General features: G+C 57.2%; 70 protein-coding genes and 16 pseudogenes. 40 read left to right on the top strand and 46 right to left on the bottom strand.

Features of this window, described 5'->3' with window-relative positions:
* Nucleotides 1-353: 353 nt before the first annotated feature.
* The 8 genes and pseudogenes from E4191_RS16460 (at nt 354) to E4191_RS16425 (ending at nt 6,699) form a co-directional block, all read left to right on the top strand.
* Nucleotides 354-800, top strand: coding sequence for a tetratricopeptide repeat protein (locus E4191_RS16460; RefSeq protein ID WP_139615579.1), 447 nt, complete (start codon nt 354-356; stop codon nt 798-800).
* 4 nt (nt 801-804) lie between these two features.
* Nucleotides 805-2,166 (top strand): type II and III secretion system protein family protein, encoded by a 1,362-nt coding sequence (locus tag E4191_RS16455; RefSeq protein ID WP_176562770.1) that lies wholly within the window; start codon nt 805-807, stop codon nt 2,164-2,166.
* Nucleotides 2,159-2,422 (top strand): hypothetical protein, encoded by a 264-nt coding sequence (locus tag E4191_RS16450; RefSeq protein WP_139615577.1) that lies wholly within the window; start codon nt 2,159-2,161, stop codon nt 2,420-2,422. The genes E4191_RS16455 and E4191_RS16450 overlap by 8 nt, the downstream gene beginning before the upstream one ends.
* Nucleotides 2,423-3,166: 744 nt before the next feature.
* Nucleotides 3,167-4,666, top strand: coding sequence for a DUF7305 domain-containing protein (locus E4191_RS16445; protein WP_139615576.1), 1,500 nt, complete (start codon nt 3,167-3,169; stop codon nt 4,664-4,666).
* A gap of 358 nt (nt 4,667-5,024) precedes the next feature.
* On the top strand, nt 5,025-5,471 hold the full coding sequence (locus tag E4191_RS16440) for a TadE/TadG family type IV pilus assembly protein (RefSeq protein WP_176562769.1): 447 nt from the start codon (nt 5,025-5,027) through the stop codon (nt 5,469-5,471).
* The gene (locus tag E4191_RS16435) at nt 5,468-5,878 is read left to right on the top strand and encodes a TadE/TadG family type IV pilus assembly protein (protein WP_139615574.1); all 411 of its coding nucleotides are present in this window, start codon (nt 5,468-5,470) and stop codon (nt 5,876-5,878) included. The genes E4191_RS16440 and E4191_RS16435 overlap by 4 nt, the downstream gene beginning before the upstream one ends.
* Nucleotides 5,879-5,897: 19 nt before the next feature.
* Nucleotides 5,898-6,047, top strand: a pseudogene (locus E4191_RS16430) (integrase core domain-containing protein); the annotation flags it as partial.
* Between the two features lie 355 nt (nt 6,048-6,402).
* Nucleotides 6,403-6,699 carry a DUF6812 domain-containing protein gene (locus E4191_RS16425; protein ID WP_139615572.1) on the top strand — a complete coding sequence of 99 codons (297 nt, stop codon included), beginning with the start codon at nt 6,403-6,405 and terminating at the stop codon, nt 6,697-6,699.
* A gap of 677 nt (nt 6,700-7,376) precedes the next feature.
* On the opposite strand, the gene E4191_RS16415 is transcribed toward E4191_RS16425, so the two are convergent.
* The 3 genes and pseudogenes from E4191_RS16415 to E4191_RS16405 all read right to left on the bottom strand — a co-directional run.
* On the bottom strand, nt 7,377-7,799 hold the full coding sequence (locus tag E4191_RS16415; RefSeq protein WP_176562767.1) for a type II toxin-antitoxin system VapC family toxin: 423 nt from the start codon (nt 7,797-7,799) through the stop codon (nt 7,377-7,379).
* Nucleotides 7,799-8,053, bottom strand: coding sequence for a type II toxin-antitoxin system Phd/YefM family antitoxin (locus tag E4191_RS16410; protein ID WP_139615569.1), 255 nt, complete (start codon nt 8,051-8,053; stop codon nt 7,799-7,801). The genes E4191_RS16415 and E4191_RS16410 overlap by 1 nt, the downstream gene beginning before the upstream one ends.
* 249 nt (nt 8,054-8,302) lie before the next feature.
* A pseudogene (locus E4191_RS16405) lies at nt 8,303-8,431 on the bottom strand (helix-turn-helix domain-containing protein); the annotation flags it as partial.
* 169 nt (nt 8,432-8,600) lie between these two features.
* Between E4191_RS16405 and E4191_RS16400 the strand changes: the two are divergent.
* Nucleotides 8,601-8,999, top strand: coding sequence for a transposase (locus E4191_RS16400; RefSeq protein ID WP_228461776.1), 399 nt, complete (start codon nt 8,601-8,603; stop codon nt 8,997-8,999).
* Between the two features lie 136 nt (nt 9,000-9,135).
* Here the strand turns inward: E4191_RS16400 and E4191_RS16395 are convergent, their stop codons facing one another.
* The 11 genes and pseudogenes from E4191_RS16395 to E4191_RS16340 all read right to left on the bottom strand — a co-directional run bounded on the left by E4191_RS16395 (nt 9,136) and on the right by E4191_RS16340 (nt 24,465).
* The gene (locus E4191_RS16395; protein ID WP_139615568.1) at nt 9,136-10,647 is read right to left on the bottom strand and encodes a hypothetical protein; all 1,512 of its coding nucleotides are present in this window, start codon (nt 10,645-10,647) and stop codon (nt 9,136-9,138) included.
* Nucleotides 10,648-10,751: 104 nt separating this feature from the next.
* Nucleotides 10,752-11,180, bottom strand: a pseudogene (locus E4191_RS16390) (IS5/IS1182 family transposase); the annotation flags it as partial.
* 491 nt (nt 11,181-11,671) lie between these two features.
* Nucleotides 11,672-11,797 (bottom strand): annotated as a pseudogene (locus E4191_RS16385) (IS5/IS1182 family transposase); the annotation flags it as partial.
* An 894-nt stretch (nt 11,798-12,691) separates the two neighbouring features.
* Entirely contained in the window at nt 12,692-14,194 is a 1,503-nt protein-coding gene (locus E4191_RS16375) for a hypothetical protein (protein WP_139615565.1), read from the bottom strand.
* Nucleotides 14,194-15,030 carry a glycosyltransferase family 2 protein gene (locus E4191_RS16370; RefSeq protein ID WP_176562766.1) on the bottom strand — a complete coding sequence of 279 codons (837 nt, stop codon included), beginning with the start codon at nt 15,028-15,030 and terminating at the stop codon, nt 14,194-14,196. The genes E4191_RS16375 and E4191_RS16370 overlap by 1 nt, the downstream gene beginning before the upstream one ends.
* A 186-nt stretch (nt 15,031-15,216) precedes the next feature.
* Nucleotides 15,217-16,524: a glycosyltransferase gene (locus E4191_RS16365; RefSeq protein ID WP_139615563.1), complete on the bottom strand. Its 1,308-nt coding sequence runs from the start codon at nt 16,522-16,524 to the stop codon at nt 15,217-15,219.
* Nucleotides 16,521-18,101 (bottom strand): hypothetical protein, encoded by a 1,581-nt coding sequence (locus E4191_RS16360; protein ID WP_139615562.1) that lies wholly within the window; start codon nt 18,099-18,101, stop codon nt 16,521-16,523. The genes E4191_RS16365 and E4191_RS16360 overlap by 4 nt, the downstream gene beginning before the upstream one ends.
* A 20-nt stretch (nt 18,102-18,121) precedes the next feature.
* Complete coding sequence (locus E4191_RS16355; RefSeq protein WP_139615561.1) at nt 18,122-18,676, bottom strand: hypothetical protein; 555 nt, start codon at nt 18,674-18,676, stop codon at nt 18,122-18,124.
* 11 nt (nt 18,677-18,687) lie between these two features.
* Nucleotides 18,688-21,330: a glycosyltransferase gene (locus tag E4191_RS16350; RefSeq protein WP_139615560.1), complete on the bottom strand. Its 2,643-nt coding sequence runs from the start codon at nt 21,328-21,330 to the stop codon at nt 18,688-18,690.
* Nucleotides 21,331-21,332: 2 nt separating this feature from the next.
* On the bottom strand, nt 21,333-22,712 hold the full coding sequence (locus E4191_RS16345; RefSeq protein WP_139615559.1) for a DUF6212 domain-containing protein: 1,380 nt from the start codon (nt 22,710-22,712) through the stop codon (nt 21,333-21,335).
* Between the two features lie 554 nt (nt 22,713-23,266).
* Nucleotides 23,267-24,465, bottom strand: a pseudogene (locus E4191_RS16340) (IS256 family transposase).
* Between the two features lie 258 nt (nt 24,466-24,723).
* Between E4191_RS16340 and E4191_RS16335 the strand changes: the two are divergent.
* Nucleotides 24,724-25,083, top strand: a complete 360-nt coding sequence (locus tag E4191_RS16335; RefSeq protein ID WP_176562765.1) for an IS5 family transposase — start codon at nt 24,724-24,726, stop codon at nt 25,081-25,083.
* 215 nt (nt 25,084-25,298) lie between these two features.
* Here E4191_RS16335 and E4191_RS16330 read toward each other — a convergent pair whose 3' ends face one another.
* On the bottom strand, nt 25,299-26,327 hold the full coding sequence (locus E4191_RS16330) for an IS110 family RNA-guided transposase (RefSeq protein ID WP_135312247.1): 1,029 nt from the start codon (nt 26,325-26,327) through the stop codon (nt 25,299-25,301).
* A gap of 89 nt (nt 26,328-26,416) precedes the next feature.
* Here E4191_RS16330 and E4191_RS16325 point away from each other — a divergent pair.
* The 4 genes and pseudogenes from E4191_RS16325 to E4191_RS16310 form a co-directional block, all read left to right on the top strand.
* Nucleotides 26,417-26,827, top strand: a pseudogene (locus tag E4191_RS16325) (IS5 family transposase); the annotation flags it as partial.
* Between the two features lie 578 nt (nt 26,828-27,405).
* A complete protein-coding gene (locus E4191_RS16320; RefSeq protein WP_139615556.1) occupies nt 27,406-28,245 on the top strand; it encodes a replication initiation protein in 840 nt (279 codons plus the stop codon).
* Nucleotides 28,246-28,302: 57 nt separating this feature from the next.
* Nucleotides 28,303-28,929: a ParA family protein gene (locus E4191_RS16315; RefSeq protein WP_135816306.1), complete on the top strand. Its 627-nt coding sequence runs from the start codon at nt 28,303-28,305 to the stop codon at nt 28,927-28,929.
* A gap of 70 nt (nt 28,930-28,999) precedes the next feature.
* Nucleotides 29,000-29,275, top strand: a complete 276-nt coding sequence (locus E4191_RS16310; RefSeq protein WP_135816305.1) for a hypothetical protein — start codon at nt 29,000-29,002, stop codon at nt 29,273-29,275.
* Nucleotides 29,276-29,450: 175 nt separating this feature from the next.
* Here the strand turns inward: E4191_RS16310 and E4191_RS16305 are convergent, their stop codons facing one another.
* Nucleotides 29,451-30,332 carry a recombinase family protein gene (locus tag E4191_RS16305; RefSeq protein ID WP_139615555.1) on the bottom strand — a complete coding sequence of 294 codons (882 nt, stop codon included), beginning with the start codon at nt 30,330-30,332 and terminating at the stop codon, nt 29,451-29,453.
* A 371-nt stretch (nt 30,333-30,703) separates the two neighbouring features.
* Here E4191_RS16305 and E4191_RS16300 point away from each other — a divergent pair, with 371 nt between their 5' ends.
* Both E4191_RS16300 and E4191_RS23845 read left to right on the top strand, forming a co-directional pair.
* Nucleotides 30,704-31,087, top strand: coding sequence for a hypothetical protein (locus tag E4191_RS16300; RefSeq protein ID WP_139615554.1), 384 nt, complete (start codon nt 30,704-30,706; stop codon nt 31,085-31,087).
* Between the two features lie 308 nt (nt 31,088-31,395).
* Complete coding sequence (locus E4191_RS23845; RefSeq protein ID WP_176562764.1) at nt 31,396-31,533, top strand: hypothetical protein; 138 nt, start codon at nt 31,396-31,398, stop codon at nt 31,531-31,533.
* A gap of 8 nt (nt 31,534-31,541) precedes the next feature.
* Here the strand turns inward: E4191_RS23845 and E4191_RS16295 are convergent, their stop codons facing one another.
* Entirely contained in the window at nt 31,542-32,039 is a 498-nt protein-coding gene (locus E4191_RS16295; RefSeq protein WP_228461774.1) for a helix-turn-helix domain-containing protein, read from the bottom strand.
* 684 nt (nt 32,040-32,723) lie between these two features.
* Between E4191_RS16295 and E4191_RS16290 the strand changes: the two genes are divergently transcribed.
* The 8 genes and pseudogenes from E4191_RS16290 to E4191_RS16255 all read left to right on the top strand — a co-directional run bounded on the left by E4191_RS16290 (nt 32,724) and on the right by E4191_RS16255 (nt 40,184).
* A complete protein-coding gene (locus E4191_RS16290) occupies nt 32,724-33,770 on the top strand; it encodes a substrate-binding domain-containing protein (RefSeq protein ID WP_139615553.1) in 1,047 nt (348 codons plus the stop codon).
* A gap of 63 nt (nt 33,771-33,833) precedes the next feature.
* A complete protein-coding gene (gene pstC, locus E4191_RS16285) occupies nt 33,834-35,294 on the top strand; it encodes a phosphate ABC transporter permease subunit PstC (RefSeq protein WP_139615552.1) in 1,461 nt (486 codons plus the stop codon).
* Nucleotides 35,291-36,652 (top strand): phosphate ABC transporter permease PstA, encoded by a 1,362-nt coding sequence (pstA, locus tag E4191_RS16280; RefSeq protein WP_139615551.1) that lies wholly within the window; start codon nt 35,291-35,293, stop codon nt 36,650-36,652. Before pstC ends, pstA begins: the two co-directional genes overlap by 4 nt.
* A 10-nt stretch (nt 36,653-36,662) precedes the next feature.
* Nucleotides 36,663-37,457 (top strand): phosphate ABC transporter ATP-binding protein PstB, encoded by a 795-nt coding sequence (gene pstB / locus E4191_RS16275; RefSeq protein WP_135816299.1) that lies wholly within the window; start codon nt 36,663-36,665, stop codon nt 37,455-37,457.
* 35 nt (nt 37,458-37,492) lie between these two features.
* Nucleotides 37,493-38,212, top strand: a complete 720-nt coding sequence (phoU, locus tag E4191_RS16270; RefSeq protein ID WP_139615550.1) for a phosphate signaling complex protein PhoU — start codon at nt 37,493-37,495, stop codon at nt 38,210-38,212.
* Between the two features lie 3 nt (nt 38,213-38,215).
* Nucleotides 38,216-38,905 (top strand): phosphate regulon transcriptional regulator PhoB, encoded by a 690-nt coding sequence (gene phoB / locus E4191_RS16265; protein ID WP_135816297.1) that lies wholly within the window; start codon nt 38,216-38,218, stop codon nt 38,903-38,905.
* Between the two features lie 95 nt (nt 38,906-39,000).
* A pseudogene (locus E4191_RS16260) lies at nt 39,001-39,270 on the top strand (IS3 family transposase); the annotation flags it as partial.
* Between the two features lie 305 nt (nt 39,271-39,575).
* The gene (locus E4191_RS16255; RefSeq protein WP_139615549.1) at nt 39,576-40,184 is read left to right on the top strand and encodes a CatB-related O-acetyltransferase; all 609 of its coding nucleotides are present in this window, start codon (nt 39,576-39,578) and stop codon (nt 40,182-40,184) included.
* A gap of 240 nt (nt 40,185-40,424) precedes the next feature.
* Here E4191_RS16255 and E4191_RS16250 read toward each other — a convergent pair whose 3' ends face one another.
* Nucleotides 40,425-41,105 carry an acylneuraminate cytidylyltransferase family protein gene (locus E4191_RS16250; RefSeq protein WP_139615548.1) on the bottom strand — a complete coding sequence of 227 codons (681 nt, stop codon included), beginning with the start codon at nt 41,103-41,105 and terminating at the stop codon, nt 40,425-40,427.
* A gap of 94 nt (nt 41,106-41,199) precedes the next feature.
* Between E4191_RS16250 and E4191_RS16245 the strand changes: the two genes are divergently transcribed.
* The 3 genes from E4191_RS16245 (at nt 41,200) to E4191_RS16235 (ending at nt 44,368) form a co-directional block, all read left to right on the top strand.
* Complete coding sequence (locus E4191_RS16245; RefSeq protein WP_176562763.1) at nt 41,200-42,735, top strand: glycosyltransferase family 29 protein; 1,536 nt, start codon at nt 41,200-41,202, stop codon at nt 42,733-42,735.
* A 56-nt stretch (nt 42,736-42,791) separates the two neighbouring features.
* On the top strand, nt 42,792-43,490 hold the full coding sequence (locus tag E4191_RS16240; RefSeq protein WP_139615546.1) for an acetylxylan esterase: 699 nt from the start codon (nt 42,792-42,794) through the stop codon (nt 43,488-43,490).
* Nucleotides 43,491-43,786: 296 nt separating this feature from the next.
* Nucleotides 43,787-44,368 (top strand): hypothetical protein, encoded by a 582-nt coding sequence (locus tag E4191_RS16235; RefSeq protein WP_139615545.1) that lies wholly within the window; start codon nt 43,787-43,789, stop codon nt 44,366-44,368.
* Between the two features lie 46 nt (nt 44,369-44,414).
* Here E4191_RS16235 and E4191_RS24870 read toward each other — a convergent pair whose 3' ends face one another.
* Nucleotides 44,415-44,651 (bottom strand): surface lipoprotein assembly modifier, encoded by a 237-nt coding sequence (locus E4191_RS24870; protein WP_407947082.1) that lies wholly within the window; start codon nt 44,649-44,651, stop codon nt 44,415-44,417.
* A 457-nt stretch (nt 44,652-45,108) separates the two neighbouring features.
* On the opposite strand from E4191_RS24870, the gene E4191_RS16225 reads away from it, so the two are divergent.
* Nucleotides 45,109-46,281, top strand: a complete 1,173-nt coding sequence (locus E4191_RS16225; RefSeq protein WP_139615544.1) for a glycosyltransferase family 61 protein — start codon at nt 45,109-45,111, stop codon at nt 46,279-46,281.
* A gap of 106 nt (nt 46,282-46,387) precedes the next feature.
* Here E4191_RS16225 and E4191_RS16220 read toward each other — a convergent pair.
* Nucleotides 46,388-46,555: pseudogene (locus tag E4191_RS16220) on the bottom strand (ATP-binding protein); the annotation flags it as partial.
* A gap of 149 nt (nt 46,556-46,704) precedes the next feature.
* Here E4191_RS16220 and E4191_RS16215 point away from each other — a divergent pair.
* Nucleotides 46,705-47,265 carry a HupA family protein gene (locus E4191_RS16215; protein ID WP_139615542.1) on the top strand — a complete coding sequence of 187 codons (561 nt, stop codon included), beginning with the start codon at nt 46,705-46,707 and terminating at the stop codon, nt 47,263-47,265.
* Nucleotides 47,262-48,356 (top strand): hypothetical protein, encoded by a 1,095-nt coding sequence (locus E4191_RS16210; RefSeq protein WP_139615541.1) that lies wholly within the window; start codon nt 47,262-47,264, stop codon nt 48,354-48,356. Before E4191_RS16215 ends, E4191_RS16210 begins: the two co-directional genes overlap by 4 nt.
* 167 nt (nt 48,357-48,523) lie before the next feature.
* Here E4191_RS16210 and E4191_RS16205 read toward each other — a convergent pair.
* The 3 genes and pseudogenes from E4191_RS16205 to E4191_RS16195 all read right to left on the bottom strand — a co-directional run.
* A pseudogene (locus E4191_RS16205) lies at nt 48,524-48,732 on the bottom strand (IS110 family transposase); the annotation flags it as partial.
* 82 nt (nt 48,733-48,814) lie between these two features.
* Nucleotides 48,815-49,486 (bottom strand): outer membrane protein, encoded by a 672-nt coding sequence (locus E4191_RS16200; RefSeq protein WP_176562761.1) that lies wholly within the window; start codon nt 49,484-49,486, stop codon nt 48,815-48,817.
* A gap of 534 nt (nt 49,487-50,020) precedes the next feature.
* Complete coding sequence (locus E4191_RS16195; protein WP_176562760.1) at nt 50,021-51,526, bottom strand: glycosyltransferase 61 family protein; 1,506 nt, start codon at nt 51,524-51,526, stop codon at nt 50,021-50,023.
* Nucleotides 51,527-51,918: 392 nt separating this feature from the next.
* Here E4191_RS16195 and E4191_RS16190 point away from each other — a divergent pair, with 392 nt between their 5' ends.
* Nucleotides 51,919-52,839 carry an IS5 family transposase gene (locus E4191_RS16190; RefSeq protein ID WP_139615538.1) on the top strand — a complete coding sequence of 307 codons (921 nt, stop codon included), beginning with the start codon at nt 51,919-51,921 and terminating at the stop codon, nt 52,837-52,839.
* A gap of 56 nt (nt 52,840-52,895) precedes the next feature.
* Here the strand turns inward: E4191_RS16190 and E4191_RS16185 are convergent, their stop codons facing one another.
* The gene (locus E4191_RS16185; RefSeq protein ID WP_139615537.1) at nt 52,896-54,098 is read right to left on the bottom strand and encodes a Hint domain-containing protein; all 1,203 of its coding nucleotides are present in this window, start codon (nt 54,096-54,098) and stop codon (nt 52,896-52,898) included.
* Nucleotides 54,099-54,303: 205 nt separating this feature from the next.
* Between E4191_RS16185 and E4191_RS16180 the strand changes: the two genes are divergently transcribed.
* Nucleotides 54,304-54,789 carry an IS110 family RNA-guided transposase gene (locus tag E4191_RS16180; protein WP_139615536.1) on the top strand — a complete coding sequence of 162 codons (486 nt, stop codon included), beginning with the start codon at nt 54,304-54,306 and terminating at the stop codon, nt 54,787-54,789.
* A gap of 337 nt (nt 54,790-55,126) precedes the next feature.
* On the opposite strand, the gene E4191_RS16175 is transcribed toward E4191_RS16180, so the two are convergent.
* The 12 genes and pseudogenes from E4191_RS16175 to E4191_RS16120 form a co-directional block, all read right to left on the bottom strand.
* Nucleotides 55,127-55,945, bottom strand: a complete 819-nt coding sequence (locus tag E4191_RS16175) for a glycosyltransferase (RefSeq protein ID WP_139615535.1) — start codon at nt 55,943-55,945, stop codon at nt 55,127-55,129.
* A gap of 132 nt (nt 55,946-56,077) precedes the next feature.
* Nucleotides 56,078-58,204 (bottom strand): alpha/beta hydrolase family protein, encoded by a 2,127-nt coding sequence (locus tag E4191_RS16170; RefSeq protein WP_139615534.1) that lies wholly within the window; start codon nt 58,202-58,204, stop codon nt 56,078-56,080.
* 56 nt (nt 58,205-58,260) lie between these two features.
* Nucleotides 58,261-60,501 carry a glycosyltransferase family 2 protein gene (locus E4191_RS16165; RefSeq protein ID WP_228461788.1) on the bottom strand — a complete coding sequence of 747 codons (2,241 nt, stop codon included), beginning with the start codon at nt 60,499-60,501 and terminating at the stop codon, nt 58,261-58,263.
* Complete coding sequence (locus E4191_RS16160; protein WP_139615532.1) at nt 60,485-60,787, bottom strand: hypothetical protein; 303 nt, start codon at nt 60,785-60,787, stop codon at nt 60,485-60,487. Before E4191_RS16160 ends, E4191_RS16165 begins: the two co-directional genes overlap by 17 nt.
* 79 nt (nt 60,788-60,866) lie before the next feature.
* Nucleotides 60,867-61,850: pseudogene (locus E4191_RS16155) on the bottom strand (IS481 family transposase).
* Between the two features lie 107 nt (nt 61,851-61,957).
* On the bottom strand, nt 61,958-62,944 hold the full coding sequence (locus tag E4191_RS16150; RefSeq protein ID WP_228461786.1) for a glycosyltransferase family 61 protein: 987 nt from the start codon (nt 62,942-62,944) through the stop codon (nt 61,958-61,960).
* Between the two features lie 358 nt (nt 62,945-63,302).
* Nucleotides 63,303-63,530: pseudogene (locus E4191_RS16145) on the bottom strand (transposase); the annotation flags it as partial.
* Between the two features lie 217 nt (nt 63,531-63,747).
* Nucleotides 63,748-64,389 (bottom strand): sulfotransferase family 2 domain-containing protein, encoded by a 642-nt coding sequence (locus tag E4191_RS16140; RefSeq protein ID WP_176562758.1) that lies wholly within the window; start codon nt 64,387-64,389, stop codon nt 63,748-63,750.
* 152 nt (nt 64,390-64,541) lie between these two features.
* Nucleotides 64,542-64,760 carry a hypothetical protein gene (locus E4191_RS16135; protein ID WP_139615529.1) on the bottom strand — a complete coding sequence of 73 codons (219 nt, stop codon included), beginning with the start codon at nt 64,758-64,760 and terminating at the stop codon, nt 64,542-64,544.
* 106 nt (nt 64,761-64,866) lie between these two features.
* Nucleotides 64,867-65,027 (bottom strand): annotated as a pseudogene (locus E4191_RS24995) (IS256 family transposase); the annotation flags it as partial.
* A gap of 13 nt (nt 65,028-65,040) precedes the next feature.
* Nucleotides 65,041-65,792, bottom strand: a protein-coding gene (locus E4191_RS16125) for an IS5 family transposase (protein WP_228461782.1) whose coding sequence is annotated in 2 segments (ribosomal slippage) — nt 65,041-65,462 and nt 65,462-65,792 — 753 coding nt in all. Because the reading frame shifts where the segments join, the coding sequence is not laid out codon by codon here.
* A gap of 109 nt (nt 65,793-65,901) precedes the next feature.
* Nucleotides 65,902-66,111 (bottom strand): ribbon-helix-helix protein, CopG family, encoded by a 210-nt coding sequence (locus E4191_RS16120; protein ID WP_139615528.1) that lies wholly within the window; start codon nt 66,109-66,111, stop codon nt 65,902-65,904.
* Between the two features lie 167 nt (nt 66,112-66,278).
* On the opposite strand from E4191_RS16120, the gene E4191_RS23840 reads away from it, so the two are divergent.
* From E4191_RS23840 to E4191_RS24865, 3 genes are all read left to right on the top strand, one after another.
* Nucleotides 66,279-66,419 (top strand): hypothetical protein, encoded by a 141-nt coding sequence (locus tag E4191_RS23840; RefSeq protein ID WP_168217470.1) that lies wholly within the window; start codon nt 66,279-66,281, stop codon nt 66,417-66,419.
* A 335-nt stretch (nt 66,420-66,754) separates the two neighbouring features.
* On the top strand, nt 66,755-67,108 hold the full coding sequence (locus E4191_RS16115; RefSeq protein WP_135817904.1) for a hypothetical protein: 354 nt from the start codon (nt 66,755-66,757) through the stop codon (nt 67,106-67,108).
* A 1,021-nt stretch (nt 67,109-68,129) separates the two neighbouring features.
* Nucleotides 68,130-68,444: a thermonuclease family protein gene (locus E4191_RS24865; RefSeq protein ID WP_139615527.1), complete on the top strand. Its 315-nt coding sequence runs from the start codon at nt 68,130-68,132 to the stop codon at nt 68,442-68,444.
* Nucleotides 68,445-69,970: 1,526 nt separating this feature from the next.
* Here the strand turns inward: E4191_RS24865 and E4191_RS23835 are convergent.
* The gene (locus E4191_RS23835) at nt 69,971-70,111 is read right to left on the bottom strand and encodes a hypothetical protein (protein WP_176562757.1); all 141 of its coding nucleotides are present in this window, start codon (nt 70,109-70,111) and stop codon (nt 69,971-69,973) included.
* 316 nt (nt 70,112-70,427) lie between these two features.
* The gene (locus tag E4191_RS16105; RefSeq protein ID WP_139615526.1) at nt 70,428-70,736 is read right to left on the bottom strand and encodes a hypothetical protein; all 309 of its coding nucleotides are present in this window, start codon (nt 70,734-70,736) and stop codon (nt 70,428-70,430) included.
* A gap of 610 nt (nt 70,737-71,346) precedes the next feature.
* Between E4191_RS16105 and E4191_RS16095 the strand changes: the two are divergent.
* Nucleotides 71,347-71,673 (top strand): annotated as a pseudogene (locus E4191_RS16095) (IS5 family transposase); the annotation flags it as partial.
* A 254-nt stretch (nt 71,674-71,927) separates the two neighbouring features.
* On the opposite strand, the gene E4191_RS16090 reads toward E4191_RS16095, so the two are convergent.
* On the bottom strand, nt 71,928-72,956 hold the full coding sequence (locus E4191_RS16090; RefSeq protein WP_135312247.1) for an IS110 family RNA-guided transposase: 1,029 nt from the start codon (nt 72,954-72,956) through the stop codon (nt 71,928-71,930).
* 74 nt (nt 72,957-73,030) lie between these two features.
* Here E4191_RS16090 and E4191_RS16085 point away from each other — a divergent pair.
* The 4 genes and pseudogenes from E4191_RS16085 to E4191_RS24590 all read left to right on the top strand — a co-directional run.
* Nucleotides 73,031-73,456 (top strand): annotated as a pseudogene (locus E4191_RS16085) (IS5 family transposase); the annotation flags it as partial.
* A 145-nt stretch (nt 73,457-73,601) separates the two neighbouring features.
* Nucleotides 73,602-73,793, top strand: a pseudogene (locus E4191_RS16080) (IS5/IS1182 family transposase); the annotation flags it as partial.
* Nucleotides 73,794-74,710: 917 nt separating this feature from the next.
* The gene (locus E4191_RS16075; protein ID WP_139615524.1) at nt 74,711-75,505 is read left to right on the top strand and encodes a helix-turn-helix domain-containing protein; all 795 of its coding nucleotides are present in this window, start codon (nt 74,711-74,713) and stop codon (nt 75,503-75,505) included.
* A gap of 88 nt (nt 75,506-75,593) precedes the next feature.
* Nucleotides 75,594-75,716, top strand: a pseudogene (locus E4191_RS24590) (transposase); the annotation flags it as partial.
* A gap of 140 nt (nt 75,717-75,856) precedes the next feature.
* Here E4191_RS24590 and E4191_RS16065 read toward each other — a convergent pair.
* The 7 genes from E4191_RS16065 to E4191_RS16035 form a co-directional block, all read right to left on the bottom strand.
* Entirely contained in the window at nt 75,857-76,822 is a 966-nt protein-coding gene (locus tag E4191_RS16065) for a type II secretion system F family protein (RefSeq protein ID WP_228461780.1), read from the bottom strand.
* 10 nt (nt 76,823-76,832) lie between these two features.
* A complete protein-coding gene (locus E4191_RS16060; protein ID WP_228461778.1) occupies nt 76,833-77,798 on the bottom strand; it encodes a type II secretion system F family protein in 966 nt (321 codons plus the stop codon).
* A gap of 56 nt (nt 77,799-77,854) precedes the next feature.
* A complete protein-coding gene (locus E4191_RS16055) occupies nt 77,855-79,273 on the bottom strand; it encodes a CpaF family protein (RefSeq protein WP_139615522.1) in 1,419 nt (472 codons plus the stop codon).
* Between the two features lie 116 nt (nt 79,274-79,389).
* Complete coding sequence (locus tag E4191_RS16050) at nt 79,390-80,715, bottom strand: AAA family ATPase (protein ID WP_139615521.1); 1,326 nt, start codon at nt 80,713-80,715, stop codon at nt 79,390-79,392.
* Nucleotides 80,715-81,476: a Flp pilus assembly protein CpaB gene (cpaB, locus tag E4191_RS16045; RefSeq protein WP_176562756.1), complete on the bottom strand. Its 762-nt coding sequence runs from the start codon at nt 81,474-81,476 to the stop codon at nt 80,715-80,717. The genes E4191_RS16050 and cpaB overlap by 1 nt, the downstream gene beginning before the upstream one ends.
* 84 nt (nt 81,477-81,560) lie before the next feature.
* Entirely contained in the window at nt 81,561-82,055 is a 495-nt protein-coding gene (locus E4191_RS16040) for an A24 family peptidase (RefSeq protein ID WP_269436671.1), read from the bottom strand.
* 85 nt (nt 82,056-82,140) lie between these two features.
* Complete coding sequence (locus tag E4191_RS16035) at nt 82,141-82,317, bottom strand: Flp family type IVb pilin (RefSeq protein ID WP_139615518.1); 177 nt, start codon at nt 82,315-82,317, stop codon at nt 82,141-82,143.
* Between the last annotated feature and the right edge of the window lie 124 nt (nt 82,318-82,441).

The raw sequence follows: 82,441 nt of genomic DNA, 5'->3' as shown, positions 1-82,441 counted from the left end.
CAGAACTATTTGGCGATGCCTCAGGTACTCCGAATGTCAAGCATCCGGTTCAAGCGACAGCCAAAAATTGCCGGAATCGCACTTTCCTGGAGGAAAAAGCCATTTTGGAACACCTGCTCCCCAACTAACGTCATATTTTGTAACAAATGTAAGCGATTCAAAGCCGTTTAATAAACAAATATCAATTGCTGGGGTCCGGCGTTCGTACGCTACCTGTTTAATCGGATTCACATGGACATATAGAACCCGTCATGCAAAGGATCAGAAAAAACGAACGGGGCGGTACTATAATGGCAGGAAAAATGCGACGGCGCGGCACCGATCCCACAGCACGCGGACGGGGGTTTTTCCTGATGATCGGTCTTGCCGCTCTGGCAAGCTGCAGTCCGCAAACTGCGTCGGCCCCCCGGCAGACGATACCGGCCCAGGTTCCGGACGTTCCGGCAGGCACAGAACTCTCCACGGCAAAAACCAGCTACGAGGCCGGCAGCTTTGGCTACGCTGCCCGCTATTTCCAGATGGCGCTGACATCGTCACCAAACGACATGCAGGCCTGCTTAGGGCTCGCGGGGTCCTATGACTGGCTTTATCGGTTCGATCTTGCCGATCGGACCTATGCCACTTGCCGCCGGATCGGCGGCGAGACCTTTGCCTATCACAACAATGTCGGCTTTTCGTATTTCCTTCGCGGAGAGAATGGCCGTGCCTCTGTCAGCTTGGCACAGGCGCGCGCCTTGCGGCCCGGCCATCCCGTGATCGAGACAAATCTTAGGATCCTTCGCGATGCGTCCTCCGGTTAGCGCCATGTTGCCCCGCCTTGTCCTAGCGTTCACGCTGTTGATCGCCATTGCGACCGAGGGCGTGGCACAGGATAGTGTTGGCCTGACGCTCAGCACCCGCCGTGCTGCGCAGGTGCAGATCACCGCCGGCGAATCGCAGGTCTTTACTACGGCGCAAGACATCGACCAACTGGTGATCGGCAATCCCGAGGTCGCCGATGTCGTCGTGATCTCGCCACGCTCGTTCTATATCCTGGGCCAAAGCCTGGGGCAGACCAATCTGCAGATCTTCGCGGGCGAGGATGCGCTGGTAGGGCTTGTCGATCTACACGTCACCGTCGACACGGGTGATCTGGCCTCGGTTCTTCAGAGAGTGGGGGGCAATGTCAGCGTTCATTCGGTCAACGGGCGTCTGCGGCTGTCCGGGACGGTGCCGGACGCCGTCACGTTGGACAACGTCCTTCAGATCGCCGAGCAATACGGCTCTGACGCCGTCATCAACGCCATTCAGATCACCGACCCGCAGCAGGTCTTTCTCAAGGTGCGCATGATCGAGGCATCCCGCGAGGCCGGGCAAGCCATCGGGCTGGGGGTCAGTGCACGGGACGATGGCGGGTCCGCCATCACCCTCGGCACCGGTCGTATCGCCAATCCGGTGCCCTTCGGCAGCTTTCTTGCGACAATGGTGGATGAAGGGGTGTCCGTCTCTCTTCTCATCGAGGCGCTGGAGGAAAGAGGCCTTGTCCGCAATCTGGCCGAACCGACGCTTGCCGCCCTATCCGGCGAGACGGCAAGTTTTCTTGCTGGCGGTGAAGTTCCCATCCCGGTGGCGCAGGACGGTGATGAAGTCACCGTCGAATACAAGGAATTCGGTGTGCGGCTCAGCTTCACGCCTGTCGTGCTTGGCAACGGGCTGATCAATCTGACTCTGGAGCCGGAAGTCAGCCAGCTTGACCTGAACAACACCTACAACACCGGCTCGATCGAACTGCCAAGCTTTTCGACCCGCCGGGCCAGCACCACGATCGAGCTGCGTGCCGGGCAGAGTTTTGTGATTGCCGGTCTGCTTCAGCGAAACAATTCGCGACGGCAGTCGCAAGTCCCCTGGTTGGGAAATGTTCCGATCCTGGGCACGCTTTTCCGTTCGGCATCGTGGCAAAAGGACGAGACGGATCTGGTCATCATCGTGACCCCGTATCTCAACAGGCCCGGGGGCCCGTCAGAGCGTCTCGTCTCGCCCCTCGAGGATTCGATCCTGACGACAGAGCAGGAATTCTTTCTGCGCGGCACGCAGGAAATCACCCGAGGAGAGATGGAACGCCGCTTGCGCAGACGGTCCGTCGATGGCCCCTTCGGTCACATCATCGAGGGCAGTTCAGGTGGTTGAGCGCCTGATCTTCAGTTGCGCCCTGCTTTTGTCGGGATGCGAGAGTCCCATGGGCCATACGGACGGCATCTGGCCAGAGGCCGGTTCCGCACAGCTTAAAAACCTAGGCAGCCAGACGATTGGACCCAACGTCGGCTATGGCTGGGGCGCGAACCCGGGCGGCTCGGGGACCCGGGCTGCCGAAGTTATCCAGGAATACCAGTCCGGCACCGGACAAGCCATTGAACCCGCGCCCCGCCCCGACTTTGGCCTTTGACATCTTCTGTCGTGACGGATCTGCGGCATCAAGGTTAGCCGTGAGGAAGCCTGCAGTCGCGCCGGAAGCGGGATTATCAGAGTGCGTGCAAGGACCGCGCGATACGTTTAATCGGATGTCATCAAGGAAAAACAGGCGTCCGCGTCAATCGATGCTTCAATAACTTCGGTAATGGGACTTTGACCGTCAAGCTCGGAATCGCGCGCATCACAGAGCGCGCGCCGATCGGAGGCTCACGCCAGGTAGGCGCTGGCGGCGCTGAGCCCCCGCTGTCGAAGCGCCGGGCCGGGGGCGTAACGATCTTCTCGAGACGGATTCGAAGCGTTCGCCCTTCACTTTCTGTGCGCCTTTGATTCTCCCAAGTTCATGCTTCGGTCCATGGTCAGCGCAGAGGCTGCCAACATTATGCCAAGTCCAGTGCGGTTCCCGGGCCTATCTCAACAGCGTGCTCGGACACTTGCGTTCACAACTGCGACAACCGCGGCGTCATCTGCGACCACGTCCCGGTGAGACTTCAGACATATAGCTGAGTTTTAGCCGCAGAACGTGAATTCATGTTTTAGTTGTGAAATTTTATAAAATACTTCTATAGGATGTACTCGGCAAAGCGCTATACTAGTCACTAGGAACGTCGGTCTGACCAACAACGACCCTGCCACACGCGTAGAGTATCAGCCCTACACCTATAACCGAAAATACGGCCAGAAAAGTTACGGTTTCAACGCAGGCCCAAGGATTGCCGCCATGTCTTTTTGGACATTCGCTCTGTTCGTCTACCTTGTCCTGTCGATCACTGTTTTTGTCCTTATCATGAGCATGTTTATTTTGGGAAAGCGATCAGACGAGCGAAGCCCTTATTCTCAAGACGAAACGCCGCCGCAGCCTCATGCTGCCGACCCTGCAACCGCACGACATTTGTCAGATGTTGACATTCCGGCCCACAATGGCCTTCGGCTTCCACGGCCCTATCCTCTGACCCTCAGCCGGTTGGCAGCCCTTCGCAGCGACAGCAGCGGAGCAGTAGTGATCATCGCCGCATTGTCGATGCCACTCGTTGCGGCGGGCATGGGGTTGGGTGCGGAGACGGGCTACCACTACATGCAGCAAAGAAAATTGCAACATGCAGTGGATATGGCTGCCCACGCTGGCGCGATCCGACTGCGGGCAGGAGCCAAGAAGGAACAGATTGAGGCCGCCTCCTGGCAAGTAGCCACCCAGACCGGGTTCATGGCTGAGGATGGGACAATTACCGTCCACACCCCACCGACTAGCGGGCCCAGGGCAGGGGTACCCGGCAGTGTCGAGGTCATTCTGACAGAAACCCATCCGCGGTACTTCTCCGCAATCTTTGTTGAGGAGCCGGTTCATCTCAAGACGCGGGCAGTGGCCAGCGTCATGCCGTCCAACTCAAAGGCGTGCGTCTTAGCATTGTCGCCAACCGCCCCGGGTGCAATCACTCTCAGCGGCTCAACGGATGTTTCACTTGAAGGATGCGATGTCGCCTCAAACTCCAACGCCGGCAACGCCTTCTCCATTGGCGGCTCCGCAGGGATGACGGTTGGTTGCGTGCACACCGTGGGAGAGGCGACCATCAGTACTGGCCTGAAACTCGCCTGTCCCGCGGTCAACACATATGCACCGGTGGTGCGCGATCCTTATGCAGACATCGGCGAGCCAATTCCTGAAGAGAAATGTTTCACGGGGTCGAAAGACACCGAAATCTTCGAACCGGTTCCCAGTCCTAATGGAATGTCTTTGCTATTCTGCGGCGGCCTTGACATTAAAAAACATGTTACCTTTAAGCCGGGCCTCTACATTATTAAAGACGGCGATCTGTCGCTCAACGCGAACGGCACAGTCACCGCGGGCGAGGCGTCGATCAACGCCAACGGCGCCACATTCTACCTTGCTGGCAATGCCAAGCTCAGATTGAGCGGCAATGGCAGCTTGAATCTGAAAGCGCCTACCACAGGCCCTTATGCCGGCATCCTGATCTTCGCCAGCCGCAGTCAGGTCGGCGTCACGCATGAAATTCTTGGAAACGCGGGTTCAATTACTCAAGGTGTAATCTACGCTCCCAGTGCAGCAATCCGCTTTACTGGGAACTCAACCACGACCGGCGGCTGCACGCAAATCATCGGCAATACAGTCGAGTTCACCGGCCACTCAACGTTGAAATCCAGCTGCGAGACGAGCAACGCCCGGGAAATCCAGACCAATGTTATGGTGCAAATCACCGAGTGAGACCGATAGTGGCCTGAACTACATCAAGATTTGAAGATTTCCTCAGATGGGCGGGCCTTCTTTAAAAACAGGTTGCTTTATCAACATACAAATTTTTTAAACTTAGGTGCTCAATCGTAATTTAAACTGATATAAGTGTGTTTATGCGAGAAATCTAAACCAAACGTTCAAAATACTTTGAGTTTTCGCTATTCTATCTATAATTAAGTACTTTTTAGTATAGTGCTTATTTATTTCACATAAAGCATGTCATGCGCGGGTTGTATCTGCTAAGAGAAAGGCGTGTATATTCGATGACTTATTAGGTTTGCTAAAGTATCGTTAGCTTATCATGAAATCAAAAGGGATGTGCTGCTCAATGAGGTTTTTCCCGCCCGTCGTTCACCATAAACTTTCCGATCTCATTCCCTCCGAACGTGGTGCTTCGGCCATCGAGTTCGCGCTTCTGGCGCCGTTTCTTATTGTTGCCCTTTTAGGAACAGTAGATGTTGGCCGAGCCCTGACTGAGCATATGATTATAGGTTCGCTTCTACGCACTGGAGCGCAGGGTGCAATCGCAGGTGGCGACGGCCCTGAAATTGAAAATATCATACGCGCATCAAATAAAGACACTTTAGTAGCTGTAAATGTAGTGCGCATTTGCACCTGTCCCGAAAGCGCTCCGCTTTCGATGCAGTGCGATACGACGTGTGCTGGCTCTGCACCGACTAATATCCACTACTCGTTAACAGCGCAAAAATTATATGATAGTATATTCCTTTCAGATATTTCTCTCTCTAGACGGCTCCAGGTGCAGGTGCGATGAGGTTTCGTAGTTGCCAGCATAATTTTTATCATTGCGCTTCGGGAGCTGCGGCGATTGAATTTGCTATGGTTTTTTTAACTTTTATTTCCCTTTTGTTAGGCATAGTTGAATTCGGACGAGCACTATTTCTTCGAAACCAATTGGCTTTTGCGGCTGATATTGCCATAAGGCATGTCCTCCTTAATCCTCCAACAACAAACAGCGACCTGAATCGTATTGATGAAATTATTCGTGAATCAATAAAATTTGATCACAGTTTTTTGGAAATTGAACGAGCACTTCCGGATGCGAGCGGCCTTATGCCAATTTCTATACGCTACCCTGCAACGCTGTTGGTGCCAAATCTTGTTCAAAACAGCATAATTCTAAGCATCAATCGCCAGATACAGCTGCCTCTTAGGCAGTAATGTATGGACCGTTTTGGTGAGTTACCTGCATGCTTGGGAAACCGGATCACAGGCCAAGGCGGCCATCGACCGCTGGATCACCTTCTACAACCATAAGCGGCCCCACACCGCCCATGGCGGGCGTCCGCCCACCGTAGTGTATTTCAACAGCATCGAAACCAATCAGTAGGTCCAGGCCGTAGTTTAAATATCCACCGAAACTGTCCATGGATCGGGGAGTAGCTCAACCTAAAGCGGTCGCGGCGTAACCGAGGCGGAAAATTACTTAGAAATCACCCCAAAACTGATTAGGAAAACCGAACCACCTCTGTGCGAATGCCGAAGCGGGGTTTGTTCGGGGCTTTTTTCGAGGAAGGCGTTGTCGAGTTCGCTCGACAGGATCGATCTAGTGTTGTCCGCCTGACGGTGGATTCCCGGTCTGGAGTGTGTGGGCAACCGCTCGGACCGCGTGCGGGGCAACGTCGCCGCATCCCGATGGAATTCATGCGTTAGGTGTGGAACACTAATTTGGAGAAGAAAAGTCAATGTCACATATCAATAAGTACCGCCTCCCCGTTCAAATTCACCTTATTGGGGAAACAAGTGTCGTTTTAGGAGTCGTTCACGTTCGGCAGGATCAGCGAGTATTAGATATGCTATGTGATCAACGACCATTCTTTCCCGTTGAAACCCGCGACGGCATATTTATGATTAACAAAGCTACCGTTACGAAAATCGCGTTGGCTACTCGTAGAGATATAGACAGAATTCCAGATGCCTATCCCGAGGTCGATTTTAACGCATTGGCCCGTCGGGGTGGTGAAGCAAAAGAACTGGATTGAAACTCTTTAAAGCACACCTCGGCGCCGTCTCCGGCCTCGTTTTGAGAAGGTGCCACTAGTGTTCCCCATCTGACACATGAATCCTATCGGGGATGCGGTGACGTTGTTTCGCACATGGTCTGTGCGTTGCCCACACACTCCAGGCGGGGAATCTACTGTTAGGCGGGCCACACTAGTTGAGGCCACGGAACGGGCCCGGATGGATATTCCCCGCCAGCAGGGTGCGCCGAGGCTGCGGGAGGTTTATAGCTCTTGGCGAAGGCAAGAACGCCGAGGCAGCTTCGAAAGCTTTGCTTGGGATGGGGCCGGTCTGTCATTACAGCCTCGCAAAATGCCGCCACTGACGGGCCAAACCTGGCCGCCTGCGCCGGGACGCTGGCCGGCGTCCATTCCGCATGGCGGCGGTGGGAAGAGGGTATGTGCTCTGGAACTGTCACGTGGCAGCGTCGACCAGGGCAGCGCGGGTGGCTGGCAACCCGTTGGCCCCGCCGATGCACCCGCAGACTAATGGAATGGTTGAACGCTTCAACGGTCGGATCGAGGACGTCTTGTAAAGCCACCGCTTCCGCAGCGGCGAAGACCTCAAAACCCGTGGTAGACAAACAATGCCCTCCGAGGGACGAATGGTCCGTGTCATCTGGCAGGACGCAGCTCAGTGATCCTGATTCAGCTTGGTCCTAGGCGATGTCCCATGGATTCATAATCTGCACGCCTGTCGGCGCGAAGTCGGCCACATTGCGCGTGACGATTGGCATGGCATGGACAATCCCTGTCGCAGCGATAAGGGCATCCCTGTCGCTGCGTGGGTCAGGAACATGCAGAGCAGCGCAGCAGAGCGCGACAGGACCGTCTACCGGCAGAATACGCCCCTCAAATGCCGGGAACACCCTGTCAGTCATCCAAGCTCTCAAAACGGCTCCTTGAGCTGTGTCACGCCTCTCAACTTGCCTGATACCCATTTCAAGCTCCAGAAGCGTAATGGCCGACAGGAACAAGGCTGACGGGTCTTGAGCTGCCGCCCAAGCAACAACATTGGCATTCGCTTTACCTGCTTTTGCTTTGCGCAGTTCGGACACCACGTTCGTATCGAGAATGAACATCAGGACAAATCAACCGGTTTCGTGAGGGCACTCAATCGACCGGGTTCAAAAGGGACCTCTGCTGCTTGCGGGTCAGCCAGCAGATCAACAATACTTTCTCGCTGCCCTGTGAGCCGCCTGTAGGCTTCAATGCTGAGCAACACATGCGCGGGCTTGCCCCGGTCAGTGATGAACACAGGCCCGTTCTGAGCAGCCCGCTTTGCGCCACTGGCATCTTGGTTGAACGTTCGGCTGGTGATCGTCGTCGGTTCCATTGCTCATACCCAACTCTTAGAAGATCTATGTAGTAACGTTACTACACTCTGGGAAAATGTCAAGCAGACCACGACCCTTAGTGTAATAGTGTTACGTATCTTGGATCATCCGCCCACTCGTTCCGACAACATGAACCCACCCTGTTCGGGGGTATCCGCCGAGCTGTTATGTTTTACCGTGAAGCAGAGGGGCTCTGGTAGGCTCTGACCAAAACGCACGACTGTGCGACAGCTTGATATGTAAGCGATGGGGTGGACACCCCCCGCCCGCAGATACTTTTTGATGGTGTTGCGAGACAACCCGGTCCGCCGCGCAATCTCGCGAATGGGCATCTTGTCCCGCAAGGCCCAACGTCGAATAGCACTCAAAAATCCCATGTCGATCACTCCGATAACCCCCGATAAATTCCGTCAGGGGCAAGGTTCCACATGGGTCAGTTTTCAGTGACAATTCCGGCTGCTGCTGTGTTAGTTCTGGGTAACATCCAACAGTTGACGCCTTTGAAGCAGCACGCCCGAGCAAACGACTGTAACAGGGAGGGCATTCATGCAGCCACTCATGACAAAATTGGCATTTTGTCATGAGTTAAAACGGACCATGCTGCTCAAGGCTCGGGTGACTGAGGTAAAGGCTCTGGTGGTCGCCGATACGCTTGAGCCTGGTGCCACGGTGAATGCTGTTGCAGATCGGTATGGTGTGCAGCCGAACCAGTTGTCGGCGTGGAAGCGGCTGGCCAAGCAAGGCAAGCTGGTGCTGCCATGTGCACCGGCCGACAAGCCGGTTTTTACCCCGCTGGTGGTCTGCAATCCGGCGCCAGCACAACATGCGGCGCCTCGGCCAGCTGCGCCGCTTGAACCCGTGCCCGGCCTAACCCCAGGGCGCGGTAATCAGGCGAGGAGGCACGAAACGCCGCACGTGACAGACGGAGAGCTGAAGACCCCATAGCGCGCAAGGATGCCGAAGTGCGGTATCATCTCAATCTCCAAGCCGCCCAGCCCGCTACCCGCCGGCCAGAAAAGGTTAAAAATCGAGGTGCCCTTCAGAAGAACGTTAATAGGCCCTAGGTCGAATGCGTCTAAATTTAGATTTTTTGGGCGCGATGTGCTGCCATGGCACCACGGAAATAAGTCCCTGCCGTCAGGGCGAGGGCGCGTTCCCCCAACCATGCTGCCCTCACGTTATCCAATTGTTGACGATGTTCTTCAGGGGTTGGCGCAAGGGCTTGCTGGACAAGAATCCGGGCGACCACTTCCTCTAACAGATAGTCGGAGATCCAGGTCTGACGTGCCCGCTGCGCTGTCCCCCGAGCGTCCCGGAAGCCTGACAGGAGTTCTTCGCACAGGGACATGGCATCCATCCGCCGCTCGCAGCACAAGCCGCTAAAATTGCGCGAGGCTGCGGCGGCAAAGTTCTTGTCCGTCAACCAGCCCGGGCCACCGAAATGATCGTAGACATAGGTCGGGCGCCCCGCGCGCAAGGCGTAGGGAACGGTCTTTCCGATCGTCAGGACCGCATCGACGGATTGCATCGCCTCCGGAGTCAGCCGGCGGCCGGTCACGTTTCCACCTGATCCCCAATGGTCGACGCGGACACCCTTCTCCCTCAGCATCGCCGTAGCGTCCCTGACCTCGGGAGGAGCGTGGTTGGAAACGACCAGCAGATGGGTCAATCTTTCGGTGTTCTCTGCAGGTGACATGTCGAAACCTTGAGGTGCCGGATTGCGGAAGAGGCGGATCTTGTCCGCAGGAACGCCGTATTCGGCAATCCGGTCGATGCCTCGAGATGCGGTGACGAGGAACAAACCGCCTAAGATCTGCTCGACTACCGCACCAGGCTGGGCAAAGCTCCACCCCCGGTCCAGATGCGCGAACACAAAGAGGGTTCGAGACGCGCTGGCTTCGGTCACGTTATAGTCGAAGACCGCTTCCAGCCTGTTGTTCAGCCAGACGAGATCATAGTTGAAGGCATTGACTTGGTCCGGAGACGTGATCAGCTGCGCCCCTGCCGCCTGCGCGAGCGTCCGCATCGGTTCTCCGATTGACCAGGCGGTGACGTCGCAGGACCAGCCCTGAGTGATCAACGTCTCGATAATCTCCAGAAGGACAAGCTCCGAGCCAGCCACGACGCGGAACTCGGCATTGCCGAAAAGTGCCCTGCGTTCTTGACGCTGGCGGAGCGGTCCAGACGCGTGCGAGGGTCTGGTCAGATCGGCAAGCCCCGTGCGAAGCGCGTCCCGATCCTTTTGGGGTAGGGTGCGCAGCAGAAAAGGCAATTCCTTCGGCGTCAGATTTTGGACTGCAGCGGCAACGGCCAGGGGCTTCCATAGCGGCAGGTTCACAAACAGGCCGCCCTGGGCAATCCGGAGGGCGGCGGCACCCGATGCGAAGTCCGACGCTGACACGGGCTGTTCGGGCTGCGCGCGGAACCTCCAGCGCATTGGTTTATTCTCGACCGGCGTCAGCGTGACGGGCGACGACATCTCTCCGACGACCAGCGATGCCGACAGCGCTTCGTTGCCACGCAGTTCGAACCATCCCAGGACGGATGTTACGTCAATGAAGTCAATGGCGCCCTGCTTCAGGATCGATGTCATTAGCCGGGGCACCTCAAATGGCAGGAAAGAGCGATCTTCGACCGTCGTAGACCATGTCGCTTTGAGCACAATACGGCAATTCGTTGGGAACCTTGTCAATTAGTTCAAGCTGAACAACGCGGCCCGTGAGCGCGACAGCCATTTTCTGTTCTGATCACTTGCAAGATGGCGGCCAAAATGAGGGCCAACAAAGCCCTGTAGGCCAGAATCTTGCGGATGTTATGGCCGCAGCCGCAGAGCACGGCAAAGATGGCGTCGCCGGTCGTGCCTTTCAGCAGACAGCGCGACAGCCGTCCGTCTGTCTTCATGTGTCCGATCTCGGGCTCGATGGAGCTGCGTCGCCTGAGCAGCGCTTTCGGCTTCGGCGACAGGCCGCGGCGGATGCCGCTGATCAGAACTCTCGTTCCCGACACCCCATGGCCGCGATACCGCCGGTCCCCGACGGCCAGATCCGACGTCTGGCCGGTCAGGATGACAACCTGCTCCAAAGTTTCGGGCAGGGTGAGGCCATCGTAGGGATTGTCTGGCAAGGCACACACGCGGGCAATGGCCTTCTCCAAATGACGTAACCGCCTCAACTAGGAGGACTTATGACCCATTCTCGCAAACAACCTGTGCGAAAAGTCAGGTTTCGCACCGCACACCTCCGCAGTAATAAGCTTACATAGCTTTTTATGTGTAGTAGGAATATTTAAATGTCGCAGCAGATAAACATCGCCGAACTCCGCCCTTTTGTTTCGGCTAAAGACCTCGGAATGATCATTTCCGCCATTGGCCTGTACTCGCACAGGGCCGACTACCGTGACCTTCAAGAGCGCCTGCAGCACCAAGCAGGTGTCTGGGGTGTTTCCACACCCGTCCGATCAATTCCCAATCGTCCTCACGACCCTAAAGGAAATTCATAAATTTTTGGGTCTGGCGCAGATATTTTGTATAAACCCCGTGCAAAATTATTTTTGTACGCCTTAGGGGCGCTGTTGCAGAATTCAGCGTTGAAGCAAGATTTTCCCTTACCTCATTAAGCTCAGGCCATACGTTCGATCTCGGCAGTGCCGAGTGCGTCAAAGCGGTTCATGAGTGCAACTCGGATGTGGACTTCGACCGTTTGTCTATTGGGGTCTTGCAAGGCGATTCGCACTCCTAAAGATTTAGGGTAGCATCCGCTTGCGCCAGTGGGTCAGAGAGGACACGTGCATAGCGACGTCCCTTATGTGCGGAGGGGTCATGCGGGGCAAGGTTCTGGGAGTCGAGCGGCGTCGGCGTTGGGATGATAAGGACAAGCTGGCGATTGTAGGCGCGGTTGGGGTCAGTGACGCAGGTTGCGCAGCGTCACGAGGTGACCCGCCAGCAAATCTAGATCTACGTTTGGCGCCATGATTTGAAGCGGAGGGACCTCTGGTCGCCGGATACGGGGGAACTCTTTCTGCCGATAGGCATAGCACCTGTCGCGGAGTTGCCCGTGGCAAGCCCGGCACCGGTTGTTTGGATCGAGTATCCGCTTTGCGAACGAGCGCATGCTCCGGTTCGAGAGCGGCATTGATGCCACGGCGCTGATCCGTGCGGTAGATGCCGCATGATCGGTTACGTTCATGCGAGGGAATCAAGCTCCCAGGTATGGTCCGAAGGCGAGGTCGCGTCGAAGGTCAGTTCAGCACTGAGCCACCGGCTCCGCCAACCCCGCCAGATCCAGCCCCCGCGCCGTCGGCGGTTGCCACGTCGGAGAGCTGTCCGTCGCCCCTTGGATGTTCGTCCCCAGCTGAGACCCCCCGGTCCCCCCGCTCCACCCCGTCGTCCCGGTATTCTCGGGCGCCGTCGCATCCTCGGAAGGATCGGGCTGGTTCGCTGGCTCTGCCATGGTGTCAGCGGCAGGGCAGGTGCCAGCCTCGCTGAGGCGGTCGGGGGTGTTCTGAGCGAAGGCGGGAGCTGAATAACCTGCAAGCGCTAAAAGGCCAGCCGCTATAGCCGAGCGAAAATATGATCGAGTCATCTGGAACCTATACAATGGGGTCATCATGCTTGCCCAAACACCATCTTTGTTCCATCATTAACTATCACTTGGGCCAAAATGCTGATCAAGTGAAACAAACATTTCATGCCACTGCAGGTAGTCAGAAGTACCAGAGAACTTATTGTCCACCAACTCTTTCATTTTTACAATGGAAAGTCTATTGTTTGGGTATGTAATATCTATTCTAGAAGGTATGGATTCATCTTGATAGACAATTGCTAAGGCTGCCACTCCAGAGGATGACGTTTCAATGGCATTTGACAAATCTGATATTTCAATATCGCTTGGACGGTTCATGCTTTTATAGACAAATATAGTTCCTTTCGTAGAAAGTTTCCTCAAAAATTTTGAGTACATATACGAAATTTTTTCAGCATCTCTCTTGTAAAAATTAGTATCTTGCTCATCGGTGCCCAAAGATTTCCATGATCCATCAGCTTGCCTCTCAAATTTATGAGCACAATGAAATGAGATGCTTATATCGATATCTCTTACCATATCATGGTCACACGGAATAAGGCTTTCTTTTTTGTAGATTTCCTGCGGCCTTTGTTTGATAAGTAAAATAATAGATGAAATGGGCACAATCGCCCATCTAAAAATTTGTCCATCTTCATTTCCCGCCTTACGTAATGCAAATCCCATTTCGCAATTTTCGCCAAGTGCCTCAAAGCGTCGAGAAGCAGCTAAGATCGTAGAGGGGCTCGGAGTAGATGCTGATGGACTGTCCTTTGGCATTTGATGCGAAGCATACAAGCTACTCTTTGCGGCTATTTCATAGCCACATAACTTCATAATTTCAGGGTCGAGCTTGTTGCTTATAAATTGAAGATCCTCATCGGCTATATCATTCAAATAATCATTTGAAAGGTATTTTTTCTGGTAGTAATTAAAATTTTCTTCATTAGATTTTGTCGATTTCAAAATATTTTTGAACTGCTCCTTATTAGCGCCGAGTACATCTTCACAAGCTTTCTTGGTTGCACCTTCTGGATCTGCCAGAACATCTTCATATTTGATAAAAGTCGCGTTCTCTGGAAATTTATTAATTGCTTCAAAATAGCTCTTAACCTTCTTATTGAATATCTCAATCGGATTATCAAGAACTTCGCAGTCCAGATTGTCCCGTCGAGAAACTGGCCAAGGTGTGCGTATAAATTCTGAGAAAGTTCCAATTCTTCCTATTTTAGGGTTGTATGGACGCTTGTGTATTGACTGGAGCCAGAAGGCAGGATGTTTTGTCGTAAATATAAATTTGGTTAATTTTTTATATGGAGAAAATTCGATTGTGTCGATTGGCGGCTTAGCATGCTTCCAGCCGAAGTCGGAGTTAAGGATTCTAAAGTGATCCATATCCTGCAGGTAGTCGTTGTCAGAGGTATACGCGGCGGAAAATACTTCGTTTTCCATTCGCAGTTGCCCGCCTCTCCCGCGCGTATCGCCTTGCAGGATTATCGCATTGGTATTCTCGTGAATAAGTCCAGTCAGATAGATAGTTCCACTGTTTCGTTCTCCAAATACTTTTATATAAGTGAACATCAGAAGACACCCTTAAAAGTTTCTGGAATTTTCCGCAAATGATATGGAGTGTCTCCGTTGTAATCGAGATCATAAACGTACTTCCCGGATGCATCCAATTCTACAAGGGATAACAGCTCATTTATGTTTTCCGAGAACTCGAAGTCACTCCCTCTATGCCGTGAGTTTATCTGAGCGTACGCAAGCATTAAATCATGATCTAAAATCATCTGGTGATTTCCAAAATTTCCATCTCTCGGAATATTTCGGAGAACACGCAACCGGTCGAGCGCGATGCCCCTATCCATAAACTTCGAGTGAAAATTGTATACTTCTCCAAACGATTGGCGCTTGTCACAGGTATGAAACCCACCTCCCCACTTTATGGGCTCTTTGGTTATAAGCGTTTTACACATTGAAGCCATGAAGTAGACATAGTTACGCTGAGATAAGACTTTTCGACTTGAATTAAATTCAGGTTCTTCGTCAAAGCTGTGAAAAATATTTAAGCCTATTGCAGTCTCATATTCTGGTCTAACTTCTTGAAGATAAGTCTTCAAATCCTTGTGCTTACTCGGATCGACGCAAAGAAACTCATCGGTATCCGTATAAATAAAGTAATCATAAAAATTTAAAAAATTTTCACATAAGTCACTGATCATTTTGGATCTTTTAAGGTCGGAGAATGCCGTTCTAGGCAGTTTTATTAAATTGACGCCATGCAATCCCTCCGTTGATCCGTCATTGGAGCCATGGTCGATGACAAAAAGGTTCTCTCGTCCAAACAGTCCTCCATAGTATTTAACCCATATTGGTAGCGTGACATCCTCGTTATAGGACATCGTGAAAACAGCCACTCGCATTACGTTTTCCTTTAGTGCTGCACAGGGAAGAGATAGTTTAAGATCGCAATGCGCTCAGCGAGGTGCTGTTTCAACGCAACCAAATAATTTAGGTATTTAAACATAGATAACTTGGAACGATTCAGGTAAGCGCTGCTGACTATAGTACTAATTGTTAAGTGCATCGAGAATTTAAGGAGGTTAGATATCACACGCCACCCGCCATTCCTTCATGAACCCCGCCATATCCAGCGGCGGGGCGATCAGGGCGATGTGCTGGGCCAGGATCTCGGGGCGGTCGTGGACCGACAGGATCGCTGAGGCGAGGGCGTCGGGGTCTCCGACGGGGAACTGGACGCCCCATCCTGCGGTCTTCTCGGCCATCCCGCCGATATCCGAGGCGATCATCGGCGTGCCCGCGGCGCGGGCCTCCTGGATGACCACCGGGGAATTCTCCCACCAGACCGAGGGGATCACGATCCAGCCGAAGCGGCGCATGATCGCAATGCAGTCCTGGGGTCGGTAGCGGCCGCGAAAGCGCACCCAATCGGGCGGCGTCAGCGCGGGCCAGAGCGCGGCGAACCCCTCGGCGGTGACGCCGTAGATCTCCAGCGAGATCGGCGCCAGCGGGGCGGTCGGCACCGCAGCCCGCGGCGCGGACCGGGCCGACGCCTTGGCGGGCGCGGGGGCGGCGACAGGCGGGGCCACGTTCTGCGCACGCATCTGGGCATCGATCTCCTGCGTGGCGCGGATCAGCACGTCCAGGCCCTTGGTGGGCGTCGCCTGCCCGAAGAAGGCGAAGCGGCGCGACCGGCGGGTCAGGTCGGCCTGGGACTGGACCGGGGGCCGGTCGCCGTGGTCCAGCCCGTTCTCGATCACCCCCACCCGGCCCGGCGCGGTGCCCCAGGCCTCGAAGCGGTCGGCCATGAATTGGCTGGGCGACAGCAGCACGTCGAACAGGTCCAGCATGCCCGCCATCCGCGCGCGGCGCAGCATGAAGTCGGCGGGCGAGCGCTTGAGGCAGGCCGCGCAGGCCACGTCCGAGGCGGCATGGCACAGCTCGCCGCTGGTCTTCACCATCTGGCCGTGATTGGCGCAGATCGCGGTCATCTCGTGCAGGGTGCAGATCATCTGCGCCTGCGGGCGGGCGGCGCGCAACCGGCGCAGCGTGCCCGCGCCGATGTTCCAGAAGTGGTGGAAGTGGTAGACGTCCCCCTCCAGCGCCAGCAGGAAGTCCAAGAGCCAGTCCTCGGTCTCGATCCGGGGATGCTCCATCACGAAGGCGTCCATTCCCAGCCCGCGCAGGCAGAAGTCGCGGTCCGAGAAGGACAGCACCCGCTGCGCCGGGCCGAAGAAGCGCGCGCCATCCTCGGGGCCGATGGTCGAGCCCACGAAATAGACATCCTCGCCGCCCGCCAGCATGTGCTGGAACTGGCGATGGGCCGCGACCTCGCCGCCGCCGTAGCGCAGGGCGGGATGCGAATGAGAGATGATCACCGTGCGGGTCATCGCGCGTCCTCCTGCACCAGACGGGCCGAGAGCGCGTCGAAATCATGCCCGGTCAGGCTGTCGAACAGAGGCGCCGCGAAGGGCCCCTGATCGCCGGCATGAAAGCCGGTAGGATCGGCGGGCAGGATCGCCAGCCGCCCCGCCGCGTCCATCTGCGCGGCCAGTTGCCGGAAGGCCGACTCGGGCACCAGCGCATCGCCCAGCAGCGGCGCAAGCGCGGGCAGCAGCCCTGCGGCATCGCCCCAGCACAGGAAGGCCGGGCGATCGGTGCCGAAGCGCGCGGCGATCCGCCCCGCGCCGCCGGGGAGGCTGGCCAGGACGTCCAGCGCCAGCACCTGCAGGTCGTGCCCCGGCACCTCGCCCCGGACGGGCAGCCGCCCCGCCAGATGGAACAGGACCGAGCTGCGGGCATAGACCAGCAGCGCCGGACCCTGCGCCGCGATCGGAGGCTGCGGTGTGCAGGCGACGATCCGCACGGGCTGAGGGCATTCGCGTGCCGCCCCGGCGATGGCGTCGCGCAGATCGGGCGTCAGCGTCGGGCGCAGCAGGTGCAGGTCGATGCCGCGCCCGGTGGCCTGCGCCACACGGCGCAGCACGTCGCGCAGATCGGGCGCGGCCAGGTCGTGATCCAGGATCAGCAGCAGGGGCGCATCGTCCGGCAGCGGCGGGCTGTCGGGAAGGGCGATGGCGGGCGCGCCGGGGGCCGCCAGCGTGGCGCGGTGCAGCGCATCGGCGCCCTCGGGATCCTCCTGCCACAGCCGGGCCTCGACCAGCAGCCGCGCGATCTGCGGCACGGTCACCTGCGTCAGCGGATGAATAACACCTGACTCCGCCAGCTGCTCCGGCAGCATGACCAGCAGCCGCGCCGCGCCGCTGGCCGGGCCCGCGAAGCGGAAGGCCGCCAGCCAGCCGTCGCGGCCGCCATAGACATAGCGGTCGGCATAGGCGGCCAGATCGGTGCGTGCCACCGCGCCCTGAGCCATGGTGACCCGCGCCAGCTGCCGGTCGTCGAAGGCCAGCGCGTGCAGCGCCCCTTGTGTCGCGGCGGTGGGCAGGAACCAGCCCGAGGCGACCCCCTGCCCCGCCCCGGCCACCTGACCCAGATCCACGCTCAGCGCATGGGTCTCGGCCTCGGCGGGCAGCGCCCGGGCGGCGCGGATGCGGGTGATGACCGGACCCGACAGCGCCCGGTCGGGCATCGGGACCGCGCCCTCGGCCATCAGGCGCAGCAGCGCGAAGAAGGCCTCGTCGACGCCGATCTCGACCATGCTGCGCGCATCCGAGGACAGGCGCGCGCCGCCGATGCGGGAATGCTCGGCGCCCACGGCCAGGAAGACGTCCTCGGAGGGATCGTCCAGCGCGTCGGGATGATCCGACAGGTCGAAGACCGCCAGATAGCCGAAGGGCTCCAGCGAGCGCAGGTCGCGCCGCGCGAAGCGGACCAGATGCGCGGGCGGCAGCGAGGCCGACCCGGCATGGATCATCAGCGCCGGGCGCGGGTCCTGGCTCCAACCGGCGGCCACGACCCGGCCGCCGGGGCAGGAAAAGCAGAAATCGACGTGCAGTTTCAGGTCCAAGTCGGGCCCCTTCCGGGAGGTCAGATCAGCGTCATTGCCAGCTTGCGGATGGTGAAGCGCACCGGCGGCTGGCGCAGGTGGATGACGATGCGGCGGTTGGCGACATCATCGGCCGCCTCGGGCAGCTCCAGCTTGCAGACGGTGGCGCGGTCGTTGCCCAAGAGCCATTCGGTCTGCAGGCTGTCGCGGATCGTGCCGGCATCGGTGAAGTCGCGCAGGAAGACGTCAGCCACGGTCGGCGTGGGGAAGGCGACATCGGCATCCAGATAGCAGCTGCAGGGATCCATGGACGAGACCAGCCCCTCCATGGTCATCCAGGTCGCGCCGGAATTGCGGAACTCCAGCCCGTCGCCCTCCGGGGTCATCGAGAACTCGCCTCGGGTATCTTGCGGGATGCAGATGCCGAAGCGCGGCGACAGGGCGTTGTAGCCCTCGCTCAGCAAGGCCTTGGGACGTCCGTCCAGCAGGGCTGCGGCCTCACCGGTCAGCACCAGCCTGCGGCCCTGCAGGGCGATCAGCAGGTTGGCGGCCATCTGGAAATTCCGGACCGCGCTGTCGTGGATGGTCTGCGGCATACTCTACTCCGTTAAGAAAATACGTATCTGGGGCGGACCGCATCGGCCGGGGCCGGTGCGGGAAACTCGGGTAGCCGCTGGTCCAGCCAGTCGCGCAGACCTTCGGTAGCCTGGGCCCAGGTGCGGCTGGTCTCGGCGGCGGCCTGGGCCATGGCGGCCAGCCGGGCGCGGTCGCCGTCCAGCATCAGGATGCGGGCGACCATCTGTTCGGCGCAGTCCACTTGCGGGACGACAAAGCCGTTATGGCCGTCCTCGATCGCCTCGCGCACGGCCCCCGCCTCGGCCACGATCGGCACCACGCCGCAGCGCTGCGCCTCCAGCACCGACAGCGGCAGCCCCTCGTAGAGCGAGGGCAGGATCAGGATGTCGGTCTGGCCGAGCAGCTCCGAGATCGCCGCCGGGCCGCGCACCGCGCCCAGAAAGCGCGTCTCGGTGGGCCAGCTGAGCGCCGCGCCGTCCTCCTCGACGATGGCGCGTCCGGCGACCGACAGGGTGATGCGCGGGGCCTGATCGGACAGCGCATGGGCGACGGCGCAGACGCGGTCGATGCCCTTCTGCTTGTCCAGCCGGCCCAGGAACAGCACGCGCAGCGGCTGGCGGCGGGTCCGGGCGGTGGCGCGCGCGGCGGTCATGAACCCCTGCTCGGCCCGCGACATCGGATAGCCCGGGGCATTGACCACCGGCATCAGCTTCTCGCGCGGCACGCCATTGGCATGCATCCAGCCCAGCAGCCCCTCCGAGCAGGTCAGGAACAGATCGTAGGCCTGCTCGTAGGCCAGGGCGAGTTGCGGAGGCCCGTAGCCACGGCCATAGGTGGAGCGTTCGACCAGATGCTCGTGGTCGATCATCAGCACGCCCCGGCGGCGCAGCCGGTCGGCGACCTTGTGCAGCGCGGCCGAATGGGCGTTGATGACGGCGTCCATCCCCCCCAGCAGCCCCATCAGATCGGTGCCCTCAGCCCCCTGCCCCCATCGGGGTTCGGCGGTGCCCAGGAACTCCTCGCCGCTCCAGTCCAGAGCATCGTTGTCGGCCTGCCAGGTGATGGTGGAGAAGGGCTCCAGCGACCAGGCGTCGGTGTCGATGGGCCGGTCGCTCAGGACGACCAGATGCAGCCGGTGACCGGCGGTGACCAGCTCGCGTGCGATGCTGGCGGCCACGCGTTCCACGCCGCCGATGTTGAAGATCGGCAGCACCATGGCGATGTCGTGCTTGCCCGGCGCGCGCAGCAGCGGGAAGGTCACCCCGCCATCGACCGCGTTCCGGGGGATCTGCACGGTGCGGTCGCGGCTGATCGCGGCGCCGGGATGGCGCCAGCCCCACCCGGTCTGCAGCGCGCCCAGATAGGGGCTGCGCAGCAGCGCCAGCATGGTCCCGCGCAGCACCTCGCCCGCCGCCGCCCCGCCGGCCAGCCCGCCCACATGGGCGGGCGCGCGCAGCGTCCAGCTGGAGACGTCCTCCTGCGTGGGCACCAGGTCCAGCTGGCGCAGCCGGTCCTCGGCCCCACGCTGCACCCAGTCCTGGGCGGTGGACAGGCGCAGGCAGATCGCATCTGGCACGCGGTCGGGATTGCCGCTGTCGGTGGCGATGTCATGGCCGCCGGACGGATGGCGGTCCAGGAACAGCAGGTCCAGGTCATGCGGGTTGCGCAGCGCCCGGCGCTCGAAATTCCACAGGACCCCGTGCAGCAGCCGCGCCGCGCGCAGATACTCCTCGACCCCCTCGCGCAGGAAGATCATGTAGGCGGGCGCGTGGTTGGCATGCGGATCGGCCATCGCGGCCAGCACCATCCGCTCGAACTCGGGCGTGGCGACCGGGGTCTGGTGATCGGGATCGACGCAGGTCGAGACCTGGCGCCCCTCGCCGGTGATCAGGGCGAAGCGCGGAAAGCTGGCCGCCTCCAGCGCGACCAGCGCGGCCGGGTTGAACAGCCAGGCATGCTTGCGGCGCAGGAAGCGGCGCAGATCCTGGTCGACCTCGTGGGAATGGCTCAGCATGCTGGCCGGACGCTTGCGGTACAAAAGCAGGGGCCGGCGCGCAGACCGCCCGGTGAAGCCGGCCTTGGCCGCCTGCAGCCAGAAATCCCAGTCCTCGTAGCCCTGCCGCATTTCCTCGTCGAAGCGCAGGCCGGCATCGAAGACCCGGCGCCGGATCAGGCTGCCCGCGTCGCACTGGTTGGCCTCGGCCTGCAGCAGCGGGCTGAAGGCGGGCTCGGTGCGATAGTTGCCGGCCTGCCCGAAGAAGTCGAACTCGGGATAGAACCAGTCCTGATCGCGATGCGTCTCCAGCAGATGGCGCATGGTCAGCCCGGCGCGCTCGGCCAGCAGGTTGTCGCTGTCCAGAAGGAAGATCGCGTCCAGCCCCGGATCCATCCGCAGCGCCGCCTCGATGCCGCGGTTGCGCGCCGAAGACAGCCCGCCATTGGCATGGTGCAGCACCAGCATCTGCGACCCCATCCGTGCCTGCCAGTCGTCCAGGCATTGCCGCGTCTCGGTATAGGCACAGCCGTCGTTCACCACGACCAGCCGCAGGATCACGCCCTCGGCCATCTCGCGGCGGACCGAGGCGATGGCGTCGTCCAGCAGCACCGGATGTCCCTTGACCGGGATGACCACGGTGACCTGCGGGGGCACCAGACGGATCGGGCTGTGCTGCATTGCTATTCCTCCTGCGTAGCACGCTGGCCGGTCACGGCGCGGAAGCTGCGGAAAAGACCCCAGCTGTGCTCGTTGGGCATGTCCTGGGCCAGCGAAGTGGCCAGATAGATGTCAGCCCGCTCGATCGGGCCCTTAGGCACGCAATGGACCTGGCCCCAACCATTCGCGGGCAGGCCGTGGACCCAAGACCCCATGCAGCTTTCCCAGATGCCGTCGCGGCCGATGGCGCGATGCGGCGTGACGCCGATGGCAAAGTTCAGGTTGGGCGAGCGGGCATGGCCGGTGTTGACCACCGCCGACAGCTGCAGCAGCCCGCGCATCGGCACGTCGCGGATCACCGCGCAGACGGCGCCGCTGCGCGAGGGATGGACCATGATCGCATCCTCGGCCGCCCAGAAATCGGCGGTGATGTAATCCGTGGCCGAGCTCGGCATGCCGAAGATTTCGGGCGCGGGCAAAGCCGAGGGCTGCAGCAGGCTGGCCGTCATCTCCAGACGCGGATCGATCATCGGCGCGTCGCGCCGCTCGGGGATCGAGGCGCCCGCCAGCGCCTTCCAGACCCGCAGCGCCAGGACCTGGTCGCCGGGCATCGTGTCGCCCTGCGCGGTGAAGCGGGCATCGGGCATGCGCATGCCCAGACCCACCACCAGCCGCGCGGGCCCGGCATTGCGCAGGATCAGCGAGCAGTTGCGCGCATCCCCCTGCAGCGCCATCGGCAGGGCAAAGCGCACCCATCCCGACCCGATCCGCATCTCGTCGGGGATCTCGGCCAGCGCATGCTCGTCGCCGGTGCTGTCCTGCAGCGACACCCGGATCTCGCAGTTGCGGACATGCAGGCGCTCGGGCAGCCACAGGTCGATCGCGGTGATGCTGACGATGTTCAGGGGCAGATGCTGAACGACCGAGCCGTCGGCGGGCAGTTCCGCCACGGTACCCGAGGGCTCCCAGTTCAGGGACTGTGCCACATGCGGATTGCCAAGCGCGTGCAGGAAGCTTTCGATCTCGCGGAACCGCCCCGCGCCCGAGATGTTCTCGCGCCGCAGCAGTGCGGCCGCTTCGCGCGACGCAGCGGCGGTCGTCTCGCTGCGCTGCAGCCGCTCGACCAGAAGCGCGGTGACCCGCTCGGCCAGCAGTTCGGGATGCTCGGGATCGACCTCGATGACGGGCAGCCCGTGATGCCCGCTCTCGGACAGCCGCTTCGCCTCGTCCGCGCCGGCGCCAAGCGGCATCAGCTGCGCCAGGCAGGTGCGCCCGGGGACGGGTCCGTCGGTCTCCGCGACATCTAGCATGCCGAGCAGGGTCGGTGGCAGATGGCGTTCCAGAAGTCCGTCGCAGACGCGGGCCAGCGTAGGGTCAACCGCAATCGAATAGGCAAAGGTCATCGGACCGTTCCACTGTCATAGACATACGTTTTTTGGGGTGCCGACAAAATGACAACTGTTTAGGCCAACAGAGGTCTCCGGCGTCCTCACCTATCTAAATAGACAGTTAAGTCCAGATGATGCAAGAGGGTAGCGAAATGCCTGTTTTATTCTGGTTCTCATAGTCACACGTTTTTTATATTTTTTTTCTAATTTATACAATAGTTTGACGCCATCACCTCTCACAACCTTAAAGTCTGAATGTGTGCATTTCTTGCATTGTCTGAATTTATTGGCATGTCAGTGCAGAACTTGTCACCAATTTGTGATCTGTATGTAAATTCGCCTTATGCGTGTATTGTATGCTTCGTGCCAGTTGCAATCTATCGACGTGCATCGAATGTAGACTGGCATTTCCGGAGCGTTTGCCATCTGCAGTCGTGGCAGCAGGCTTGGCCGGCCAGGTGAAAGAGTGCTTTCATTTGGCTGCTTCTCTATGAGGCAGGTGAACAAAGCCTGATAGTGTCCCACAGCGTGGTGTAAGAGTGCCGACCCTCGGAGAGGTCAGGGCTTGATCAGGTGGCCACGGCGGGCAGCCTGACGTTGTGATTGTCGGTGACGCGGGCGAGCGTTTCAAGCGACATGTATCGCCGGGCGACCGCCCATTCGTCGTTGGTCTCGAGCATGAGCGCGCCGACGAGGCGAATGATGGCTTTGTCATTCGGGAAGATGCCGATGACGTCTGGCGCGCCGCTTCACCTCGCGGTTCACCCGCTCCAGCGGATTCGTCGAGGCGATCTGGGTCCAGTGCTCGCGGGGAAAGGACATGTAAGCCAGCACGTCGTCGCGGGAGCTGTCCATCAGGGCGCCGAGTTTGGGCTGCTTGTCGCGAAGCGCGTCAGCCACGATCTCCCACTGGGCTTCGGCCTCGGCCTTGGTCTCCTGCGCGAAGATCGTCTTCAGCATTGCCGCAACGGCGGTGCGCTGCTTGGCCGGGGCGTGCGCCAGAGCGTTGCGCATCCAGTGAACCCGGCAGCGCTGCTGGGTGGCGTTAAACACGCGGCGTGCGGCGGCCCGCAGGCCTTTGTGATCGTCGGCGATCACCAGCTTCACGCCGCGTAGGCCGCGGTCGGCGAGGCTACGCAGGAACTCGGTCCAGAAGGTTTCAGCCTCCGAGGGACCTGTGGCCACACCCAACACCTCACGCTTGCCGTCCTCGTTGACCGCCACGGCGATTATCACGGCACGGCTGATGATCCTCCCGCCCTCGCGGACCTTGAGGTAAGTCGCATCGAGCCAGAGATAGGGCCACGCGCCCTCCAGAGGCCGGGACAGGAACGCGTTCACGCGCTCGTCGATCTCGGCGCAGAGGCGGCTGACCTGGCTCTTGGACATGCCGCCCGCGCCCATGGCCTTGACCCAAATCGTCGACCGACCGCGTCGAGACGCCGTGGACGTAGGCCTCCTGAATTACAGCCACGAGGGCCTTCTCGGCCGTGCGGCGTGGCTCCAGAAAGCTCGGGAAGTAGCTGCCCTTGCGCAGCCTCGGGATTTCCAGCGCGATCCGTCCGGCGCGTGTGTCCCAGTCACGGTCGCGATATCCGTTACGCTGAACCTCACGCGTCGGCGTGCGCGCGCCTTTGGCTGCACCCGTCCGTGCCTCCACCTCGGCCTCCATGATGCGCCCGGCCGCAAAGGCCAGCATCTCGCGCACGAGGTCGCCGTCAACCTCCTTCTCAACCAGCTCGATCAGCGCCATTCTGTCGTCGGTCATCGTCATCTCCGTTGTTGGTTCCAAGTGTCGCAACCCGAACCTTTTCCGAAGATCGGCGGTGGACCGCCAGCATCACCCGCGGCCGCGCGCTGCGCTACGCCGGAGGCTCCGCGCGCGGCCTCCTACACCACCACCGGGGACACTGCCCAAAGCCTCTCACAATGTCTGATCCTTGGCCTGCAACTAGGGTCTGTTGACGTTCGGGATTCACACTTCAGCTGAGGTCTGATTCAAGGTCGCAAAGAGTGGAGAGCAACCTTGACCCGACGTGCCCTGACCGATGCCCAATGGGCGATCATCGAACCCTTTTGCCTCGGAAAACGGTCTGATCCTGGCCAAACGGGGCGCGATCCGCGCCTGTTCGTCGAGGCGGTCCTGTGGATCGTGCGGACGGGTGCTCAGTGGCGCGAATTGCCCGATGAGTTTGGAAAGTGGAATTCTGTGTTCAAGCGTTTTCGCCGGTGGGTGAAGGCTGACGCTTTCTACAGAATGTTCAAAATTTTGAGCACGGTCGCCGACTTTGAATACGCAATGATCGACGGCTCGATTGTCAAGGTTCACCGTTCTGGTCAGGGCGCAAACGTATGGCCCGCCCCGTCTGCAAGCGGAAATTTTTGATGACATGATCAGTCTGCACAAACGTATCCGGCATGTCGGCACAAAGGCCGCCGCCAAGATGGAGATCCGCGCGTCACAATCCTCATAAAGGGGCCGGCCTCAGTGGGCCATTTTGCGCCGGAGGTTTTTGCAACGCCGATCAACTGTCAGGCCATCTTCCTTTCACCACTCGCAGCTCGTTGCGCCCGGCTGTGTTCAAGACGGGCGCGTGTTCCTCAACCGGCCGCCTGCGGCACGGCTTCATAGTTTCGCCCGTGCCGCAGAAGCGCCCAGACAGTGCGGGCCATCTTCGCAGCAAGGGCGACAACAGCGACGTTGGGATGGGTGCGCACAAGCAGTGCACGCAGCCAGGCGCCTACGGCAGAATTCGCTTTTGCCAGTGTTGGCATGGCAGATCGCGCGCCTTGGATCAGCATCTTGCGCAGGTATCGACTGCCGCGCTTCGTGATCCCGAGCAGTTTCGGTTTGCCTCCTGTTGTCGCCTGCCTGGGCACCAGACCCAGCCAGGCGGCCAGATTGCGTCCTTTCGTGAATGTCGCGGCGTTGCCGACAGCGGCGACCAATGCGGTGGCATTCAGCGCACCGATGCCCGGAATGCTTGTCAGCCGCCGTGCTCGCTCATCGGTCCGAGCCATGGCCGCGAACTCGGCGTCAAAAGCGGCAATGCGGCGGTCAAGCTCGTCCCACCGCGTGCGCATGTCGCCGAGCAGGAAAGCCATGCGGGGACTGAGGCTGCCCGTGCCGGGGTCGAGCATGTCAGCGAGCAGGTGGCGCAACCGGGCATGGCCCTGTGCTACGACATGTCCCCGTTCCAGCAGAAGGCTCCTGATCTGGTTGGTCAGCGACGTGCGTTCTCCGACCAGTCGATCCCGCACCCGATGCAACGTCTGGACGTCGAGTTGCTCCTCGCTCTTGAGTTCGACAAAGCGCATGGTGGGTCGGGTTGCCGCTTCGGCAATGGCCTCAGCGTCGCGATCATCATTCTTCTGCGCCTTGACGTAAGGCCGGACATATTCCGGCGACATCAGCCGGACCTCATGCCCCAGTGCTGCCAGCGACCGTCCCATGTGATGAGCGCCGCAACACGCCTCCATGGCCATGATGCAGGCCGGCAGCTTCGACGCGAAGGCGATGACGCCGTCACGACGCAATCGCCGTCGCACCACCACTGTCCCCAGGCTGTCGAGACCGACGATGCTGCAGCTGTTCTTGCCTAGGTCGATGCCAACGATCACAATGCTCATGGTCCGCTCCTTCCTCCATTGAACACCGACATCCTACACGGAGATCGGCGGGAGGGGCGGGCCATCCATAAAGGGGGACTCAAAGCCAAGCCATAGGGCGCTCGCGGGGCGGCATGACGACCAAGATATTGGCGTTGACGGACGCCCTTGGAAACCTTGTCGATTTCCGCCTCCTGCCAGGGCAGGCACATGATCTGCGCGCGGTGCCAGAGTTGATCAGTAACCTTAGTGCTGATTACCTGCTCGCCGACCGCGCCTTCGATGCCGATTGGCTGCGAGCCGAGCTGAGCGAACGCAGGATTGTCCCGGTCATCCCGCCAAAAGCCAACCGACGGTTTCCCGCCGCATTCGATAAGGACACCTACAAATGGCGCCATCTGATTGAGAATTACTTTGGAAAGCTCAAGGAAAACCGGGGTATCGCCATGCGCTCGTGCAAAACCGACGAAAGCTTCAAGGCGTTCATCTCGATTGCAGCCACAGTCATTCAGCTAAGATGAACGTCAACAGGCCCTAGTTGCGAATGATCGTCCGATGCCCTTGCCTCACCGGTGCCGTCTCACCGCGTTGGAACGTGACCGCATTCGGACTGCCTTTCATGGGGTGTTTCAGGGCTGCATCGCGGCTGGTTATGCGTGCGAGACAACCCTCCCCAATATAAGACCAGGCCGGACGGTTAGCTCGGGCGGTGCCATTGAGAGCTGGTCGGGCCAGTCGAGCACGGTTGTGTTTTTACGTTTAGGGGACATGCTGGGTGTCCCCTATTTCGCTGTTCTTTTTTTCTTTTTTAGTTTTCTTATTTTAACGTAAATAAGCCTTTGAATTAAATAAAAAATATAGCGCGACTGTGACCTATGGGGCGAGGTATGGTGACTTTTTGGGCGAGGTAAGGTGACTTTCTGGGCGAGGTATGGTGACTTTTGGGGCGAGGTCCTTTGCTTTGCCCCAACCCGATTTATACGCATGGTGACTTTTGGGGCGAGGTTGCAGCAATTTCAGGCCGATCTCCGCCATTATGCTTTCAAATCCGTAACATCTCCGACTAATGTGACGTAGCATGCAAGATAGGTCACATTAGATGCAGGACGAACCTCGCCCAAAAAGTCACGATAGCAATAGCGGTACTCTCGGGGCGTTCCAGCGCCGTGGTGAGGTCATCAAGCCGGCTGAATTGATCGAGGTGCGTGGGGGCGAGAAGATTACGTTGGCTGCTCGGCGTATTTACAATCAGCTGCTGTCCAACGCCTTTGGCCCCGACATGGCGGCTGAAGGGCAAGAGTACCGAATTCCTTTCTCTGAGCTTCGAGGCAACCACACCTCGAACGACCGCGTCACCGAGGCAATTTTGAGCCTGATGCAGACTGTTGTGCGTGTGCGCATGTCCGATGGTTCGACCCGCAACGTTCACCTCCTTGGTCCGACAGACGTAGAGAAGTTCGGCCCAGGAATCGCAACGATGCTGACTTATGAGTTGCACTCAAAGCTTCTACCAATTCTCCGTGACAGCCAGATCTTTGCCCGCCTAGAGATGCAAATTCTCCACGGCTTCGGGACGAAATATGGCATGGCGCTTTATGAGATGATCGCTAAGCGCATCGGATTGAAGCACATCATCTACAACGACTTTGAGACTGACGAGCTACGCGACTACCTGGGCGTGCCCCACGGCAAGCTCGGCCCTTTCGCGGCGCTGCGTCGCAAAGCTATCGAGCCGGCCGTCGCTGAGGTGAATGCGCTAGCCCCCTTCTCTTGCTCCGTCGACGTGGCAGAAAAGCAAGGACGGAAGGTGACGAAACTTAGGTTGTCCTGGTGGACTAAATCGGTTGAAGAGCAAAAGGCCCAGTGGCAGGCGCAGAAGGAGAAGCAAGATGATCTGTTCAGCGTGATACCCCCCGAGATCATCAACTGGGACGAATAAGCGTACAATAATCAAAAATGCAACTGTGCAGGTGTGCACAAAAGCAAAGGGGCAAGAATGCAAGTGATCACAATTGCAATGCAGAAAGGCGGTGTAGGAAAATCGACCCTCGCGCGCTCTCTGGCAGTTGCGGCGGCTCGCGATGGGCTGTCAGTATTAATGATCGATATGGACGCGCAGCAGAGTGTTAGCCAGTGGGCAGAGCGGCGCGAGGCGGACATGCCCGTTGTTGTGTTCTCAACTGAGAACGAATTGCCGAAGAAGCTATCGCAGGCAAAAGATGCAGCCGACCTGGTCATCATCGACACGCCCCCTGCCCGTTCGACCGAAGCGCCGGCTGCTGTTGAGGTCGCTGACTTGGTGCTGATCCCGACAACTCCCGATGTCGAGCCTCTCGAACAGATGCCGCGCACACTTCGCTTGTGCCGCGGCTTCTCCCGTCCCGTCTTCGCTGTGGTGAACATGGCGAATCCGACTGGCCCGGCGGAGGTAGCCTATACCCGAGAAGTAATTGAGGCGATGGGCGCGCAGACAGCTCCAGTCGTGCTGCATCGCCGGAAGGCCCACCGAGATGCCAGTGCCGCGGGCCTTACAGTCCAAGAGCTCGCCAACGCAGGAAAGGCTGCCGACGAAGTTTCGGCTCTCTGGGCGTGGGTTCGTGCAGAATTACGAAATTGCAAATAAGCAATTGTGCTGGAATGCACGTGTGCACGATTGCATAAAGGTAAAAAGGTAAGAGGGCAAAGGTGCACGGATGAAGAAAGCAAACCCGCTACTGGCGGCTATGGGAAAGGTGGCAGAGCCCGCGCCCTTAGAGGAGAAGCTAGTTGCTGACCCTGCGCTGACCAAAGGCTCGGGCAAGAGGGTAGGACAAAAGCACCTTGGCGCCTACTTTGAAAAGGGGGATCCGATCCTAGAACGAGTGGCGATCCTGCGGGCGCGGTTGGACATGACTAACTCTGAATTGATCGAGCACGCACTTAATGAGCTGTGGAACCGGCATGAGGCGGGCAGGGCGTTCGGAGAGTAGTGCAAAAAGCTCGGACGTGCATTTGTGCACACGTGCATTTCTGCATAAATAGTGACAGAGATTAGCGCCTCTGGCATTCATGCCTCATTGCTCTGCAAGGGCTAGACGCCATGCTTAGTATTAGCCGAGTACCAACAATCAGCGCACGCGGGTAGATAGTTTTCTCTGAGAATTCTTACAGCATGCCAAGCTTCCCAGCCCGCTGGAGCAGCAGCCTAACGGACGAGGGCTGCCAGGTGGTCCGTCCGCGGGGGGTGCGCTCGCGCATCGCCTCCAGCCGGTCGCAGATCGCCTGCAGCGTGATGTCGGGGTCTGCGCCCCGGATTGCTGCCACGAGGGCGGGCAGGCGGTCGTCACTATCGCAGCGTGCCGCACGACCCAATACGGTTTCGGGCAGGAAGCCGTCGCGGACATAGGCACGGGTGGCGCGCAGCAGCCGAGCTTGTGTCCAGTGGCGGGACGGGGGTAGGGGGGCATTGACGAGGCGCAGCACATCCTCCCATGCCATATCCGGGCGCAGGCGGCGAACCAGAGGCACCCAGTCCTGCGCGGTCCCGGACAATCGGTCCATGTAGCCCTCGTGGCGCGCCAGACGGACCTTGCGCAACGCCGCCGGGTCCCGGGCCCGCAGCCCGGGATTGCCGCCGACGCGGCCTGCGCTGCGGGCGCTGGCCAGTCCCGCCTTGGTGCGTTCGCGGATCAGGGCACGCTCGAATTCGGCGGCCGCCCCCAGGACCTGCAGCGTGAACTTGCCCTGAGGGCTGGCGGTGTCGATCGGATCCTCGATCGAGCGGAAAAACGCACCCCTGGCCTCCAGCCGCTCGATCACCTCCAGGAGATGCGACAGCGACCGCGCCAGCCGGTCGATGCGCACCACGACCAGCGTATCGCCCTTGCGGATCTGCTCCAGCACCCGCGCCAGCACCGGGCGTGCCCGGTCGCCGCCCGAGGCATATTCCTCGTGGATCTTTGCGCAGCCAGCAGCGGTCAGGGCCTGCACCTGGGGCAGGGGGGTCTGATCTTCGGTCGACACGCGGGCATAGCCAATAAGGGGCATGTTCGGGACTGCTCTACAAACTGTAATGCGTCTAATAAACAACCGTTTGTAAACAGAAGCAAGTAATCCGCCCTCGATTATATGCTTTGTTTCTTCAGTGGATGACGACCAATCGCAGGGCTCTCGTGCGCTTGGTAGCCAAACAGTAAACCGCTGCAACCGGTCCTCAGAAAATACATTAGTGCTCTTCATAAAGGTGCCAAGATGACGCCTACAGTTATCTAGACACTGCGTTCAAATTTAAAATAGAGCTTTGGCTCATCGACCAGACGTCGTCTTTGGCTGATCCCCGGCCCTGACTTGCCGCACAGGCAGCTCAAGCCTCCGCACTGGCAGTTGCGGCCCGCGATCTCGGGCGGCTGGAGGCCACGTTGCTGGCGCTGCCCGCAGCGGAGGCCGCAGGGGCCCGCGAACGCCTGGTCAACATCGAGGTCGAGGTCGAGGCGATGCTGCGGGCGCAGGGGCTGATGCTGGGTCGAGACGAGATCGGCCGCGAGCTGATGGAGGCCCGCGCGGCGTCCGACCCGGAGGCGTTGCGTCTGGCGCGGTGGGCGGTCCGGCGGCTGGAAGGGCAGGGGGCTTTGATGGACCTGCCGGCCTTTCTCGGGCTGCATCGCCGCGTCACATCCGATGAGCCATCTTCCCCCAGCATGGACCTGCGCCTGCAGGGCAGGGAGCTCGATGGCGCGGCCGTTAAGTTTTCTGGCGGCAGTCGATGCCTTCACAGCGTTGCACCCGCTGGCGCGCGGCCCTGAGGTTCTGGCCCTGTGGCGCATGGCCGAGTTGTTTCCACCAGGGCAGGTGGCCGAGCCGGCTGTCTGGTCAGCGAGCCACATGGCGGCAGGGGCCGAGGGGCTGCGCTTCGTCCCCTTTGGCCGGCATGGGCGGCGGGTCTGGAGCAGCTATGGTCCGCCCGCGGATCGGCTCGCCACATATTTTACCGCGCTGCGCGCCGGTGCGCAGGAGGCGCGGGCGCTGATCCTGTGCATCGGGGCCTGGTCCGGGCAGGCCCCGGGCCGCCACCGCCGGCATCAAGGGCGACAACGCCGCCCGGGTCATCGCCGTGCTGGCAGCACGCCCCTTTGTCTCGGCAATGGGGATGGAGAAGCGTCTGGACATGGCCGAGGAAAAGAAGCTTGGCCGCCAGTCGCACCAGCGGGACAGGAAGCTCGGAAGCGCAAAGGACTATGGGCTCGGCTGACCGGCCGGTCAGTCTAGCAGCTCACCGGTCTCCAGGTCGTAGGTCCGGCGCGTCGCAGGCAGGTCCGGCTCCATCATCGGAAGGGCGGGCTGCGAGATCGGCGGAAGACCTTGGCCGGCCGGCATCTGGGCCTCGCTCTGCAGAAGGTCAGGAATGCGACGGAGAGCGGCCTGGCGGCCCAAGCTTTCCCGATCGGGCTGTTCCTCCTCAGACACGACCACCGCCGCCGAGAAGAGGCTGTAGCGTATGCCATCGCGCTTGCCGGTCCAAGCCACCCGATCGTTGATGACATATGCATTCACTGTGGCAGCGTTCCCGAGCTGCCGGACCTCAATCCAGTTGTCCGCCTTCAAGACCGAAATCGCGGTTCGGACAGCCCGTTCCGATCGGCCGATGATTTTGGCAAGCGAGACCTGAGAGATTACGACTGCATTATGGTCGCCCAGCCTCGCCGTCAGCGCGTGCATGATCTGCGCACCCATAGGGGACTTGGCAATGAGGATCATCCAGGCCTCGTGAGCAACTCGCTCTGTCTGGACCCAGGATCCTTGAAGACGACGATCAGGCAGCTGTTCCAAGACACGACACCCCATTCCAAATTCGGGAATCAGCCTGCCGGACAGAGGGCGTCTGACAACCAATAATTTACATCTCATTCCAATTTCTTGAACCACCCTGCCGGTAGACCAAAAAGAGACCGGCACCGTGGTTCCGGTCGACCGGAACCACGGTGCCGGTAGGGGTCCAAAAAAGGGAATCTTATCAATGGTAAAAATTGAGCCCTCTTTAATGATCTACAGGTGGGAACCGGGACGAGCCGTGTCGGGCGAAGCAGCCCGCCAGGGAGCAAGCGCTGACCGGCGCGGACTGGCCTGGTTCCTACCTGTCAAGGAGCTTTGAGCCTGGATCGGCAGATTTCAGACGCGGTACGGTTACGGCAAGACCGGCGCGGGAATAGGGATGATCAGGCAAGAAGGGGAAAGGGTGATCCACAAAAGGAACGACCGACCACCGTGGCCCCGCCTGCGAACAGGGTGAAGCTGCTTGTGAGCAGGTCAAACCGATCTGCTATCCTACCCTAATCTGCTCTCCTACATAGCGCTGTCATAAAACGGTTACGCTAAAATAGCATAGCGGTCACAAAACTGCTGTAGGCAAGCGCAGCAACATCACCTCCCAAGGAGAAAAGCATGAAGACCTTTGGCCTAACTGCGACAGCAGTATCCGTTCTGGCTCTGTCGGCTTTTGCCGCTGCAGCGCAGACGCGCGAACAGGTGCAGGTCGCCGGTTCCTCGACCGTGCTGCCCTATGCGACCATCGTGGCCGAGGCATTTGCCGAAAACTTCGATTTCCCCAGCCCGGTGATCGAATCCGGCGGGTCGGGTGCCGGTCGTCAGCGCTTCTGCGAAGGTGTGGGTGAAAACACCATCGACATCGCGAACTCGTCCTCGCGCATCACCCAGAATGACATCGACCGTTGCACCGAGAACGGCGTGACCGAGATCATGGAAGTGCGCTTTGGCTATGACGGCATCGTCTTCGCCTCGCCCGTGGGCGGCGAATCGTTCGCTTTTACCCCCGCCGACTGGTTCAACGCCCTGGCCGCCGAAGTGGTCGTGGACGGCGAAGTCGTGGCCAACCCGCATACCAGCTGGTCGGACGTGAATTCGGACCTGCCGGACCAGGAAATCCTGGCCTTCATCCCGGGCACCCGTCATGGCACCCGTGAAGTGTTCGACGAGAACGTGATCCTGGCCGGCTGTGAAGAAACGGGCGCCATGGAAGTGTTCATGGAAGCTGGCGCCGACGAGGACACCGCCGAAGGCATGTGCACCACGCTGCGCACCGATGGCGTGTCGGTCGACATCGACGGCGACTATACCGAAACCCTAGCCCGCGTCGCGGCCGACGCCAACGGCATCGGCGTGTTTGGCCTGTCGTTCTATTCGAACAACACCGCCACCCTGCAGGTTGCTACGATGAGCGGCGTCACACCGTCCACCCAGACCATCGCCTCGGGCGAATACCCTGTGTCGCGCCCGCTGTATTTCTACGTCAAGAACGCGCATCTGGACGTAATCCCGGGCCTGCAGGAATACGTGTCCTTCTTTGTGTCCGATGACATGGCAGGCCCGAACGGCCCGCTGGCCAACTATGGCCTAGTGTCCGATCCGGAGCTGGCCGAGACCCAGGAAATGGTCGAGAACCGCACGCCCATGGGCGCGCTGGAAGACTGATCCAATTAAGCCTAGGGGTGGCGTTCGCGCCGCCCCCGATTTCCGTTCGGTCAGGATCATGCCATGAGCGTGTTTTTTCTTTTTGCATTCATCGCTGTTCTGGCCGTGGCGGGGTATGTCGTCTGTCGCAGGCGCGCCTTGGCATCGGCTGATGGGAACATCCGGTGTATGCATTCGCTGCCGTCCCATTACGGCTGGCACGGGGCCATTATGGCCGCCGTCCCGGCATTGTTTGGGCTGGCCATCTGGCTGCTAGCCCAACCGCTGGTGATCGAACGCCAGCTGCAGAATTATTTCCCGCCCGAGCAGGTCGAGAACCCCAGTGCCATGACCCTGCTGATGGGGGATGTGCGCCGGGTCGCGGCCGGGATCGACGTGGCCGTCGCGCGCGGCGCGCTGAGCGAAACCGAAGCCAGCGAACTGAACACCGCATCCACCGATGTCCGTCAGGCGCTGGCTGCCGTGGGGGTGGCGCTTGGTGCGCAGGTGACGCCGCAGGTTCTTGCCGCTGCACAGGATTACCGCGCCTCGGCGACGTTCGGCGCCATCGGGCGCAGCATCTTGGTGATCGTGCTGGCGCTGGCGGGCTTTGCCTATGCGGTCCGCATCACCGACCGCGACTTCCGCGCCCGTAACCGGGTCGAGCGGGTCAGCCTGGCCCTGCTGGCGCTAGCCTCGGTGATCGCCATCCTAACCACGATTGGCATCGTGCTGTCGCTGCTGAGCGAGTCGGCGCGGTTCTTCACCTTCTATCCAGTCGGCGATTTCTTTTTCGGATTGACCTGGTCGCCCAATTTTCGCGGGAACAGCGAATTAGGTCTGCTGCCACTGCTGTGGGGCACGTTGTATATCAGCTTGGTGGCGATGATCGTGGCCGTACCGCTTGGCATCTTTGCCGCCATTTATCTGGCCGAATATGCCTCGCCCACTGCCCGATCGATCCTCAAGCCGATGATCGAAATCATTGCCGGTATTCCGACAGTGGTGTTTGGCCTGTTCGCCCTAGTGACCGTGGGGCCGTTCCTGCGCGATTATTTTGCTCAACCCTTAGGTCTGGGCAATTCCGGGTCTTCGGTCATGACGGCGGGCATCGTGATCGGCATCCTAAACATCCCGTTCATCTCGTCTTTGTCCGACGACATCATCAATGCCGTGCCGCAAAGCATGCGCGATGGATCGCTTGGCCTGGGGGCAACCAAGTCGGAAACGATCAAGCAGGTGGTGCTGCCGGCCGCCCTGCCGGGCATCGTAGGGGCCGTCTTGATGGCCGCCAGCCGCGCCATCGGCGAGACAATGATCGTGACCATGGGGGCAGGTGCCGCCGCCCGCATGGATCTGAACCCGTTCGAGGCAATGACCACCATCACCGTCAAGATCGTCAGCCAGCTGACCGGCGATACAGAGTTCAACTCGCCCGAAACATTGGTGGCCTTTGCTTTGGGCCTGACGCTGTTTGTCTTTACGCTTGTGCTTAACATCGTCGCGCTGCTCATCGTGCGCCGGTACCGGGAGCAGTACGAATGACCGACGCCACCGCCGCTGACCTGCCCGCCTCGGGTGGGCGTCCGAACAAATCGATCTTGGTCGAAGACGCACTGACGCGCCGCCGCAACCGGTCTGAAAAGCGCTTCATGCTGTACGGACTGGGGGCGATTACGATCAGCCTGCTGGTGCTGTTCATCATGCTGTTCACGATCTTTCGCGACGGAACCAGCGCGTTCTTCCAAGCCAGCCTGTCCTTTCCGGTGACGCTCGACGCCGAGCAGCTGGACGAGGACGGCAACCGCGACCCGGCAGAGATGGCCAGCGTCACCACCATCGGATACGGCAACCTGCTGCGCGCCTCGCTGGTCGATTATCTGGCAGCCGAAGGGATTTCGACTGACGAGATCGAGGAGGGCAATGTTGGCTCACTGATTTCTCGGGACGGCCCGGCGCAGCTGCGCGACCGGGTTCTGGCTGATCCTGATCTGATCGGACAGACGGTGGACGTGAAGATCTTTGCCACCAGTCGTTTGGACGGATATCTGAAGGGCCGCGTGACGATGGAAACGGCGCTGCTTGACAGCAACGTTTCGCCCGAACAGCTGCAGCTGGCCGACCGCCTGTCCGAGGCGGGGATCTTGACGACCGCCTTCAACCTGCAGTTCCTGACCGCCGCCGACGCGTCCGACCAGCGCCCCGAGGCCGCGGGCCTGGGCGTGGCGATCATTGGTTCGGCCTACATGATGCTTCTAGTACTGATCATGGCGCTGCCCATCGGCGTTGCAGCCTCGATCTATCTGGAGGAATTCGCGCCCAAGAACTGGATCACCGACGTGATAGAGGTGAACATCTCGAACCTCGCTGCAGTGCCGTCTATCGTCTATGGTATCCTGGGTCTGGCTCTATTCATCAACTTTGCCGGACTGCCGCAATCGTCCACGCTAGTCGGTGCACTGGTGCTGACGTTGATGACACTGCCCACAATCATCATCGCGACGCGAGCCAGCCTGCGCGCCGTACCGCCCTCGATCCGCGACGCGGCATTGGGTGTGGGTGCGTCCAAGATGCAGACTGTGTTCCATCACGTCCTGCCCCTGGCAATGCCCGGCATCTTGACAGGCACAATTTTGGGCTTGGCCACCGCCTTGGGGGAAACCGCGCCGCTGCTGTTGATCGGCATGGTTGCCTTTGTGGGCGATTATCCCGCCTCGCCGCTGGACGGAGGCTTTTTGGACCCCGCCACCGCCCTGCCGGTTCAGGTCTATGCCTGGGCGTCGCGGTCGGATCCGGCCTTCATCGAAAGGTCCTCGGGCGCGATCATCGTGCTGCTGGGCTTCCTTCTTGTCATGAACGCGGTCGCCATCGTGCTGCGCCGCCGCTTTGAACGCCGCTGGTAAGGGGCCCGTCATGAACGACATGCGAGTAGACAGAATTATGGCCAAGAACGAAAACAAGATCACGGCCCGCAACGTGCAGGTTTATTACGGCGACAAGCAGGCCATTAAGGACCTAAACGTCGAGATCCTGGACAAGACGGTGACGGCCTTCATCGGCCCCTCGGGCTGCGGAAAGTCGACGTTCCTGCGGTGTCTGAACCGCATGAACGACACTATCAGCAGCGCGAAGGTTGAAGGGGAGATCCTGCTGGAGGGCGAGAACATCTACGATTCCAAGGTCGACCCGGTGCAGCTGCGCGCCAAAGTCGGCATGGTGTTCCAAAAACCTAACCCCTTCCCCAAGTCGATCTACGACAACGTGGCCTATGGCCCCCGCATCCACGGCCTGGCCCGCAACAAGGCCGAGTTGGACGAGATCGTCGAGACCGCCCTGCGCGGCGCCGCCCTGTGGACCGAGGCCAAGGATCGCCTGTCCGAGCCCGGCACCGGCCTGTCGGGCGGCCAGCAGCAGCGCCTGTGCATCGCCCGCGCCGTGGCTACCTCGCCCGAGGTCCTGCTGATGGACGAGCCCTGCTCAGCGCTGGACCCCATCGCCACCAGCCAGGTCGAGGAGCTGATCGACCAGCTGCGCCAGCAGTTTTCGGTGGTGATTGTCACGCACTCGATGCAGCAGGCCGCGCGGGTCAGCCAGAAGACCGCCTTCTTCCATCTGGGCAACCTGGTCGAATACGGGGATACCGACGACATCTTCACCAGGCCGCAGGACAGCCGGACCGAGGCCTATATCTCGGGCCGGATCGGCTGATGCCACGACCTGCAGGGTTCTGAAAGGACTTCACGATGAACCGCGACAAGCATATCTCCTCGGCCTTCGACCGCGACCTGGAGACGATCCAGGCGATGGTGGTCAAGATGGGCGGCATGGTCGAGGCCGCGATCACCGACGCCTCGACCGCGCTGGACACGCGCGACGAGGATCTGGCCGACGATGTGCGCCGCCGCGACAAGGCCATCGACCTGATGGAGGCCCAGATTAACGAGGATGCCGCGCGCCTGATCGCGCTGCGTGCGCCCACCGCGACCGACCTGCGGATGGTGCTGGCCGTCATCAAAATCTCGGCCTCGCTGGAGCGGGTGGGCGATTATGCCAAGAACATGGCCAAGCGCACCGAGGTCCTGTCGCAGATGCCGCAGATCGAGGGGGCGGGCATCGCACTGCGCCGGATGAGCCAGGCGGTCAACAAGATGCTGCAGGACGCGCTGGACAGCTATATCCGCCGCGACGCCGATCTGGCCCGTGACGTGCGCCAGCGCGACCTCGAAGTCGACCAGATGTACAACGCGCTGTTCCGCGAGTTCTTGACCCACATGATGGAGGACCCGCGCAACATCACCCCCTGCATGCACCTGCATTTCATCGCCAAGAACGTCGAGCGCATGGGCGACCACGCGACCTCGATCGCGGAACAGGTCATTTATCTGGTCACCGGCGAGCTGCCCGACGAGGCCCGCCCCAAGAGCAACAGTGTGCCGGTGACCACTTCTCTCGGAGGGATGTGACCGATGGCACGGCAAGCTCCCTGCGTTCTGGTAGTCGAGGATGAGGGCGCGCAGCGCGAGGTCCTACACTACAATCTCGAGGCCGAGGGCTTTGACGTGGTGATGGCCGACAATGGCGAGGATGCGCTGCTGCTGGTGGCTGAGGAACAGCCCGACCTGATCGTGCTGGACTGGATGCTGCCCAAAGTCTCGGGGATCGAGGTCTGCCGTCAGGTCAAGGCGGATCCCTCGACCCGCAACATCCCCATCATCATGCTGTCGGCACGCTCGGAAGAGGTCGACCGCGTGCGGGGGCTGGAAACGGGCGCCGACGATTACGTCGTGAAACCCTATTCGGTGGTGGAACTGCTGGCACGGCTGCGCACCCAGCTGCGCCGCACCCGCCCCGCCACCATGGGCGAGCGGCTGTCCTTCGCCGACATCATCCTGGACGCGGCCGAGCATCGCGTCTTCCGCGCCGGCCAGTCGCTGCATCTGGGCCCGACCGAGTTCCGGCTGCTGTCCACGCTGATGGAAAAGCCCGGCCGCGTCTGGACGCGCGAGCAGCTTCTGGACCGGGTCTGGGGCCGCGACATCTATGTCGACACCCGCACCATCGACGTGCATGTGGGCAGGTTGCGCAAGGCGCTGATGAAGAACGGCGGCGAGGATCCGCTGCGCACCGTCCGCGGTGTCGGATATGCCTTGGGGTAAGCTTTTTACATACATTATCCATATGTGCGGGCGTCCATTTTTCACTCCCCTTTAAAGTTTCTCTCCTCGTCTCACTGAAGAGGCAGGGTGGGGGCACAAGCGAGCAATTTCAACGCCTGCTGGCCGACAACGGCATCACCTGCTCGATGAGCCGGGCTGGCAATGTCTGGGACAATTCTGCGATGGAAAGCTTCTTCTCGTCGTTGAAAACTGAACGGACCGCCCGCAAGGTCTACCGCACCCGCGACGAAGCGCGCGCTGACGTGTTTGACCACATTGAGCGCTTTTACAACCCGCGACGCCGGCATTCGAAACTGGGCTATCTCAGCCCCATGGAGTTCGAGGCCCGCGCTATGCTAGCTTAACCTGCTGTCCACGAAACCGGCAGCAGCTCAAGCTGCAAACGATATCTTTTAAAACAGTAGTTGCGTTCTCACGCGTGCGAAGTAAATTTGTTGATCAAAAAAAACCAGCCGATCCTACCTTCAACCTTTAGCCCGCCAAGGAATATCGTTATAGGCAGACTTAACTTCAGCTTTCGTAGCAAGCACGCCAAACGTTCACACATAGATCAAGGCATCTCGAAGGCGCGCTGAAGCGCTCAAAAGTTATAATAATTATTGCAAAAATATTTCTAAAAGATACAAGCACATCATTCTGAGAGGCATATGTGAGCATATTTTCAGCAGAAGAGCTATCTAGTGCATTTAACTTAGATAATCCTGAAATGATTAAGGCTGGCTTTATTAAAGGTGATCGAGGCACGTGGATGATCACTGGAAATATTATTTGCGGCAGACATACGGCCATCAATAGTTATTTTAATGCTAGAGGAAATATTAGAATAGGTAAATATTGTGCCATTGGGAGATTTGTATCAATTCATTCAGGAAATCATCGTACTGACCTGCCCAATCAACAAGTAAATTTTAATAAAAGATTTGGGTTTGTTTCTGCATTTGTCAGAAGCCGCGTTGAAATAGGACATAATGTTTGGATCGGCGACAAGGCAAATATTCTTGCAGGTGTAACAGTCGGTCACGGTTCAGTAATTGCAGCTGGCGCAACGGTAGTTTCAGATGTTCCGCCGTTCGCTATCGTCGGAGGGGTTCCCGCAAAAATAATCAGGTATCGATTTATGCCCAACATAATTAAGCAAAGCCTCGAGATAAGATGGTGGGACTGGACGGACGAACGAATTAAAAGAAATAAGATATTCTTTGAAACATCTCTTGATGAAAATTCTGAGTGTGATTTACACTCCTTGGTTAAAGAATGAGCTTATTTAATTTCTAGAAAAATATTTTTTTAATATTTTCTAGCTGTAACACCTGAACAAGCGCTTCTCGCAAACTTTGATATTTCCCTTCATTTCATGGCTATCAGACGCAAAATAGCCTCGCGCATGGGGCGGTTGCGCTTTTCTGCTGGAGCAGCTTCCCAAATTATGGCAAAATAAAATCAGATCTTCAGCGAGCCACGCCGCTTGGCCCATTCAATTATGTTTGTGCCGTTAGGCCTAAGGTTTCGCCCCCTCCGTCTTTTCTATATATGCTTTTGCAAGAACAAAATCATGGGGATTGTTGATATCCATCAGTTCATCAGTTGGAATTTCGAACAAGAAAGGAACGGCGCCGAAAAAATACCTATTCGCTAGCATTTGCTTGTGAGGTTGGATAAAGATGCCCCCGTCTTGCGCGTAGAGAGGAGGTAGGCTGGAAGCGGGCGGGTGTACAGGCCCGTAGGGATTGTAGTTGAAGGGTTTCTTCGATGCGTCCCACAAATGCTCGCGAAGAGCAAACACGCTGAGCAAGGAGTCGTACCCCGCTGCACCGGCCTCGACATAAGCATTGACCGCCCGCTCGTAGGTGCCAGTGGATAGCAGAGGGTTCGTGCAATGAGCCCAGACTACGACGTCCGTATCGATGAGTTCGCACATGTTGCCGATCATTTGGTTAGCGGTGGCTTGCGCTTCGTCACAGAAGAAGTCCGGCCGCTGGATTGCTTCTGCACCAGAGGCTTCGCCGACGGCCAGGATGTCGGCGTCATCGGAGCCGACGACAACCCGGTCAATGTTAGAGACAGCCAGCAACTGTCGTATTTTTCTTGAAATCAGTGTTTCGCCATTGATATCCAAGAGATTTTTGCCAGGCAACCTCTTGCTACCGCCACGGGCCACGATAACTGCTGTTGTTTCCAATTTGTCCTGTCCTCGAGAAGAAGTTGACGCCCTCTTTTAAGGATGCATAAAGGTCACAACTTTAAAGGGCAAGCCGCGATCAATGCACAATAAGATGTTAAAATTCCTCACGCTGTCCAGGCAGGCAGAACCCGTTCAATCATCTGAAAATGAAAGTAAAAATCAAACTCTGGGCATCTCACCCTTGGACGTTGCGTCCGTGGATGCATTATCAGAATTACAAAACGCAAAATATAAAGACATAAGCAAATTAACATTTTCCGGGATTGCGCGGCTGCTTGAGAGGGCTGAGGCAAAGATTGTCAATCTATCCGTTGAAAACGGAACAGTCCTCGCTCGACTCGAATGCGCCGGAAGTATCGTCAACGTCACCTTTTCGGAGCATATTGCACATGAAGTCGCTCGTTCGGTCGTAAGTGGTCCTACTCAGGACCTGTTCGAAACCGTTCGCGACGATCTGTGGCAAATCCGTACCCAGAATGGCCGCTGGCCATTTGTCTTGATCCCCTTAAACGCTGCCCTGTGGAAGATAGCTGGCTTGGGCGAAGAGGTCGTCTTTGACGTCAGGGAACGTGACTTCCATTTCGGCGAAAAGGAGGACCGTTTCTCTTACGAGCGCGGCCAACTCGGGCGACTGTTCGGGGTGCTCGACGAGGTGACGAGAGCGGATTACGCTCAAGCCGTCGCTTTACAGATCGAACCATCTCAAGGTGCTGTCATGGGATGGATCAGGAACGAATGGAAATCGTTCGGAACCACTCTTCAGGTCCGCGATGAAATCAAGCGGCTGATTTCTAAGAAAATGCCTTTCAGGCCCAACCAACTGTTGATCATGGCAGCGTTTTTTTGCGATGCAGGCGAGTACGGCTATGCCCTGACGTTGCTCAAGATGGCCAATTCGGCGTCGACAGGGATCTGGGGGCGGCTGCGCATTCCTGCCCTGACAAGGCTGCTCGTGCGGGAAGGGCACATAAAATGGAAGTGGGCAGAAGCGGAGGCTGAGCTCGTCGATTTTATCACGGGGCAGGAGGGCCATTTCTCGCGCCATCTCCGTGAAAACCGTGACAGCTTTGCGATCGTTGGCAACGGTCCGCGGCAGGTCGGCCTCGGAACTGGAAGCGTTATCGACAAGGCAAAGATCGTTATCCGCCTCAACACGGGTCGGCCAAATGCAAATTTTGCGGGTGACTACGGCTGGAAACAGAATGTCTGGGTAAAAAATCAGCAAAACTATGATGTGAAGCGGACCGACAAAACTCCTGGGCTGGAACACGTGATCATCAGTGGCTCCAACGCGCTCTACCGAACGCCCAACAGCGGTTTTTACCTGCGCGATTTGGTGGAGGCTCATGGAAGCATCACTCTCCTTCCCGAGGAGTTCCTGCGTCAGACCATTGCGCGCACTAAGCGCAACCCCTCTTCGGGCATCGTGATGCTGACTTGGCTCGATTTTCTCGCGGGAGGCTTGCAGGATCAAAAAAACGTTTTTGGCTTCTCTTTGAACGATCAGAAGGTGCGGCAGACGACCCATTATTTCCGGGACCAGCCAATCGCGAGCCACCATACCCACAATTGGGACATCGAACGCGAATACTTCGACGAGATCGTCAGTCCAGCGCGAGATCGGTAGAGACACTGGCAGAGATCAAATGGCACTTTCGTTATGAAGAAGGCGACCTCCTGACCGTGGTCTTCTCGCCGCATCGCTGGTTGACGCTGACGAACTATCCTTTTGATGGTAGCGTGCTCTGGCTTGCCGACGAAACGCAGACCTATTTTGTCGAAGTCTGTGACGACGCCATGGAGAAAATAAGGGAAGCTATCAGGCGCGTCTCGGCTAGGCGCGTCGTGCTTTTGGGCAGCAGCAAGGGCGGTTACGGCGCGATGATGTGCGGCGCCATTTTGGCAAGAACGTCGGACGTGATCGTTCGGTGCCTCACTTTCAGTCCGCAAACACGGGTCTATCCAAGAAACGACAACCTTTCCTTTCCATCGTACAAGCGATTACTCAAAAGATTGACGACCGACGAGAATTTGCGTCGTACGATGGAAAGACTTGGAAATGTGAGAGGGATCGCTTTTGAAGGAAATATTAAAACGAACCTCATCTATTGTGCCGGCAATGCCACAGATCACGTCGAGGCGATCTCCTTAGCAGGAGAGACAGTCTCGCTGATGGAAATGCCGTTCTCCTTTCACGCCAGCATAGTCCCGTTCACGCTTGATCAAGGCAATGCGAAAGAAACGGTCCGTAAAATCGCAAAACTTTACGATCACGCCGACGAAGATGGCCAATTTTCTCTTCCGCCCGATGCCGCCGAACTGTTCCGCCAAATTACAGAAAACCGCTTTCCTAGTTTGCGACAAATTATTTATTCGCTTTGACAATACCGTTCTTGCTACGAGTTCGACCCGGTCCTGGTCGAACTGCTGCGGGATACCCAAAGCGGCTGACAGCGCGACCGGACCGTTGCAACGGTCTAGCCGCAATTGACAGCCTTTGGTTGCTGAGATGCTGCGACCAGTAGGCCGTTGATAAGGTAATTTCCCGCAGAGGCGTGGCGGAACTACCACGAACTCTACCTATGGAAGAGTAGACTGCAGGAGAGCTTGAAAGCCAAGAATTCGCCGGTTACCGATGGCGAATTGCATCTACGGCAAGCAGTTTTGAGGACTTAGTCATGCTAACGCATACCTCGTCGCTTTCCGCTATCGCTTCGGTCGTTGCATTGTTAACCGCTTGTACAGACACCGGCGTCGAGAAGAATTTCAGCCGCTCAGAAGAGTATACACGGCTGATGTCGGAAGCGGATTTTACCGAAACCAGCAACCTGTCAGACCTTTCCGGGATGGCGACCTACCAAGGCGTGGCGAAAGCCGATTTCGGCTCCTTCTCCGGAACGGCAGATGCTCGGATCACTGCCGACTTTTCCGAAGATAAGCTGAGCGGGTCCATGACCAATTGGGTGGACGACGATCCCTTAAACTATGATTTGAACGGAAAGGTTGAACTGTCGAACGGGTCCATTGATCCCCACGCGGGAACTTTTGCCACTGACATGTTTGGAAATATCGAGCGCTCCCCTGTCGGGATGGTCGATCCCGCCAATCCTCCGGTCGCAGTTTGGATCGCAGGAAATGCTGAAGGTAGCTTTCATAATTCCCTGGACGGGGATCATGCCTCGCATGTTGTGGGCGTCATGGAGGGCGAAACCAGTGATGCGGGCGGGGTCATATCGGGCGACTTTGTAGCTGCCCGGTAAGGGCCGCCGGTTAAGGACGCCTCTTCAGCTGTCGGCACCGTCCAGGTTAGAAGTCGCGTGACAGGCCGAACGCAACGCCTATGTTCCTGTACTCGTATAGCGGGATGCTTGAACCCAGTACTTCGTAAGTCAGCTCCAGCGTCGGCGCTAAGCCCCGCAAGGTCAAATCCCGGTGCCGGATGCGACCTGTGAGGGACCAGCGATCGTCCTTGCGTGGATTTATGAACAGACCGGAGCTCGCATCGCGATCCTGCCAGGCCCGGGTCACGTACAGAGACGTAATCAGACCACCTTTGAACAGGTACTGCCCCCCCCCAAGTCCACACCCCGCTCGGTCCCGCTCTGTGAAGCCTCTTCGGCCTTCGTACGAGCAAGGAACATGCTTGCATGGATCGCGAGCTGTGCAGCGACGACGTGGCTCATGCGAATATTGCCGGACATGCTCACACTGCCCGGACGATCTCGGCTGTGCCGAGGGCGTTGAAGCGGTTCATGAGGGCGACGCGGATGTGGATTTCGGCGGTCTGGCGGTCAGACGTTTAGCGAATGGGGTTTTATGGCCGGCGAAAACCGCAATATTCCTGCATGATCCATATGGGTCCCGCGAAGAAAATGCGGAAAATTCTGCATCTTCGGAAAACGAGGTCAAGGCCCCAGCAGGCGTTCAGACTGGACAATCTAGATTAAATATTGGTCACTGCCCGTGATGGACAGCACATTTCAGAAAGAAAGATATTGACGTGAAGTCTAGAGAATTAGACCAGCTCCGGTCTTCGAGCGGCCATGGATTGGAAACTGATTTCCGCCTTCTCGACGACTACAAGAAGATAAGACGAACCCCACCCAAATTCTTGAATAATTTTTCTCCCTCTGTAATGGGCAGCCATGGTCTTTCGAAGATCATGGCCGCTGAACGGAACGTCCACAAACGAACCTTGGAGACATTCCAGGAGTGCAGGCTTCTTGGCGAAGACTTCATCATAAAGGATGGAGAAATTTTTAACAGATACTTTGCGACTGGATTCGCAAGGACCAAATCCAGCGCCGAAAATTTCCAGTCGGGAAAATCTCGAAAACTAAAAATACATCCTGCCGAAGAAAGAGGAAAGTACACTATCGAACGCCTGTATTATTACTCTTCGGTGGATCTGGACTTTCGGGTCTTTCTTGGAACCTCCGATGAGCCGGTCAACTACGGAATGTGGTTGTTCATCGTCATCCCTGCGGTCCATGAGTTTCTGGAAAACAGGCATCTTTATGATAAGTTCATGTGTCATTGTTCTAGGCCTTGGCAAAGAAAAATTCTTCGCGGTCTCGGCATTCCGGACGCCGATCTGATCGAGCACGACCTGGAGAAAATTTACAGATGCGCATCCCTGACCCTTCACCGGGCCTCGCACCGTGATTTGTACCTGAGGGACAGCTATTTCCCTGCAATCAGGTGGGTAGCAGAGAAATTCAAGAATCAGGGAAGTGCTTCCGAAAGAATATTCGTTTCTCGCCTGTCCAGAACAAAGAATGGCGCCTACAGGGGTCTTTTAAACGAGGAAATTTTCATTGATGAAATCAAAAAGCTAGATTTCCGAATTGTCGAGCCGGAACTTCTTTCGTTTGTAGAGCAGGTAAACTTGTTTGCTCGCGCTTCTACCATCGTTGGATTGGGTGGGGCGGGAATGTTCAATACGGTTTTTTGCAAAGAGGGAACCAAGGTACTGGACATTGAAAGTGGCCTGAAATTTCTGGATTCCCATTGCAACATGTTCTCATCCTGCAAGCTTGATTACGCGGTTCTCTTGGGAGAGGAAGATCCTGAAGATCCAAGACTAGTGCAAAAACGCTGGAAAATAGATATAAAGGAATCAATGCTGGCAATCGAGAGTTTCGTGAAAGACCGCATGTCGCATCCTACATAATGTACGGCAACTGATCCCCTCGGGCAGGTTTCAAGCGACAACCAGCTTTACGAGCTAAGGCGACATCTGGTGTTACGAGGTGTCGCGCGACCGAGCGGGCTTGGGGTCATTGCGTGTTGATGGGGTGGATAAGTCCTCCAGGGCATCTCCAAGAATCGCGGTGCCGGTAGCTGCGGCCCTTGATGTTGAGGACTTGGGCATGGTGCAGCAGCCGGTCGAGGATTGCGGTGGCCAGCACTTCGTCGCCCGCCAGCAGTTCAATCCAGTCGCGGAAGAAAAGTAGTAAATCATCGCCCAGCATCTTTTACCACAGCGATCAGGGACGCTCGACGGACGCCACCCTCAAGTCCAGAAAATTCTTTTAATGCGTGCGTTTGTTAGATAACGTTCAACCTGTGGATATATGAGCGAGGGATCATTATCGTGATGAAATTTTTTGCCTGCGGCATAGCGGTCTCTATGCTCGGCGCCTGCGGTGGCGGTGGCGGTGGTGGCTTCGCCCTGCCTGGCGGCGGCGGTGGCACGCCCGGCTCTTACAACGCCCTCGCCGTCCGGGGGGCGCCTATCCTGCAAGAGTTAAAAAACATTGAATATACGACAAATGCACAGATGCCGACCGACGGCACTGCAACTTACAGGGGTGTTGCCGCCTACGGAGATGGAAATGTTCTATCGTCTGCTCAGTTGCAAGCTAACTTCGATAATTCCACTATGACAGGACGTTTACACAACTTTCATGCGGAAGACGGAACGGGTGTAAGTGGTGATATCGCGATCCGCAACGGCGAGATTCGCGACACGGGCTACAGTGCCGAACTCGCCGGAAACATCACCACTGAAAGTGAACGGGCGATAGTTTCGGGCACTGTCAACGGGGATTTCTCTGGCCGAAATGCACAGATCGTTGATGGCGTGATTGCTGCTCAGCTTCAGGCTCCAAGCGGCGTAGATTTTATCGGCGGTGAGATGGTTTTGAAACGTTGACACACAGCCGCCGGCGCCTCTATGGCGTCGGCAGATATCCCGGAAAAATGATAAATCTTATCAGGGCTCTGGTAGCTAGCAGCCTCCTCATTCCTACATTAGCCTCTGACGAAGCTAATGCTTGGACGAGGGAGCAGTTTATTATTGCTCCGAATCTAATCAAACAGGAGATGCTCAGGCCTGACGCACATGTACCACTCGTGTGGAACCTCGCCGGGCAACTCGCCTATCATGAAGGCTTTGGCAGTTCGCACATAGAGCGGCGAGGCTCCCAATGGGACCTGACGCCAATCATTAGCTATGATAGAAATATTAATAATGGTTTCGCGCAAGATACTCTTGTGATCGGAGGTTTAGAGTTTTCTGTCGACGAGGAGTTCAGACGAAAATCGGCTCCAATTGTCGGGGCCTCTCTGTATGGGCGTCACGTATGGGGACTAACTCCAAAAGTTGCTTTTGCCCTCAATCATGCAACGAGATATGTTCACGCATGGAATGCCAATTACGCCAAGTGGTCGTTGAGAGTACAGCCGTGTCTTACTTATTTCTTGTCCAGCACATCTCGAGCATTTGCTTGTGGATCGGTCGGTCGATGGGCAACAAGTCTTTCTCGTCAGGACGAAGCTTATATTGATATCGGAACCGAGTTCGCCTACAATTTGGGAACTTATTTTCAAAGTAGTCGCATGACCTTGAGAAAAACAGCAGCTTCTAACAGTCGCGATTATCAACAGATTTCCGCTGCCTATCGGCATCAAATTCTTATGGGAGATGCGACGCTTATTAGCGCGCAGATAGACCTCTTGGAAGAAGTGGAAAGTACGTTCGTCCCGCGTGAGCGAATTCAGGTATCAGCAACCAAATTAATTAATATGCGAAAAATAGAGGTCGGCTACGTCGAAGATATAAGGCGAGGAGGAGTGTTTTTGGGGGAGCCGCGAAAAGAGACTCTGCGCGGTGTTTTCATATCGGCACAGCTTGCAAAAGGAATAGAAGTGCGTATTGGCGGTTTTTGGAATAAAGCGTCGAATGCAATAAATGACGATGAGTACGCAGTGCTGGACTTCACTTTCGACCTATTTGCAAGGTGACGACCAGTCAAATGCAGGCGGCATGGCGATATTGCTCGCGTTTGATAACGTCGCTATGCACGTTTTTTTGGCCATCAAAAGGCTCGCAGGCAGGCGGTGCCAATCAAATCGTCACGTTCACCATCGTTTTGTCACCTTATGCCTGTACTTGATTGAACAGTACGCCCGTAAGCAGGCGGGATCAGCCGCGCGTCGTGATCCAACTTTCCGATCTCGAGGTCCCAGAAATACGCGCCGCCACAAGCGTCCATCGCCACGACGCAAAGTGGCGGGCGGCTGAAAATTCCAGCACCTGCGTCCGCCCTGCGCCGTCGGCTCCATGCACCTGAAGCACATTCTTCGCCAGATCGAGCCCGACCGTGATAATCTCCGACATGACCGCTCCCCTTTGTGGATCGTTGCAGACCCACTTTGGCACATCAGATGCCGTCGGGGGGCGGTCACATCATCAACGCCCATCAGAACTGATAGGACAACTTAAGGCTGGCGGTTGAAAATTTACCATCAAATCCGTAAGCGTCACGGAAATCTGTAAACTGCTCATGTACGTACTCAGCGCCCAAGAGAACATTGTCCGTCACGCGGAAGTCAATTCCGACGCCAAGGACGTAGCCGTCAAAGGTGTATGACTCATCTCCTGCAAGACCAAAGGTGCTGACTTTAGCGCGGGCCAAACCAGAGGTCGCATACACTAGTGCATCGCCGAGATCATAACCTACCCTACCGACAATGCGCGAAGTACGGTCCATTTCAGCACCGCCCTCCACACCTTCATAGCTACCGCCCAATCGGCTGTTGCCCGACGACACTGCAAACTCAGCACCGTATACGAAACGACCTCTTTGAGCGTTGTAGCCCGCGTGCAGACCGTAAGCAAAATCACCGTCGGTCAGGCTTGCTTTGGGAGCCCAATCAACCCCTGGAATATTCTCCAGATCAACGCTGGCACCGAGAGTTCCATAACCAATTTGCGCGCCAGCATAAAAGCCGGACCAGTTGCGGGCGAGGGGAGCAGATGAAGCCGCAGCCCCATAGGCGGCAGACGACTCTGGTTGTAGGACCGTGAGACCGCCAGCGAATGCCGGCATGGCAATGAGCGAAAGAACCGCAGTGGAAACGATCTTCTTCATCCGCATTTCTCCTAAATGACCTTTTTATCTTAGATTGTAATAATGTAAGGCATGCAATCAGAAATTGTTAATAAGAATCCGGAAGATGCTCTACAGATCTGGCGCGTAACATAAAGGACACAGGCATTTGCAGAGATCCGAGCGCAGCTGCACAACGGTAGAGGTAGGATTAATCTGTTTAATTTGATGTGTTAACTTAAGTTCCATGAACTCACCCATTCCTTTGAGCTACAAGGCCAAGAGCTGGTCAGTCTATCATGAAGCCCTGAAACAGGGCGGCTCAGTGGCGAATTGGTTCGATCCTGAGATCGATCTGGGCGCCACCGCCGACTGGCAAGCGGGATCGGCATCCTCAATATATGCGTACTCCACGGAAAATCGGCATCGCCTCCACCGCATCGTGGGCAGCCATTCCACGCCTCAGGCAGCCTGACCGACTAGTGCATGGGGTCAGGCCCGACCTGACAGGTCTAGCGGTTTCATTGTGACGGCCTGTTTGCGCAAGTAAGGAGGATGGGGGCCGTCTCGGATAATTTAGACGACGGTGCGTTCATGGGCGAAGCTGGGGGCGAGGATATCGGTGCCGCATTGTGAATCCCCACAGACCCTAATGCTCTGAGCCTTTTCGAACGCATCTAGAGCTTGTTCTTTATGCTGACAGGCCTCGGCCAGCATACCTCTCTGGTTCCAGTAATCGGCGGTCGATTCGAAGAATGAGGCATTTGCATCTAGTAGCCTATATGCGTGTTTGTAGGCGCCGCGGTCCATGAAGAACTCGCAGTGGCGAAGGAGACCTGTGAGCACGCCAGGCCTCTTATCTTTCATCTCTGAGCGGATTAACAAGACGAGGCGCTCGACATCTTCTTCGGAAATCACAGGTGCGATTAGTCCGTCCGTTGCGAAAACCGGGTCGGTGTTTTCATTTGGGTATTCCATGTCTAGAAAAATGTGGTGATAGTGGCATCCTGAAACTTGGGAGATCCGGATAAAGTCTCTCCATCGTGCAAAGCCCGTTTGAAAGGTGCCGAGCTCAAAAACGTGCGCAGTGGACTTAGCAAAGAGCATGTTAGTCATACCTGCCCCATGTTGCATAACTACACAGTCAGCGCCGCTTATGCATTTCACCTGTTCTAGAGGCGAAATCCCTTCAAAGCAGACGACCTCGAAGCCTTGCTTAGTTAATTCTTCGATAAGCGCTTCCTCGCCTTTCATAGTTCTGCTGCGTAAAAGGCTTTTCGAACGGATCGCGTATATCTTATCAGCCCATGTCTTAGAAACTTTGCGCTGCGCAAGATCAATGACTTTACAACGGAAGTGCTCAAGGCTTTCATCATAGGAGTTAAATTGAAGTATCTTTACCGGATGAGGAATCCCGTCATAACCGGTCCAAGTTTTACCAGCCGGTCGAGCAGCTTCGATTAGCTCGTGATGATCACCTAAAAACTGATAGAGGAGGTGTTCGCATGACATTGGTAACAAGATGGAAGTAGCGTTGTCGAGATCAGGGCTTATGAGGGTTTCAATCTTGACGTCGTCGCCAATGATCTCCTGGCATTCTTCAACCCACTTCTTGACAAAATCACCTACCCGCTTTGATTTGGAGATAAACTTAATCTCCTGAACATTCATCTGCGCCAGCGAGGATGAGAACGCTAAATGAAAGCTTTCAGTCAAGAAGTGGAAAAAATTGTGGTAGTTTTTGGATTCTATCCAGAATTTTTTTGTAGGTGATGCATAGAGTTTTATCGATGAAGGATCAACTAAATCGCAGTAAGTCTTGCGGAAGTAGTCAATGCGTTCTTCCGAGAATTCGAAAGTCTTTCCCAGGTCGTTTCTTGCACGAGTTCCTGATGCGCCATTCAGGATCGCGTTGCCCCGCGTCGTGAGATAAGTTTTTTTCTGCTTAGGCTTCTCGACTTCAGCCAAGATCGTTTTTATCGCGAAGCCGTTGATCATCCGCCGATGCCAATAATAGTCTGAAATGTGAGCATCTAACGCCTGACGACGCCGTGGATTTCTCACCATGTTGTGGGCTACCACGTCCGCTAGCGGTACCTTCCTAAGCATGCCGTGCGGCCGCTCGAGCAACTTGACACCCTTATGGGCACGAAAACTATGAAGCATGTAAATCTGCGAATGCTATGATCGTTGAGAAGCATTTACCCTGCTTGACTGCCCAATTGCAACCGCTAGGTTATAGGTGGATAATCGTCTCACCTTGAGGTTAGCTTGACAGCGAATTTTATGAGGACGAACCGGCGCTACCAGAAGAAAACAGCCACTATCGGTTATCGCGGCCCAGGATCACCTGCCTGGCGGCGTCTAAGGTAAGCTTCCACCAAAGACCGCTTTTCCTCAGTGGACCGGCGTTGCTGTAGAACTTTCCCGTGTGAGGATCCACGCGGGGGCTGCTGTAGGTTAAGCGTCCTTGCATGACGAAGCCCGAGCCTGCCAGCTACCGTACAACGAACTGGAAGTCCTACAAGGACGCCCTGAAGCAGCACGGGTCGCTTCTGATTTGGCTGGACAAGGACATGGCCTGGATGGCGATCAGGGAGGGGCGACCTGGCCACCCGCCCGTGTTCTCCGACGCTGCGGTCTACTTCTGCCTGATGGTGAAGGTGCTCTTTGGCCTGCCACTTCGGCAAATGACCGGCATGGTGACCAGCATCCTGGCAATGGCTAGGCTCGACTGGCCATTGCCGGATTTCTCCACCCATGAGCCAAAGGCAGAAAACCCTGCTGTGCAGATCCCCCACCGCTGCGGACAAAATCCTTTGAACCTACTGGTTGACAGCACCGGGATCAAGTTCTTGGGCGACGGAGGCAAGCACGGCACCCACCGCAGGCACCAGTATCGCAAGGTCCACATGGCCATGGATACTGCCACCGGCGACATTCGGGCGGTGGAATTCACCTCAAGCCGTGAGGGTGACAGCCCTGTGCTGCCTGACCTGCTGCATCCGATCCCGCCCGATGAACAGATCGGCACCGTGACCGGCGACGGTGCTTTCGACATCCGGCGTCGCCACACCGCAATCGTGGATCGCGTCGGCACGTTCGTCATACCCATACGCAGGAACGGGCGCCTCAGGAAGGAGGACTGCGCTGCCGCCCGTGCCCGCAACGACATCCTGCGTGCGAGCAAATGCTTCGGGCGAGCCAACTGGAAGCACTGGTTCGGATATCACGTCCGAAGTCGGATCGAAGCGAAGATGCGCTGCCTCAAATCCTTCGGCGAGCGCATCGCTTCGCGAGACCCAGACAGGCAAGGCGCTGAGGTCCACATCCGCGTCGCACTCATGAACCGCTTCAACGCACTCGGCACCGCCGAGATTAGGCGCGTGGCATGAGATTAGGGGGGTAAGGGAAACTCACCTTGAAAGGTGAGTTCTGCAACAACCCCCACCTATAGTGAAAGAAGGTTCTTCGCATTCTTCATATGCCGTCGGACCAGTTCCTTTTGCAGCATACGTGAAGGAATTGTATGTGCTGGGGCTTCAAGATAACCGATTTCATCAACCTCTGGAAAGAGGGCTGCAAATTCATCCCGCTGTGCCTTGCTTAGAATATTTTTTGCTTCAAAGCCTATCAAAAAGCTCTCGGTTGGTGCACCTTCAGCAAAGACGACTTCGTGTTGTTTGAAGACGAGGTGAAAATATTCGACGCTCTCGACAGTGTTGTCGATATAAATCCCCGGCAACTCAGTCAATCTTATTGCAGCTACGAGCGCGGTCGCGGACCCAAACATACGCTTAACAATATTGGAATTTACAGCCATGCGGTGTTGGCGTGACACAACCAGATCTCTTTTGGGAAATCCCGAACCCAATGCTCCAGCAGTGATCCGTACTGGATAGAGGTTTTCGTTTTTCCGGAGTCCAACTGTGTCTATGATCCGGCTCATCGTCAAAACAAGTTCTTGAAAACCATTATCTTGGGTCAGAACTTTACAGCCTGCTTTCAAGTCCTCTACGAGCACATCACCGCGATCTGTAGTAATCAGCGTTCCACGGACAAGACAAGGAACACTGGTTGGCGATGGTACCAAATCACCGGCTTCCCTCATCGTGTCGATGTCGGAGTTCCATCTTAGATCACCCAGAAGGCCGCCCGCAGGGAGCTTGGAGAAATCAACGACCATCGTCGTATAAAGGTCTCCTACGGCTGAATTACCCTCTAGATTTACGATCCCTGAATACGTTACAGATATTTCACCGGCAGCTTCCTCATATTCCGGAGCCAATGAAAACGGATAGCCATTTAGTGAGCCGGGTGTAGAGCTTTCATCTAGATTATTTTCATTGGCCAAAGTCGTGTCGAAGACAGAGCTGGCGGGCTGCAAGTCAATTTGAAGCGAAGTTAGAAGCTTAGTTGTCGTCAACTCATGCCACTCGAAGCCGTATGACATCTCGATGTCTGTGCCGGTAGCTCCACCATTAGTATAAGGGTCGAATGCACGCCATGTCAGCGTTTCGGTAGAACCGTCAGCATATGTAGCCGTGATCGTAGAACCTTGCAAATCAGCTCCGCGAGAGTTTGTATCTTCGCGAATACCATTGACGGTTTCATGTGGATTCCCGTCGGTTCTAACAATATCAATTGAGGGCATTTATTAGACCACCTTTTACTATTTTCGTCTAGAACTGGGCAATTTCAATTTCAGAAATTCTGCGAATTGTTCTCGCACTTATACATACCCGTAACCTCGCGCAATAGTCTTATCAGACACTTGACAGGCCTTGATGATGGGTTGGTAGCCCCTCCTGACGGCATTTGTGCCACTGTGATCCGGACGGGATCAGGAGGATTGAGCTATGAAGGAAGTATCGATCATCGACGTCGACTTGGACAAGCAGGTCTTTCAAGTTCACGGTGCGACGGCCGAGGGAGCGGTGGTGTTTCGCAAGAAGCTATTGCGTAAACGGTTCCTCGCGTTCATACAGGCGCACCCTGGCTGTCAGGTTGCAATGGAGGCCTGTGCCACATCGCATCACTGGGCTCGAACATTAGCAGATCTGGGCCATGAAGCTCGCCTGATCGCGCCCAAATTCGTTAAGCCCAACGTAAAAAACCAGAAAAATGATATGGCGGACGCCGAAGCGATATGGGAGGCAACCCGCCGTCCCACCCTGCGCTTTGTCAAGGTAAGGACGCCAGAACAGCAGGGCTTGGGGACGGTGTTGCGGTTGCGGGATTTGCTCATCGGGCAGCGCATGCAAACTATCAACGCGCTTCGCGGCCACCTCGCCGAGTGTGGTATCGTTGCAGGCAAGGGCCGGGAGCGCGTCAGCAAACTGTGATTGGCTTTGGAACAGGATGAGAAGGCAGAGGTGGTCATCGTCATCTCCATCTAATTCAAGGTCTCGCAACCCAAACCATTCTGAAGATCGACAGTGACCACCAGCGTCATCACCGGCCGCGCGCTACGCTACGCCGGGCTCCGCGCGGGGCTTCCTACACCAACTGCTGGGACACGGCCCCCTTCCGTAGCGGTGTTTCAACACCCTCCACCATGGCACATTCGATGCCGCCGGGGGGGCGTCCACCCCATCGTTTACGTGTCAGGTCCTGATCAACCTTGAGGGACGACCGGAAACCTCTTTCCACGCCACATGAGGGCTGGACGACATCCCCGCCTTACAGAGGCAAGCCCGCAAGCTCTTTTCCGACTGCGGTCAGGAAGGGAAACTGCTCTGCACAAGTTTTTGCCACCGCGCTCTCATCCATCTTCAGAAATTTCTGCCGGCGAATTCTACTGGCATTGAATTGGGTATCGTTATGTCCGTTATGGGTTGCAAGCGACATACCGTCTGCAAGGATGACACTGGTAAATCGCCATGATAGTGCATAATGACCGAATCCGAATATGCTTCGAGTGGGGTGATAAAGAGCGACACCTGCACTGAAGAACGGAGAATCCCAGGAATATATTCCTTTGAACTCCCCTCCGATGGAACAATACATCACGGAGCGGAAGCTTAGGGAAAACGGCAATTTCCGCGGGGCCAGAAGTCTTGCAATTTCTCGCTTGCTTTGAATGAAAGTCGTGCAGACGGCATCGTCGTCATCCAGACGGAATTGCAGCATCTCTTTCAGATCAAGAGACAACTCCGAAAAGACAGCTTTCTGCGCATCTCCGACATGGATCATCGGAAAGAACCGCAGGATGACCTGCGGGACCGAGCTGCAGATGTCGGAAAGCCGCTGCCGGTAAATCTCTGGCATGTCTTCTGACGCCAGAACCAGGAAGATAAAATCCTTATCGGTCTGCGCTTGCAGCGATGCAAGAGTCAAATGTTCAAAAGTCGCAAGACGGCTTTCCATCCGGGACGGTGCAAACAGCAGTGCCGATTGTCGGGCAGCAATCTCTTTGATTTCAGTTTCCGCTACTCCCTGGTAAACCTCCCAGTCACCCCGACCTAGCAGGGAAAATCGACAAATACCTACAACTTGCATGCTGTGTCCGTAAACGATGAATCTGGCCGGTCTTTTTTCAGAATTTGATGCTATTTGCAATAGAAAATATTTTAGTTTTACTTGTCCTTAAGCATATAAAGTGCGCAAATCGCAATAAATAAGTTAGTATATTTATAAAGAGATATTCTTGGCAAAATATTGCGAATTTTCGAGATTGCGCAATTGCCCCAAGGCGCGGTCGATCCGCTTGACCCGCCCTGCGCCACCTGTCCGCTTGGCTTTCGCTTTCAGGCTTTCGACATATTCCGGCAGGGTGCGGCAGGCCCGATAGGCCTTCATGGTCCCAGCCAGGGTCGCATGACCATGGACGATATCGCGCATGACGCTGCTGAGAATGCGCCCGCTTTTCAGCATCAGCGCCGTCTTGTGATCGGCGTGTCGCAGGGGCACGGGAATGACGTTCTCTGCATCGAAGCGCCGGACGTGGCGCAGGTCATGTGGGACAGCGGGATCGTAGAATAGCCAGACCTGCGCGGCATGGCGCGATTCGACCGCGGCATCCACGAACAGGCCGTCCCATTTGGCGTGTTTTCCCGTCGGATAACGCTGATCCCAAGCCGCCAGTTGGGGAGAAAGCGTTGATTGCGGTGAGAAGGCCGCCACCCGGCATCCCGGGGCCAGCGAGGCGAAGGCAGCGGCGCCGTAACCTCCCATCGAGGTGCCGAACATCGTCACTTGATCGAACTGTTCGAAGAACCCGCTGTCGCGGAGCGAGAGAAGATAGCGGTGCAGGTTAATGTCGCGAAACCAGCCCGGCACATAGGACAGGATCCCCAGATGGGACCAGCCCTCCTTGCGAACGAAGTTGTAGCCCCAGGGCTCGCGGGACACGGGGTTTTCCCGGACCGATGCGAGGTTGTCGAAAGACACGAGCAGATGCTCGCGGCTGCGCGCAACATAGGTGCAGGCGTAGTTCGGCATGGAGTGGTAGAAGCCATGCGCCTGACCAGAGAGGCGCAGATCCGACAGCCAGGCCGGGGCCTCGACCAGCACGGCATCGGATGGGGCGGGACGCGCGGGGGCTGCCTCGTACTCGCCCTCCGTATCGACCCAATCATCGGCCTCGACGGCGGTATTGTCCGCGGGGCGGGTCAGTCGTTCGGCCCAGGCCGAATCCGTTTCCGACAGAGCCGGAGGGGTGGTGGGAATGCCGAAGGGGACGGGCCAGTCGAATTCCGTCGCCGTGATTCTCCCTCCGGCCAGATATGCCGAGATGAGGTCGACGGCCTTGGGATCCTGCCGGGGCAGCAAGCGGTCCAGCCGACCGGAAAACTCGGCCACCACGTCCTCGTGGCATTGCGTGATCTCAGGGCGATCGGTCAGAAAGGCCGCGCGCCGCGCTGCCGGACCCTGGGGGTCGGGCACTGCCGCGCCCACCTCGGTCCGGTTGAAATCGATCCGCTGGTATTGCTGCATCACGCCGGACAGATGGTTCGGCGTGATGAAGGGCAGCACTTCGCCAGACCCCGTCCGGCGCAGTAGAAAGGTCTCGCGGTCCTGGGCCATGAAGGACATGACATGGCCGAAGCCCAGACCGGGCTGTTCCGGAGGCGCCATCCAGCCTTTCTGCAGATAGCGATCCCCGACATCCTCGCCGGCACCGTTTAGCCAGGTGACGCTTTCCTTACCGCGGGCGAACTTGGGCTTGAGCTGCGGGCGCGCTACCTGAAGCGTCTTGGCCAGATGGGGACGAAAGATTGTGCGCAGGGGTGTGGAATACAGCATGGGTCCCTTGGCCCCACCCGTGCCCCGCTTGAAGCGATCCGGCAGGGCGGCGTCGACATAGCGGTACTCTCCAGATCCGCCTGCCACCTGCACCGTCAGGCTGAGGATGTCGGGAAAGTGGTCCAGTTGTGCCGCTAGGTCGGCCAGATGGCCGCCCCCGGTATCCACAACTAGAAGGTCCTCGGGCTGAAGCCAGAGCAGGAAATCCGTGCCCAGATCCGTCTCGATCCTGAGGGCGTCGGCCATGGCGCGGATCTGGCGTGCATTGACCTGGGCGATCCCCGGACGGTCGGTCGGGATGAACGCAATTAGTCCGGCCCCGGCCAAGGCCTCGGCCAAGGCGGTGGCCTGAGGATTGGCCCCGTCGCCATGCACGATGATGCGCCGAAATCCGACATGCCGGTGATGCAGCACCCAATCCAGCAGCAGCGGTGCGCTGTCGTTCATCAGCATGTGCAGCGCAATATCGGGAAGGGCGATATCATCGGGCCGGGAGGCATTCTGGACGGGCATCTGGGGCTTTCGAAATTGAGGGATCAGCGTGCATCCGGAAGGCCGGTCTTGCAACCCTAGGGCATGACATTCGCGGCTGACGCAGGACGCGCGCTGATCTCCATGTTCTTGGCGACATTGGGGCGCCCGTTCTGACGCGCGATCTGCGCCAGGCGCGACAGCCAGTCGCTGCGACCGCGCGCGGCCAGCCGATGTCCCAGGGCGTTGAGGTACCAGGGTTGCATCCGGGCCGAGCGATACAGGGCCCGGAAATCTTTCGGGCTCAGGCCGTCCATGGCCAGTCCGCGGACCACCTTACTAAGAAGATCGGCTTGGCGCAGCCGCAGGGCCGTCTTGTGGCCTGCCATCGGAGCGCGAAGATGCGTGATGTTGTCGCCCGCGAACCGCTCGGCATGGGCGCGGTCATTCTCGTCCAGGGGGTCGTAGATCAGGAAGACCCGGCTGGCTCCGGCCGTCTCGGTCGTGGCATCGCTGAAATCGCCCCGCCAGTCGGCGGCCCGCCCCGAGGGAAACCGGCCCTCCCAGGGGACGAGGCCGGCCGACAGGGTCGATTGCGGCGAAAAGGCGATGACCTGGGCGCCAGGCACCAACGACGAGAAGGCACAGGCGGCATAGGCCCCCATTGAGGTGCCCGAGAATGTCACCGTTTGATAGCGCTCGAATAGCTTCGCATCGCGCAGCTGGCGCAGGTAATCGAACAGAAGCGGGTTGCGGAACCAGTTGGCCCGGAACGCGAAGATGCCCAGCTGCGACCAATCCGACTTGCGCCCAAATTCATAGCCCCAGGCATCGCGATCGATCCCGGTCAGGCCCACTTGCGAGAGATTGTCGAAGGTGACAAACAGATGTGCCCGCTTGCGTTCGACATGCAGGGCGGCAAATTCTTCTTCCGAATGATAAAAGCCGCGCTTGTAGGGCGAGCGGCGCAGATCGATCAGCCATTGGGGCGGAAGGTCCGCGGACTGGGCGCCCTGCGGCTGAGGGTCCGCGGCGGCGATGCGGGTCCGCGCGACGTCTAGCGGGTCATCGGGCAGGGTTGCCCAAGGGGTCATCGACAGCAGGGGCATGACCGGCACCAGCGTCTCGGAGGTCAGCGGTGCAAGAAGGATGGGCGAGGCCCTTATATGGCGCGGCTGTGCCGCCGCCGCCGAGGCGTCCTCGATCTCAGCGGCGGCGCGCTTCTTTTGTCTGGTCAGCATACTTTCCAGCTCTTCCTGGCGCCGCGCCGTATCTCGACGCTGCGCTTCAGGATTGAACAGAAGTTCATACTGGTCGGGGGCTTCGGCCTTCAGTTGCGCCTTGAGCATGTCGATCTGGGCGCGATAAGTCTCTCCTGCCGCCGCCTGTAAGCGTCCCAACTCGGGAATTTGACGGATCAGATCCGAACGGGCGGCGGTGACGCGGTCCGCCCAACGGGTGATTCCCGTTTCAGGGACCACATTCATATTATACCTGTTAAAATAATCGAAATTGATCCGTTCCACGTTTGAGCTGTTGGCGGTGCCGCGCCACCGCTTCATCAGGAACACTTCGCTGGATCGGATCATGTAATGATTGACGTGGCACAGATCGAAGCCCGACATATCATGATCCATGCACCAACTCCGCTGAAGAAACCGGTTGGTTACATCTGCACCAGAGCCGTTGACAAACATGATTGGTTTCTCTGGCGTTCCAAAATTTATTTTGAATACTGGCCGATGCACCCCCAGTTGTTGAACAGGGTAGGGCCTGAAAAGAGATTTCACCGCTAATTGGCTATAGAAGAAATGAATCTCCTTGGGAGAGGCCATACAAAATTGGGTGATTTGCAATTCATCGGCATGAAAAAGAATGACTTCATTATTCCCGAAAATACGCCATTGTGCGGCCACTGCATCCGTACGTGGGGGAAGGGCATGAAACAGATCGTCAAGCGTTCCTTCGCCCGCATTGATAGTGAAAAATTCGTCTCCGTCCAACACGGCAACCCAATCGCTTGTCGTCACTTCGGAAAGAGCCATAGCACGAGCGTAGGCTCGCCGTTGCGGATCCTGGTGAGCGTTAGGAGACGGTGAACTGTTGTCATAGTGATGGACCAGACCGGCATCGTTCAACAGACGCAGCATCTCATGCGTGCCGTCGGTGCAGTCGTTCGAATAAATAACGAAGCGGTTGAACCCGATTAGCCGGTGATAGCACAACCATTCCAGAAGGAACGGCGCTTCGTTCTTGACGGTCGTGACGACTGTTCGGACCGCATTCGATGCCCAAGGATTTGGTTGGTCTAGGGCAGGGCGTTCATGAGAAAACACCATAACCTCCAAGGCCTGACCCGTAAGTCACTACATCTCGATCATCAATTTTACTTTTTACCGGGGTGAGGAAATTTTTCTTACTCAATTCTCGATATTGAATTCTTAATTTTTTGAATACGCAAGCAGTATTATTTTTAAGATTTGAAATAACTTTACTCCCTACTCCAAATAATACCTTCCCGCTAGGCCGAATCTTAAAATAAATCACTAAGGGTCGCGACGAACCACGTGTTGCGGCATGCAAATATATTTTAGAATAATTTTTATTAGTAAAAATTTTAGTCATTTATATAACCTACGGAGCCCAATTTAGATAAGATACTATGAAGTATTGCCATTCTCGCGAGAGCTGTGCAAGGGTGCAATCACATTGATATTTTATAGATGTCACATTCCGCGTGATTATAAGGCCGCCGGCTGACAGGTCGGACCTTTGTTTCTGCCAGTCTTCGAGCTCATCGATGGGCTTTCGGCCCTTCAGCACTGATTGCGGTAGCTGACCGTTGTAGAGCCGGACGTAGCGCAGGATGGTTTGTTTTAGATCCTCGCCGCTGCGGACGTCCTCGATCCGGCCTAAAGCTTTCGACCTTACCATTGGTCTGCGGGTGTATCGCCGGGCCATGCAATGCTCGATATCGAGATCGGCGCAGAGGCGGTCGAAATCGTGGTTGCCGGTGGGCCCCCGGCGGCGAAGTCCGAACAGACGATCGGCAAATCCGTCTCAACATAGGACGTTATTGGTAAGCACACGGGTGATCGTCATCGGCGCGTCGCGTTCCAGATCCCTCAGAAAACGGCGGGCGTTGGCAGCAGTCTTGGCTGGGTAGATGTGCACGAAGACCCATCGCGTGGCGCGGTCGATAGCCACGAACAGGTATCGCCGCCGGTCCTCGTCGGCCATCTGCGGCAGGTATTTCACGTCACCATGCACGTAGCCCGGCTCGTAGGCCTTGAAGGCCTAGAAGGCCCCGTGTGCAGGTCGTGGCAGGGCAGGTTTCAGCGCACGCAGATTGCCCACGCCATGCCGGCGCAGGCAGCGGTCCAGCCCCGAGCGCGAGACATCCGGGTTCAGGAACTCCCGCACCACCGACAGCAGGTCATCCAGCGGTAACAGCAGGGAACTTGCGCAGTGCCACTGCCACAGCTTCTTGCGCGGGCGTGAGCGTCGACTGAAACCTGTGCGGCGTGCGGCTTCGGTCATGGACGCTGTTCCGGCTCCGCCACTTCTAGAACGTCTGCTCCGAGATGCTGTAGCGCGCCACCACCATCCAGGTCGGCTCCGTGCTTGTTTGGATCGCGGCCCGTATCTTCGGTGTCGTCGCTGCCTGCTTGTGAAGAGAGATCAGCATCCTCGCCTTTCGTCCCGAAACTCGCCCAGGATCGATCTTGCCGCGAAAAACGCGATCCGGCGAGGGTCTATGTGATCATCCGGGATAGGACACTTAACAAAGCCGCGTTAAGCGAATATTCTTTTTTGCAATACTCGTCTTACAAGCGTCTCGCCTTTAGATTTCTCTCCTATTCTTACCGCAGTCAATGCTTCATCTGAAGTCGGAACTCGCCATTTTTTCTCTGATTTCAAGAAGCCTTCAGAGATCAATTTTATACGGATATCATCATGATTAGCCTCGCCTAAACTTTGATGAAACCCGAATTTATACCTTTCAGGCATCCATTCTGCTACTAAAGAGTTGATGATCGTCGGTTGACGCTCAATCATCCCTTCAATCTGACTTACAATATGACTTACAGCGTCAACGTTTCGACGCAAAATTAACGCGACTTTTTGGTCAGGTCGGCCGACAAATGCATAAAGATGAAATGCAGAACTGTCCACGCCTACAATATATTCAGCTGAATTATACCAAATTAATTGCTCGCTAATGCTCATTTTTTGAGGATGCATTATAGTATAGCCGTTCTCGGCAAAGTTCTCTTCGAGAATTTCTTCGTTAAGCACACCCCCAACCGCGCTATGAAGAGTGCGCGAAATATATATTTTTTTTGGGCCGTTTGTAGGTAGTTTAGACATCCTCGCCCGCAGCATGCTTCTAAACTCAGGTGTCCCCCGAGATATGGCACCTAAACCAAATGCCTGCCCAGGGATTATTAAACGTTCTACCTCGACAGCTTGTGAAACAAGTTGAGCAGGAACATCAGGCGCAAGAATGTCAAGCATGGCTGTTTGGTACGATCTGAATGACTTGCAGTTCTCGCGCCTCGGCATAAACAGGAAACTTTTAGCATATGGTTCATCCGTAACCCATAGACGCGTCAGGGACTCAACTAAGAAGTGGCCGAAGTGGCCGAACAGGAAGCCGCCATATATGTGGGTTCCTGACAAGTATGCGGTCGGTTTCGGCCTTTCACAAACCGGTTGTGATACTCTTTTATTTTCACGCCAATGAGCAGCGGTAGGAACGTCACCGTTTTTATCAAACACGCCGCAAGTAGGGTACGGTCCAAAGTCGTCAACAGGCGGAGCGAACACTGCATTCTCAATGACAGTTCTGCCCCTAGACCAGCCGGTGTCAGGATGAGGAATACCATATTCATTCAAATTTATATCCAAATCCTGTTCTCCATTTAAAATGACCTAGACGAATTCTTCGGCTAGATGCACAGGCTGCGGCATACCAAGCTGAACATTTGTTCAGCGCCAAGCTGCCATGACTCACCTTTAACAAGAATCTCAATATTTTTTACTATTACAGCGGGTACATGTAACAGTCGATGGGCATTGATGATGTGACCGCTTTCCGACGGCAAAGGTGGTCGCAGGAATTCGGACCAGTCATTAGCAAAGTGCTTAAATTGGGCACAGACCAGTCGCGACCGGCCAGCTTCAGCAGGCTTGTGACGAACCCCGTCGTTTGCCGAAGCGCCATGCCAAAGAGGACTTTGATCGTCAGGCACATCTGGATGGCTGCAGTGCTGTAGGTCTGTTGGCGGCCACGCCTCCCGGAGGGCGCAGCTTCCCACTTCACTGCCGGATCAAACCTGACCGTCAGCGATCCACGCTGCCTCAGCGCCTGGTTATAGCCATACTAGTTCGTGGTCTTGTAGACCGTCTTCGGAAGTGAGCTCATGCCGCCCAGCTACTACCTCTGATCCCCGTCATGAATCCAAGGCGAATTTTGCGCGCCAAGGCCCCGTGGAACGCGTCGCTGCCGAGGATTGGTCGTGATCCAAGGTATCTCAGGGTGCGGCTGGTCCACCACCATTGCTGACAGCGCGGCTGCGCTGTCAGACGAAGTTGTAGGCCTCGTAATCCTTGCGGTAGAACTCGCGGATCCTGTCGAGCAAATCTGCGGACAGCTCGCGAGGATTGATCTTCTCGCCGCCATTCTGAGCATGGGGCAGATCCAATTCTATGCCGGATTTCAGGGACAGATCTGAGGCCAGCTCGTCCAGATTGCCCATCTGGTAGATCTTTGAATAGAACTTTGGATCAGGGCCGATGAAATGGGTCTGAGGATCGGTGTGATGACGAATGGAGGAGGAATGCTTCCGGTAGATATTTAGGCGCTCGGTGAAGATCTTTAGAGAGGGATCGGGCACCGCGCCCGCGGCAATGGCCTCGGGGGACAAATGGTGTTCCGACAATTCCCTGTGGAACAGAACCCGGTTCGAATAGCAGGACAAAAATCTCTTGATCGGATCGCGGACGATGCAGATCCTTTCATGCGCTGCCAGTCTGTCCAAGGGTGCTGCGGAGAACGGTGACGATCCGTAGTAGCTGTGGATGTGAAACATGGTGCTGTTTCGGATGCCATCCACGAAATCCCGCCCGTTCTCCAGCTTGTAGAACATGTATTTCACGGAAGTGCAGGCGACTTTCGGAGAAGGAAAATATGCCAGTCTGATCTTGTCGACAATGATAGCCACTTTCGCCGTTTTCCTTGTGGGATCTTTACGTCGCTTCGTGCAAGAGCTGGAAATCTTTGCTCTCGAGGCGACCTCGCTTGTGCTCTTGTAGTGATCTTATCTTAAGCCCACAATCCTGCCACCGGCTCGGAAGGATGTGCAATTGCGCCGGATCAGCCTTGCAGCACGTTTTGATCCGGAAATGTGGCGGCGGGACCAGCCGATTGCGACAAAAGGTCCTTCCCCTGCAGGTGCCGATAATGCTCGCCGAAATCCGAGGTCCGAAAGTGGAGCAGGGCGGGAGGCTCGGACCTCATCTTCGGTGGTGCAACCCGGTTGACCGTATCGAAGAGCGAGCTCGGACGAAGGTCATCCGTCATGGTGCTGGTCATTCAACCTTCCGGATGGGGCAGTACCCACATCCTGTGCCCTGCTTCGGCATGCAGCCGACCATGACGCAAATCGACAAAGCCTGCGGTGCTTTCCATCTGATGCACACCCGTCGATCCGGGTCTGGCCCTTCTTCACCAGCTCCGGCTCGAAGCTGCCGTACCATTGCGGCGGTTGGATTGTTCCGACTAAGCCTCGGCACCGGCCTCATAGCCCAGATGCGCGGTCAGTTCGGCCCCGAGCTTCCGTTCCATTAGCCGGATCTTTAGGGCCTGTTGACGTTCATCTTAGCTGAATGACTGTGGCTGCAATCGAGATGAACGCCTTGAAGCTTTCGTCGGTTTTGCACGAGCGCATGGCGATACCCCGGTTTTCCTTGAGCTTTCCAAAGTAATTCTCAATCAGATGGCGCCATTTGTAGGTGTCCTTATCGAATGCGGCGGGAAACCGTCGGTTGGCTTTTGGCGGGATGACCGGGACAATCCTGCGTTCGCTCAGCTCGGCTCGCAGCCAATCGGCATCGAAGGCGCGGTCGGCGAGCAGGTAATCAGCACTAAGGTTACTGATCAACTCTGGCACCGCGCGCAGATCATGTGCCTGCCCTGGCAGGAGGCGGAAATCGACAAGGTTTCCAAGGGCGTCCGTCAACGCCAATATCTTGGTCGTCATGCCGCCCCGCGAGCGCCCTATGGCTTGGCTTTGAGTCCCCCTTTTGCGCCCTGACCAGAACGGTGAACCTTGACAATCGAGCCGTCGATCATTGCGTATTCAAAGTCGGCGACCGTGCTCAAAATTTTGAACATTCTGTAGAAAGCGTCAGCCTTCACCCACCGGCGAAAACGCTTGAACACAGAATTCCACTTTCCAAACTCATCGGGCAATTCGCGCCACTGAGCACCCGTCCGCACGATCCACAGGACCGCCTCGACGAACAGGCGCGGATCGCGCCCCGTTTGGCCAGGATCAGACCGTTTTCCGAGGCAAAAGGGTTCGATGATCGCCCATTGGGCATCGGTCAGGGCACGTCGGGTCAAGGTTGCTCTCCACTCTTTGCGACCTTGAATCAGACCTCAGCTGAAGTGTGAATCCCGAACGTCAACAGACCCTAGTTCCTTCATCAGCCCGGCCTCGCTAAGCAGATCGTCAGGCCGCTTGCAGCCCTTCAGCAATTCGTTCGAAATAGTCGGGCAGTTGGCCGTTCTGGGCTGTGTCTGGCAAGGCTTGCTCGATCAGTCGGCGGATGGCCTCGGGTCGGGACAGCAGATCCCCGGCCTGGCGCCGGTTGGCGTCCAGGCGGTCGGCCAGCGCGGTCGGCATGCGGACCGAGACCTGCACTTCTTTTGCATCAGTCATGGAGGATCCTGATATTTTTTTCGACCGGTGACGCGCGCACTCAATATCATGATATCGGCGACTCTTGACCCCCAACAACCTGTCCAAACGGAGACCTGCCGATGCACCACGCCCCCGGCGCTTTTGCCCCTGCCTCTACTCAGGACGTCGAACCGTTCCTAGATCTGGTGGATCGGCTGACCCCGGACCGCCTGCGCCAGCTAGCGGCGCTCTGCGAGGCCCGCGGGGGCGGTCTCGAGGGGATGGCGGGGCCGCTGCGCGCCTATGCCGAGCCCCAGGGCCGTTCAACCGCCGGGACCGGTGCATGAAAAACCTATTATAGACGATTATCGTATCGGCGCGCGCAATCCGCTTCGCGCCAACCTCGCGCCTTCAGCGCCAACATCGCAGACACTTCATCAGGCGTCCGCATCTCGATCCTCCGCGGTACTTCTCCTCGCGAAGGATCGCGCAATGTCGAGCAGCCATATGACCTCCCTTCTAACGAAGGTGGCAGTTCCTCCTGTCGCCAGGAGGTCAGTTTGCAGTGACGCTTGACGAAGAGAAACCTCGACCATCATCCGGTTTGCATCACGGAGTCATAGCGATTGCTCAACCTACGCCTGTTAGCGTAAACGAATGACTGCTTGTGAGGAGTATTCCGATGACCTGCGTCATCCCCATGACATTATTTGTCATGATACTTACTGTTACCGAGGCGGTCGCCGCCCCCGCGGCCGGTAGCTTTGAGAATGAGTTGGACATTGTGAACGAATCGTATTTTACAGACCGGCTCTATTCTCGAGAAGAGCCGCGTCCACAGACGATCACGCGCGGCCAGGCTGCGTGGACGCCATTTAATATCCAACAAGGATTTCACTCGACTCATCTTATGAATGAACAGGCCTGTCGAAATTTCCTTAAAAATTTACGCATGAATACAGGCACTGCATGCATGAATGTGCATAACGGTTATGTATTTTACCAGGTAGATTTTATTGGACCATTAATGCCTTAAGGGGTGTCATTAATAGCCCCCCAATATTATGCGCTTTAACCTGCCCGCGCTCGAAATTTTTACAGAACTTTATTGATCGTAATTTTATTTTATTGATATCTTCGTGAAACGCATAGTGATTACGTAAGCAACAAATTAGAAGCAGAAAATTAAGATACTTAAGTTCACCCGCAAGCTAAAATTTTATTATGATAATTAATGCCACTCATCAAATACTCGGAAACTCTGGTTCGATCACACAAGGAGCGATCTACGTTCCAACGTCTGCCCTCCGGTTCACGGGCAATTCAACAACTCCGAATGGCTGCACACACATTATTAGCTACACAGTCGAGTTCACGGGAAATTCGAAATTGAGATCAGACTGCCAGATAAACAACGTCCGAAAGATCGAGACAAGCGTACTGGTCAGTTTGGTTGAGTAATATATTTTTGGTAAATGGCGGCGGGGTTACAGCCACATGCCAAAGAACTATTAGGTAGCCTGTTTAGCGGCAACGAATCCCTTCTCCTCGTGAAAATCTATTAGGATGGAACCAGCAATGTCAGGGCTTTTACCAGACCATTAGAACAAAAATATTAAAACATAACCCGTTGATCTGTTGAAATTATTTTGCGCTTTTCCGCTTCACCCCAACTTATGACAAAATATGCCTTTTGTCATAAGTGACATGCAACCTTCCGGATCGCAGAAATTTGCTGTTTTCGGCGCAATCTGCGTCCTATGTGTCAAAGGCAACATCCAGACGATTCAATTCATAACAACCGGGCGCGAAACCAACTGGCAAGGATGGCCTTTGTCACGTTCCCGCCCGCAACCCCTTCCATGACACGAATGGTGTCCAGAGAATCGAACTTAAGGCGGTAACCGTTATCGGCGAGGAGTATGCGCCGTCCCCGCCCCACTGGGATTTTGCTTGCGGGCGGCGACGGGGAGTTCTGCTGATGTTTTCATGAGCGCTCAGAATGAGTAGGCCGCTCCATATCCACACGTTTGTCTGCGGATCCACATTAGTGACCCATGTCTCGATGGCGTTGTCGGGGCGCATGGGCCTGCGGCACCGACGCCACAAGGGCTCTGGAAGCCGAGATCGGTAGCCTGGACGTCATCTGCGAGGAACAAGATATCGATCGCTATGACCGCGTCGTTGGCATCTGTCATGCTGGCTCCGGGAATCTAAACGCCTGGATGGTCCGGAACGGATGGGCCGTTGCCTACCGGCAGTATTGCGGTGATCTCTACGCGCCGGGCGAGATCGTGGCGCGTGTGGCGCGACGCGGTCTCTGGAGCGGTGACTTCGTCATGCCGTGGGACTGGCGCAAAGGTGCCAGGTAGATTATCTTGGCTGCATTGGAGCGGCCTCCAATACAACCAAAGCTCTTTGACATTGGCAGTGGGGCAGGGCGCCGTTCGCCGCAAGCGAACCAAAAACCAAAATTCAAATTGGGCCGCTAGCCTCCAAGGCGGGTTTAGGCGAGGTCGTCCAGGGTCTTGATGCGGTCGATTTGGGTTATTTGATCCTCCAGCGGATGATTTGAGCAATGTCGTAGAAGTCGTAGAAATCGAAGTCTTCGTCGAGCAGCATGGGGCTCTCACTTCGTGAAGTCCTAAATTTTGACCACGAATCAAAGGGTTGATAGGGGGTTTGGAAGTTCGCGAACTGGTGCAGTGTCGGGTGCGGGTTCGCAGGGGCTTGAAAAAACGGGGGTGGACAATGTCCCCTCATTCTTTTTCTTATTAAACTTAACTTCCAGAACTTAAAAAACTCTTTACTATAAAACTATTCTTCTTTTCCAACCCTTCTTTAAGAAAGAAAGAAAGAAAGAAAGAAGAGTAGTAGAAGTTCGCGAAGTTGGGTTCCCTCGACGCGGATGCGTTCCCCCTGGGAAAACGCAGCCCGAACCAGAACCCGGTCCAGAACCAGCATCAGAACCCCGCATCTTGGATCTCGGATCTCGAACCTGAAGCAGATGCGAGGATCTCGGATTTCAGCACCTGCATCAGGTCCAAATTCAAAACCCCGGTCCGGCATCGAGCATCGAGTATCTGGATCTCGAACCAGATGCAGCTGCGGATGCAGATCCTAGAATAGGGCTGAGAGCCCCTCAGCTGACCGCCAGAGGGGCTTCTTGAGTTTTTGGGTGGTTGGGTACCCTAAGACAGAGATGCCCCCTAGGAGGCGTCTGAGCGCCCAGAACCCGAACCAGAACCTGATGCAGGTTCGCGGATCTCGAGTATCTGGATCTCGAACCTGATGCAGATGCGGATGCAGATGCCCCGTAGCGCGCCACTGTAGGCTCGCCAGAGGGGCATCTCGAGATTTTGGGTGGTTGGGTAGCCTAAGACAAAGATGCCTCTCAGGCGGCCTGCATCTGCTTCGGATTCATCAGCTCGATGTAGCGCAGCAGAACCAGATCCTCGAACCTGCATCAGATCCGGGGATCTCGAGGTTCTGGATCTCGAACCAGATGCCGGTTCAGGTCCGAGATCCAGAACCTGATGCAGCTGCGGATGCAGATGCCCCGTAGCGCTATGCGGTCAGCTCGCCAGAGGGGCATCTCGAGATTTCGGGTGTCGGGGTAGCCTGAGACAGAGATGCCCCTCAGGAGGCCTCACGGAGAGGCCTGAACCTGATGCAGATGCGGATGCAGGTTCAGGTTCAGGTTCGCGGAGTCACATCCGTGAACTTTCCGGTTTTCGGATCGTGCAGATAGCGGCTGTTATTGGGGCCCCGGACGATGACCCCGAACAGTTCTTCGATCTTGCGCAGCATGGTCTGCTCCTAGAATAGGGCTGAGAGCCCCTCAGCTGCCCGCTGAAGGGGGTATCTCAGGATTTCTGGTGGGTGGGTAGACTGAGGATCAGGCAGCCTGCTGCAGCTCCGGATTCATCAGCTCGATAGACCGCAGCTGAACCAGGCCCAGATCCTCGACGGACATATCCGCCATGTAGGCCAAAACCCGGTCCAGAACCGAGGCCCGAGGCTCTCGGATCTCGAACATCAGGATCGGGGCATCCGCATCTGCAGCTGCATCAGAACCCGGTTCGGCATGAGAGCCGAAAGCTAGAGGGTATTTGGGTCGAGTAGCGCCGTACAGCCTTTCAGAGGGCCCTGGGAGGCTTGAGAGGGGAAATTATAGGCCGCCCTCCCGAATGGAGAACTTGCCGCTGTGCGGCGATCTCAAGGGGCTCCTTGATAATGCCCACATTGGCCGAGCCAGGAAGTTCCCCCGAGGTTTCAAGCGACGTAGCCCCCTACAACTTCGCTGTTGACACTTCCTACCGGATGGCTGGGAAGCACCGCCTTTCAGGCCGGTATTAGGCTGCCACGGCGAGCAGCCTGCCTGTGGGATCGTCGATGATGCGGGCGAGGGTTTTAACGCTGAAATATCGCTGTGCGCCTACCCATTCCTCTTTGGTCTCCAACAGCAAAACGCTAACGACCCGGACGATGGTGTTGCCGGTGGGAACGATGGCGATGACATCGGGCCGCTGCTTGATCACTCTGGACAATTGTGCGCGACGTACATCTGGATGTGGGTCCCGATCCCCCGGAAGTTTCAAATCCTGCGGACGCGCGCAATTCTGACGGACTGGACCTTTGCGGTCGTACGGCTTTTCAAACACGGAAAGGGAAGGACCCTTTTATTGGCGAAACCTGTGGCGGCAAGTTCACGACCTCCACACTCGGCCCTGGAAAATTTTCAGTTTCCAGGCGCACCAGAATGAACCATGCACGAACGCCCATGATCGAATTGGCCCTCATAAGGGTTGGGGGTCGAAGAACCCGAGATAGACTATGAAGTGCCGCCTATCCGGCGGTGAGGGTATTGAGAATAATAGCCGCCTTGGCCGGCGGTCTCTCAGCCGCCTGTCCAGCGGCGAAGGGCCATGTCGACTATTTCCAACGCACGGGAACTCTCTTAGCCGCCTACCCGGCAGTGAAGGCGTCGGTGCGGGTGGGGGCGTAAGTGTCTTAGCCCGCCTTGGCAGGGCATCGGACGCTGACTCGTGACAAAAGTGACATGAGTGCAAAGGTGCCGTCATCGTGGGACAGCGGCTACTGCGAGAACTTCAACGCTCGCTTCCGGGATGAGCAACTCAACGGAGAGGTCTTTACCATGTTGCGCGAGGCTTAAATCTTGATCGAACGCTGGCGGTGTCACTAGGGCCCGTGGACAATCATACTTCCCATGGATTTTAATCTCTGATTCAAATCTCCCAAACGGGGGTTTGAATGAACGAGCAACGCTTTGTGGTGACGGATCGTGTGTGGCGGCGGCTTGAGCCGCATTTGCCGGGAAAAGCCAGCGATGCAGGGGCCACGGCAAAGGATAACCGTCTGTTTCTGGAAGCGGTGTTCTGGCGCGTTCGGACCGGGTCTCCATGGCGCGATTTGCCGCCCGCCTTCGGCAACTGGAACAGCCAGTTCCGCCGCTTCCGCAGGTGGGCGGAGGCAGGTGTTTTCGAGAGTCTTTTCATTGCCATGAGCGGTGACCCCGACCTTGAATATGCCCTAATCGACGGCACCATCGTTCAGGTTCACCAGAAGGCAACTGGCGCAAACGTATGGCCCGCCCCGTCTGCAAGCGGAAATTTTTGATGACATGATCAGTCTGCACAAACGTATCCGGCATGTCGGCACAAAGGCCGCCGCCAAGATGGAGATCCGCGCGTCACAATCCTCATAAAGGGGCCGGCCTCAGTGGGCCATTTTGCGCCGGAGGTTTTTGCAACGCCGATCAACTGTCAGGCCATCTTCCTTTCACCACTCGCAGCTCGTTGCGCCCGGCTGTGTTCAAGACGGGCGCGTGTTCCTCAACCGGCCGCCTGCGGCACGGCTTCATAGTTTCGCCCGTGCCGCAGAAGCGCCCAGACAGTGCGGGCCATCTTCGCAGCAAGGGCGACAACAGCGACGTTGGGATGGGTGCGCACAAGCAGTGCACGCAGCCAGGCGCCTACGGCAGAATTCGCTTTTGCCAGTGTTGGCATGGCAGATCGCGCGCCTTGGATCAGCATCTTGCGCAGGTATCGACTGCCGCGCTTCGTGATCCCGAGCAGTTTCGGTTTGCCTCCTGTTGTCGCCTGCCTGGGCACCAGACCCAGCCAGGCGGCCAGATTGCGTCCTTTCGTGAATGTCGCGGCGTTGCCGACAGCGGCGACCAATGCGGTGGCATTCAGCGCACCGATGCCCGGAATGCTTGTCAGCCGCCGTGCTCGCTCATCGGTCCGAGCCATGGCCGCGAACTCGGCGTCAAAAGCGGCAATGCGGCGGTCAAGCTCGTCCCACCGCGTGCGCATGTCGCCGAGCAGGAAAGCCATGCGGGGACTGAGGCTGCCCGTGCCGGGGTCGAGCATGTCAGCGAGCAGGTGGCGCAACCGGGCATGGCCCTGTGCTACGACATGTCCCCGTTCCAGCAGAAGGCTCCTGATCTGGTTGGTCAGCGACGTGCGTTCTCCGACCAGTCGATCCCGCACCCGATGCAACGTCTGGACGTCGAGTTGCTCCTCGCTCTTGAGTTCGACAAAGCGCATGGTGGGTCGGGTTGCCGCTTCGGCAATGGCCTCAGCGTCGCGATCATCATTCTTCTGCGCCTTGACGTAAGGCCGGACATATTCCGGCGACATCAGCCGGACCTCATGCCCCAGTGCTGCCAGCGACCGTCCCATGTGATGAGCGCCGCAACACGCCTCCATGGCCATGATGCAGGCCGGCAGCTTCGACGCGAAGGCGATGACGCCGTCACGACGCAATCGCCGTCGCACCACCACTGTCCCCAGGCTGTCGAGACCGACGATGCTGCAGCTGTTCTTGCCTAGGTCGATGCCAACGATCACAATGCTCATGGTCCGCTCCTTCCTCCATTGAACACCGACATCCTACACGGAGATCGGCGGGAGGGGCGGGCCATCCATAAAGGGGGACTCAGGCTCAGGCCATCGGACGCTCGCGCGGCGGCCTGACGACTAAAATCGTCGCGCTTGTGGATGCGCTAGGCAATCTGGTCCGCTTCCTGCTATTGCCCGGGCAGGCACATGACATAAAAGGCGTCGCGCCGCTGATCCGTAACGTCCCCTTCGGAGCTCTTCTGGCGGACAAAGCGTTTGACGCGAACTGGCTCCTGGAAGAACTGGATGCACGTGGAGCAAGCGCCGTGATCCCACCGAAATCAAATCGAAAGCAACAGCGTGATTACGACGCGGAAGCTTACAGGTGGCGCCATCTGGTTGAAAACTACTTCGCAAAGATCAAGGAATTCCGTGGCATAGCAACTCGCTATGACAAAACCGATTGCAGCTACGCTGCCAATTGGAACCTCGCCGCCGCTCTGATTGCGTCAAGGTAAATGTCCACGGGCCCTAGAACACTGTCAAGCCTCGCAGCGCTTTGGGATACCGGCCGCCAACACACGAGAGCATGGTCCCGATAGACCAAAGACCGACCATGCGTTACATTAAAGTTTGACCCCCTGATGGGGGCACTCCATATGGACCACACGGTATCAGGGCTGGGCCAAGTCACAGCGGTGCCGGGAGAAGATCGAGGAACCCTTTGGCTGGGCCAAGACCGTCGGCAGCGTGGCGCAGAACATGTATCGCGGCATCGAACGCGTGCATGCCTGCTTCAACTTGGCGATGGTAGCCTACAATCGGTCGAGGCTGCCGAAACTGCTTGCAGCGTAACCCGGACAGCCGCCGGCAGGACTGCTCGCCAACGACCACGGTTACTCTACTGCTTCTGCAACGGGAAGCGGTTCCAAGCAGGTATCTTTTTCAGCGGTTTGTTAGGTGGTATACAAGAACTCCTCAATTGCATGGAGCATGCTCGAGCAGCCCTTGCCGCGTAAGTAGATCAGGGGCCGCTCACCACGATGTCCACGGATGAAATCGGAGGCAGCATGTTTTGCCGACATCCATGTAATCACGAATAAATCGCTATTCTCCGTGAGTGCGCGCAATCGCGTAGTGCCGCCGTGATCGGCATTTGTAGTGACCATAACGGCCGGAGTGATCTGCTCTAGCGCTGCTTTGGCTTGCCGGCTCGATGATTCAGTTAACGAATATATAGCGATGCGCTGGCCAGCCAACCGGCTCGCAAGGCCATTGTCCGCCGGCGCGATGTCGGTTGCCGGCGAGGCCGGAAGCGTCCAACCTAGTTCACTATCCTATCCTGGATGATCACATAGACTATCGCCGGACCGAACCTGCTAGTCATGGGAGGGGCGAGGTTTCTCCTCAAAGGCCGCCATAGAACCGCTGAGAGGAAAAGGGCCGTGGGGTCTAGAGATGTGACCCAAAAGTCTTAGATGGTCTAAAGCGGCCTTCTCTGCATCCGGAAGCTTCGCCGTCAAAACGCTCGGGTCCTTGATCTGACCGAACTCTGAAGGCCCATGACCAGACACGGTGACCAGACCGAATAAATCTCGTCGGCATTTCTTATTAGGCTGAATAATTTCCTGAACGGAGTAACCAAATATAATATTATAAGTGTAAGGAATAAAAAAAGAGATATGCGAGTTGCTGAGTAAAATTCAGCCATTTGCCTGCAGGTAATTTGATGTTTAATTACATAAATATAAGTATTATGTATCAAAGGGGCTATGATGGTTGTAGAAATTGAAGGACTCCGGCGCGGACTAATAGTTCTAGATACCCTGCTGGAACATGGACCTTTGAATTTAACCGAGCTCGGTGAATATACGTCTTTACCATTAGCGACAGTAATGAGAATTCTTGAGACCTTGCGCACTGCTGGGCATGTCAGACGTGGGGTTGGCAAACATCTTTGGCGCGCGACCACTATTAAAAGTACGGAGTCTTGGTCCAATTTAGCTTTTGCTGTATCTGAAGTTTCCGCCGCTCCAATCATGGAGCTTTGCAGACGTATTCCCTGGCCGGCTGATGTGGGTGTTTATGAAAATTTAAATATCCAAATTGTCGAAACGTCCCGACTCGCTTCACCTTTATTGTCCCGCAGCCCCACAACACAGACAGTGTCCGTGATACCATCTGCCATTGGGACTGCCATACTTTCCTTTACAACCGATGAGCATCGGTCTCAAATCTTACAAGATTTGGAAAGCGAGATTTTGGATCATGATGATTACAAACTGCATTTACTAGCAGTCATCAAAAGAACAAGGGCAAGAGGATATGCAGAACCTCTTTATGGACTCCCTGAAGGCCGCTATAAAGACTACATGTATAACTCGATAGCTATGCCGATCATGCATAAGGAAAAAGCTTTTGGTGCAATAAGCGTTTCTTGGATAGCAGGAGTTGCTACTCCGAATAAATTCTACAAGGCCCACATATGTGAGTTGAAGGAAACCATCGAGAAAGTAGAAAATAATCTCTTTGAATTGCTTAAAAAGAAAAAAAAAATTGAGGTTTGAATTCTTGATTTCCGCAATTTACAGGTTGGGTTTGGAAGAAACTGTCGGCTGACCCCGGACCGCCTGCGCCAGTTAGCGGCGCCGTTGGTCAAATGAGTTCAAGGAGTGGGCCGTCGCGGCGGCGTTGGAGCCGGGCGTGAACGTTTCAGCGCTGGTCCGCCATTTGGGGATTTCGCCACCGCAACTGTTCGGTTGGCCGGCAGTCCGGTAACTCATGACAAAAGTGACATTTTGTCATGAGTTGTATTGCTGCAATTTCGTGAGAGGGGCACTGCGACCATTTTCAATTTTGCCCAACAGCGCCTATCTAAAGCCCTACCGCACATGTCTGTTTTAAGAAACGCAACGCAATCATTGGTCCATGATTTGAATGACAGCCGGTGTGATGATGACGGCGAACAGAACCGGAAGAAAGAACAGGATCATGGGCACCGTCAGTTTGGGCGAAAGCGCAGCCGCTTTCTTTTCCGCCAAGCTCATTCGCGTGTTCCGGTTCTCCTGAGCCAGCACACGAAGGACAGTTCCAAGAGATGTGCCATGCTGCTCGGACTGCATCAGCCCACTCACAACCGACTTTACCCCTTCCATATCTGTCCTGCGCCCTAGGTTTTCGTAAGCAGTCCGCCGGTCGGGCAGGAAAGAAAGCTCTGCAGTGGTCAGCGCAAGCTCTTCGGCAAGTTCCCTGGATTGTCCGCTGATCTCGTCCGCGACCTTGCGGAATGCATGTTCGATGCTCATTCCTGATTCGACGCAGATCATGAGAAGATCAAGTGCGTTCGGCCATGCCCGTATGACCGATTTCTGCCGTTTGGTGATCCGGTTCCTGACATAGACAGCCGGAAGGTAATACCCAAACCATGCAGACATCAAAGAGAGTCCGCCTTTGAAAAGAATATGGATTTCTGGTTTGATGACCGCGAAAATATAGAACGCGCTGACCCCCAGCATGGTCAGCGGCATCAGGACCCGCATGGCCAGAAATGTAACCACTGGGGCGCGCCCGCGAAAACCGGCCTTTTGCAACAATTGCACCGTGGCGCCGTCTTTGAGATGGCGCGCAAGATTAAGTCGCCTCACGATGATGGCATATATTCTCTTGGGTTCGCTGGCGAGAAGCGAACGCGTTGGTTGCTCACGCGGCAGGATCAGTCCGGTCATGCTGCTCGATTGCCAGGAATCAGACAATTGGCGCGTGCGCGCGCGAAGCACATCGGGTGACAGATAGGGCCATGCGACAGCGATCATCGCAAGGAATACGGCAAAGCCGGTCAGGATCGTCGCAAGGCCGTCCCGATCTGTTGGTAGGGCGTCAGACACCACTTCCCCTTCAAAAATCAAAATTGATCATGGCGCGCATAACCAGAATTCCGATCGACATCCAGATTGCGCAGCCGGCAAGAACCAACTGCCCCAGATCGGTAGTGAAAAGAAGCGAGATATATTGGGAGCTCGTCAGATAGAGGATTCCCGCGACGACGGGCGGCAGCGCGCCGATAATACCGGCAGAGGCCTTTGCCTCGGCGCTCATGGCTTTGATCTTGCCGCGCATCTTCTTGCGCTCGCGCAGGACGTTGGACAAATTCGCCAGGGCTTCTGTCAAGTTGCCGCCAGCCCTGTTCTGGACGGTGACCACGGTGGCCAGGAAATTCGTCTCGGGCAATGGCACGCGCTCGGCAAGGCGCAGCATCGCATCCTGCACGGGCACGCCCAGCGTTTGATCGTCGACGATGACCCGGAACTCGCCTCGGACTGGCTCTTGGCCTTCGGCCGCGATTATCCTCAGGCAGTCCCCAAGCGGCAGGCCTGATCTGACGCCCCGCACAATCACATCGACCGCATTCGGCAACTCATCTCCGAATGCAGCAAACCGGCGGTTCCTCTTGATGCCGACATATAGATGCGGGACCAGAAGCGCAGATGCCAGGCTGAGGCCCGCAGCAGGAACGACACCGAAGCCGATGGCGAACGCGGTCAGGACATAGCCCATCACCCCCGCTGCCGCGCACATGGTCAGATACGTTGTTCTGGTCCAGCCAAGACCGCTTTGCCGCAGACGCTCTGTCAAGGCGGGGCTGGATTTGTTCCGTGCCTTTTCCTTCTGCTTATCTTCGATATCCTTCAGAGTCTCTTCGATTGACCGCTTGCGGAACTTGGTACCACCGCCCGAAATTTTGGACATTCCCAAGGGTGCACCTGCTGCAAGTCGGAGCCGCCTTTTCGCAAGAGCCTGAGACGTGAAGCGCGGCTTGAAGATCGCATAGAGGGCGCTGCCCACGCTCAGGGCTGTCAGCATGAATATTAGAATGAGCAGACCTGATGAGAGCATTGTAGTTCCATGCCTTGGGTCGATCAAATATCCTGCGCCGCCTCCAGGGCGGCAGTCAGACGTTTTTCCTCGCCATAATACCGGGCCCTGTCCCAAAGGGCGGGACGAATGATCCCGGTCGACCGGTGGCGGCCGATAATGTTGCCCTTGCGATCCTCGCCGCTTATTTCGTACACGAAGAGGTCCTGCAAAATAGGAACCTCGCCCTCGAGGCCAATGACTTCCGTGATATGCGTTATCCGGCGAGAGCCGTCGCGCAGACGTGCCGCTTGAATGATGATGTCGATCGAGGACACCGCCATCTCTCGGATAGTCTTGGAGGGAAGCGTGAATCCCCCCATCGTGATCATCGATTCCAGCCGCGAGAGGGCCTCGCGCGGCGTGTTGGCATGCAGCGTGCCCATCGATCCGTCATGGCCCGTGTTCATCGCTTGAAGAAGGTCGAAGGCCTCTGGCCCACGGACCTCGCCCACGATGATACGTTCTGGCCGCATCCGCAGACAGTTCTTGACCAACTGCCGCATCGTGATCTCGCCGATACCCTCGATGTTGGGAGGCCGAGTTTCAAGGCGGACGACATGGGGTTGCTGAAGTTGAAGTTCGGCGGAGTCCTCGCAGGTGATGATCCGCTCCTCGGGGTCGACATACCCGGTCAGGCAATTGAGAAGCGTCGTCTTGCCCGATCCCGTTCCACCCGAGATCAACACGTTGCACCGCACCCGGCCGATGATTTTCAGCAGTTCCGCCCCTTCGGGCGTAATCGCGCCGAACTGCACAAGCTGATCCAGCCGCAGCTTGTCCTTCTTGAATCTGCGGATCGTCAATGTCGGCCCATTGAGGGCCAAGGGCGGCACGATCACATTGACACGGCTGCCATCGGGCAGCCGTGCGTCGCACATCGGGCTTGATTCATCCACGCGCCGTCCGACCTGGCTGACGATCCGCTGACAGACATTGAGAAGGTGAGTATTGTCCCGGAACCTGATATCCGTCTGGATCATCTTGCCGCCGACTTCGATATAGATCGGATCGCTGCCATTCACCATGATATCCGCGATATCGTCCCTCGCAAGAAGCGGCTCCAGGGGGCCATATCCGAGAACGTCGTTGCAGATATCCTCGACAATCTCATCCTGTGCCGCCGCCGAAATCACCGCCTTCTTGGCACCAAGGATATCACTGGCAATGCTTCTGATTTCCTGACGTGCCTCCTGGACCTCCATCAAAGACAGTTGCGTAACGTCGATCGCTTCCAGAAGGGCCCCGAATATCTCTTTTTTGAGGCTATAATAGGCGGCCGGTCTCTCTTTCGCCGGTTTCTGTTTCTCTTCAGACATCCCCGGTTCGACGTGCTGAGCAATGACAGCCAGAAGCCCGACCGGCGGCACAGGCGCGACAACCACCTGCTGCCGGGCCTTTAGGCCATCTCTCTTGCCGAACATTCAGTCATCCTTCCTTGTTTCTACCAGCGGGTTCAGCACCCGGTCTCAATTGCGGCGGACCCCGAATTGCGGCGCCGCGACAGGCTGGCAGGACCCACGATACCCTGCCTTATGCGTCAAACCTGTTCGTCCGCCCGTCTCCATCCCAGGAACCGGCGGGTTTGTCGTGGCGGGGCTTTCCCGCTTAAAAGCTGCGCCAATTGCATGAACGGCTGTCCCGCTGCCGTCGAGATTTCCGCAATCATCCGCCCTGAACTGGCCGCCTTGCCGAATGCCTTGGGCGCGAAGGCCAGTTTCGCCCGAAGCTGCGTCTCCAGCGTCGCGGCGAACTCCTCCGCCTTGATTTCGTCCCGTCTCGGAACGCCCACCCGGTTCAGGACAAGCAGCGGATCGGCGTCATTCAGCCGGGTGGCCTTGAGCAGGTCGAACACCCTGCGTGCGTTCCGGAGGTTTGCAAGATCGGGTTCGGCCGTGACGATCACCTCGTCGGCCGACATCAGGGCCTGGCGTACCCACGGCGTCCACTCATGGGGCAGATCGAGTATCACGAACGGGAAGGTCGCGCGCGCGCGATCAACTATCCGGTCCAGAACTTCCAGCGACGGCGGAACGACGTCCCGTGACGCCGTGGCTCCGGCAAGTACGCTCAGGTTGGGGCTATGCTTGTGAAGAAGCCGCTCGAACAAGGCATCATCCAGACGCTCTGCCCCGGCCAATTGTTCGGCGAACCCCACCGGCGCATCAATATTATAGGATAGGGCAGCAGTGCCGAACTGAACATCAAGATCTGCAAGAAGCACCTTGGTGCCGGACTTTGCCAGCGACCAGGCGGTGTTCTGTGCGACGGTCGAAGACCCCGCGCCACCCTTTGTCCCGACAAACGCCAAGACCTTTCCCAGGCGCGCGGTCTCGTCCTGCGGAAACAGCCGCAGGACGACGTCGATCAGGGACAGGGCGCCCGCAGGCGCGACAAGGTAATCGGCAATCCCGCGTTCCAGCAGCTGTCGATAAAGGGAAACGTCGTTGACGCCTCCGACCAGAACAACCTTGCTGTTGGCATCGCAGACCTCGGCTAAGGCGTCGAGCTGCTGGAAAAGCGCCTCGCCGTGCACGCCCGTTTCGATCAAGAGAAGGTCTGGTGTGGTGGCTTGGGCGAAGCATTCCACGGCGCCCCGCAGCCCCCCGGAAGTGACCGTGACATCGGCACGCGACAGCCGCCGATCCCTGGCCGCCTGATCGACAGAGGCGACGAAACCCGGCGTCTCGGAGAACGCCTGGAGGGTGATATAGGGAACCCGCCCCAAAGGCTGCGGGGGCACGTCAGGAACGGCCTGTTTCCCTGAAGCGATGCAGGGTGCCAGATCGACGTCGGCGGCATCAGGTTCGCCGGGGCAATGATCTGCAGGACGGACAGTTTGAAGGCCCGCCGTCACGTTCATCATCAGTTCAACTCGACCAGTTCCGGCTGAATGCCTCGAAAGACGCGGATCGTCCTGACCTCTGGCGCCTGAACAAGCTGCTCTTCGACCACAATCGACGCGCGATCCGGCTCGTCGGCATCGCTGACCGATCGCAGGATCAGCGTGATGGCCCCGGCGGCCTCGGCGGCCACGACCATCTCGGCCTCGTCGGGGGTCAGTTCCAGCGTGGCCGTCTTGCCCACGGCCGAGCCGGTAACCGCATCGATCATCTGGTCGATCGCCAGAACCCTGACCTTGCGAATGATCGCGCGGCTGCTTGCCTCGGGCTGCCCATCCGTGCCCTGTCGCACGCGGGTATGCAGCACATCTACCCGATCGTTCGGAAGAATGAACCCCCCTGCCGTGGTGTCGGCACTAATCCTGACCGCGACAGCCCGGCTTCCCTGCGCCAGCATCACGGACAACATCCCCGCGTCGCTTGGGGCCAGCTTGCCCGCGTGGACGGGCTCGCCGGCCAGAACGGGGCTGCGGACTGCCATTCCCGCAAAAGCCTCGGCACCGTCGGGCCTTGCCCCACGGGTCACGTAATTCTCGTTCAGAGCATCAATTGGCCAGGGCTGCCAGCGCAATGCGGCAGAATCGATGCGGATGCCGGGCGCGAGGTCAACCGCCGCCACAAGGACATGCTCTCGGGGCGCGGCGGCCGCGATGGCAGGGTCGATGATGACAGGATCAGGGCTGCTTGACAGCCAGGCGGCCGACCCGCCGCTGATCAGCGCCATCGTGAAGATTGCCGTCCGAAGCATCGTGGTTCCCTTTCCGCCCGCCCGCGCATCGGTCCGCCGCGCGGTTTGCCAGCCGCTCGTTCAGAACGGGGCGGCGACCCATGGCAGTCTCAGATAGACGAGGACACCGGCCGCGGCGATCGCCACCCCATAGGGAATGCCGCCGTCGCGCCGGTGAAGCCGCAAGATCCAGTCTCGCCCCTGCCAGGCAGCAGGCAGCCACAGGGCCCGAAAGATCAGCATCAGGATGGTCAGCACCGCCCCGAACAGAGAGGTGCAGATGATGAAGGCGGCGACATTCCCCGCCCCCAGCCACAGCGCCGCGACCGCCAGCAGCTTCACGTCGCCTCCGCCCATCCAGCCGTGTGAAAAGGCCAGAAAGCCAAAGGCGAGGACGACGGTCGCGGTGGCGGCGGACAAGAGAACCGCAGGAAGGGTCAGGCCGACAAGAGGGATCGCGGCCAGATACCCGACCAGCAGGATCAGGACGACACGGTTGGGGATCCGCATCGTCCTGAGGTCACTGATGCCAGCGTAAGCCATGGTGGCAGGAAAGAAGAGGGCCCATATAACCATGGAATTCATCTACTTAAATTTGTCCGGCTAACCTTGGAAGTGATTGACGAGTTCGCAGCTGCCAACACACTTGGGTGACACACTATTACGGCATGGTTGTCGGCATTGAGCCGGTAATTGCAGTGAACGTATCGTTCAGTGAATCTCCCATAAGCGCCAGGGCAGTGACGAGGACGACCGCAACGAGGCCCGCGATCAAACCGTATTCGATAGCAGTGGCGCCGGATTCATTCCTGACAAGACGAACGAGACGATTTTTCATTGCGTGATTCCTGTATGGGGAGATGCAGGACCAGCCAACGCCAGCACTGCAAAGCGGGATTTGGACAACTTGAGCGCGTATAATGCGCGTACTAATCGGTTTAGTGCGTACTTCTGGTTGAGTC

It is taken from the genome of Paracoccus liaowanqingii (genome assembly GCF_004683865.2).
Classification (GTDB): Bacteria; Pseudomonadota; Alphaproteobacteria; order Rhodobacterales; family Rhodobacteraceae; genus Paracoccus; species Paracoccus liaowanqingii.
The sequence above is the reverse complement of the archived record's forward strand: the minus strand, read 5'-3'. Positions and strand labels throughout refer to the sequence as shown.

Coding starts and splice junctions, on each gene's coding strand:
- E4191_RS16075 (WP_139615524.1), top strand. CDS start 74,711: ATGATGGTTGTAGAAATTGAAGGACTCCGGCGCGGACTAATAGTTCTA.
- E4191_RS16165 (WP_228461788.1), bottom strand. CDS start 60,501: ATGGTGTTTTCTCATGAACGCCCTGCCCTAGACCAACCAAATCCTTGG.
- E4191_RS16305 (WP_139615555.1), bottom strand. CDS start 30,332: ATGCCCCTTATTGGCTATGCCCGCGTGTCGACCGAAGATCAGACCCCC.
- E4191_RS16245 (WP_176562763.1), top strand. CDS start 41,200: ATGTTAAAATTCCTCACGCTGTCCAGGCAGGCAGAACCCGTTCAATCA.
- E4191_RS16135 (WP_139615529.1), bottom strand. CDS start 64,760: ATGACCAGCACCATGACGGATGACCTTCGTCCGAGCTCGCTCTTCGAT.
- E4191_RS16425 (WP_139615572.1), top strand. CDS start 6,403: ATGTCACATATCAATAAGTACCGCCTCCCCGTTCAAATTCACCTTATT.
- E4191_RS16060 (WP_228461778.1), bottom strand. CDS start 77,798: ATGCTGACAGCCCTGAGCGTGGGCAGCGCCCTCTATGCGATCTTCAAG.
- pstB (WP_135816299.1), top strand. CDS start 36,663: ATGAACGACATGCGAGTAGACAGAATTATGGCCAAGAACGAAAACAAG.
- E4191_RS16180 (WP_139615536.1), top strand. CDS start 54,304: ATGAAGGAAGTATCGATCATCGACGTCGACTTGGACAAGCAGGTCTTT.
- E4191_RS16295 (WP_228461774.1), bottom strand. CDS start 32,039: ATGATCCTCATTGCCAAGTCCCCTATGGGTGCGCAGATCATGCACGCG.
- E4191_RS16185 (WP_139615537.1), bottom strand. CDS start 54,098: ATGCCCTCAATTGATATTGTTAGAACCGACGGGAATCCACATGAAACC.
- E4191_RS16035 (WP_139615518.1), bottom strand. CDS start 82,317: ATGAAAAATCGTCTCGTTCGTCTTGTCAGGAATGAATCCGGCGCCACT.
- E4191_RS16120 (WP_139615528.1), bottom strand. CDS start 66,111: ATGACTGATGCAAAAGAAGTGCAGGTCTCGGTCCGCATGCCGACCGCG.
- E4191_RS16400 (WP_228461776.1), top strand. CDS start 8,601: ATGCAGCCACTCATGACAAAATTGGCATTTTGTCATGAGTTAAAACGG.
- E4191_RS16040 (WP_269436671.1), bottom strand. CDS start 82,055: ATGGTTATATGGGCCCTCTTCTTTCCTGCCACCATGGCTTACGCTGGC.
- E4191_RS16365 (WP_139615563.1), bottom strand. CDS start 16,524: ATGACCCGCACGGTGATCATCTCTCATTCGCATCCCGCCCTGCGCTAC.
- E4191_RS16330 (WP_135312247.1), bottom strand. CDS start 26,327: ATGAGCATTGTGATCGTTGGCATCGACCTAGGCAAGAACAGCTGCAGC.
- phoU (WP_139615550.1), top strand. CDS start 37,493: ATGAACCGCGACAAGCATATCTCCTCGGCCTTCGACCGCGACCTGGAG.
- E4191_RS16115 (WP_135817904.1), top strand. CDS start 66,755: ATGACCTGCGTCATCCCCATGACATTATTTGTCATGATACTTACTGTT.
- E4191_RS16160 (WP_139615532.1), bottom strand. CDS start 60,787: ATGACTAAAATTTTTACTAATAAAAATTATTCTAAAATATATTTGCAT.
- E4191_RS16435 (WP_139615574.1), top strand. CDS start 5,468: ATGAGGTTTCGTAGTTGCCAGCATAATTTTTATCATTGCGCTTCGGGA.
- E4191_RS16395 (WP_139615568.1), bottom strand. CDS start 10,647: ATGACATCGATCCTGAAGCAGGGCGCCATTGACTTCATTGACGTAACA.
- E4191_RS16375 (WP_139615565.1), bottom strand. CDS start 14,194: ATGTTCACTTATATAAAAGTATTTGGAGAACGAAACAGTGGAACTATC.
- E4191_RS16415 (WP_176562767.1), bottom strand. CDS start 7,799: ATGTTCATTCTCGATACGAACGTGGTGTCCGAACTGCGCAAAGCAAAA.
- E4191_RS16455 (WP_176562770.1), top strand. CDS start 805: ATGTTGCCCCGCCTTGTCCTAGCGTTCACGCTGTTGATCGCCATTGCG.
- E4191_RS16350 (WP_139615560.1), bottom strand. CDS start 21,330: ATGCAGCACAGCCCGATCCGTCTGGTGCCCCCGCAGGTCACCGTGGTC.
- E4191_RS16315 (WP_135816306.1), top strand. CDS start 28,303: ATGCAAGTGATCACAATTGCAATGCAGAAAGGCGGTGTAGGAAAATCG.
- E4191_RS16355 (WP_139615561.1), bottom strand. CDS start 18,676: ATGCCGCAGACCATCCACGACAGCGCGGTCCGGAATTTCCAGATGGCC.
- E4191_RS16170 (WP_139615534.1), bottom strand. CDS start 58,204: ATGCCCGTCCAGAATGCCTCCCGGCCCGATGATATCGCCCTTCCCGAT.
- E4191_RS16090 (WP_135312247.1), bottom strand. CDS start 72,956: ATGAGCATTGTGATCGTTGGCATCGACCTAGGCAAGAACAGCTGCAGC.
- pstA (WP_139615551.1), top strand. CDS start 35,291: ATGACCGACGCCACCGCCGCTGACCTGCCCGCCTCGGGTGGGCGTCCG.
- E4191_RS16235 (WP_139615545.1), top strand. CDS start 43,787: ATGCTAACGCATACCTCGTCGCTTTCCGCTATCGCTTCGGTCGTTGCA.
- cpaB (WP_176562756.1), bottom strand. CDS start 81,476: ATGGCGCTGATCAGCGGCGGGTCGGCCGCCTGGCTGTCAAGCAGCCCT.
- E4191_RS16345 (WP_139615559.1), bottom strand. CDS start 22,712: ATGACCTTTGCCTATTCGATTGCGGTTGACCCTACGCTGGCCCGCGTC.
- E4191_RS24865 (WP_139615527.1), top strand. CDS start 68,130: ATGTCTCGATGGCGTTGTCGGGGCGCATGGGCCTGCGGCACCGACGCC.
- E4191_RS16310 (WP_135816305.1), top strand. CDS start 29,000: ATGAAGAAAGCAAACCCGCTACTGGCGGCTATGGGAAAGGTGGCAGAG.
- pstC (WP_139615552.1), top strand. CDS start 33,834: ATGAGCGTGTTTTTTCTTTTTGCATTCATCGCTGTTCTGGCCGTGGCG.
- E4191_RS16410 (WP_139615569.1), bottom strand. CDS start 8,053: ATGGAACCGACGACGATCACCAGCCGAACGTTCAACCAAGATGCCAGT.
- E4191_RS23835 (WP_176562757.1), bottom strand. CDS start 70,111: ATGTTCGAGATCCGAGAGCCTCGGGCCTCGGTTCTGGACCGGGTTTTG.
- E4191_RS16175 (WP_139615535.1), bottom strand. CDS start 55,945: ATGCAAGTTGTAGGTATTTGTCGATTTTCCCTGCTAGGTCGGGGTGAC.
- phoB (WP_135816297.1), top strand. CDS start 38,216: ATGGCACGGCAAGCTCCCTGCGTTCTGGTAGTCGAGGATGAGGGCGCG.
- E4191_RS16055 (WP_139615522.1), bottom strand. CDS start 79,273: ATGTTCGGCAAGAGAGATGGCCTAAAGGCCCGGCAGCAGGTGGTTGTC.
- E4191_RS16445 (WP_139615576.1), top strand. CDS start 3,167: ATGTCTTTTTGGACATTCGCTCTGTTCGTCTACCTTGTCCTGTCGATC.
- E4191_RS16290 (WP_139615553.1), top strand. CDS start 32,724: ATGAAGACCTTTGGCCTAACTGCGACAGCAGTATCCGTTCTGGCTCTG.
- E4191_RS16050 (WP_139615521.1), bottom strand. CDS start 80,715: ATGATGAACGTGACGGCGGGCCTTCAAACTGTCCGTCCTGCAGATCAT.
- E4191_RS16320 (WP_139615556.1), top strand. CDS start 27,406: ATGCAGGACGAACCTCGCCCAAAAAGTCACGATAGCAATAGCGGTACT.
- E4191_RS16200 (WP_176562761.1), bottom strand. CDS start 49,486: ATGAAGAAGATCGTTTCCACTGCGGTTCTTTCGCTCATTGCCATGCCG.
- E4191_RS16460 (WP_139615579.1), top strand. CDS start 354: ATGATCGGTCTTGCCGCTCTGGCAAGCTGCAGTCCGCAAACTGCGTCG.
- E4191_RS16190 (WP_139615538.1), top strand. CDS start 51,919: ATGACGAAGCCCGAGCCTGCCAGCTACCGTACAACGAACTGGAAGTCC.
- E4191_RS16440 (WP_176562769.1), top strand. CDS start 5,025: ATGAGGTTTTTCCCGCCCGTCGTTCACCATAAACTTTCCGATCTCATT.